Consider the following 114,448-nt stretch of genomic DNA (forward strand, 5'->3'; position numbering starts at 1 on the left):
TTTGCTCAGACCGATCACCTGATAAGCATCCTGCTTTCCATCGACTTCCATACCAGGCGAGCCTGCCGGCATGCCCGGCACAGCAATCCCTATAAGGTCATCACGTTTGCTCAAGGCAACTATTTGCTCAGCAGGTACGTGGCCTTCTACAAATTTTCCGTTGACCACTGCTGTGTGGCATGACGAGAGACGCGGAACAACGCCCAAGTCTTGCTTGATCGTGCTCATATTGGTTTCTACATGATCAACGACGGTGAAACCGTTAGCTTCAAGGTGCTGGATCCACTTCTTGCAACATCCACAGTTCGCATCACGATGGACGTCGATCGTCAGCGACTCTGCTGCATGACCAACTGAACTGATAAACAGAGCCGCGAATGCGGCGAGGCGAAGTGCCCGGCTGGGACGAAGAAAGTTATTTCGCATGGGGGGTGCTCCTTCCCATCAGCATGGGTACGAGTTTTAGGCTGAGCGGCCGAAGTTGCTTGGGCATCATGTGAAGCCTTCACAACCTGAGGATGGCCTGGCTTGGTATCTTCACCCTGAGAAGGCGCAGCGTCCTCATCATGGGCATGGGCGCTGCTTTCTTAAAACCACATCCGAATACCGGCGACAAATCGCGCCTCGTTCGTATCTTCTCCTTCATCACTAGCGAGGTCGGCAGTCTCGCCATAAGAGCGACTCCAGGTCACCCCGATATAGGGCGCAAACTCGCGGACAATCTCATAGCGCAACCGTAAACCCACTTCCGTATTGGCCAAACCAGAGCCAATACCGCGCTGAGGATCGTCTTTCCCGTAGAAGTTCACTTCAGCGGTAGGCTGCAAGATCAGGCGATTGGTGAGCAGAATGTCATAATCACCTTCCAGCCGAGCGGCGGTCTGGCCGTTTTCGCCGATGAATGCGGTGGCTTCAGTTTCAAAGTTGTAGAGGGCCATGCCTTGGATGCCGAAGGCACCCCAAGTCTGCGGTGAGCCTGGTTTGAAGTCTTGGCGCACGCCGGTAACAACATCCCACCATGGACCGATTGAGTGCCCCCAAAGCGCCTGGAGCTCGGCGTCTTCCGTCACACCGTTGGTGCGCTCACCTTCCGAGCGCAGCCATAAACGATCGACGTCACCGCCGATCCAACCTTTGGCTTCCCAATTCAGAACGCTGCCGTTATCCGCATCCTGGTATTCGAACTTGTCCAAGAGGATGAAAGAGTTGAGTTTTTTGTCATGAACACCATGACCTGCAAGAGGCGGAAACGCCGCTTTACGATCAGCCTCGGTTAACACGGGGATTGGCGTTCGACTCGTACTGGTCGCCTCAGTATCCATATTCATTTTGCTGTGATCCATGCCTTCCATTTGACCCTGGTCCATCCGGCCATGATTCATATTGCTGTGGTCCATCGCCTCCATCGAACCATGATCCATGTTGGAGTGATCCATCTGGCCGTCTTTGGCGGGGATTGGCTTTTGAGGTGCGGCCGGTTTCGACTCCGCTCCCGAAGACATAGTCATCGACGGATCCATCTCTTCAGCGGCACTGGCCAAACCAACAAAAGCGGCACTGAAGGAGACCGTCAGTGCCATCAGCGTCGGACGTAGAAGCTTCCAGGTCATGATCTCAATCCGTTTTTTTGGTTTTTGGGTCATATCCCGTCTCCTTTACTCATCAACCCGTACTTCACGGAACATCCCCATCTCCATGTGAAACAGCAGGTGGCAGTGATAAGCCCAGCGTCCCAGCGCATCAGCTGTTACTCGATAGCTACGCTTAGTGCCTGGCGGCATGTCGATCGTATGCTTGCGCACCATGAAATTGCCGTTCTCATCCTCCAGGTCGCTCCACATACCGTGGAGGTGGATGGGGTGGGTCATCATGGTGTCATTCACCAAGGTGATGCGCAGACGCTCGCCATACTTGAGGCGCAATGGTTCAGCATCAGAGAATTTGATGCCGTTAAATGACCAGGAAAACTTTTCCATATGACCGGTCAAGTGCAGCTCAATGGTGCGATTGGGCACGCGACCATCCGGGTCCTGGAACGTGCTCTTAAGGTCAGAGTACGTTAGAACTCGACGGCCGTTGTTCCGCAAGCCAATGCCGGGATCGTTTAGCTTCGGCGCTGTGCTCATGGCTTGCATATCAACCAACGGGTTGTTGGTTTCGGATGCCGGGTGAGACTGCATAGCGCCTCCGCCCATGCCCGCCATCGTGCTATGGTCCATACCGGCCATGCCGGACATATCGCCCTGATCCATGCCAGTCATCTTGCTGTGGTCCATACCGTTCATACCGGGCATATCGCCCTGATCCATGGCCGTCATCTTGCTGTGATCCATACCGGTCATGCCGGACATATCGCCCTGATCCATGCCCATCATCTTGCTGTGGTCCATACCGGCCATGTCGCCCGGTTTCATTGTGCTGTGATCCATGCCTGCCATATTGTCGTGATCCATTCCTCCCATCCCCATATCATCCATGGTCAACAGAGGACGTGGATCGATCGCGGGAACAGTAGCTTTGAGCCCTTCGCGTACTGCCAGGGTTCCGCGGGCATATCCGGTTCGATCCATGGACTGGGCGAAAATGGTGTAGGCCTCCTGACTGACAGGCTCCACAATTACGTCATAGGTTTCTGCCACGGCAATGCGGAACTCATCGACGCTGACCGGATTGACGTGTTGGCCGTCGGCGGCCACCACGGTCATTTTCAAGCCTGGGATACGAACGTCGAAATAGCTCATTCCCGAACCGTTGATAAAGCGCAGTCGCAGCTTCTCGCCCGGTTTGAAAATACCGGTCCAGTTACCGTCAGGGGCCTGGCCATTCATGAGGTAGGTGTAAGTATCCCCACTGACGTCTGCAAGATCGGTGGGGTTCATTTTCATTTCGGCCCACATCTTGCGATCCGCCACTGTCGCGGACCAGCCTTTCTCGCTGACATCGTTGATGAAGTCGCCGACGGTAGGTTTGTGGTGGTTGTAGTAGTCCGACTGTTTCTTGAGTTTGGCTAACACGCGACCAGGATCTTCATCAGTCCAATCGGTCAGCATCACCACATAATCGCGGTTGTATTGAAATGGCTCTGGCGCCTTCGAATCGATCACGATTGGACCGTAGACGCCTGACTGTTCCTGAAAACCAGAGTGGCTGTGATACCAATAGGTACCATTCTGATGGACTTTGAATTTGTACTCGTACATGCCATCGGGAGCGATACCGTGGAAGCTCAAGCCGGGTACACCATCCATGTTGGCCGGCAGAATGATCCCGTGCCAATGGATGGAGGTGTCCTGGTCCAGTCGGTTTTTCACCCGCAGCGTGACCGTTTCTCCTTCACGCCAGCGCAGCAGCGGTCCCGGCAAAGAACCATTGATGGTCATCGCCGTGCGCGCCGAGCCTGTGATGTTCACTGGAGTTTCGCCAATGAACAAATCAAATTCATTGCCGGCCAATACGTTCGGGAAACCGGGACTAGTTACTGCCCAGACAGGGGTACGCCACAGGCCGAGACCGCCGAGAATGCCACCAGCGGCCAGGCCTTTGACGAAGGTCCGCCTAGAGGTTTTGGAATGCATGCCGTTTATGTCCACTCAGTCAAAAAGAAAGCCGTGCGAAGCACTTTGTGCGTTTCGCTTATCGGTTCGGGGGCAACTTCTCTGGAGTTCTTCTAGCATCTTTCCTGAGCCTTGCCCGCCGCCGAAATTGACAACACTCATACGGCAGACGAGCTTAGAAATTGCCACACTTTAACTATCAGGGTGATTACATTTCTGTCAGCTTGGGTATGTGCCAAATGGATCAGCAGCTGGTGTGGTCGGCAGCTTTAGCTTTGCTCTCGGCTACGGGGAGCTGAGTGCCTTGCTTCTGGGCAATTTGGTACGACTCCATCGAGTCCTTTCTGGCCGCCTCCATACGTTCAAATGCCCGATCACCACCGCCTGCGGCCATAGCCAGGGAAGAGACGGTCAAAGCTGCAATGGCAAACAGGGTTTTCATAGATTTCATTTGGATATCCTTGGATGAGTTTTCAGTTACCCCATTAAATCCACATCGAGAAAAATGGTTTTGGGGCTGAGCTCAAGGCTCGGTGCCACCTTAACCGTCGTTCCCTGTCAGGAACCTTAGGTGAACATTACAGGTGCGTAAGGTTGCGCTTTTCTTCCTGAACAATCGTCTGCGTACGTTGAAACAGGGAAAGCATCCGGCCAAGTCACCTTCCGAACTCCCGCATTGATGCGAATGCAAATGGGCGGCCGGTGGGAATGCAATTTGCTGGTCAATAGGGCCCCACGTTACAGTCGGTCCATGGGTAAGCGACTTTTACTTCAACCCAATCAGCACGGTAGATGGTCAGTGCAGAGGGGCAGGACGAAGAGCTCACGAGGCAACCTAAACGCAGCGCCCATATGTTGCCTTTGCGATAGAAAAACCCAATTGGTTTGATGGAGTCGTGATGACCACTACAACGACCACTCGACGCCGAACAAAAAAGGAAGAAAAAGCGCGTGATTTATTGATTGCCATGTTTTGGAGCTTCAGCGCAAATCGAGGTTTTCTCAATGAATCGGAACGATTACTCCAGATCAGTGAAGGGCTTCCCTCTCAACTTTTTCAAGCCCTTTGTGCGAACTTTGCTCTTCAGGAAAGTAGCTTGGAAATGTTGTTCAATATTTCGACCTCCACGCTCAAACGACATAGGCGTCAACAAAAGCCTCTTGATCCTGTTGCGTCCGGACGACTAGATCGAATTGCGGCTGTTTGTCACTTGGCTGAGGAGGTCTGCGACAGCAGACAAGCAGCCACCGACTGGATGTCAAAGCCGAATCAAGCCCTCGGTGGTAGTAAACCCATAATGCTCTGCAAAACTGAGCGCGGAGCCGTGCAAGTTAGCCGTGTGCTTCAAGTTATAAAATGGGGTGGAGTAGTCTAAGTTTGTAAGCGTCTGCCAAACACACCTTGCGTGTTTTCTACTGCCGCGATGCTTAGTGTATGGAAATTAGCAAAATTATGTCCTGAGCATAAACTCGCTAATTTCGATACACATGCTGGGTGCGACGGAAATTGCTCATCGGCAGAATAGCGCTCGTGAGCGCAGGGCTGAGTTGACCGCCGAGACCTGCGCTCACATCTGAAATGCGGCATGGAGAGCTTATGCATGAGGGCATTAACGCGGAGCAAGATCACCGTCTCAGGCACTAACCGTGGAAGGAAAACCCAACGCTTCAACAGCCGCACGGACTCGCTCTGGGCTTTCGATACTTTCAACGTTGACCTTGCCAGCAGCAGGATCCACTGAAACAGCAGCCTCGCTATCCAACGACTGAATAGCTTTGGTGATTTTGCTGACACAGCTACCGCAAGCAATGCCTGAAACATTCAAGACGAACATAGTTATTCCTCTCATGGTGAGCGGCCTTTTTAGCCGCAGGAACAGCATCAACGTTGCCACGATAGGAAGGTCAAGAGTTCTTTACATCCTAGTTTGAATGGATGCCTGGGCCTCAATCTATACGGACGTTTCTCAACCGCAATGCGTTGAAAACGACGGATGCGGAGCTGACGCTCATCGCGAGGGCCGCGACCATTGGTGATAACAGGTGTCCGGTCAGTGGATACAATAGGCCCGCAGCGAGTGGTATCCCCATCGCGTTGTAGAGGAAGGCGAAACCAAGGTTCTGCCGCATGTTTTTTACTGTTGCGACAGAAAGAGCACGCGCTCGAAGAATTCCCATTAAGTCGCCTTTAACCAAGGTCAATTGTGCACTGTTCATCGCGACGTCTGTCCCTGTCCCCATGGCGATGCCCACATCTGCTCGGGCCAAGGCAGGCGCATCATTGATACCGTCGCCAGCCATGGCAACCCGACGACCGTGTTGCTGAAGGTCCGCGACCAGACGCTCCTTGTCCTGAGGTTTCACTTCGCCGTGGACTTCTTCGATCCCCATTTCCTTGGCTACAGCTCGTGCCGTGGTGAGTCCGTCGCCAGTGGCCATGATGATTTTTACATTGTCAGCCTTGAGCTTAGTGACGGCCTCTTTGGAGGTTGGCTTAATCGGATCTGACACCGCGAGCAATCCAGCCAGCACTCCGTCGACAGCCACATAGATGATGCTGATACCTTCAAGTCGTAACAGCTCCGCACGATGTTGGAGAGGGCTGATACTCACGCCTGCCTCCTCCATCAAGGCGGTATTACCCATTTGGATTTTCTTGCCGCTAACCATGCCGCTGACTCCGATTCCAGATCCAGACTCGAACGATTCAGGCTTGCTCAATACAAGGTTTTCAGCTCGGGCGTGATCAACAATTGCGTGAGCCAGAGGATGCTCACTGCCTTGATCGAGGCTGGCAGCCAATTGAAGGACATCATTGGGGTCGAAAGGCGTTGTGGCCTCTACACTGTGGAATACCGGACGCCCCTCTGTCAGGGTGCCGGTCTTATCGACGATCAGCGTATCGATCTTGCAAAGGTTCTCGATGGCACTGGCATCCCTGAACAGTACCCCCATGCTGGCTGCCTTACCCGAGGAAACCATGATCGACATGGGGGTCGCGAGCCCTAATGCACAGGGGCAGGCGATGATCAGCACGGCCACTGCATTGATCAGACCGAAAACCCAACTGGGTTGAGGACCAAAAAAACCCCACCCCAGAAAAGTCAGTACCGCAATTGTGATGACACCCATTACAAAGTAGCCGGCGATGACATCGGCCATGCGTTGCATGGGGGCTTTGGAGCGTTGAGCACGAGCTACCATCAGCACGATTTGCGATAGCACCGTCTCGGCGCCAACTTTCTGCGCCTCCATCACCAGACTGCCATGTGTATTGAGCGTGGCGCCGATCAGGCTATCTCCAGCTCTCTTCATTACTGGTACTGGCTCGCCGGTCAGCATCGCCTCGTCGACTGCGCTTTCGCCTTCCAGTACTAAACCATCAACAGGCACCTTTTCACCTGGCCTTACCCGGAGGTGGTCACCCTTGTGGACATGGGTCACCGGGATATCTTCCTCTTGGCCATCGGCGTTGATTTTGCGTGCCGTTTTGGGTGAGAGCCCCAGAAGAGATTTAATGGCAGCGGAGGTTTGCGATCGGGCTTTGAGCTCAAGAATCTGCCCAAGTAATGTTAATGAGATGATTACTGCTGCGGCTTCGAAGTAGACCCCGATGCGTCCATCTTGCGTGAAGCTGGCGGGAAAACTCTGGGGGAAGAGCGTGGCTACAATACTGTAAAGATAAGCAGCCGCTGTACCCAGGCCAATCAAGGTCCACATATTTGGACTGCGAAGCCGAATAGAGGCTACACCCCTCACAAAAAAGGGCCAACCAGCCCAGAGAGTCACCGGGGTTGCAAGAAGCAGCTCCACCCAGTTCTGTTGGGTTCCGTGGAAGAGTTGTAATGAATGTCCCGCCATCGCGAGCAGAGTCACTATCACAGTTAATGGCAATGACCACCAAAAACGACGGGCAAAATCCTTGAGTTCGGGGTTTTCCTCCTCTTCCAACCCTGGCATGACCGGTTCCAATGCCATTCCACAAATCGGGCAAGTGCCAGGGCCTGGCTGTCGTATCTCAGGGTGCATGGGGCAAGTGAATTCAGTACCCAACTGTGGCTCAGCCGAGGGCTCGATGTGACTAGAGGGATGGCTATCAGACTGATCAGCAGCGTAATGTTGAGGTTCTGCTCGAAATTTCTCTTGGCATTTCAAGCTGCAAAACTGATATGCCTGTCCCTCATAAAGCTCACTGAACGGGCTCGGCCGAGTAATAGCCATACCGCACACTGGATCATGTAGACCTCCATCATCGGAGGACTTTACCGAATGGGCGTGATTTTGGTCGCGGTGATCCGTGGCGTCAGACATGGTTAGTTTCCGTTTTCGTCCTTGTTGGCTTCCGAACTTCCGTGTCGTCCATGACCGCCGTGCCCGTGCCCGTGCCCGAAAAAGTGCATCAACGGACAGATCAACAGAATCAAATAGGGGAGATAAGGTGAAACATGGCCGAAGTGTTCCCGGACCACGTAAAAACCCCCGATTGCAACCAGCATGATCAGCACTACACCTGTTTTGCTCCTCCAGAAAGGTGAAGCAGCGTTTTCAACCGAATGCCGATGGTTAGCCATGACTTTGCTCCTATTGTCCTGCCCAGAGTTGCAGTGGCATCTGCGTCTGAGAGTAGTCCACGCTCGCCTTGAGGCTATGATCTCGATCAATCAATCCAAGCTTTACTTCACTTCAAACTGGCCAACCATTCCTGATTGATAGTGGCCTGGTACATTGCTGGAAAACTCCAGGTCTGTGCTATGGGAGACGGTCCAGGTAGGGTCTTTGTTTGCGTCAGGCTTATTCAGAGGATGTTGGATCGTTGTGCTCCATCCTGACCATCTTCGTCCACCTGAGGCCAAGATTACTTTTCTGTCAGTTTCTGGTTGGCTCGACGAATTCGATGCAAACTCAGCCAATGACAATTTTGAGAGCCACCTCTATGAGACTTCTGATTGCCGAAGACGAACCGAAAATAGGTATCTATTTGCAGCAGGGTCTTACCGAGGCTGGGTTCAATGTCGATCGTTACACCAGCGGCACTGAGGCTCTTCAACATGCTTTAAGCGAAGCATATGACCTGCTGATTCTGGACGTCATGATGCCAGGGATGGATGGATGGGAAGTCCTTCGGAGGGTACGCCTGTCAGGAAAGGACGTTCCGGTACTCTTTCTGACGGCACGAGATCGTGTTGAAGATCGAGTCCACGGTCTTGAGCTCGGAGCTGATGATTACCTCATCAAACCCTTCGCATTCTCTGAATTGCTAGCTCGAGTCAGGACACTGCTCCGCCGTGGTCACGGCATGCCCTCGCAAACTCATATGAAAATTGCCGATCTTGACGTTGACCTGCTCAAACGCAGGGCCATTCGGGCAGGCAAACGCATAGATCTTACGGCCAAAGAGTTTGCACTCCTGGAACTACTGCTCCGTCGCCGAGGCGAAGTGCTACCAAAGTCGCTCATCGCCTCGCAAGTCTGGGACATGAACTTCGACAGCGACACCAATGTAATTGAGGTAGCGGTGCGCAGGCTCAGGGCGAAGATTGATGATGGCTTTGAGGTCAAGCTGATCCAGACCTCGCGAGGTATGGGTTATATGCTCGATGCACCAGATTCGGAATCGGAATGAACCGTCTATCCCTGACTACGCGCATGAGCCTGATGTTCATGCTTGCAGTAACGGCTGTGCTCACCATCGCCGGCCTCGGTTTCAACAACCTGAGCCGGCACCACTTCAAAATGCTGGATCAGCAGGCCCTGAACGAAAAGCTTCACTCAACTCAAAGAATTTTGGGAGAGCTGAAAAATATCGATCAATTCAACGAGTTAAAGCCCGAGTTACAAGCGTTGCTTGGGGCTCACCGTGACCTGACGGCCCTAATTCTGGATGTCGACGATAAACTACTTTTCGCTGATCCCCAGCCCATGAAGGTTCCGAAAGAGTTCCTCTCGGTGACAACCAACACTGTATGGGAATGGCAAGACCAAAAGCACATGTTCCGTGGTTTGACAGCACAAGCGATGGTCAATGGTCATGACAAGCCGTTGACCGTAATCTTGATCCTTGATGTTACTCATCATATGGCCTTCTTCGAGACCCTCCAGCGATGGTTTTGGATCGGGCTGGCGATCAGTGCGCTTGTCAGTGCCGCTTTAGGCTGGATGGTTGCACGCAGTGGTATGCGTCCAATCCATCAAGTGACCATGGTCGCGGCGTCGATGTCAGCCAAATCACTCAAGGATCGTATCCCCCTGGGGCCGGTCCCAAAAGAGCTGCAACAGATGGTATCGTCGTTCAATGCGATGCTGTCCCGACTAGATGATGCGTTTGTGCGGTTATCCAATTTCTCAGCAGACATTGCTCACGAACTGCGTACCCCAGTCAGCAATTTGATGACTCATACAGAGGTGGTGCTCTCTAGAAAACGGAATATTGAGGACTACGAAGACAATCTGTATTCGAATCTCGATGACTTGAAGCGAATGTCGCGAATGATCGACGACATGCTTTTCCTTGCCAAGTCCGACAACGGGTTAATCAAGCCTGAAAACAAACAGATCGACCTGCTGGAGGTCGTGGAGAAACTGCTTGAGTATTACCGCCTATTGGCTGATGAACGCGACATCAACCTGGCTGTTTCAGGAGCAGGAAGTGTACGGGGCGATGTATTGATGATTCACAGAGCCATTTCGAATTTGCTTTCGAATGCTTTGAGGTACACCCCAGAGGGAAGGACCATCAGTGTCGATATCAAAGAGAGAAGTACGTCCACAGTAGTGACGGTGGAAAACCCAGGGATTGTCATCCCCCCCGAGCACTTAGAAAAGCTCTTTGATCGATTCTTCCGAGTAGATCCGGCACGACGCGAAGGAAGCCCCAGCAATGCCGGACTGGGACTGTCAATTACGCGGTCGATCATAGAAGCTCATGAGGGCAAGATCTGGTGCACCTCATCCAATGGAAAAACAGCCTTCCATATGGAGCTCCCTGGCGTCGGCCTGAAAGGCGCTTAAACCCAGGGCAGCGTTTAGCCTGCGAAGTGTGGCACATCCCAAGCTTACTGAATTGTAATCGAACGGTCTGTTCTCATGTGGCATCGTGTACCAGCACTGTGGCGTGGGAGTCTTGACCTGTTCCCTGAGTGCAGTGCTTACCAGGACGCGACATACGCTCGATTTCCGTCTCTGGTTTTTATAAGAGTCGAGAAGTAAAAACAGATCTCCCCAACCAAACCTCGAATCAACAGCTCAAGCTGTGAGGAGTCTTGCATGTCCTTCTTTAAAGCTACCACCGTAGCTGTTGCGCTTACCGCCGGCTTACTTCTGAGCGGGGTTGCTCAAGCGCATCCGAAACTGCTTTCTTCCACTCCTTCGGAAGGTTCGACCTCCGTCGCACCTGCCAAGATCGAGCTGCACTTCTCGGAGAACCTGACGACTCAGTTCTCAGGTGCAAAACTGATCATGACCGACATGCCCGGCATGCCGAATTCCCCCATGGGCGTCAAGGCTGGGGTCTCGGGCGGTGATGATCCGAAAATGATGGTCATCACACCGGCGGCTCCATTGACCACTGGTACTTATAAAGTTGAATGGCGTGCAGTCTCTTCGGACACTCATCCGATCACCGGTAACTTTTCTTTCAAAGTGAAATGATTCATGAGCGACTCAATCAATATCCTGATTCGCTTAGCTCTTTATCTGGACCTGATGCTGCTTTTTGGATTGGCTATTTTTGGTTTGTACAGCCTCAGGGGAAAGGAGCGGGTATCCGGCGCAGTCTTGAATTTTGAGTCGCTCCTTTTCAGCACCGTTGTTGGTGGTTTACTTCTGTCTTTTGCCGCTATGTTGTTGCTTGCGAAAGCAATGAGCGGCGTTTCAGAGTTTACGGAGCTTCGCCAACATATCTTCGAAATGGTGCTTACTGGTACCGATGTCGGGCTCACCTGGATGGTCCGAATTGCAGCGCTTGTTTTGGCAGGTATAGCTGTCAATCTCAACAAACGCTTCCCAACCTCCAGCCTTTGGGTCGTTACTCTGGCTGGTGCCATTGCGCTCGCTACCTTGGCATGGACAGGCCATGGCGCGATGGACGAAGGCAATCTTCGTTATATGCATTTCATTAGCGATATCTTTCACCTTTTGGCAGCCGGCGGCTGGATGGGAGCACTGGCCGCATTCGCTTTACTGCTGCATACTAAAATTCTAAATGGTGAACAAGAGTTACGAATTCTCTCCCGAGCTCTTACTGAGTTTGAATTGGCTGGTGCAGTGATCGTGGTGAGTCTAAGTGTTTCGGGCGTTGTGAATTATCTTTTCATTGTAGGTCCAACAATTGATGGGATAACGCTCAGTACTTATGGTGTATTACTTAGTTTAAAGGTTTCACTGTTTGCAGTAATGATGGCATTAGCTACGTTGAACCGCTTTCACTTGAGCCCACTTTTAGAACGATCGATCCAGGGCGGTCAATACACTGGAGCTGTTAATGCTTTGCGACGCAGTATGGCTGTAGAGCTCACGCTAGCAATAATCATACTTTGCCTAGTCGCTTGGTTAGGAACCTTGAGCCCAGAGATGGGTATGAGCATGGAGTAGAGTGTTGGCGCTGTTTGCAAATTACCCCCAGGGGATTGCTGATTTTTGTATCAGAAATTATGGATAAGCTCAGCAGCATCTCGATGACAGAACCTCACTCCATCAAGTATCACCAGGACTGTCCGAAGCAGTCTTTGAGTGAGCCGACCTACTGTTCATGCTTCGACAAATTGGACAGGTCCATCGTGGCGTAGACCCGCTCGCAGCAGCGAAAATCGATTCGGCCCCCCACTGATCAAACAAGTGCAAAAATTTGCACCGTGAATGCGACACAACCATCAAAGGCGGTGGGCTTTGGCATCATTTCAGCCCTGTCTAGCTCCAAGGCAAGCGTGTGCCAAGCTTTTTTGGTCGAAGAAATACGTTATCCATCGCTGGTCAAGTCGATTGCAAACGGGTGGTCAAGTCGAATGCAATTGACTGGTCAAGTCGAATGCAAACAAGTGGTCAAATCAATGCAATTACCCAATTTGTGGCTGGCCAGTCCTTGCCACCCTTTGTAACCGCTCTACAGAGCTGGAAACCGGCAGCGGAGTCCCGAAGGAGCTAAGCGTACTGAGCAACATATTCCCGTTGGTCTCAAACAAAATCAGACCATTCGTTGACGTTAGCTCGCGTTGGGATTCCTGGAGAATTCCGTAAAAATTCTTGAGGTTGTGTTCATCTATTTCGTTTGATGCCGTGGCGATCAGCTCCAGCCCATTCTGAACATGTAGCAACTGTTCATCCATCAGCTGGCTCATGGAGCGAACGCGACTCAGCAAGTCTTGGTAGGCCGCTGCGCGCTCTCGCTCAAATGAAATATAGGTGGTTACCACCAGGGCCAAAATGCCGGGCAGCAAAGCTAATAGAAGAGTTGTGTTGAGATTAAGTGACCAATTGGTAGTAAACCAAAGCCGTTGCCTGGAGTCGCCTGACGTTTTTGATTTACTTGGCATACGCGGATGACCTAGCTAAATTTTTGGCTGCTGACTCGTGGAGAACGGCTCCATGCCGAGGGAATAACACTCTTTTTCCGGTTTTGGTAGAGATTTATTAACAAGACTTGAAGCGGTCGAAATGTCAGCTTCTGCCAACACAACTTCAGGGGTCAACCAGGCATCCACCGATGAGCCAACAAGCCTTCGACTCACTCGTCCGCTGTGTCGGCAGACAGTGCTATGCTCGAAAAACTGACAGTCAGCTTTGAGTCGACTTCAGCCAGTCGCTACCGGCAGAAAACGGCCAAAAGTGGACACTCAGATACTCAACCGCGCACCAGATAAGCCCCTGAGGGAACCCGATATCGCAGCTTCTTACATTTGCCGGATGCGGGCTGATGCCCCGGCGGACGATGAGGAAACCAAATTCGGCATTTGCCCGGAGGCGGCATATGGCTGCGGGGAATCTCAACCTCAGCGTACACTCGCTCTGGCCCTACATTCGCCATTCGCAATTTTCCTTCGGGTCCGGCTTTGCTAGCCGTCGGTGCTTGCGCAACCCGATCTGTCTCTGCGCCAGCGAAGTTGCCAGCGTCGTGCCCAGTGACCGGCGTGGATTGTTCAGCAACGGCCTTTTCTGCTTCGCGGCGCCTTTGGGTCTCCTCTTCCAGCCCCTTCTGTACTGCGACCAGATCCTCTTTGGCATTGGGTGGGGTACCCGAAGATTGAGCCTGCCGCGCCGCCTGGATCAATTGGAAGTTACGGTTGCGCAACTCGACGTTGCGACCAACCCGCATGTTCGAGCGAGCCGCCAAGGTTTCAGCCTGCTGGTACTGCCCCTGCTGAAGACGCAACACACCGAGGTAATGCAGCGTTGCGGGATTGTTCGGCTGGATATTCAGAGCACGCTCCAACGTGGCGGCGGCCTGGTCCAGTTGGCCATTTTCATACTGCCGCGAGGCTGTTTCGATCAGGGTGGTTGATGCGCTGTTGCTTTGCGCGGGCGCTCTTCGCTCGGCAGCGACGGAACAAAACGACGCGACGGCGCAGAACACCAGGATGAGGCCCGGCAGAAAACTCTTGGTTGGCATCAGGGGGCTGACTCGACTGAACTCGGACGGCACTACCGTAAAAACGGCCACAGCGCTGTTCGGCATTTCCGATACAGGGCCGCTATTGACCTGGCCAATACCCTGAAGTTCCTGCCGCAACGGCCGTCGCAACCAGTATCATTTTTTACCACCCCAACATCTAAACATGATCTGTTGCTGCACTTCACGCGGGGCAGAAAACGGCCAGAAGCGGTCTGAACGAGCCGCACTGGTGACGATTACTGGCGAGTCTAGAATCACTAGTTTCTTCAGCGCCTATACGCAAGGCGGTTCGGCATTTTCACCAGAAGTGAGGACTATTCTTCGACGTTGCCTTGAACCTTCTCGAATAACAGACCACGAATTTCCAATTTACCCTGCTTTTTCCACTCAATCCGTGCAGGTTGGCGGCCTGGAGTTTCCTCGCCGAATAAAGAGATCCATGCATTTCGAAAGCTCTTATACGTCACGCCATTGACCGTGCATTGGGGGCTGTCCAGGCGTGCTGCCCGCACCTCAGGAATGTCCCAGCCATTCATTCTTGATGGAACCTTGATGTGGCCTTCCATATCGCACACCTCATAGCCTTCACCCAACGGTGACTCGAGCGCAGCAAGGAGGAGATTGCTCACCAAACGAAAGTATCCGATACGAAAGCATTCTGTACGGCCATCAATAATGCGACTAGCCCCCTTACCGCGTGCGCTTGGTAGAGAGCGTAGGATCAGCAGTTCAAGGTGGCGCGCGGCTTCGATACTCGGGAGCTTGTAGAGCGTACCATCAGCGCTCATAGCCTTCACCCAACGGTGACTCGAGCGCAGCAAGGAGGAGATTGCTCACCAAACGAAAGTATCCGATACGAAAGCATTCTGTACGGCCATCAATAATGCGACYAGCCCCCTTACCGCGTGCGCTTGGTAGAGAGCGTAGGATCAGCAGTTCAAGGTGGCGCGCGGCTTCGATACTCGGGAGCTTGTAGAGCGTACCATCAGCGACCACGAAATCTTGACGGGTATGCTTGTGGAGACGGTTGGTGGGNTTCAAGGTGGCGCGCGGCTTCGATACTCGGGAGCTTGTAGAGCGTACCATCAGCGACCACGAAATCTTGACGGGTATGCTTGTGGAGACGGTTGGTGGGTACTGTACTAATCCCGACCTTAAACACATCACCGCGACTGTGAACGAGCAAGTAAAGATACCCATGGGACATGTTCATGACTCCAGTGAAAACGATCCAGTCGCGTTCATTGTATCTCACGAGGTAAGTGCCACAGCCCGCGAGATAGATCCGATTCGTCGTAAGCCATTCGATCATGGACGCTGCTAACGGCCAGGAGGGGGCATTCCCAAATGTTGGAGCCGGTCATCCATAGCTGGATTCCACCTGGAGGCTGAAAAGCTTTCATTGGCATTCGGTGGGGGTAAGTTTCAAAAAAAACAAGATGTCGATGAAGTTTCTTCACCGACACTATCGTTGGCAAGGCCGCATAGCTTGAGAGGCTTCGGTCACTCGGAAAAAACCAAAATTAGCGTTATTGCAGGTGTTTTTTACGAATCGTAAACCGGCGTGCTGATCCACCCTTGAAGCCGAAGTCGCATTAAAGGACCGCTTGTGGCCCCTTAGCGGCAGTAATGACCAGTAGAGGACGGCCAGTCTTGGCCCTTGCCCACCGCCGCACTGGGTCGGTTGCAGCCCTTCATGACAGTCTGCAAGCGGCCAGCAGTAGCTATTCATCTAACCTTACTGACTCGGTCTAATCGGAGGATGTCGCCCTTGGATACAATCGTCAAAATGCAAGACATCGCTAGGCGTTATCAAAAGGTGAGTGGTCTAAGTGAACGCCGATTTTACAGCATTTTTTTTAGCCGAATTGATCCATCCGAAGCGCTCGTCGTAGGCATTAAACCTGGTGGAAATCCTTCAAAGTGGTCTGAATCCGAACTGGCCTCTCAATCATTTTATGAAAACTGGGAACATGAGTATGTGGATTGTGACTATCCAATCCAAAGGGCAATGCTGCCGCTTCTCATGGAAGTTTTTGGTATCAGCAAGGAAGAGGTCAGGAAGATACCAAAGTCTAATCTTGCCTTCCGAAGGGCCTCCAGTGTAGAAACCTTTAAGGTTGAACAAGGAATCACATTAGATGAGGCCCAGCGCGAAGCCAAACCATTTTTGGAGGAAATGATTTCGTTCATTTCGCCAAAGATAATCCTCTTGGAAGGGATCGCCACGTTTGATTTTTTTCGTGCTAATTACTGCCAAGGCAAAGTTGATCGAAATTTAGGGATTCCAATTTATACACAACATAAAGGCAGGCAGGTTCGAATTTTTTTCGGGGAAAAACTTTTTGTGAACTGTCTAGGACGTGAAATACCAGTTATCGCAGTTGGTCATCCTTCGTACTTCGCTAGCAAGCCAGAGTGGGTGAAAGTTATCCACCGGATAAAAGAGATAGTGGCCAACAGCAGAACTGACAATTATCAGGAGTCAACACTTGTGACTCTCACGGATGCGCCTGCCGGAAAAACTAGCCTTTCACTCCAGAAGCACGGGAATCTTATCATCCGAGTCATAAATCGAGAGGCAGAGCCCTATCGCCCTAAAACTCAGCGGGCGCTAGCATGGCAAGTCGTATCGTTGATGGATGGCCTAACCGTTTCTCAAGCACACCATATCCTTGAGCTACTAGAACCCAATATTCAGGGAAAAGTAGGTCGACCATTGGGTTGGGTGGTAGATGCCATAGACAGGGGGCTCGTCGAAATACATAGACAGTGATCATGCCAAAGAGAGCCGGAGAATCCAGTGGATGACCCAGCATATGACTCGACTGGAGCAGGCAATTCGCGAACTGATAAAGTTGATTAATAAACAGCTGAAGCAGAAGAGTTTATCTGCTGATGTCATGCTGGAAGGTGCGGCAGATTGAGTCGTTCCTGGTTTCGTAACGCTTTTGCCGAAATTTGACTTAGGCCGAAGGGCCGTTATCGACCGTTTTCCGTCTCTTGCGATAGGCCGTTTTGGGTCGGGTGCAGCCCTTGGTGACAGGCAGAAATCGGAAAATTAGATACCTCGAATAGTTGTCTTCCATAGCAATCGGTCGATTTTTTGAACAGAAGCCCTAGTAAAATGTTGGCCCGCATCCCTGTGGGCGCTCAACAAGAACTAATGACTAGCAGTTGAAAAATCTCTGTGCCGCAAAAGACCTAACGCCTTCGCAAGTCTTCGACCGGCATTTCAATCCTCCCCCCTCGACCAACAAAATCACCGATGCATCCCGGTGGAAGCTGTGTACGCAGTTTCGCTCCTGTACAGCGCGTGCGACTGCAGATCAGGCAGATCAGCTGTATTGCGTCTAGCTTTACCTTGAACACTAAAGCCTCCATCCACAAGTCCACCAAGCAAAGGTTAGTTATGACTAAAAAAATCGATCTGACGATCACCCATGATTACCTCAATCCGTTTGCCTCGCCGGCCACCCCCAAGCTGAGCCCCGAACTGGTGGACTACCTGTCGGATAGCGCCTGGTACCACTCCGAGCTGTGCCTGCAGATTCGCTGCCCGCAAGATGAGCGAGAACGCCTGCAGCAAGCCATCAGCAATACCTTTGAGGAAAAGAGCGAACAACTCAGAGGGGATATTCGCAGCCAGCGGCTGGTAGCGCTGATACTCCTGGGCTTGGCACTAGCCTTGGCGCTGACAGGCACGGCTCTGGGCATTGAAGGCACGATCCCCGTGGGGGTCGTTACCGTCACCGCGTGGATGCTGCTGTGGCGCAGCGGAGAGATATTTTTTCTGGATATCCGCAGCGCTAACCGGCAGCTGCGTAAGTACCAGCGCATCGCCAGCGCATCAAAGCAGTTTGATTGAGCTTGGATCGCTCCCACTACGTGTTGGAGTGCAGCCGTCTGCGCGACGCTGACAAATTCATCAGCCTCTGCCCCGTTCCCATGCTACTCGGTCCGCCGAACGCCACAGGGCCGGGAGAAATGCGCCAACGCGCATGCTTGCCCGCAACGGGGCCCTCGGGGGCAAACCTGCTTATGTCTCGTTACGCGCATAGGCTCTGGGGGGGGGGAATCAAAGTCCAGGGCATGACACAGATAGCCAAAGAATCCGCAATGGGTCGCGAAAGCCTGTACAAGGCCTTCGCTCCCGGTGCAAAACCACGCTTCGACACGGTCCTGAAGGTCATTCATGCCTTGGGCATCGATCTCTGCGCACAGCCCGATCACCCAGCCAGTCACTCAAATCTCTGATCGGCATCCCCTGCTCTGCCCCCCCCTTCACCACCACCCACGTAAAGCACAACGGCAACTGCGCCACCTGCTGCTGGTAGCGGTCATAGGCCTCCTCGCGGTTGGAATGCGCATATTCCTTGAAGTGGCTGATCTGCAGCCCCGCCGCAATGGCGCCGCTGAACAGGTCGCCCAGGGTGTGGACGAACCAGTAGGACGGCGCGGACGGTTGTTCGACCTTGCCTTCATAGACGATCGGTTCGTGCTGCACGAACGGCTCGCTGCGAAAATAGGAACTTGAGAGGCGAAACGGGTCAGCGGCCTCGGGATCGAACATTTCCAGGAACGGGTGAGTTTCGTACACCACCAGCGCGCCGCCCGGTTTCAGGGTTTGCGCGACGTGACGCAAGAATGCGCCGATGTCCGGCATCCAGTTGAGGACGCCGATGGTGATCAGCGCCACATCGAAACGCCCCTGCAAGTCGGCCGGTAAATGGTGGATGTCCGCCTCGATGAATTGCGGCGCATGGGGCGAACGCGAGGCCAGTTCCCGTGCCTGTTCGAGGAACGCCCCGGACTGGTCGACGCCGACCACGCTGCGGGCCCCCAGGGCAAACAGCGACAGGCTTTCTCGGCCGTTGTTGCAACCCAGTTGGACCAGATCCTTATCGGCGACCCCCACCTGCATCAGTAAACCGCTGAGGGTTTCATCCAGACAGGAAAAATTCGCCTGGCGCACCGCGTCTGCCAGGGCCGGCCAATCCGGGGAGTCTTTGTGATGGCGGGCGGAGTCGTTCCAGGCCTCGCGGTTGCTCGCGATGGCGGCTTCTTTTGTCGGCATTTCCATTGCACGCTCCAGTGGACGGTCGTTTGAATAATCGGCCGGAGTCTAAATCAACCCTGCTGGCAACCCCATGAGCAGTTTGTTGCGAACCTGTAAGTGACCCGCACCGGCGGCGGCCCCACGGGAGGGCTATAGTTAATGACCTTGGGGAAATGCATTGGAACCGCTTTCGCAGGTGCCGCCATGAAAAAAACCGATCTGACGCTACTGCTCACCCTCTGCCTGATCGCCTCGCCGGGCGCCTACGCGGACGACAATGCGATGCAAACCGACAGCGACAGCAGTGAATTCAATTATTACGGGACAGACCAGCCCTTCGCCCACCCTTCCCCGCCTTCGCTGAGCACCATACCGCCAGGTTCATACATCCCGACCGAGCCGGGCAATTTCATTCCGGTTTCGAGCGAGCATGTGTTCTCCGACTCGCGCTTGCCGACAGTGGCCGATGCCACCGTTCGCGTGTTCATCCGCGCCTATGATCCGGAGCGCGGCATCTACGTGAACCAGGAAGTCGTCGATCCCTCATGCATGATGAGCTGCGGTCGACAGCCGCCCAGGCTGCAGTGACATCTACCACTGGCGCTTGTCCGGGCGCGCAAGGCCGAGTTTTTCGATGCGATAACGCAGCATGTCACGACTGAGCCCCAACAGGCGCGCCGATTTGGTGACGTTCCAGTCGGTCTTGTCGAGCATCTTGCGCACCATGTCGCGCTCCACTTCCGGCAGGTTCATCGACTCGCTGCCGTTGTAGGCCGGACGCTGGTCGTGATACTGCGCCACCTCTTGCTGCGCCAGGGGCTCGTCCACCAGGCTCAGGCAGACATTGAGTTGATGGGCGGCAATGGTGTCGCTTTGCGCGAGCAACACGGTCTGTTCGAGCATGTTGCGCAATTCGCGCACGTTGCCCGGCCAGCTGTAGCTGAGCAGCAGGGCTTCGGCGTGCTCGCTGAAATGCAGGTTCGGCTTGCCGTAGCGTTTGCCATGGGTGGCCAGAAAGTGCCTGGCCAGCAGCAGGATGTCGGCACCACGGGTGTACAGGCGCGGCACCTTGATCGAAATGATGCGCAGGCGGAAAAACAGGTCTCGGCGAAACTTGCCCTGCTGAACCATCTGTTCGAGGTTGCAGTTGGTGGCGCTGATCACCCGTAGATCGACCTTGCGCTCCTTGACCGAGCCGACCCGGCGGATGGTGCGGTCTTCCAGCAGTTTCAGCAATTTGGCTTGCAGCAGCAGGTCCATTTCACCGATTTCATCAAGGAACAGCGTGCCACCGTCGGCCGCTTCCACCAGCCCCATGCGGCGGTCCTTGGCGTCGGTAAAGGCGCCCTTCTCGTGGCCGAACAGTTCCGACTCCACCAGATTGGACGGAATCGAGGCGCAGTTGAATTCAATGAACGGTCCTTTGCTGCGCGGGCCGTCAAAGTGCAAGGCCCGGGCCACCAACTCTTTGCCGGTGCCGGTCTCGCCTTCGACCAATACCGGCGGCAGATCACTGTTGGCCATTCGCCGTTCGGCGTCGAGCAACTGGGCAATGGTGCCCTTGAGGTACTGCATCGGCTCCGACTCGCCAATCAAAGCCTGCACCCCGGACTTCTGGGCTTCACGCTCCTGGTAGAACGACAGGGTGCGCTCCATTCGGTCGGTGGCCAGGGCCTTGTCCAGCAGCAGCTTGAGCTCCGGCAGGGCCACAGGTTTGGTGACGTAATGAAAGGCGCCCTCTTTCATCGCCACCACCGCGTCTTCGACGTTGCCGTAGCCGGTCATCATGATCACTTTCAGATCCGGCGCGCTGACGCGCAGCTTCTGGATCAGGTCGTGACCACTCATGCCGGGCAATGAGTTGTCGGTCAGTACCACATCTGGAACGAAAGACCTCAAATGCTCCAGTGCGTCTTCAGCCGAATGGCAGACAGTCACCTCGAAGGCCTTGCGCTCCAGGTAGGTCTGAATATTCTCGGCAAGGATTTCGTCATCCTCGACCAGCAGTACGCTGTGCTCCATATTCCCCTCCCGTTGCCACTTTGAAATTGAGACACACGCGGGTTCCTTCCTGCTCCTGGCTGGTCAGTTCGACCGAGCCTTCAAACCGCTCCATTATTCTTTTTACCAGGGCCAGGCCTACGCCCAGCCCGCCCTGCTTGGTGGTGAAAAACGGTTTGAAGACCATTTGCTGCTGCTGCCTGGACATGCCCTTGCCGGTATCGGTCAGGGCCATGCGCAGATGCCCCGGCGCAGGCGACTCGATATCGATCGTCAATACGCCGCCCTTGGGCATCGCTTCCAGTGCATTTGCAAACAGGCTATTGAGTATTTGCGTCAACAGCATCTGCTGGCTGACGATCGGTGGCACGCTTTTGGGGGTGAAGCGCACCTCGACCTGCGAGCGCTTGATCAACGACTCGAAGGCACTGAGGGTGTCGTCGATGACCAGCACCAGATCGACGGTTTCACAGTCGTCGTTCACCGGTCGCAGCGATACCAGCAGGTCGCGGACCCAGCGCGACATGCGGTCGACCTGGCTGATGATGTCGCCGATGTTTTTCTGCGCTGTCTGGCTGGCGATTTCCTGGGCCAGTTCGGCACTGGAACGGATGTTCGCCAGAGGATTACGCAAGCTGTGCGCCACTGCCGAGGACATCTCCCCCAGGGCGACAAAGGTTTCATTGGCGATCAGCTGCTTCTGCTGGCTCTGCAACAGCATTGCGGCGTGCCGCACGATCCAGAACAGCCCGAGATAAATCGCCGCCCCTCCGATCAGGGTGGCCAGCCAGATCGCCTTGAACCCGCGCTGGATGCGTCCCACCAGATCAACCGGTTCCTTGTAGATCTCGACCATGGCTAACACTTTGCTTTTGTCGGCATTGAACAGCGGGATGTAGTTCTCGACGAACAGGTATTCCGGCTCACGCAACAACCGTTGCTCGGGACGTCCCTCATCGATCTCGTGGTAACTGGTAGACACCGGTTCTTTCATCTCAAAGGCCTCGGCCAGCTCATCGTCATCGTCGATGCGCGTGCCGATCAGTTCCGGGTTGGTCGACCAGACCACCGTGCGATCGTGGGCGTAAACCGTTGCCAGCAGAATGTCCGGCAGATGTTCCACGTGATCGAGAAACTCAATACGAGAAGCAGCCCGGGCTGCGGGGCTGACATCTGGATAATCATTGTCCATGCGCGGGTCGAGCATCTCGCCCATGGTCCGGTTCGGGGAAATTCCGGCATGGCGGATCTCCGCTTCACCGATGGCCTGGATGAACTGCGCAGTCAGCATCGAGTCGCGCTCGATGCTTTCGTCCACCACAAAACGCGTGGAGATATAACCCAGACCCAGCGCCACGATGGCGATGATGAAAAAGCTGGCCAGGGAAAACCAGCGCAACAGATTGAACTGAGGCCGCCACCCCTTGCTTTGTGGTGCCGGTGGCACCGGTATGATTTTTTGTTGTTCGATTATTTGCATGGGCGGGTCCTGCTTCCTTGAAATCAAACCTTTTCAGCCCTTTGCATCAGTGTAGGTAACATTGATGCAATGGACTGGCCAACGTCACTATTTCGACACTTCCACTTCTCAGTCACTGCACCTGACTCATGTTCGACGGCGCAATTGCCGGCTCGTCGGTACCGCTGACCAGTGGTGCTACCGATGGCTGCTGGCGCTCGGTTTCTTCGTGCAGGAACTCGATGATCGACTGCGCAGCAGCCTGGTCAAGGCGCAGGTTGGGCATCGGGATCTTGTTGAAACGCTCGAACAGCTCCATGGCAATCGGGTCTTTCTCGGCCAGCATGCGATCCGGTTCGCGAATCCAGCGGGTGAGCCAGGCCGGATCGCGCAGACGGGTCACGCCGATCAGATCCGGGCCGATGCTGCGCAGGCCAATGCCCTGACCGTCCAGCGGGCCCAGGCTGTGACAGGAGGCGCAACGGGTGCGGAACAGCTCTTCGCCATTGCTCGGCGGACGGATTTCGGGAGCGTCCGCGTAGCTTTCTCCCGTGCTGGCTTGCTTCCAGTTCTGCAAGGTGTTGGCCAGTTGATCGGCGATTATCCAGGGGTTCTCGAAGGGCGAGGCTTTCATCCAGCGTCCGGTGCTCTGGTTGCCGACGATCAGGCTCAGGTTGTGATCCTTGTTGCGGCCGTTGTCGACGCCGTCGATGAACAAACCGAGCTTTTTGCGCAGATCGGTGATATCGGCAAATTCGCCGGTGAGGAACTGCCAGCCCGGCCCGATCTGAAAGCGTTGCGCATAGGCCTTGAGTACTTCAGGTGTATCGCTCAAGGGATCGATGCTGATGGAGTAGAAAAAGATGTCCTTGCCGACACGATCGCCCAGCAGCTTCTGCACCTGGCGCAGGCGAGCGGTTTCCAGTGGGCAGGAGTCGCTGCACGAAGTGAAGATGAAGTTGATCACCACCACTTTGCCTTTGATCAGATCATCGAAGAAACGCACCTGCTGACCGTCCTGGTTGGTCAGCAGAATATTGGGGAAGTAGTCGCCCCCCCACGGGGTGGCAGACTCGGACTCAGCTTCAACAGCCGGCTCAGGTGTCGACGGCGCGCGATTGGCGAGCAGTAGCTGGCTGGCCAGCAAACCGACCACCACAGCCAGTACCAGATGCATGCCCCAGGCTCGCGAGCGCACGTTGTTTTTCATCACCAGCCGCCTCTACGTCATGAAGGAGGTGATGAAGGTTTTGCAAGGACCTCGCCAGATTTGCAACTAACTGACGCAGAATTATCAACTCTATTAAATTCAATAAGTTATCAATATAAACACACCATGAACCTGGAGAAAAACGGGGACTGCCCCCCGCAAATGGGGAAAGTTCACACCCAACTTCAGGGAACCCGCTTGAACGTCAGGCGCACAGAGGTGCCCTCACCCTCGCGACTGTCCAGGGCTACCGCACCGCCGAAACGTTCCATGATGCGTTTGACCAGCACCAGTCCGACGCCCAGTCCGCCTTGCTTGGTGGTGAAAAACGGACGGAATGCCATGCTTTGTTGCTCGTCGCTCATGCCTCTGCCGGTGTCAGTGACGACCACGCTCACAGCCTGGGCATCGCCCGGTTCGATCTGGATGGTCAACTTACCGCCCGTCTCCATTGCTTCCATGGCATTGGCCAGCAGGCTGTTGAGGATTTGTGTCAGCTGCCCGTGCTCGCTCAGGACCATCGGCGTCTGGTCCGGCTTGAACTCCACGGTGACTTTAGCCTTGGCGATCTGCTGCTCGTAGGCCATCAGGCTGTCATGCAAGGCCGCCACCAGGTTTACCGGCTCGGGCTCGTCATTGAGCGGACGCAACGACTGCAGCAACTCCCGCACCCACATCGACATGCGATCGACCTGACCGATGATGTCGGTGATGTTCTTATGTGCCGCGCCATCGTCGAACTCCTGTGCCAGCTCGGCGCTTGAGCGGATGGTCGCCAAGGGGTTACGCAGGCTGTGGGCCACCGCCGACGACATCTCGCCCAGCACCACATAGGTTTCATTGGTGATCAATTGCTCCTGCTGTTGCGCCAGCAGTGTTGCCGCCCGTCGTACAATCCAGTACAGGCCCAGATAGATCAGGCCGCCACCCAGGGCGGTGGCCAGCCAGATCAGCACCAGGCCACGCTCCATGCGATTGATCAGGTCCTGGGGTTCTTTATAGATTTCGACCATGGCCATGACCGTCTTGCCATCGGCGTCGAACAGCGGAATGTAGTTTTCGATGAAGATGAACTGCGGGGGTACCACGAACTTCTGCTCCTTTCGCGTCTTGTCGACAGTGTGGTAGCTGGTCGACACCGCAGTCTTCAATGCGAATGCCTGTTCGAGGTCTTTATCGGTATGGATCGTGGTGCCCATCAGGGCCGGGTTGGTCGACCAGATCACCATGCGATCGGGGGCATAGATGTTGGCCAGGATCACGTCGGGCAAATGTTCGATATGGTCGAGGAATTCGCCCCGGGCACTGGCACGGGCCAGCGGGTCGACATCGGGAAAATCCTGGTCCTTGCGTGGGTCCAGCAACTCGCCCATGGTCCGCACGTTGGGGATCGACACATGTTCCACCTCGGCCGTGGCTATCGCCTGGACGAACTGCGAGGTCAACAAGGCATCGCGCTGCACACTTTCGGTGATCACGAAGCGGCTGGACACCGCCCCCAATGCCACCGCCGCCGTGCCGATGACCGCCATGCTGATCAGCGAGAACCAGCGCAGCAGATTGAACGGCTGCTTGCGCGAGTTCAGGCGAATCTCATTTTCGGTCGGCATTGCTTTGGCAAGCGTAGTCATCGACGTGGTTCCCCGTAAACCTCCACTAGTTTTATAGCCCATTCAAGCCGGTTTGCCCGACTTTGGGTCCCCCTTCCTCACTTCCCAATCTACCCCCACGTCTGGGCGCTGTGGCCCTTTGCGCCAAGCGCTGGCCTATCGGCGCCAGCTGCGCACAGGCCCACAGGCCGGCCTCTTCACGGCTGTTTTCGCAGATTGGTATGGAATTTGCCGAAACCCTGCCAACTGACCCGCCCAAGGGGCAGGAACTCTGATAGAGGGAATACTCATGCACCCTTTACTGTCCAAAACCACGATCGCACTGGTCGTGTCCGCTCTGGCCCAAGGCGCCGCCCACGCGGCGCTGTTTGCTGTCGACCCCGGCCCCTACCTGCCCGGCAACGGAAGTTTCGCCTCGTGGTATCAGGACACCCACGGTCGGACCCTCGATCTTTGCCTGTCCAAGGCTGTCAGTTCTCGTGTAGCGAGCGTTCCGGGTGCCCCGACCTACATGTGCAATCTGCTGCCGACGCCCGGCGTGTTTGACGACGCGCAACCGATTGTCTTCCCGACCAATTTTCCCGACGAAGCGTTCTGGTTTACCGCCGATGGCGCCATCGTCGATGCGGCCAGGGGCATCGACCTGACCTACGTCTCGGCCATCGAGGCCGCATTCGCTGCCGAAGAACCCGTCGAGGGTGACCAGGTCAGCTTTGCCCGCATCCGCATTCGCGTCGACGTGCCCACCGCTGGCACCTACGTGATTACCCATCCCTACGGTGTCGAGGTATTCAACATCGACACCCCCGGGCAGCGCGCAATCAACATGACCCGGGACATCGGCATCGGCTCGCCGAAAACCTACGACGGCGCACTCAAGGGCGATATCGGCCCGTTCCTGCGCAGCGTCAATGGCCCATACACCGAGACCAACCCGCTCACCGGCGCGGCCGAACAATTCGTCGGCGACCCGAACCTCGCGGAGGCCGTCACCGGCAGTCCGTTCAATACCAACTACGTGCGCATCGAAGGCCCCAATGGCATCGACTTGCGCACTGACGTCTTCGCCGTCTCCGGCAAGCTGTCGACCGTGGTCCGGCCGACGCCGATCATCGCCGAGCGCAGCACCTACTCGCGCAAGGCCGGTGAGAGCGCACCGGTGGCCCAGCAGGATGTGTTCGTCATGGCCCCCCCTGCGCCGGCCACCGTGATCCTGGCCAGCAACAGCCCGGTACTGAACCTGACCGAGGCCAACTCCACCGGCCACTGGTATGCCCAGTCGCCGAGCAATCCGACATTGCCAAGCACGTTGCAAGTGACCGCCGACAACCACCTGGCCATCGCCAGCAGCACGCCGACCACCTTGCCTATGCCCCTGACTGACCTGGTGGTGATTTCAAGTGCCGAATACAAACTCAGCACCGGGCAAATCACCGTGATCGCCTCGACCAGCGATGAAACCTCGCCACCGGTGCTCACCGCCACCTCAGACACAGGGATCGCCATCGGCGCCTTGAGTGGGGACGGTGCGGTGAAAAGCCTCAGCACCGGCATCACACCGATTCCGCCAGCCAAGGTTCGGGTGTCGTCATCCAATGGCGGCAGCGACACCGAAGAAGTGGTCATCGTGCAATGAACGCTCACATGCCCAGATCCTCATCAGGAGGCATCATGAACAATTGGCCACGCCTGGCGCTCAACGCCCTGGGATTGACTCTGTCGCTGTCCGGCAGCGCGTTCGCGCAACTGGCCGCCGTCGACCCGGGCCCTTACACCTTTGCCACGGGCAAATACCCCATGTGGTATCAGGACAATAACCAGATGAAGCTGGAACTGTGCCAATCCCGGGCAGCCAGCTCGAGGGTACCGGCCAGCGTACCACCGGCCTACATGTGCACCTTGCTGGCGGAACCGGGCATCTACGACGACGCCCAGCCGATGATTTTCCCGGACAACTGGCCGCCGGAAGCGTTCTGGTTCCTCGCCGAGACCAGCATCAACAACAACGCGGCAGGCTATGGCCTGGACGTCTACGTGGCCGGCATTGAAGCGGCATTCGCCTCGGAAAACCCTGTCGATGGCGACCAGCAAAGCTTCGCCAGGATCCGCCTGCGGGTGAACGTACCCACCGCCGGCACCTACACCATCACCCACCCCTATGGTGTGGAAACGGTCAACGTCACGACCCCGGGACGCCGGGCCATCAATATCACCCGAGATATCGGCATCGGCGCGCCGGGCAATTTCAGCGGTGTATTGACCGGTGCGATCGGGCCATTCCTTAAAAGTGTCAACGGCCCCTACACCGAAGTGAATCCGGACACCGGTGCCATCGAAACCTTCGTCGGCGATCCGAACCTCACTGAAGCGGTCACCGGCAGCCCGAACAACACCAACTTCGTGCGCATCCAGGGGCCGGCCGGGACCATCCAGACCAACCTGTTCACCCTGTCCGGCAAGGTGCACGACAACCGTGCGCAGACGCCGGTGGAAATCAGCCGTGCCTCCTACCGTCGTACCGCGGCGGGCGCCGGCGCCGGTACCCGGGTCGAAGTTTTCGCCAAAGCGGCCAACGGCTCGGCCCTGTGCTTCCGCGAATCCGTCGCCCTCGTCCCCGGACCGCCTCCAGCGCCGTGCCAGACAACCATGGTGGGCGACAACACTGGACAGTTCTTCGCCCATCACTTGTTTACCGGCAGCGTGCCTCCGGTCGTTGTGGTGACCGCCACCAACCCGGCCGGTACCACTCGACCTACATCGGTGTCGAGCAAACTCTCGGACGTGGTGAAAATCCAGACCGCTCGCTACAACTGGAGCAATCACAGCCTGCTGATCGAAGCCACCTCCACTGATGAAGTGGTCGTACCAGACATGGTCGCCCAAGGCTACGGGCGTCTGTCGAAGAGCGGCACGCTGCAACGCTTGACCGTCTCCGACCTGCCTCAGCCACCGGCTACTGTCACCATCAAGTCTGCCGCCGGCGGCAGTGATACCGAGCCGGTCGTGGTACTCGGCACGGCGCCGGACTCTGGTGAGAACCAGCGGCCGATTGCTGTTGCCGATGTTGGCAGCACCACCTTTGGCGTGCCGGTCACCCTCAATCTGTTGGCCAACGACAGCGATCCGGACAACGACGCGCCACTGAGCGTTACGGCTCTGACGCAACCGGCCGCAGGCCAGGGCACCGTGGCATTGGCTGTCAACAATGTGATCTATACCCCGCCGGCCGTGGTCAACGCACCGCTGACCACGACCTTCACCTACAAGGTCCAGGACGCAAAAGGTCTGGTCTCGACCGACGCGGCGACCGTAACCATCACCGTTGCGCCGAACCGGCCACCGGTGGCTGTCGCCGACGCTATCGCTACCCAGGGTGTACCGGTGACGATCAACGTGTTGGGTAACGATTCCGATCCGGAAGGCAACGTACCGCTGGCGGTCGCCAGCGTCACCCAGCCAGCGATAGGGCGCGGCACGGTCAGCACCAACGGCACGACCGTCACCTACACCCCACCGGCAGTGGTCCTGTTGCCGTTCACCACGACCTTCACCTATATCGCCCGGGACAGCTCCGGCGTCCAGTCGGCACCGGCCACGGTCACGGTACAGGTCTCGCCACCACTGGTACTGGAAGTCTTCAACGTAACGGCGGCCACGGTCACCGCCCGTGCCGGCAACCGCTTTACCTGGAACTTCACCGGTACCTCGTCGACGATCCCCGGCAACACGGTCACCGTCCAGGTCACCACACCGGCCGGGCTGGTCACTCTGGGCACCGCCGGCGTGGCGATTACCGGGCGATGGACCCTGAACGTCACCAACTTGACCGCGCCATCGGTCAACCCGACGGCCACCATCCGTTCAACCCCGGGCTCGGTGCGCAACGTCTCCGTCACCGTGCAGTAATCGCTCGTCCCACTGGCCGGTTCAGCCAGTGGGGCAAGCCTTCGACTCAAGGACTTGACCATGAAAACGTCGACCGCCGCCCTGCTCTGCCTGCTTGTGCTCTGCAGCAGCACAGGCGTGCGTGCCGATGACCTGATGGAAAACGACGACCTGGGCCCGGGTGGCGATCTCGGTGAGTTGCCACCACCGGTTGGCCAGCACGCGCTGATCGACCAGAACGGCCAGGCCAACATCGCCTTGTTGCAACAGAACGGCCAGTCATTGCTCGGCACCATCGTGCAGTCGGGCAGCAATCAGGAGGCTTACATCCTGCAACAAGGCAGCGACCTGATGGCAATGATCAATCAGCAAGGTTCGGGCAATAACGCCTCTATCACTCAGACCGGTAGCCACAACCGTGCGCAGATATCCCAGAACGGCAACAACAACGACGCCAGCATCGACCAGGCGGGTTCGGGGCTGCAAGGCGCCGTAACCCAGTCCGGGAACGGCATGAGCGTTTCGGTCAAACAATATCGTTAAAGCACTGCACCACTTGGAGGTTTCATCATGTTCAAACTGACGCCCCTTACCGCCGCCATCCTAGTCATTGTCAGTGCCCAGGCACTGGCAGACGACAGTGTGTCCAACCAGACCCAACTCGGTGATGCCAACATCGCCAATGTGAAACAGACCCTGGCACCGCTCAGCACCGCCAACCAGCAGCAAGACGGTGAAGGTAACGATGCGGCCAGCGTACAAGACACCGCCACCGGCGCCATCAGCCAGAACCAGGTCGGCAGCTTCAACGCCGGCTACGCCGAGCAGTTGTTCGATAGCGGCAGCCAGATAATCCAACTGCAGAGCGGTACCTTCAACGGCACCCACGCCAGCCAGTCGATCGGCCTTGGCGCCAGCGAATCGCTGCAGCAACAGGACGGCAACGGCAACTTCTCGCTGGTCTACCAGGACAGCCAGGACGGCACATCCGCCAAGTCTTTCCAACAAGGTGACGCCAACGAAATCTACATCGAGCAAACAGTCAACGGCATCGCCAACACTGCGACAGTCACCCAGCTTGGCAATGAAAACTACGGTGCGGCCGAACAGGTGACGCAAAACGGTGGCCAGATCACGATCGACCAGACCGGCGACGGCAACTATGCCTACGGCGACCAGCGCAACGGTATAGGCGGCAACGTAAACATCAACCAGGCGGGCAACCTCAACGGCACCGAAGTCTGGCAAGAAACCCAGCTCGCCAGCCAGACCGCTATCAGGCAGCAGGGTGACAGCAACGAAACCGTGGTTGACCAGAGCTTCGGCGAAAACAACCTTACGACCGTGCTGCAAGTCGGCGACCTCAATGCCATCTATGCCGACCAGTTCGACTCGGTCGGCTCGACCGTGGCCCTGTACCAACAGGGCACCAGCAACGTCCACTTCACCTATCAGAGTGGCGACAGTCACGTGCTCACTGCCAACTCGGTGGGCACCGGCAACACGGTCCTGGCCAGCAACTGGAAGGGTGAACAAAAAGGCGGCCAGTTCGGCAGCAACCAGCGTGCGACCATCAATCAGAACGGCACCAACAACACCGCCAACTTCACCCAGAATGGCACCAGCAACCTCGTGACCACCAACCAGAACGGCACCGGCAACAAAACCACCATCAGCCAGGCAGATTCCTACAACGAGCTGTATTTCGACCAGAACGGCAGCGACAACATCCTCATCTCCGACCAGCGCGGAGACCTCAACCTGGCCATGGGCAGCACCACCGGCGATCGCAACACCAGCAGCTTCGATCAGTCGGGCAGCAGCAACCGTGCGTATACCGAGCAGCAGTACGGCAGCGACAACCTGATCAGCGTCAAACAGGCTGACACCATGAACGTCGCCTATGTAACCCAGGGCGGTACCGGCAACACCACCAGCATCGACCAAAGCGGCATGACCCAGACGGCCACCGTGCAGCAGTTTGGTGCGGCTAACCAGGCGACGGTGTTGCAGCAATAAATGTGTGGCGCGAAAAAAACCGCGGCTCTTGATGGAGCGTCGCGGTTTTTTATGGGGATGGTGTTCAGGGTCGGGGGACAGAAAGGGATGGGTTGGATGTCAGACCGCCTTCGCTGGCAGGCCAGCTCCCACAATTGGATCCTGGTGTATCTGAGAGAGATTGGTCGGCTCGTAGGCCGCCATCGCTGGCAAGCCAGCTCCCACAATTGGATCCTGGTGTATCTGAGAGAGATTGGTCGGCTCGTAGGCCGCCATCGCTGGCAAGCCAGCTCCCACAATTGGATCCTGGTGTATCTGAGAGAGATTGGTCGGCTCGTAGGCCGCCATCGCTGGCAAGCCAGCTCCCACAAATGGATCCTGGTGTATCTGAGAGAGATTGGTCGGCTCGTAGGCCGCCATAGCTGGCAAGCCAGCTCCCACAAATGGATCCTGGTGTATCTGAGAGAGATTGGTTGGTTGTCAGGTCGCCTTCGCTGGCAAGCCAGCTCCCACAATTGGATCCTGGTGTATCTGAGAGAGATTGGTCGGCTCGTAGGCCGCCATAGCTGGCAAGCCAGCTCCCACAAATGGATCCTGGTGTATCTGAGAGAGATTGGTTGGTTGTCAGGTCGCCTTCGCTGGCAGGCCAGCTCCCACAATTGGATCCTGGTGTATCTGAGAGAGATTGGTCGGCTCGTAGGCCGCCATCGCTGGCAGGCCAGCTCCCACAGAAGAGCAAAAGCAAAGTTGCGTACACCCGCCCCCTCTCTTCACCACTCAACAGGCCGAGCGTTAGCTCGCCTGCAGCTTTTGATCTTGATCCACCCGCCCCGTCGGGAGGCTGAGTGGAGGTGTTCATCCGGGGGGTAGGCGCGCAGCGCCGTTCGACGAAGTCGAACGCATCGAGAGGAGGTCGAAGCGAAGCCGACCGGAGGCGATGCCCCCGGATGGACACCGGAGCGAAGGAACGCCGAGCCTAAGCGAGGGGCCGGACGCTGGGGCAAGCGTTTTTGGTTACTTTTAAGGCGTTTGTTAAAAGTGACTCGCCGTAAGGGCGAAACCATAAGCCGCCGTTACCGAAGCAATGGATATGTACACAACCCACCAGGAACCTGGTCGGCCCAGAGGCCGCCAAGACCAAAAAGCCGATCAACAAGCTCGATAATAACTATGCGCAAGGGTGTTTTTTCATCACCAGGCTCCAGCTCTAAAGTGGACACATCTTCTCCCCCACCCCCTGGAGCAACACCATGAAAAACATCATCAGCCTGGGTTTCACCCTTACCCTGCTCGGCGCCACATCCGCCATCGCCGCGCCACACACCACTTCACCACAGATTGCCGTGAGCAAAGCCGCCCAACCGGCAATAGTAAATGTGAACACCGTCGGCAAAGACCAACCAGCAAAACTCTACGTCGCAGAAAACCGTCCCGAGTTCGGTTCGAAGTATCAGCGCTATTGATCCACGGTTTTGTACCGCGCCGAAAATGACAAACCCCGCCAATCGCGGGGTTTGTCATATATCTGAGCCTTTATTGCACCAATCGCTGCGCCAGGGCCTTGGCCTGACTCGCCACATCTGTCACCGCCGTGCTTTCCCACCAAATACCACGCAACGGCGGCCCCATGGCAAACAGACGACTGGCAGCCTGGCCATTGGCATCAACCACCGCGCCGTCAACCTCTGCAGCGATACCCAGCGCCAATGGCCCCGGCCGCACCAGTCCCCGGGCCAGCAATTGCCGGGGCAGCGGACGCGCGACCCGGCGCCAGTCATATTCGATACCGCTGGAGTTGATCAACGCTGCACCATGAACCACGGTGGTATGCGTCTCACCACGACGTCGAATGCGAATACCGACGCCGTCATTCGTCGAAGGCTCAAGCCCCTGGAAGGATGCCGCCTGAATGCGCAACCGCCCTTCCCGGTGCAAGCGTTCCACCAGTTCTGCGCTCAACGGTGGCGAGCGATGATGATGGCTTTCCCACCACGGCCGCACATGCCGCACGAATTGCCGGCGCTGCACGTCCGTCGCCTGGTGCCACAAGCGGCCGATATGTGCGCGCACGGTGTCCAGCGGTGCCTGCCAGTCAATGCCCTGGGCGATGGCGTCCCGGCAGTGCCGGCGCAGTTCGCGCAGCAGTTGCCGGGGCGTACGGATGCGGTGATCTTCGGCGAGAAAATCCACCCAGACCGGTGGCTGACGGCGCACATGGGGTAGCAGGCCATGTCGGGAGAACACTTCGATCGGCCCGCGATGCCCGGCCTGTTCCAGCGACACCACGGCATCGACCATGGTCAGGCCCGAGCCGATGATCAACACCGTCGACTGCGGGTCGAGTCGCGCCATGGCGGCCACGTCCCAAGGATCCAGGCCGGCAGCATTCAAGCCGCTGGATTGGGTCTGTGGCGTGCGCGCTGCGGCAAACATCCCCGTGGCCAGCACCGCAAAAGCGCCCTGCATGTGTCGACCGTCGCTCAAGGTCAATCGCACCTTGTCCGGATCGACCTGCAGGTCCACCACTTCAGCTTGTACATGCTCAACGCTCGAGCCGTTTGAGGCGCCCAGCGCTTGCGCCTGTGCCAGACGCTGTTGTGCGTACAGGCCGAAAATGCCCCGGGGCGGGAACAATTCGCTGATCGGCACCTGTTGCTGGTCCGATTCCGGCCAGCCGCCGGCGGCAATGTATTCGCTTAGCCATTGAGTCAGGTCGTCGGCGTTGTCCGGGTCGACGCTCATGCGCGCCGCATTGCCGTTGAGCGTATGTCCCAGCTCCACCGCACTGTAGGCCTCGCCCCGACCAAGTTCACCACGGGGTTCGATCACCAGGACCTTGCGCTTGCCTGGCTGGCGCAACAGCTGCGCCGCCAGCATCGCGCCGCTGAGGCCACCGCCGACAATCAGAATGTCGGCTTCATTATTCAGGGTCTGGCTCATCGTGCACTTCCTGTTCAGATCACCACATTACGCACAAAACGCGCCGCCACCGGTCCGTCGTTGCGATAACAGTGGGGCTGGTTGCTGGCAAACATGAAAAATTCGCCTGCGGCAATGTTATTGGCCACATCGCCAAGCATCACCGTCAGGCATCCCTCAAATACATATATCTGTTCGCTCCAGCCATCGGCGTCCGGTTCCGACGGATAAACCTCGCCCGGTTGCAGGCACCACTCCCACTGTTCCACTTCACGGCTGGCCGTGGCTTTGGAGAGCAGCACGGCCTTGCTGCCGGCAATCTTGCCGGTCCAGGCCAGCTCGTTGATACGACTGGGATCCCGGGCGTCCGGGGCCTGGATCAGGTCGCTGAAGGCAACATCCAGCGCTTGCGCGACACGATCGAGGGTAGTCAGGCTGACGTTCTTTTCGCCGGCTTCGATGGCCACCAGCATGCGCCGGCTAACCCCGGACAGTTCAGCCAGGGCACTCTGGCTCATATCGGCGGCGTGACGCAAACGGCGCACGTTCTGGCTGACGTGCTGAAGGACCGAAGCCCGTTGGGAAGAATCTTTGTGCACTATATTGCTCACTGGCTGGGGTTGGGCAGTATACTGCGCAACATTCGACGCATTGTGCGTCGCCCTTTTGTAGCGTGCAAGGTCATGACGTCGGCGAACTCCCCCCTGGCTTCCTCCCGTTTCACCAGTTTCAGCAAGGCCGAATGGGTGCTGGTGCTGATTACCATGGTCTGGGGCGGCACCTTCCTGCTGGTCCAGCACGCGATGACCGTCAGCGGCCCGATGTTTTTCGTCGGCCTGCGCTTTGCCGCTGCCGCCAGCATCGTCGCCCTGTTTTCCTGGCGGCACCTGAGGGGACTGACCCTGTTCGAGCTCAAGGCCGGATCATTTATCGGCGTGGCGATCATGCTCGGCTATGGCTTGCAGACGGTGGGGTTACAGAGCATTCCCAGCAGTCAGTCAGCGTTCATAACCGCCCTCTATGTGCCCTTCGTGCCGTTGCTGCAATGGCTGGTGCTGGGCCGCCGTCCGGGGCTGATGCCCAGCATCGGCATCATGCTGGCCTTTACCGGGTTGATGCTGTTGTCCGGGCCGTCCGGTGCTTCGTTCAATTTCAGTCCCGGTGAAATCGCCACCCTGATCAGCGCCGTGGCGATTGCCGCGGAGATCATTCTGATCAGCACCTATGCCGGGCAAGTGGATGTGCGCCGGGTAACGGTGGTGCAACTGGCGGTTACTTCGATCCTGTCATTCCTGATGGTGGTGCCGACCCACGAGGCGATTCCGGACTTCTCCTGGTTGCTGCTGTGCAGCGCCTTGGGGCTGGGAGCGGCGAGCGCGGCGATCCAGGTGGCGATGAACTGGGCACAGAAGAGCGTCTCGCCGACCCGGGCGACCCTCATCTACGCTGGCGAGCCGGTGTGGGCCGGGATTGTCGGGCGCATTGCCGGGGAGCGCCTGCCGGCTATAGCCCTGGTGGGGGCCGGGTTGATTGTGGCAGCGGTGATTGTCAGTGAGTTGAAGACCAAGGGTAAGGCTCGCCCTGTGGAAGAAGGGCTAGAACGCGAAACCCAGGGTTAAGTCACTTGAATTTGCGTCGCCTCTGCAGACCCCATCGCGAGCAGGCGCGCTCCCATAGTGTCTCTGGCTGTACGTAGCAATTATGTTCACCTGCAGACTTGTGGGAGCGAGCCTGCTCGCGATGGGGCCGCCCCCGCTGTAATCATCCCCCTGAAACAAAGTTGGACAAGGCTTTTCCGTCTATCTTGTAGGATTCTGCGACAGCTTCGCATTTGGTGATCCGCGAACTGGCACGTATGATGCTTCACAAACTTCCGCAGATTAGAAGCCTATGTCCCTGATAGTTCTACTGCTTCTGCCATTCATTGGCAGCTGTTTGGCGGCCGTGTTGCCGCACAACGCCCGCAATGCCGAGTCCCTGTTGGCAGGCCTGGTCGCCTTGATCGGCACAGTCCAGGTCGCCCTGCTGTACCCGCAGATCGCCCATGGCGGCGTCATTCGCGAAGAATTCTTCTGGTTGCCCAGCCTCGGGCTGAACTTCGTCCTGCGCATGGACGGCTTTGCCTGGCTGTTTTCCATGCTGGTGCTGGGCATCGGCACGCTGGTGTCGCTGTACGCCCGCTACTACATGTCGCCGGACGATCCGGTGCCGCGTTTCTTCGCGTTTTTCCTGGCGTTCATGGGGGCCATGCTCGGCCTGGTGATCTCCGGCAACCTGATCCAGATCGTGTTTTTCTGGGAACTGACCAGCCTCTTCTCATTCCTGTTGATCGGCTACTGGCACCACCGCGCCGATGCCCGCCGTGGCGCCTACATGGCGCTGATGGTGACTGGCGCGGGCGGCTTGTGCCTGCTGGCGGGGGTCATGCTGCTCGGCCATGTGGTCGGCAGCTATGACCTGGACAAGGTCCTGGCCGCCGGCGAGCTGATTCGTGCCCATGCCCTTTACCCCATCCTCCTGCCCCTGATCCTGATCGGCGCCCTGAGCAAAAGCGCGCAATTCCCCTTCCACTTCTGGCTGCCCCACGCCATGGCCGCGCCGACACCGGTCTCGGCGTATCTGCACTCGGCGACCATGGTCAAGGCCGGGGTATTCCTGCTCGCACGGCTATGGCCGTCGCTTTCCGGCAGTGAAGAATGGTTCTACATCGTCAGCGGCGCCGGCGCCTGCACCCTGCTGCTCGGCGCTTACTGCGCGATGTTCCAGAACGACCTCAAGGGCCTGCTGGCCTATTCGACCATCAGCCACCTGGGCCTGATCACCCTGCTACTCGGCCTGAACAGCCCCCTGGCGGCCGTGGCCGCGGTGTTCCACATCCTCAACCACGCCACCTTCAAGGCCTCGCTGTTCATGGCCGCCGGGATCATCGACCACGAAAGCGGCACCCGCGACATCCGCAAGCTCAGCGGCCTGATCAAGCTGATTCCGTACACCGCGACCCTGGCCATGGTCGCCAGTGCCTCGATGGCCGGCGTGCCGCTGCTCAACGGCTTCCTCTCCAAAGAGATGTTCTTCGCCGAAACCGTGTTCATCAACGCCACGGCCTGGGTTGAACTGACACTGCCGATCGTCGCCACCATCGCCGGCACGTTCAGCGTCGCTTACTCCCTGCGTTTTACCGTGGATGTGTTCTTCGGCCCGCCTGCCACCGACCTGCCCCACACGCCCCACGAGCCGCCGCGGTGGATGCGTGCTCCGGTAGAGTTGCTGGTGTTCACCTGCCTGCTGGTGGGCATTTTCCCGGCCCAGATAGTCGGCCCGCTGCTCGCCGCCGCGGCACAACCGGTGGTTGGCGGTACATTGCCAGAGTACAGCCTGGCGATCTGGCACGGCTTGAACGCACCGATGATCATGAGCCTGATTGCCCTGTCCTGCGGCACCCTGCTCTACCTGCTATTGCGCAATCAGCTCAAGCGCGGACGCATCACCCGCCCGCCGCTTATTGGCCGGTTTGACGGCAAGCGCCTGTTCGAGTGCGGCCTGGTCATCAAGATGCGCATGGCTCGCCGCCTGGACCAACTGCTCGGCACCCGGCGCCTGCAAGCGCAGTTGTTCCTGATGGTGCTGGCCGCCGTGCTGGCCGGCTTGATCCCGATGTTGCACAGCAGCCTGAGCTGGGGTGAACGGCCGAAGATCCCCGGGTCGATCGTGTTCGTCACCCTGTGGCTGCTGGCCATCGCCTGCGCCCTTGGCGCTGCGTATCAGGCCAAGTACCACCGACTCGCCGCCCTGACCATGGTCAGCGTCTGCGGCCTGATGACCTGCGTCACGTTCGTCTGGTTCTCGGCGCCGGACCTGGCGCTGACGCAACTGGCGGTTGAAGTGGTGACCACGGTACTGATCCTCCTGGGTCTGCGCTGGCTGCCGCGACGGATCGAAGAAGTCTCGCCGTTGCCGGGCAGCCTGCGCCGGGCGCGGGTACGGCGTATTCGCGACTTGCTGTTGTCGACCTCGGTCGGCGTCGGCATGGCTCTGCTGGCCTACGCCATGCTGACCCGCCAGACCCCAAACGACATTTCCTCGTTCTACCTGAGCCGCGCCTTGCCCGAGGGCGGTGGCAGCAACGTGGTCAACGTGATGCTGGTGGATTTCCGCGGCTTCGACACCCTCGGTGAAATCACCGTGCTGGTGGCCGTGGCGCTGACCGTGTACGCCCTGCTGCGCCGCTTCCGGCCACCGAAAGAGAGCCTGCAGCTGCCGGCCCAGCAGCGTTTGCTGGCACCGGACGTGGTCACAGATCTGGTCAACCCGCGTCACGCCAGCGACACCGCACTCGGTTTCATGATGGTGCCGGCGGTGCTGGTGCGCCTGCTGCTGCCGGTGGCCCTGGTGGTGTCGTTCTACCTGTTCATGCGCGGGCACAACCAGCCCGGCGGCGGATTCGTCGCGGGGCTGGTGATGTCGGTGGCGTTCATCCTGCAGTACATGGTGGCCGGCACCCAGTGGGTCGAGGCGCAAATGAGCCTGCGTCCGCTGCGCTGGATGGGCACCGGGCTGCTGTTCGCCACGATGACCGGGCTGGGCGCAATGGCGGTCGGATATCCGTTCCTGACCACCCATACCTGGCATTTCGACCTGCCGCTGCTGGGCGACATTCACCTGGCCAGCGCACTGTTCTTCGATGTCGGCGTATACGCAGTGGTGGTCGGTTCGACCCTGTTGATCCTCACCGCCCTCGCCCACCAATCGGTACGGGGTCACAAAACCGCTGCAGCCAAGGGAGCCGTCTGATGGAAGAAGTCATCGCAATCGCCATCGGCGTACTGGCCGCGTCCGGCGTCTGGCTGATCCTGCGGCCTCGGACGTTCCAGGTGGTCATGGGCCTGTGCCTGCTGTCCTATGGCGTCAATCTGTTCATCTTCAGCATGGGCAGCCTGTTCATTGGCAAGGAGCCGATCATCAAGGACGGTGTGCCTCAGGATCTGTTGCATTACACCGATCCGTTGCCACAGGCGCTGGTCCTGACCGCGATCGTCATCAGCTTCGCCATGACCGCACTGTTCCTGGTGGTGCTGCTCGCGTCCCGGGGCCTGACCGGCACCGACCACGTGGATGGCCGGGAGCCCAAGGAATGATGGCGATGACTCACCTGATCGTCGCACCGATCCTGCTGCCGCTGTTGACCGCGGCGATCATGCTGATGCTCGGCGAAAAACACCGCCCGCTGAAGGCGAAAATCAACCTGCTCTCCAGCCTGCTCGGGCTGGGCATTGCTGTGGCACTGTTGCAATGGACGCAAACTACCGGCGTACCCGGTTCGATCGGCGTCTACCTGCCGAGCAACTGGCAGGTGCCATTCGGCCTGGTGCTGGTGGTCGATCGCCTGTCGGCACTGATGCTGGTGCTGACCGGAATCATCGGTGTCAGCGCGTTGCTGTTCGCCATGGCCCGCTGGGACAGCGCAGGTTCGAGCTTCCATGCCTTGTTCCAGATCCAGTTGATGGGCCTGTACGGCGCCTTCCTCACAGCGGATCTGTTCAACCTGTTCGTGTTCTTCGAAGTACTGCTGGCCGCGTCCTACGGGCTGATGCTGCACGGCTCGGGGCGGGCACGGGTGTCGTCGGGGCTGCATTACATCTCGATCAACCTGCTGGCCTCGTCGCTGTTCCTGATTGGCGCGGCGTTGATCTACGGGGTCACCGGCACCCTGAACATGGCCGACCTGGCGCTGAAGATCCCGCTGGTATCGGACGCCGATCGCGGCTTGCTGCATGCCGGTGCGGGCATTCTCGCGGTGGCGTTCCTGGCCAAGGCCGGAATGTGGCCGCTGAACTTCTGGCTGGTGCCGGCCTACTCTGCGGCGAGCGCACCGGTAGCGGCGATGTTCGCGATCATGACCAAGGTCGGCATCTATACCTTGCTACGCCTGTGGACCCTGCTGTTCTCTGCCCAGGCCGGCGCGTCGGCGTTTTTTGGTGGTGACTGGCTGATCTACGGCGGCATGGCCACTATCGTCTGCGCGGCCATCTCCATTCTCGCCGCACAACGCCTGGAGCGCATGGCCAGCCTGAGCATTCTGGTATCGGCGGGGATCTTGCTTTCGGCCATCGGTTTCGCCCAGCCGAACCTGATTGGCGCCGCGCTGTTTTACCTGGTCAGCTCGACCCTGGCATTGAGCGCGCTGTTTTTGCTCGCCGAGCTGATCGAGCGCTCGCGCTCGGCCAACGAAATCCAACTGGAGGACGAAGCCGGACTGCTGCCGCGCCCCCTGGAGTCCCTGCATCCACCCAAAGGCATCAACCTCGACGACGATCAAAAAGTAGTGGTCGGCCAGGTGATTCCCTGGACCATGGCGTTTCTCGGCCTGGGTTTCATTGCCTGCGCCTTGCTGATCATCGGCATGCCGCCACTCTCCGGTTTCATCGGCAAGCTCGGGCTGCTCAACGCCCTGCTCAATCCACTGGGGCTGGGCGATAGCGGCAACTCACCGATATCGAACGCCGCATGGGCTCTGCTGGTCCTGTTGATTGTGTCGGGGCTGGCGTCGTTGATCGCCTTCTCGCGCCTGGGCATCCAGCGCTTCTGGACCCCGGCGGAACGTCCATCGCCGCTGCTGCGGCGTCTGGAGTGCGTGCCGATATTCGCCCTGCTGGGCCTGAGCATTGCGCTGACCTTCAAGGCCGAGCCCCTGTTGCGCTTCACCCAGGCCGCTGCCGATGCCTTGAACAACCCGCAGCAATACGTCAATGCCGTGCTCGATACCCGGGTGGTACCGAACCCGACAGCCCCTGCTGCGATGCTGGAGGTGCAACCATGAAGCGCCTGTTCCCTGCGCCATGGCTGTCGCTGTCCCTATGGCTGCTGTGGTTGCTGCTGAACCTGTCGATGAGCCCGGGTAACCTGCTGCTGGGCGCGGCGCTGGGTTTCTGTGCACCCCTGATGATGCGCAGGCTGCGTCCGTCCCATGTGCGCATTCGCCGGCCAGGGGTGATCCTGCGCCTGATCCTGGTAGTCGGTCGCGATGTGCTGGTGTCCAATCTCGCCGTGGCCTGGAACGTGCTCAATGCGGGTCGTCGCCCACCGCGCTCACGCTTCATCAAGGTGCCACTGGACCTGCGTGATGCCAACGGGCTGGCTGCACTGTCGATGATCACCACGGTGGTGCCGGGCACGATCTGGTCGGAGTTGGCCCTGGACCGCAGCATCCTGCTGCTGCACGTTTTCGACCTGGACGACGAGGCGCTGTTCATCCAGCACTTCAAGGCGACCTATGAACGCCCGTTGATGGAGATCTTCGAATGAGCCCATTGCTGTCGAATGCGATCCTGCTGAGCCTGTTTGTGTTTTCCCTGGCGATGATTCTGACCCTGATCCGCCTGTTCAAGGGGCCGTCTGCCCAGGACCGGGTGCTGGCCCTGGACTACCTGTACATCGTCGCCATGCTGATGATGCTGACACTGGGCATTCGCTACGCCAGTGACACCTACTTCGAGGCGGCGCTGCTGATTGCGCTGTTCGGTTTTGTCGGCTCGTTCGCCCTGGCGAAATTCCTCCTGCGTGGCGAGGTGATCGAATGAACGCACAACTGTCTTTATGGGTGGAAATCCCGGTGGCGATCCTGTTGGTCTGCGGCAGCCTGTTCGCGCTGATCGGTGCGATCGGCCTGCTGCGCATGAAGGATTACTTCCAGCGCATGCACCCGCCGGCACTGGCCTCGACACTGGGAGCCTGGAGCGTGGCGCTGGCCTCGATCATCTATTTTTCGGCGCTCAAGTCCGGGCCGGTGCTGCACGCCTGGCTGATCCCTATCCTGCTGGCGATTACCGTGCCCGTGACTACTTTGCTGCTGGCCCGCGCGGCGCTGTTTCGCAAGCGCATGGCCGGGGATGATGTGCCGGCCGAGGTATCCAGTCGGCGCACAGAGAGCGGGAGCTGATCAGGAGTTCTTGTGGAGCAAGGAATGGCCCCTTCGCGAGCAAGCCCGCTCCCACAGGAAATCTTCAGCAAGCTTAAAACTTGTGTACAACAGCGATCACCTGTGGGAGCGGGCTTGCTCGCGAAGGGGCCAGCCAGTCAAACCCAGGCAACTACCAGCAACCCCGCCCCCAGCATCACACACAACGGCGAGTACACCCAGGTATCCAGCCAGGCGAACCGCGAGCCTTTGACCTCCTTGAAAAACCCCACCAGTTCCGAATCGCCGATGGCCCGGGCGAACAGTAAAAGTGCAACGGCGCTGATCAGCCACTGCAGCCACCCGTGATTCACTTGTGGCAGGCACAAGCCGACCCGCAAGCACACCAGCAGAGCAATCAACAGCAACGCGCCAGCCACCAGCAGCGTGATCCAGCCTCGCGGCTTGAAGGCCGGGCGCAGTTGTTTACTGCCCTCCTCCGGCACCTGCGGGACTGCCGCCACCGCCGCCCACTCGCCACCCAGCGCCCAATACACATGCACCAGGCTGATCACTGCAAAGATCGCCACCAGCCACCGCGCTAACATCAAGGTCATGAATGCGAATCCTGGAAGGAGAATGCCCAGACATAGAGCAGGTGATCATTCGAGATCGGCAGCAACTTTATCCGCCACGTCCTTGGGCACCCAGGCCTGCCAGACATCCGGGTGTGCCCTCATGAACGCTTGCGCGGCCTGACGCGGCGCAGTGTGTTTCTCGCTCATCTCGGCCAGGGCCTTGTTCAACGGCTCGATCGGAAAATCAACCTTGGAGAAGAACTCGGCGATTTGCGGGTATTGTTTCTGGAACGGGGTGGACACACCGATGGACAGCTTGGAGGCCAGTGAACGAGTCGGTTGCGGGTTGGGATTATCGGCGTCGGTCAGGGTCTTCCAGGCCTCGGCATCGAACGGTGGCTCTTCCAGTTGGACCAGCTTGAAGCGGCCGAGCAACGGCGTGGGTGACCAATAATAGAAGAGCACAGGCTTGCCACGCCGAATCGACGAACTGATTTCCGCATCCAGCGCCGCGCCCGAACCACTGCGGAAGTTCACATAGCTGTCTTCCAGACCGTAGGCCTTGAGCTTCTGTTTGTTGACCACTTCCGACGTCCAGCCGATCGGGCTGTTGAGAAAACGTCCCTTGTCTGGAGCTTCCGGGTCGCTAAACACGTTTTTGTAGCGCGGCAGGTCGGTGACACTGCGCAGGTCCGGTGCCATCGGCTTGATGCCTTTGGCCGGATCGCCCTTGATCACATACTCCGGTACCCACCAGCCCTCGGTGGCGCCCTTGACCGTGTCGCCCAGACTGACGACCTTGCCTTCGGCCTCCGCCTTGACCCAGACCGGACTGCGCCCGGCCCATTCTTCACCAATGACCTGGATATCGTTGTTGGCCAGTGCGGTTTCCAGGGTAATGGTGGTACCCGGCAAGGTATCGGTCGGCAGCCCGTAGCCCTTCTCGACAATGATGCGCAGGACATCGGTAATCAGGCTGCCGCTTTCCCAGTTCAGATCGGCGAAGTGGATCGGCGCCTGGGCGGCGGACACCGGGACCGGGCTTGCCAGCAGCCCGATAGTGGCCAGCACCGCAGCCAGCAACCGTCGAAATCCGTTCATGCTTTTGCACCTCGTGCTGTTCACAGCAATAGCAGGATGGCCTGGCAGAAGACCGCAAAGCCTCAAAATACTCAGTCAATTGACTGTAGTAGAGGATCCTGCTTTCGAGGGGCGTGATTCAATTTTCGGAAATTTCCTGCAAACGCATCAGCTCTTTCCTGACCATGCTGGCGTACTCCGCCGGTCGCAACAGGTAAATCTGTGAAGCCACCCAGCTCAGCCAGGCTCCCTGCAGAACGGCCCGCTGCTCAAACAGCCGCAGTGCTTCGCTTTGCGCGCCGGCCAGGTTCCGTGCGTGGAAATCGGCGCGGGACAGCGTCATTACTCGCTGGCCTTGAAGGTCACCAGTTCGCCCTTGCGCCATTTGGCTGCCTTGGCAGTCACGGCCTTCAGGGTCTTGGTCAGGTTTTCCTGCAATTGTTGATTCGCGGCGAATACCGTCACCACGTTGTGCCCTTCCTTGAACACGATCGCCTCACCGTCGGCAGTGGTCACGAAAGCGTAATCGCCCAGACCGTAGACCGTGAGTTTGATGTCGCGGAACCGGATCTCCAGCTTGCCGCCTTCGCGACTCGGTAGCACCGAGGCGCTGAAATGATCGCCGACCTTGAGTTTGAGTCCCGGTTTGTCGTCCACCACCAGGGCTGAATCGGTGTCGATTTCGGCAATGTAGATGCCTTCAGCGCTCTGTTCGGTGATGTAAACGAAACGTGACTGAAATTGTTTAACCAGCTTTGCGCGCAGATCGCCCAGCACGAACAAAGCATGCATATCGAGATTACTTACTGCCAAGGAAACATCCCCACATCTGTTAATGGTGCCGCACGCAGGAAAAGCGCGCGGCCAAAAAAGCGGCAATGCCGAAGGTGAAGCCAAAGAACCCGGGTTGATACCTGAATGAGCAGTGCACTCATTTATCACGAGGCTGAGAGACTACTGGAGCGTCACTCGCATCGTCCTGACAGGCGTTCGACAAAGGTTGAAGGAAAACGCCTATTTACGGTCAGAAAAATCCGGACTATCAACATCAAGGAAAAAACCTAAAAAGAAAAGCACATTTCCTACATATCGCTAGCAAAAAATTGCTTTAGATAACCATCTGTCACCCACCAGCGGCGGCAATTCTAGAGCAGCGATGCTGTTGCAGACTACCCAAAACGACGTAAACACTTCGGTAAACATTGAAAAGGACTTCATATGTGCACGCTGACACACTTCGCCCAACCCTTTGCTACCCTCCCGCCGACGCCGTCGAATGCCTGTCCGGCACAGCTGCGCAGCCCTGAACGGCCTGACGAGGTCGTGGCAGGGGCTCGTTTCCAGGTGGTTCTGGCGGGCAATGCCTTCTTCCACATCAGGGAAATTTCTACCGGCTGCGTAAGAGGTTTCCGAGCCAGCCATAACGAAGCCTGTGCTCTGGCCCGCTCTTTCGAATCACGAATATGATTGGCCAACAGTACCGTTTCGTCAGCCCGGCGACTTAACTCAGCCGCCAGCGGGCAACTACTGCCATACTGCCGGCCCAATCAAACACCTCTCCGACCGCTGGGATGTGTTGAATACAATAATATATTTTCAAGGGAAGGCTGCTACGTGACGGAATTTGATATCGGCGAGTTTTTTATCCGGGGCGAAGCCAGAGAGCTCGACGGTGAATTTCAGGCAGTGATTGTCATGCGCGCCAAGCCACCGCTCAAGACCGTGACCTACCATCAGGTCGAAAAGGATCGCTGGTTCAAGACCCCGGATGTCGCCGCCATTGCCGCGCAGGAATCGGCCAAGGCCCTCAAAGCCGCCGTCGATGCAGGAGCATTGAAAGCCTGACGGTCAAGTTAGCGTCTATGCTCTGCTCTAAGTTTTGGCATCAGGATCGAACTCCGCCAGCGCGGCTTCCTCAGATGCAGTGAAGCCGCGCTTTCATACCCGATTGCGACTGACTAACTGCAAGGAGATGAAGATGGAATCACCGACCCACGACCTCAAAGGCCTGTTCGACCAGCTAGGCCTGGACTCCAATCAGAAAGCTATCGACGATTTCATTGCCAGTCACTCCCCGCTCCCCGACGACAAGAAACTTATCGATGCCGACTTCTGGACACCGCAACAAGCCGGTTTCCTGAAAGAACAACTACGTGAAGACGCTGACTGGGCGCGGGTGGTCGATGACCTCAACCTGCGCATGCATCAGACACACTGACGTCACTCAATGCAGGCTGTCCGGCTTGCCGGCGTCCAATCTCGCCAGCCAGGCAGCCTTGCACTCCTCTGCTTCATCGCGACTGGAGAACGCCGTACCCCGGCGCTCGCCGTTGAGCAATACCACCCAGCAGACGCTGCGCCCCAACGTGCGCAGGCTGGCAGGCACACCGCTGCCAATCATGACTGCGACATCAACTTTGCATTGCATACTGACCGTCCAAACTTCATTAGCAACCTAACTATGTAGGCATGTTAATAAGTTTTCCGTGGAGGAAACAGCCATGCCTTGCACAGCTGTGTTGCAAAGCGAGTAACAATTACCCTGCCGACGCATTTTCCGGCTTGTAGCCCAGACGCAACCCGCCCCAGTGGCGACCGTTGAGCATGATCGGTACCGAGAGATCGTGCATCAGCTCACCGGTGTCACGGGTATAGGTTTGCAACAGCACGGCCTTCTGATGGCTGCCGCAGCGAATCCCGGTGCGGTCGGCGAACTTGCGCTTGGTGCGATTGTGTACGGCATCAACTTGCGCATCGCCGGTCAATGGCTGGCTGAACGCACGATTATGGGTGGGCACATAACCCTGCTGAGTACAGGCGATGGCGAACACCAGCCCTTCATGGCGCGACAACAGGGGTTCCTGAATGCCTGGCAGCACTTGATCGGTATATCGATCGAAGCGTGTCTGGAATTTTGCCGGGCTGGTATTGGCGATCGCCTGGTAGGTGCGATCGAACAGGTCGTCCAGGCTGATGCAGCCTGCCTCGACATCCGCTTCAAAACGCGCTGCGATCTGTGCCGCACCTTCCTGGGCGAGGTCGTAAACGCGCTGGTGATAGTCATCAAGACCCACCTCTGCAAGGCGTTCGCTGATGGTTTCGGCCTGGCCTTCCATTTGCACCGCTGCTTCGGCGAGGCGCCGGGTCTGTTGATCGCTGATCGCCAGGTCGCCGCGCATCTGCTCGATGGCCAGGAACAGGCTGTCGAATTGTTCACGGTTGGTCTGCGCACCTTGGGCGATTTCCCCTACCTGACTTTCGACACTGGCCGTCAGACGGGCAATGTTGTCCAGATGCTGGCCGGTGCTCTCTATCTGCCCGACTCCGCTGACCAGGTCGCTGGATAGTTGCCGGATCTGCTCCACCACTTGCGCGGTGCGCTGCCGTATATCGGCCACCATCTCCCCGACTTCGCCGGTGGCAGTCGCCGTGCGCGCAGCGAGACCGCGGACTTCATCGGCCACCACAGCAAAGCCGCGGCCGTGTTCCCCGGCACGCGCCGCCTCAATCGCAGCGTTCAACGCCAGCAGGTTGGTCTGACTGGCGATGGATTGAATCACCAGGGTCACGCGCTGGATATCGTCGCTGCGCAGGCTCAAGGCCTCAATCAGCTCGCGGCTGCTATTGGCGCGCTGGCTGAGCTGTTGCATCTGCGCGATGGATTCAATCAGCTCCGCACGCCCGGCCACAGCGCTCTCATGACTCTCGCTGGCGGCACTCAGGGCCTGACGACTATGGGACGAGGTGGCTTGTTCGGTGGCAATCAGCACCTGCGCGTTGCTGACAACCTGCGCAGCGGCCCCGAGCTGTGATTGCACCCTGGCTGCCAGTTGGCGAACGGAAAAGGCAACCCCGGCGGCGGATAGCGCGTTGTGGCTAGTGGTGCAGGAGAGATCACGCGTCAGGGCACCGATGGCGTCAGCGTCATCGGCAGGAGCGGCCTCGGCAGTGCTGCGCGAGCGCAGTCGCGGCAGCCAGATAATCAGCACGGCCGGTGGCAGGCCAAGGTAAAGCGACCAGCCACTGACCGTCATGCCGCCCAACAACAGTATCAGGGCGATGCTTTGCAGTGTTGGAGTCAGCCAGCGGTTCTTCGGCAAAAGCACTGGTGCAGGCACTGCTGCAACCAGAGGTCCTTCTCTCGTCATCTTCATCACCCCGGATAGCTTCTAATTGTTGTACCCGCAGTTAACGCCACTACATGGCCATTATCCATGGTCCATTGGTAGGGGGTGTTGGGGCGGGTCAGCAGAAGTACCGGGATTTTGTAAAAACGGCGAAAAGCAAAGGCAGCCAGATGATCACTGGCTGCCCCGCAGAATCAGGCCTGACGCTGGTGCTTGTCGATTTGCTCGTGACGTTCCTGAGCTTCGATGCAGTACTTGGTGGTCGGGCTGATCAGCAAGCGCTTGAGGCCGATCGCCTCGCCGCTGTCATCGCACCAGCCAAAGCTGTCTTCTTTGATGCGTTCCAGCGCTTGTTCCAACTGAGGCAGCATGCGCTGGTCGCGATCGATCGCGTTTACCAGCCAGGTGCGCTCTTCTTCGACCGAAGCCGCGTCAGCCGGGTCAGCCGGGGTGTCCAGACTCTCGATGGCGATACGGTTCTGCTCGATGCGCTCATGGGTTTCGACTTTCATGTTCTGCAACAGCTCGGAGAAAAAAGCATGTTGCTCGGAGTTCATGTAGTCGTCCGCCGGCATGGCCAGCAACTTGTCCTTTGTCATTGATATCTCTATAAAAAAACGTGCATTAAGGCGAATAAGGGAGCGTTCCGGCAGACCTGGGCAGGCCATCGGAAAGGCGCCATTTTTTCCAAGCGCCACCCGGCACTCAATTTACGAGGGGCGGCAGTCTAAGGCCGACTTGAGGCATCAGCAACTGAAAAGACAGCGAATTTGTCCGACAAGGCCCTGAAAATGCTCTGCGGCAGGCTTCAGGCCGTTAATCGGATTGCGTTTATAGCAAGAAATTCAATCGCGCGGCTGTATATAGAAGACAAACGGCCTCTCCTGCAGCGGCACCATCGGGGATTTCCCCGGAAACCTGCGCGGGTGGACGCCTTTTGCAGCCCGACAAATCAACCGAGCTTGTCCCATCGTCATGACGACGGTCAGTTGTTGATGGTTTTGCTGACAGCAGAAGTGAAAACGCCGCTTCTGCCAGTGGCAGAAGCGGCAGAGGCATGTGCCTCAGGCTATTACGTGAACAGCGCGATCAGGATGATGATCGGGATCGGTACACCGAGAAAAAGCAGCAGTAATGAGCGCATGGTATTTCTCCTGAATTAACGTGGGGTGGTCACGTAGGTGTCGGTTTCCAGATAAACCACCGCATCGCGACGACGGCCGCCGAAGGTAGCGGCAAGGCTGGCGAAGAACGCGCCAATCAACAGGGCAACGAACATCCACAAGGTGGTCCAGGCGGCGACCTTGGCGGCGGTGTCGGCGGCTTGCTGCGCGGCCAGTTTGGCGTCGACCACGGCTTTTTGGGTGCGGGCATAGACTTCGTCGACTCGACGCTCGGCATCGGCCTGGGTCAGGTTGGTCCGCTGTGCAACCATTTGTGCCAGGTAGGTCCGGTCTTCGGCGGCCAGTTGACCGTCATTGCCCAGGTTGCGCACAAAGATGCGGGTTACGGTGCCGCGGGCAGCGTCATCACTGACGGCGGCCGGGCGATCATCGCGAAACAGACTGTCGACGAAGTAGCCGTATTGATCACTGTCGGTATTGCCGGCGGCAGTCCCCATGGCTTGAGTCGCGGTGCTCGCTGCGCCGCCGACAACATTGGCACCGGCCTGTACACCGCCACTGACAATGCTGCTGACCGAGCCGGCCACCAGAGTTGCAGTCACCAGAGTGGCTACGCACCAGGCGAGAAAACCATGGGCCGTATCACGGAAGTAAACTTCATCGCCATGCATGTACGCCCACTTCACCCGCAGCCGCCCGGCAATGTACCCACCGAGTCCCGATGCAACGATTTGCGTGAAGGCCAGCCAGACGATGGTGGAGATCCCCAGACCCTTGGCACTCACGCCTTCGTGGGCCCAAGGCGACACTGCCGAAAAGCCCAGGCCGAAGCCGAGCAGAACCAGAATCAGCGACAACGCCGCCGCAGCGGCCGCCCCGGCGAAAATCGCCCCCCAGGACACGCCGCTAAGCGTGCTGGATTCATCTACCCCAGGGTAGAAACCATCAGAGGATCTATTCATCGTTGTATCGCTCCAGGCATGAAAGAAAGTGTTACAACTCTTCGATCAAGGAATTGCAGCCACCGTGCCAGTCGCTCTCTTGGAATAAATCCTTAAAATTCAAAAACTTAAAAAATTTGAACTAACCAGGCCCTTGCAAATTGCAAGGAACGGTTATGTTGAACGGGTTTTATGCATTGTTCATTTGCGCTTATAGCTTTTAGTACCGCCAGGAGTCAGGCAGTACACCCCGCCCCGGGGGCCCGTGCAGAATGAACCCGTGCCACATGCGCAACCTTCACCATCACCAACAAAGGCTTGGGGACGGGCCTGGCTTTTATTGCCGAACATCGCTGAACAACTCTTTTTGGAGCCACTGATCGAGCCGTCATTACAAAGGAACAGGTCACCATCGCAGCGATCAATCCCACCCTTTTTACCGGAGCATGGGGTATTACCGGCCCAGGCCGGTGAGCTCAAGACACTGAGCAACAACAAACTTGCCGGCAACCAGCCGCGACGGAACAAAGTGCGCACAATGAAATTTCCCACCTGAAGCCATGGCCTAATGATATCAATCCACCCAGGCGGCGCCACACCAACATGAAAGTTAATTTATTAAGCGAGAGGAAATTCTTGGCAAAATGCTCGCAACTTCGTATCAAACCGATTATCAGGCCAACCCTATGACCCGCATCCTGACCATTGAAGACGACGCCGTGACCGCCCGGGAAATTGTCGCTGAACTGAGCAACCATGGCCTGGACGTGGACTGGGTCGACAATGGCCGTGAGGGTCTTGAGCGCGCAGTCAGCGGTGACTATGACCTGATCACCCTCGATCGCATGTTGCCGGAACTCGATGGCCTGGCGATCGTCACCACCCTGCGGACCATGGGCGTGGCCACGCCTATTCTGATGATCAGCGCCCTTTCCGACGTCGATGAGCGGGTCCGCGGTTTGCGCGCAGGTGGCGACGATTACCTGACCAAACCCTTTGCCACCGATGAAATGGCCGCCCGGGTCGAAGTCCTGCTGCGTCGGCAAAACACCGTGACCGCCCAGGCCACCACGTTGCGCGTGGCCGATCTGGAACTGAACCTGATCAGCCACGAAGCCAGCCGCGACGGCCAGTTGCTGACGCTGCTGCCCACCGAATACAAGCTGCTGGAATTCCTGATGCGCAACAGCGGGCAGATCCTGTCGCGAATGATGATTTTCGAAGAGGTCTGGGGTTACCACTTCGATCCCGGCACCAACCTGATCGATGTCCATATCGGCCGCCTGCGCAAGAAGATTGACCCACCTGGCAATGCCCCGTTGATTCGGACCGTGAGAGGCTCGGGTTATGTCATTGCCGAACCCGTCTAAAGGCTGGCGCTCCTCCAGCAGCCGCCTGCTGGCGCTCTACAGTTCACTGTTCGTGATCTGGAGCGCGAGCCTCATGGGGGTGATGTACTACGAGGTATCGAGCTATCTGGACAACCTGGCCAAACATTCGCTGATGCAACGCCAGCATCTGTTTTCGCATTTCTCCGGCGAACAACTGGCGGACGCCCTCGCCGTCAGCATGACGTTCGATATTCGCGGCGTCGATGCCTACGGTTTGTTTGATGCCGAACTCCGCTACCTCAATGGCGCCCTGCGCCACATCCCCTACGGCCTGCCGCTGGACGGCAAGATCCACATGCTCAGCGATTGTGCCGGTTCCGACGATCCGACCCTGCCCGCCGACAGCTGCGACGCGGTGGCGACCCAAACCCGGGACGGCCGCTGGCTGGTGCTGGTGCGCGACAACGGCTCGCTGTTCGCCGTAACCCGGATAATCCTGCATGCCCTGTTCTGGGGTGCGACCCTGACCATAATCCCCGGCATCATTGGCTGGCATTTGCTGCGCCGGCGTCCGCTGCAACGCATACGCGCGATTCAGGCCAGCGCCGAAGCCATAGTCGCCGGCGACCTGACGCGGCGCTTGCCGCTGTCCAACCGGCGCGACGAACTGGACATGCTCGCCGCCATCGTCAACGCCATGCTCGAACGTATCGAGCGCCTGATGCACGAGGTCAAGGGGGTGTGCGACAACATCGCCCACGACCTGCGCACACCCCTGACCCGCCTGCGTGCGCAGCTCTACCGCATGCAACAACAGGCCGGTGAAGGTTCCAAAGAGGCGGCACAGCTGGATCTGGTACTCGGCGAGGCCGACACGCTGATGGCGCGCTTTCGGGGATTACTGCGGATTTCCGAACTCGAAGACCGTCAGCGCCGTTCCGGCTTCGTGCAGCTCGACCCGACACCGCTGCTGCAGGAACTGCATGACTTCTATTTACCCCTGGCAGAAGACGATGGCCTGGTTTTCCAATTGCAGCTGCCGGGGACTTTGCCACCACTTAATGGCGACCGCGCCCTGCTGTTTGAAGCAGTGGCGAATCTGTTGAGCAACTCGATCAAATTCACCCCACCCGGGGGCCAGGTGATTCTGCGCGGGACAGACGCGGGCGGCCACACGAAAATCGAAGTGCTCGACTCCGGGCCCGGCATTCCCGAGGCCGAACGCGAAGCGGTGTTCCAGCGTTTCTACCGCGCTGAAGCGGGCAATCTCAAAAGCGGATTCGGCCTGGGGCTGTCGATCGTCGCAGCCATTGTCAGCCTGCATGGATTTACCCTGGAGGTAGGTAGCAGTGAGCTGGGGGGTGCGCAGTTGGTGCTTGATTGTCGGCAGCGGCTGATTCCTCAGGCCTGATCTTAATGACGACCAAGCCCCCTCGCCACAGAGACTCGCCCGCAGGGTCAATGCTGACGCACTGACCCTGGTAATACTCTCCCGATCAATCAGGTTCAGATGGCCATACTGTCGACGACGCCACCGTCGACCCGCAAGGCAGCACCAGTGGTGGCCGACGACAACGGCGAAGCGATGTACGCCACCAGGTTCGCCACTTCCTCGACATTGGCCACGCGCTGGATGATCGAAGTCGGCCGAGCGTTGCGTACGAAGTCATCGGCTTCCTCCTGAACACTGCGGCCCGACCTGGCAATGGCATCCTTGAGCATCAGTTCCACTCCGTCGGTCAACGTCGGACCGGGCAGGATCGCATTGACCGTCACCCCGGTGCCCGCCAGCCGCTTGGCCAATCCATGGGACACGGCGAGGTTGGCGCTTTTGGTCACGCCATAATTGAGCATGTCGGCCGGAATGGCGATCCCGGATTCCGAAGACAGGAAAATCACCCGTCCCCAGCCCTGCTTGACCATGTCCGGCACGTAATGCCGAGACAGGCGCACACCGGAGATCACGTTGACCTCATAGAAGCGCGCCCACTCACTGTCGGGCGTCTCAAAGAAATCCACCGCGTTGTAGATCCCCAGATTGTTCACCAGGATGTCGGCCCGGGGTTCGGCGGCGAACAGTTTGTCGGCGCCTTCTGCCGTGCCCAGGTCCGCGGTCAGACCACGCAACTGTGCACCGGGCACTTGCTGGCGAATGCTCGCCAGAGCCTGTTCGACCTTGGCCGTGTCGCGACCGATCACCACCACGGTAGCGCCGGATTCGGCCAGCGCCTTGCTGATACCCAAGCCAATGCCCGCCGTGCTGCCGCTGACGATCGCCAGTTTCCCGCTCAAATCAATTTTCATACGTCACCACCCCTCAATGTAGGAACTGCCAAAGGCTGCGAACTTTTGACCCGGCAACGCGGCTCGACCGCAAACCTGCTTCACCTCGCCCGTCAGTTGACGTAAAGCCGCAGGAATCCTCTGCGCTCGGCGGACCAGCTCGAAGGTCTGCGCCAGCGTAGTCTGGATATCGACTTGGTCAACTGCGTGCCGATGACGCGACGTTCGACATCAACCTGTCCGAGCTATCGATGTTCTGGAACGGCGTCAACGATAACGATCCGGCAGAACGCTGGTTGCGCTGGAAAACTGCACAGCACATGTCGGCTCCACTGCCGGGGCACTAGGCAATCGAACCCATGCCGGGTCGGAATCGCGCAGGTACACCGGCATGTCGGTCACCGGGGGCATGGCCGGAATCTCGAAATACATCTGCACCACCCAGCCACGGTGATAGCTGGCGTGGTTGACCACATGCATCAACATGGCGCCGGCGCTCATGGAGCCGCTTTCGCCCGAGACAAAGGTGAATTCGATGGGTTTGTCCAGCGAGGCATCGGTTTGCCGGGCGCACCAGTCGCAGTACCAGTGATCGATTTCTTTTTGCGCCCTGTGCAATTCAGACAGCTCGGCATGCAGCAGATCATGCGAGGTCTTGAAGTCGTGCCCCCGGCCTTCGAGGTGGGCCCGCCAGATGCAGTCCACAACTAACACGTGATTGAGCGTGCCGACCATGTTCTTGAACACCGATATTCGCTCTTTATTGACCTCTCCGGGCGGTAACGCCATGAGGCTGTCAAACAGCCGCTGATTGGCCCAGCGTTTGTAATCGGCGAGCAGGCAGGCAGTGCGTGCGGTAATCATCAGAGTTCTCCGATGGCGATGCGCACTCCCTAGCATAGACCCGATAGGCTTTGGCAGCCCATACGCTGATCATCGGTAGAAAATATCGGCCTGCACCGGACAATGAATTTCTGCCACCACAAAATGTATGTCGCACCCGCAGGGAACTCCTGCCGATCGTCGCGCATCCTAAATAGTGTGGTACATCCCTTATGCTTCACGCTGTCGGAGGACACCGTCATGCGCCGTCTATTTATCCTTGCTTCGCTGGTATTTTGTTTGCCCTTCGGTTCGGCCATGGCCGACGTGGACGCCGAAGACGTTGCCACGTCCGCGGGTGTGTCCGCGTCGCTGTACTCGACCTTCAAAGACCACAAACTGATGATTCCCGCCCGGGATGACGCCTCCAGTTTCGTGGCCAGTGACGGCGCGATCCGGGGTGCCTACCTGGAGTCGGTATTACAGACGATTCGTCAGGACCATCCCGAACTCAACAACACCAGTGACGAAGACCTGGCCCGCGCCATCCTCGTTCAGTAAGGCGTTGCCGATCATTGAAGATCGACCCACGGCAAGGCCCGTGACAGCTGTGCAGGGGTCGCCACAGGCTGCGATCTTTTGCTGATTATCTTGGGGCATTGAAAGCCAACACAGATAAAATTCAAGAGCAAAAGATCGCGGCCTGCGGCAGCTCCGACAGTGGAGGCCTCATGAAACTCTCGGCCAGAATGGCGTTGCGTTGCTCGCCATTGTCGGCACTCTCGCCTACCTCGGGCTTGCGGTCTGGGGCCTGGGTGGATTCAGTGCGTTTTTCGCCCATGGATCGCTGATCGTCGTGGCCCTCGCCACACTGGTCATGGCCGTGGCTTCGCTGTTTACCGAGGCCAGCCTGAGTCCGGGTGAGCGTGAAGACCGGGCCAATCGCTGGGTGATCCCGGCCCTTGGCGTGCTCGGAATATTGAGCGGTTTCCTGCCGGCCTACACCGACCGCATTGATTTCTGGACATTCGGTGGCGAAGGTGTGCGCTGGCTCGGGGCGTTGTTGTTCATCATTGGCGGCGCATTGCGCCTGTGGCCGGTGTTCGTGCTGGGCAGGCGCTTCAGCGGGCTGGTGGCGATCCAGCCTGGGCACAGGCTGGTAACCGAGGGGATCTACCGCAACCTGCGCAACCCCAGTTACTTGGGAATGCTGATCATAGGCCTGGGATGGGCACTGGCCTTTCGTTCGGGGGTTGGCTTGCTATTGACGGCGCTGATGCTGATCCCGCTGATTGCCCGTATTCACTCGGAAGAAGTCTTGCTGAAAGCGCAGTGTGGCGGTGAATACGAGGCCTATTGCAGCCGCAGCTGGCGACTGATCCCCGGCCTTTACTAGCTTGAACACAGTGCCCCTGCGTGATTTGGAACGTTATCCCGGTGGGAGCGGGCTTGCTCGCGAAAGCGCAGTGTCAGCGGGCAGTGTTGTCGACTGGCACTGCGCTTTCGCGAGCAAGCCCGCTCCCACAGGGCGGATGGTGCTGGTCAGGTATTTTGTAGTTGAATTTGATCACCGGATTTCAGGCAAACGGCGACCGACTCATAGTCCACCAGCGTCGCATGTGGCGTCTGAATCGGATGATCATGGGTTGACGTGATGACGACCAGATCCGCGCGTGCGGCTTCAGCAGCGAGAATCCCCACCGTAGCATCCTCGAAGATCAGGCACTCACTGATCTCGACCCCCAGCTTGCGAGCCGCGAGCCGGTAACCGGCAGGATCGGGTTTGCCCGCGCTGACGTCCTCGGCGGTCACCATCACCGCAGGTTCCGGGATCCCGGCCGCCGCCATACGGCGCAGCGCCAGCGCCCGCGGTGCAGAGGTGACGATGGCCCACTGTCGGGCCGGCAGCGACTTGAGAAAAGCCGCCGCGCCCGCCACTTCGGTCACCCCATCGACATCTTCGATCTCGGCTGCAGTGATCCACTGCGCCTGCGCCTGGGCATCCACCCCGGGCAACCCCAGGCGACTGATGGTGTCGATGGCACGAGCACCATGGATGGTTGGCAGGAAAGTCTCGACATCGACCCCGTGGCGCACCGCCCAAGTGGCCCAGACTCGCTCGGCGGCGGCAATAGAGGTGAGGACGGTACCGTCCATATCGAACAGAAACGCGCGATAGGCCGTGTTGAAAACCGATTCAAGGGCAGACAAAAGAGAACCTCACAGGTGCCGGGCAGAGTTGCCCGGCAATGTAACATCCCCCCCGATGTCGCGGTACACACCCCCTGTAGGTTGTGTCAGTGGCGGAGCGGGTTCAGGGCACCTTGCACGCAATCGAGCAATTGCCCGATGGCCCAGGGTTTCTTGATGAATGACACCGCATGCCGCACCCCGGAGCTGGCTGGCGTTTCAAAGCCGGACATGATCATGATCGGTTTTTCCGGCCAGCGATCGCCAAATTGGTTGGCCAGGTCCGCACCATTGAGCGTGCCGGGCATGGTGATGTCCGTCAGTAGCATGCGCACTCGCGTGGCATGTTCCTCCAGGTACTGCGAGGCCGCGTCCGCACTGCTTTGTGGTTCAACCACAAAGCCTTCCTCTTGCAGAATTTCACAGAGAAACTCCAGGATCAGCGGATCATCTTCAACCACCAGAATCAACCCGCCAGGAAGATGTTCGCCCGTCGTCGAATCTCGACTCATGACCATGCCGCTCCCTGATTGCATAAATGAATTCGCGGGCTCTACTCCGCTACCTACAAGGTATGAGCAGCGGACTCGGAGGAAATTCATTTTTGATAGAGGCGCACGACGAATACTTTGAAAGTAGCCGTCATTGCAGCAGGGCCAGCCCGATTCCAGACTGACCCTGACACTTGCAGGGTGGAAGGTTGCAAGCTCCCACAGAGGTTGGGGCGACCAGGACTTACTGCGACGTTTCTTTTTTCATGGTGTCCCTGGACATGCTGTCTTTCTTCATCGAGTCCTTGCTCATTGCATCTTTGGACATGCTGTCTTTGCTCATCGAGTCCTTGGACATGGAGTCCTTTTTCATTGCGTCCCTGGACATCGCGTCCTTGGACATCGAATCCTTGCTCATGCTGTCATTGCTCATCGTGTCCGCTGCGAAAACGCAAGCGGCGCCAACGGCCAGGCACATGGACAGAACAACGGTGGTCAACTTTTTCATGATGAAACTCCTTGATGCATTGGGGAAAGGTAGAAACAACCAGGTGCCCGTCAACTGCCACCGAACCAGTTGTAGCCCTGGTCTTCCCAGTAGCCGCCGCTGTAGGTGTTGCTGACGAAAATCGCCTGAATGTGCTTGGGGTTTTTGTAGCCCAGCTTGGTGGGCATGCGCAGCTTCATCGGGAAGCCATATTCACGGGGCAACACCGCACCGTCCCAGGTCAGCGCCAGCAGGGTTTGCGCATGCAGTGCGGTGGCCATGTCGATGCTGGTGTAGTAGTCATCGGCGCATTTGAAGCCGACGTATTTGGCATCGGTGTCGGCGCCGACGCGCTTGAGAAAATCACTGAAACGCACCCCGCCCCAACGCCCGATCGCGCTCCAGCCTTCCACGCAGATGTGCCGGGTGATTTGCTCGGTCTGGGCCATGGCGCGCAGTTCTTCGAGGCGCCAGCTGCGCTTGTCGGCGACAAGGCCGGTGACTTCCAGCCGATAACCCTCCTCCTCCACCGTCGGCGCTTCGTCGATGCCGTAAAAGGCATTGAACGGAAACGGCCGGGTGATCATCGACTGCGGATAGGTCGGCGCCATGGCGTTGGGGTTGAACAGCCAGCCCTGCACCCGATCATTGAATCGCGACATGGAGGACAACGCACTCTCGACGCTGTCGTTGTCGGTCAGGTTGCAGCCGGACAACATGGCCACGCCTCCGAGGGTCAGGCCACGCAGCAGGAACGAACGGCGTGAGCGGTCCTCGATCTGCGGGGCGAGGATTTTCCGGGCGTCGGTCAGGATGGATGACTCGTCCAGCCCTGATCCTTGAACAGGCTTCTTCATACGTGCTCCTTGCGACCGACAATCATGGCCAGCAATGTTTTTGGAACCAGTGCGACCATCAGCAGATGTACCGCGACGAAGGCCACCAACAGCGCCATGGCGAAGAAGTGCACACGGCGTGCGCCTTCGTAGCCCCACAGCAATTCACGCAGCAGCGGGAACTGCACCGACTTCCACAGCACCAGCCCCGACAGCACCAACAGGATGATGTCGACCATCACGAACAGATACGCCAGCCGTTGCACCTGGTTGTAATGACTCAGGTCGGCGTGCCCCAGCCTGCCCCGCACCGCTGCGCCCAGGTCATGCAGCACGCCTTTGGGCGACACCGGGAAAAAGCGCCGTTGCAATCGGCCGCTGAACAGGTTGCAGGCCAGATAGATAAGACCGTTGATCGCCAGAAACCACATCGCTGCGAAGTGCCATTGCAGGGCTCCGCCGAGCCAGCCGCCGAGGGTAATCGAGGCAGGAAAGCTGAACTCGTAGATCGGCGAGGCGTTGTAGATGCGCCAACCGCTGGTGACCATCACCAGCACCGCCACGGCGTTGAGCCAATGGGTCAGGCGTAGCCAGCGTGGATGACTGGCCTTGGGTGTGGCAGTTGACTGCGACATGTCCGGCTCCGGGTTGATGTTCGTTGGAGCCGAGTATGGAAGCCGGGTGTTCGCCAAATCCTCACGTAAAGTTAAATTAAACGTGATAACTGCCTGCGTACCCCTGTAGGAGCGAGCACGCTCGCGATGAACCTGAGAGCGCCGTGGGGTGTCAGGCCTCCAGTGTCTTCGTTTACGACCATCGCGAGCCTGCTCGCTCCTACAGGGTTTTGTGTGGCCCGCCGATGGGGCAACTATGGTTAAATGCCGCCCCCGCAAATTGCCGACCCAGACCCATGAACGCAGACGCCCTCGCCACCCTTCACGACCACTTGTTGACGGCACTGGCAACGCCACCCGCCGAAACCCGCCGCCTGTTTCACGGTCGTGGCCGCTGCTGGCCGGGGTTGGAGCAATTGACCGTGGACTGGTTGCAGGGCGTGGTGTTGGTGGCGCTGTTCAAGGAACCGGAAGCTGAGCAACTGGAAGACTTGAAGCAACTGCTGATAGAGATCAGCCAGTCGCCGCAGTGGGCCCTGTCCGGTGCCCATACGCTGTTGCTGCAACATCGCTACCTGCTGCAAAGCACCACCGAATGGCTGCTCGGCGACGTCATCGAGGAAATGAGCATCACCGAGGGTGGCCTCAAATACCGGGTGGACCTGGGCCGCAAACAGAACACCGGGCTGTTTCTCGACATGCGCTACGGCCGCGACTGGGTACGGGCCAATGCCGAAGGCAAGCGTGTGTTGAACCTGTTCGCCTACACCTGTGGCTTCTCGGTGGCGGCCATCGAGGGCGGTGCGAGCCACGTGGTCAACCTCGACATGTCGAGCCCGGCCCTGAGCCGTGGTCGCGACAACCACAGGCTCAACGACCACGACCTGAGCAAGGTGACTTTTCTCGGCCATGACCTGTTCAAATCCTGGGGCAAGGTGATCGGCAAAGGCCCTTACGACCTGGTGATCATCGACCCGCCGTCGTTCCAGAAAGGCAGTTTCCTGCTGACCAAGGACTACCAGCGCGTCCTGCGGCGTTTGCCAGAATTGCTCAGCCCACAGGGTACGGTGCTGGCCTGCATGAACGACCCGGCGTTCGGTGCCGACTTCCTCATCGACGGCGTTACCCGTGAGGCACCGGGCTTGCGCTTCGAGCAACGTCTGGACAATCCGCCGGAGTTTCCCGATGCCGATCTGGAGTGTGGATTGAAGGCGTTGGTGTTCAAACTGCAGGATTAACCGGGCGCCCGGCCGGGGGTGGATGCGACTAGCGGTACTTGAGCAAAACACTAGGTCTTTTTACGATAAACCTGCGCAATCGTTTGATGGCTCAAACCGTTGCGCAGTGGGTGAGTGCACTGAACCTTTATAAGCTCACCCCTTAGCTTCACGCGCATCTTGAGCCTCGAGGGCTCTACTTCCTCCCCATCAAAGAGCTTTGAGGCTCTTTTTTTACCTTGAATTCAACACTCCCCCTTGTGGGAGCGGGCTTGCTCGCGAAAGCGGTGTGTCAGTTAATTAATTTCTCACTGGTACACCGCTTTCGCGAGCAAGCCCGCTCCCACAAGGGGGATGTGGTGTTGATGTAAATGGGGTCAGACCAGACGCAGTCGAGGCCCCGCAGCCGGCACGGCATCATCTCCCAAGCGCTCTCGCACAAACTCGACGGCCTTGCGCGTCAACTGATCCAGATGCCGGTCGCGCTGTTTCTCCGCATCGGCCATCGCCCGCTTGCCGTGCTTTTGCAGCAGGTAGGCATGAATCTGCCGCACCTCCAGCGAACTGTAGATCGGCGCTACATCGAGCAGCGCCATCAAGCCATCGGTGCTGTGATCGCGAGTATTCATCAATACCTGGGTCGCGCGCGCACCCACCACCTCAAAGCCCATCGCCTCGAAATAAGGCACCTTGGCCACGGCACAAGTCAGCTCCGCGTGGGGGTAGCGACCAACCATCTCGCGCAGCATCCGCCGCGCCACACCCTGGCGCCGATGCTCGGCATGCACCGCCATGTACGCCACGCCGCAGGCATCGGCATCGTCCTTGACCGGCAGGTACAGCAAAAAGCCGATGACCTGTTCCGGGTCGTCTTCGTCGGTGGCGACGATCAACTCCACGGCAATGCCCTTCTCACCGTTCAAAGCCTGCAGATACAGGTGCACTTCATAGCCGATGGCGTACTGATACAGGTTGTACAGCAGGTTGCTCGGCGCGATGGCGACCATGCTGATGTCGGTCAGGTTGTCGACGACCATCTGCAGGATCTGGCTGTTGACGTGCTCGGGGCACGGCGACTTGAAATGGCTGATGCGGGGCATTGAAGGGCTGGACTCCGGGGGGTGGCGAGGCTGCCTATCATAACCCGCCCTGCTGGCGCTGTGGATTCATGAGCCACACGCATAACTGTATGCCCGAAAACCGCAAAAACTTTTCCCCACCTCCACAGGTCACTTCAGAGATGAGGGCTTTCACGCGCAGCCATGGGCTGCGTTCGCCGCTAAACACAGGAATCGAACCATGGACAACCGCAACCTGCTGCCGATTACCCGACGCAATTTGCTGATCGTGGGCGTAGTGACAGCGGCCAGCGTCGTCCTGCCGCCGTTTATCTGCGCGCAGGCCAGCGCCGTCAACGCCTCGCAGCCAGTCAAGGCTAAAGTGTCGATCCAGGTGAACGGCGAGCAGCGCGAGCTGGACCTCGACACCCGCACCACCCTGCTCGATGCCCTGCGCGAAAACCTGCAACTGACGGGCACCAAGAAAGGCTGCGACCACGGTCAATGCGGTGCATGCACGGTGATCGCCAATGGCCGGCGGATCAATTCCTGCCTGACCCTGGCGGTCATGCACCAGGGTTCGCAGATCACCACCATCGAGGGCCTCGGCACTCCGGACAACCTGCACCCGATGCAGGCAGCGTTCATCAAGCACGACGGCTACCAGTGCGGTTACTGCACCCCGGGACAGATCTGTTCGGCCGTCGCGGTGCTCAAGGAGATTCGCGATGGCATTCCCAGCCACGCCAGCCCCAGCCTGACTGAAGCACCTCAGCTGATCGCCGGGGAAATCCAGGAGCGCATGAGCGGCAACATCTGCCGTTGCGGCGCTTACTCCAACATCATCGAGGCGATCAGCGAAGTCGCGGAGGCCAGCGCATGAGACCTTTCACCTACCTGCGCGCGCAATCCCCCGCCGAAGCGGCGGCCCTGGCTGCACAGACCAGCGGGTCGAGGTTCATTGCCGGTGGCAGCAACTTGCTGGACTTGATGAAACTGGAAATCGAGACGCCGGCGTACTTGATCGACGTCAACGACGTCGGGCTGGACCGGATCGAAGACGCGGCCGATGGTGGTTTACGTATCGGCGCCCTGGTACGCAACACCGACCTCGCCGCCCACCCGCGCATCCGCAAAGACTGGGGTCTGCTCGCCCGAGCCCTGCTAGCCGGCGCTTCCGGACAGTTGCGCAATGTCGCCACCACCGCCGGCAACCTGCTGCAACGCACGCGCTGCCCGTATTTCTACGACACCAACCAGGCCTGCAACAAGCGCCAGCCGGGCAGTGGTTGCGCAGCCATTGCCGGCTTCAGTCGGCAGTTAGGGATCATCGGCGTCAGCGACGCCTGCATCGCCACCCACCCCAGCGACATGGCGGTGGCGATGCGCGCCCTCGATGCGCAGGTAGAAACGATCAAGCCAGACGGTACGACCCGGGTGATTCCCCTCGCCGACCTGCACCGTTTGCCCGGCACCACGCCCAATATCGAAACCACCCTGGCCCCCAATGAATTGATCACCGCAGTTACCTTGCCGGCGCCGGTGGGCGGTACGCACATTTACCAGAAGGTGCGCGACCGCTCCTCCTACGCATTCGCCCTGATCTCGGTCGCCGCGATCCTTCAAAAGGACGGCAGCGGCCGTGTCGCCCTCGGCGGCGTCGCACCCAAACCCTGGCGCCTGGAAAGCGCCGAAGCCAGCATGTCCAAGGGCGCCACGGCCGTGACCGAACAGTTGCTCGCCGGAGCCACCCCCACCGACGACAACGCCTTCAAAATCACCCTGGTCGAGCGCACGCTCGCGGCGGTCATGGCCCAGGCGAGGGAACAGGCATGAAATTCGACACTCCGGCCGGCACCAACCCCATCGACCAGATGAAAGTCGTCGGCAAAGCCACCACGCGCATCGAAGGGCCACTCAAGACCACCGGCCAGGCGCCCTATGCCTACGAGCATCACCACGCCGTGGCCAATCAGGCCTATGGCGTGGTGATCGGCTCGGCCATCGCCAAGGGCCGTATCAGCGCGATGGACCTGAGCGCTGCCGAGGCCGCTCCGGGGGTGCTTGCCATTGTTACCGCCGCCAACGCCGGCAAGCTCGGCAAAGGCAAATACAACACCGCGAAACTGCTCGCCGGCCCCGACGTCCAGCATTACCACCAGGCCGTCGCGCTGGTGGTGGCGCAAACGTTGGAGCAGGCGCAGGCCGCCGCGCAGCTGGTCGAGGTTCGCTACGAGCGCGCCGAGGGTGTGTTCGACCTGGCCGCCAGCCACGAGTCCGGCGTGGAGTCCAAAGAGCAGATGGCCGACACCCTGCACGGCGATTTCGAAGCGGCCTTCGCCGCCGCACCGGTGCAGCTGGACGCGACCTACACCACGCCCGATCAGGCCCACGCGATGATGGAACCCATGGCCTCGATGGCCGCCTGGGAGGGCGACAAACTGACCCTGTGGACCTCCAATCAGATGATCGATTGGTCAGTCACCGATCTGGCGACCACCCTCGGTGTGCCGAAGGAAAATGTGCGACTGATCTCCCCGTACATTGGCGGCGGATTTGGCGGCAAGCTGTTCATCCGCAGCGATGCCCTGCTCGCCGCCCTCGGTGCGCGCATGGCCCGCAGGCCGGTGAAAGTCGCGCTGGCGCGGCCGCTGATCTTCAACAACTGCACGCACCGCCCGGCCACTATCCAGCGTATCCGCATCGGCGCCACCGCGGACGGCAAGATCACGGCCATCGCCCATGAAGGCTGGTCCGGCGACCTGCCCGGCGGCAAGCTCGAACTGGCCGCGCAGCCAAGCAAACTGCTGTACGCCGGGGAAAACCGTCGGGTGACCATGCGCCTGTCGACCCTCGACCTGCCGGAGGGCAACGCCATGCGCGCACCGGGCGAGACCCCGGGAATGATGGCGCTGGAAATCGCCATGGACGAGATGGCGGAAAAACTGCAGCTCGACCCGGTCGAGTTTCGCCTGCGCAACGACACCCAGGTCGATCCGGTCAATCCGCAGCGATCCTTTTCCCAGCGGCGCTTGATCGAGTGCCTGCGCACCGGCGTCGAGCATTTCGGCTGGGATCGTCGTAACGAGCAGCCAGGGACCCGGCGAGAAGGCCGCTGGTTGATCGGCATGGGCATGGCGGTGGCCTTTCGCAACAATCTGACGGTGAAATCGGGCGCCCGGGTACGGCTCAACGAGCAAGGCATCGTCACCGTGGAAACCGACATGACCGATATCGGCACCGGCAGCTACACCATCATCGCCCAGACCGCCGCAGAAATGATGGGCGTCACGCTGGACAATGTGGTGGTGCGCCTGGGGGATTCCAGCTATCCCGTATCGGCTGGCTCGGGCGGCCAGTTCGGCGGTAATTGCTCGACGGCAGGCGTCTATGCCGCCTGCGTCAAATTGCGCGAGGCGGTTGCGCAACGACTCGGCGTGCCCCTGGGGGATGCCGTTTTCGCCGACGGCGAAGTGCATTCAGGCGATAAACGCATACCCCTGCGCAATGCCGCCCAGGCCGGTGAACTGGTCGCCGAGGATTCCATCGAGTTCGCCGAACTGAGCAAGAAGTACCAGCAGTCGACCTTCGGCGCACACTTTGTCGAAGTCGCGGTAGACAGCGCGACCGGTGAAACCCGCGTGCGCCGGATGCTCGCCGTGTGTTCAGCCGGTCGCATCATCAACCCGACCTCGGCGCGCAGCCAGGTGATCGGCGCAATGACCATGGGCGTTGGTGCCGCGCTGATGGAGGAGTTGGCGGTGGACAAGCGCCTGGGCTATTTCGTCAATCACGACCTGGCCGGCTACGAGGTGCCGGTGCATGCGGACATCCCGCACCAGGAAGTGATTTTCCTCGATGAACCCGACCCCGTCTCATCGCCGATGAAAGCCAAGGGTGTCGGCGAACTGGGCATCTGCGGGGTCAGCGCGGCGATCGCCAATGCCATCTACAACGCCACGGGCATTCGCGTGCGCGACTACCCCATCACCCTCGACAAGATGCTCGACAAGTTGCCGCAGATGATTTGATTTCGCGTGCACTGCAGATTCACTGTAGGAGCGAGCCTGCTCGCGATGAGGCCGGCACATCCAGCATTAAAGGCGACTGACAAACCGCCATCGCCGGCAGGCCAGCTCCCACAAGGGATTTGTGGCCGTACACAGATTTCGTGCGCACTGCAGATTCACTGTAGGAGCGAGCATGCTCGCGATGAGGCCGGCAAATCCAGCATCAAGGGCGACTGACACACCGCCATCGCCGGCAGGCCAGCTCCCACAAGGGATCTGTGGCCGTACACAGATTTCGTGCGCATTGCAGATTCACTGTAGGAGCGAGCATGCTCGCGATGGCGTGAGCCGCGACGACGCCGAACACTACCAGTCGTAAGTCATCTCGACCGACGCCACCCGCTCCTGTCCGTAGTAGCAGCCAAACGAATAGTTGCAGTCCGACACATACTCGCGGTCGAAGATGTTCTGCACGTTCAGACGACTCTGCAGGCCGCGCAGGCTCGGGTCGAGCTTGCCCATGTCGTAGCTGACGGTGGCGTCGTAGACAACGTAGGACGGCACGTCGAACGAGTTGGCCGCATCACCCGGCTTGCGCCCGGTGTAGCGGGCTCCGGCACCGAAGGTCAGGCCGTTGAGGCTGGCCTGGGTAAAGTGATAGTCCACCCATAGTGCCGCCGCTACCGGCGACTGGGCTTCGTTGCGATTGTCCTGATTGCCCCAGGTATCCTTGGTGTAGAACGAATCCATGTAGCTGGCAGCAGCCAGTACGTCGACGTTGTCGATGCTCGATTTGACTTCCAGTTCGACGCCGCGCGAACGCATTTCGCCGGCCTGGGACATGAACTCCGGATAGTCGTCGTCGCCGGTCAGCACGTTTTTCTGTTTGATCTGATAGACCGAAGCGGTAATCAGGGTCTTCTCGAACGGCTGGTACTTCACCCCCACTTCGTATTGCTCACCCTCGGTCGGCTCGAACGCCTTGCCACCACGCTGGGGAGCCGCAGTGCCCATGGTCGGCAGGAAGGACTCGGAGTAGCTGACATAGGGCGCCAGGCCGAAATCGGTGACGTAGGTCAGGCCCACCCGTGCAGTGAACTTATTGTCGCGCTTGTCTTCGCGGGTAGAGGCCAGCAGATCCTTGTTGTCGACTTCCGCCCAGTCCTGGCGACCACCGATGGTCAGGATCCACTGGTCCAGCTTGATCTGGTCCTGCAGGTACACGCCGGTCTGGCGCAGGGTGTTGTCCCATTGCGTGGTGAGCGTCGGCGTCACGCTGCTGGTGTCGTAGTTGTTCTTGCCATACAGATCGACCGGCAACACGTTGTTGGCGTTGTAACCGTCGTACTTGCGGGAGAAATGGCGGTAGTCCACGCCCGCCAGGGTGGTGTGCTCCAAGGCGCCGGTGTTGAATTTGTATTCCAGGTTGTTATCGATGGTGTAGGCGATGTTGTGCTGGCGCCAGTCGACCTTGGCACGGTTGGCGCGGGTGAAATCGGTCACCCCCGCCTCGGTGACGAAGCTGCGCAGGTAGAAGCCTTTGTAGCGGTCGCGCACGTCGGTGTAACGCGCGGTGGAGCGGTACTTGAGGTCTTCGCTGAAGTCGTGGCTGAAGTCATAGCCAAAGACGTACTGATCGCGTTTGTAATCGTTGAAGTTGGTGTCGCCGGAGAAAAAGTGGCGGTTGATTCGCTCGCCATTCGGGCCGCGCTCCAGGGAGCCGATCCGCGGCAGCGATTGATAATCCGGCACGCCCTCATCACGCTGGGCCTGGGCCAGCAAGGTCAGAGACGTGGCGTCGTTGATCGCCCAGGTCAGGCTTGGCGCCAGCAACATGCGCTGGCTGTTGTTGTGGTCGACCTGTTCGTTGCCTTTGTCCGCGACACCGACCAGGCGATAGCTGAACTGCTTCTGCTCGTCGAGCGGGCCGCTGGTGTCGAAGGCACCGTTGACCCGGTGGTAACTGCCCGCGCCCAGTTTGACCTGGTTGCGCTGCTCGCTGGTCGGCCGCTTGGACACCATGTTGATCAGGCCGCCGGGCTGGTTCTGCCCGTACAGAACCGACGACGGGCCCTTAAGCACTTCAATGCGCTCCAGGGTGTATGGATCGATTTGCGGCGCGCCACCCAGGCTGCCGGCATAGGGGATATACGCGCCGTCCAGATACAGCGGCGTCGGGGCGAAACCACGGCTGGTGATTTCATCGGCGATCGAATTGCGATCGGTGAATCCGCCGGTGTTCACCCCCGGTGTATAGCGCAGGGCCTGGGTCAGGTTGCGGGCGCCCTGGGCTTCCACCTGATCGGCAGTGACCACGTTGATGGTCTGCGGGATCTCCAGGATCGGCGTGTCAGTCTTGGTAGCGGTGGCGCTGCGGGTGGCGACGTAGCCGTCGACCGGGCCATAGGCCGACTCAGTGACCACGCCGGAAATGCTTGTAGCGCCCAGTTGCAGCGCTTCACCGCTGGCCACCATTGGCAGCAGCGAATAGCTGCCATTGTCGTGACGCACCGCTTCCAGCCTGGTCCCGACCAGCAACTGCCGCAATCCGGCATCAACCGGGTAGCGGCCCTGCAAGCCAGCAGTCCTATGGCCAGTGGCATGGGCCGGGTCGAATGAAACGGTGACACCGGCTGTGGCGGCAAATTGGGTCAGCGCCGAATCCAGCGGACCGGCCGCAATGTTGAACTGTGCCTGGACATCGGTTTGCGCCCAGGCCGGTTGCGCCAGCACCGCCATCCCCAGTGGAACGGCCAGCGCCATCCCCAACACTGCAGCCTGCACTGCGCGGTTCAAAGACTTGATGGCTGGCTGGGTAGAACAAATGTGCAGGTGGGGATTGCGAGGGGTCATGCAGTTTCCTTTCGCCCGTTGGCAGTCAATGGCGGCGTCTGTTGCGCCTCTACCTACAAAGTCGAACGAGAATCAAAATCAACAACCCCTTCGCGAAATATTTCTGTCTGCATACTCAAACCGGTTCTACCGTGGCCCAATAGCGACTGAATCGGCGAATGCGCACGGGCAAGGTGGACGTCAGGTTGTCCAGCACCGTGTCGGTATCGCCCAGATGAAACGCCCCGGAGATACGCAGCGCCGCGACCGCCGGATCACACCCCAGGTGCCCCGGACGATAACGCTGCAACTCCCTGATGAAATCGGCCAGCCGCCAGTCGTTGGCCACCAGCATGCCGCGAGTCCAGGCATCAGCCTGTGCATTGGCCTGCCCCACGGACTCGATGCTGTCCTGGCGAAAGCTCACCTGCTGCCCGGCGTCGACCCGCACCGCCGGACCCACCAAGCTGAGCGCGCGCACCTCCACGGCATGCTCCTGCACGCTGACAAGCGTGCGCCCCGCCTCACTGCGCACATTGAACCGCGTGCCCAGGGCGCGGATGCTGCCTTCCCCCGTGTGAACAACGAAAGGCCGCGCCAGCGCATCACGGGCCGTTTCAATGAGGATTTCACCCTTGAGCAAACGCACTTCGCGCAGTTTTGCGCTGTAGCGGATGTCCACGGCCGTCGCGGTGTTGAGTTGCAATTGGCTGCCATCGTCCAGGCGTACACGGCGGCGCTCGCCCGTCCCGGTACGCTGATCGGCCATCAGGGTCGGCAGCGCCGTGGTGTTCCAGGCCACTGCACCCGCCCCGCTCGCCATCAGCAAAATCGACAGTACCTTGAGTACATCCCGGCGTTTGGCCCTGGCGCTGGCGAGAGTCGGCCGGGCCATGCCGGGGCTGATCTGGCCGAGTTTGTCTTGCAGGCGCGCCAGGCGTTCCCAGGCCTGCAGATGCCGTGGATCACGCTCCAGCCAGCGCCGATGGGCCTCGCGGACGGCCTCGTCCGGCGCCTCGTCGCGCAGGTCGACATACCAGCGTGCGGCGGCTTCGAGGGTGGCGTGATCCAACGGTTGCGGGCGCACCATGGCTCAGTCCTCGATCAGCAACAGGCAGTGTGTCAGGGCGCGCACCGCATGCTTTTTCACGGTGGTGACCGAGACTTTCAAGCGCCGGCCGATCTCGACGTAACTGAGGCCATCGAGCTGAGCCAGCAGGAAAATCTCGCGGGTGCGCTCACCCAGGCCATCGAGCAACCGGTCGATTTCCATCAGGGTCTCGATCACCAATTCACGGGTTTCCGGCGACACCGCCACCGGTTCAGGGGTGGCGGCCAGGGTTTCCAGCCAGGCCTGCTCCAGCGCCCGACGGCGGAACATGTCGATCATCAGGCTACGGGCAATGGTGCTCAGGTAGGCGCGGGGCTCGCGCAGTTCGAGGGTCTTGCGCTGGGTGAGCACGCGAATGAAGGTGTCCTGGGCCAGGTCCGCCGCATGCTCGACGCAACCGAGGCGTTGGCGCAGCCAGCCGCACAACCAGCGGTGATGGTCCTCGTAAAGCGAATGCACGGCGTGTTGCAACGACAGATCAGCAGAGGACATGGAACGACCCGACACAAGAGTTATTTGATAATGACTCTCATTTTCGTCGAAGCCGATACATTTTGGCAAGACCGTGCGCATTAGTTGGGGCTGGGTGGCTCACATAACGGTGATCGCCCGGTGAAGGGTTCCGGGTGCGTCTCAACGCTGCGGCGCTACCATCCGAAACCGAATATTGATCTCGTTGGACACCATACTGTCCGCCCATTCCCCCTCGCCCACCTTGAAGTCATTGCGATTGAGCGTCAGTTCGCCATCGAAGATACCCACGGCATTCTCCGCCTTCAGCAGCACCGGCACACTCACCTCCCGGGTCAGCCCCCTGAGGCTGAGATTGCCGGTGAACACATAGCGGCTGTCACCGAGATCCTTGACCGCCGTCGACTCAAAGGTCGCCACCGGAAAGTTTTCAGTGTCGAACCACGCGGTCTTTTGCAACTCGACATTGGCATCACTGTCGCCGGCGTCGATGCTCTTCAAGTCAATGGTCATCGCGGCAAGGGCCGCCTCGGGGTTTTGCGTATCGAAAACCAGCTTCGCCTCAAACTTGTTGAAGGTGCCGTAATTTTTCGACCCCATCTGATGGTAGGTAAAACTGATGGTGCTGGCGGTGGTGTTCACCGAGGTGTACTCGACGGCCCCGGCGCACGGCACAAGGCCCAGCGCGAAAACGCCGGCCAAGGCGACGAAATACGGCAATCGAGGATTCATCGAACTCTCCGGGCGGGGCTCCCGTCATGAGTTGAGGCGTTGTACAGCGAGACTGGCCTCAGTGGACTAAAGCAAACATCCGCCGTTCCTTCCACCCCAGGTACAGCATTACGACCATCGCCCATCCTCCCGTGTTGCTGGCTTGCCAGCGATGGAGTCCTCACATCCAACATCCATGGCGACCGGCACTCCGCCATCGCCGGCAAGCCAGCTCCCTCAAGGGAATGATGGCACGCCGAGCTTGCGCACCAGCATCAGGTCGAGGCGAACCTGCAGCGCCATGGCCACTTCATAAGCCACCGGCACCCCGCCCCGGGACAAGGCGAGAATGATGACATCGGGACGGCGCGCATAGTGGCGCAGATGCTCCACCAGCCGCCGACCGGCTGCAGCGCGGTCCTGCAAAATGGTCTGTGATGTGGAAATCATTGGAAGGCCTCCCCAGGCGCGCGCCTGTTGGTTCACAGCCTCCAAATTGTCGGCCTGATGCCGGGGGACAGCAAGCGCCCTGGCCGCCTAGATCAACCTTTCGATCTTCTGATGCCGCCAGACCAACCGGTAATACAGCGTCTGCAACAGCAGCATCCCCAGGTACGCCACCGGAAACGCCATCCATACCCCGGGCAACCCGAACATCGAGTCCAGCAGATAGGCCGCCGGCACCTGCACCCCGACCACACAGACAATCGAAATCGCCACCGGCACCATCACCGTGCCGCTGGCGCGCATGATTCCGCCGATGATCGCCTGGAAGCCGAACACCAAAAGGCTCCAGAGCATGATGTGCAACAGGTGTTCGGCCAGGGTAAGCGTCGACTCTTCGGTAAGGAACGAGGCCAGCAACCACGGCGACAGCAAATACCCCAACAGCACCAGGCTGCCGGTCAGACACAGGTTGATCATCAAACCCGTGCGCAAAATCGGCCCCATGCGCTCGACCCGCCCTGCCCCGATCGCCTGCGCTCCGAGGATAGACGCAGTGATCGCAATCGACAGCGCCGGAAACTGCACGTAATTGACGATCTGCGTCACCGCCCCGTACGCCGCCGTCGCCTGGGAACCGTGCTGGTTCACCAGCGCCAGAATCACCAGCTCCGACAGCGACAACACCACCATCTGCAAACCCGTCGGCAAACCGATACGCAGCACCTTGCCGAGAATCGCCATGTCCAGCTTCATCGCAGCAAAAAACTCCCGGTCCGGCGCCAGCGGATGGCCCTTGCCGAGCAACCGCCAGGCGAGCAACCCCATCGCCACCAGATTCCCCGCCAACCCGGCGAACGCCGCACTCTGAATCCCCATCGGCGGCAACCCCAGCCACCCGCGAATCAACGCCGGCGTCAGCGCCAGCCCGACACAGGTCGACACCACCAGCGCCAACAACGGCGACAAGGTATCACTGACCCCGCGCAGCAACTGGGTGAACAACACGAACACCAACAGCGAGGGCATGATCCACAACATCACATGGGCATATGCCACCGCATCATCCAGCACATCCGCCGGCGTCCCCAACCCCACCAACGCCGACCGCGCAAACACACTGCCCAACACCGCCGCCAGCAACCCGATCAACAACCCCAGCAACAAGGTCGACCCGGCAATCGCCTTCACCATGTGCATTTCTCGTGCACCCCAGGCCTGCCCGATCAACACCCCGGCGCCAGCGCCGAGGCCGATGACCAGGGCGATGAAGAAAAACACGATGGGGAACATCCCCGACACCGCCGCCAGCGCCTGAGTGCCGAGCATCTGGCCGATGTAGATACTGTTGACCGTGCCGGACATCGATTGCAGGAAGTTCGACAGCACCATCGGGGCGAGGAAAAACAGGTAGGTTTTCCAGAGCGGGCGTTGGGATTGGCTGGGGGTTTGCATTGGCTGGAGGTCCATCTCGACGGCGGGCGGGCTGATGGAGGATAGCTTCGGTGAGATATGAGCGTGGGGCAACATATATGCGCTGGGGTGCCGCATCTTTAATACAGGAGCACAAACTGACCACTTGAATTTTCGAGAATAGTTGTACAGACCATTCATGTGAAAACGTCAATCAGCCGCCTTGAGCCCAATAAAACCAGCGTTTCGCGGATCTCCGACATGTGAAGTCAAACGTAAAGTCGAAGGCATGTTAAATACCTGAGATTTTATCGTTACAGGTCCTGGATAAAACTCGGAACGCCTCACTTCGCCCATTTGTACTGCGACATAAATTTCATGCCTTTTCGGCTACGAAGGAACCGATGCGCCACTACTCTACGCCATAGACAACCGGTCGAATTAATCTAGCCTTAAGTAAGATCACATGGGAGAAAAACGCCATGTCCCTCGCTATCAGAAATCTGTTTGTCTTCGCATCGGCGGGCTTTTTTTGCATTGCAGCATTCGGTCAAGGAGAAGCAGGTACCGATCATCCACCGGCCATACTCCCGTTGGAATCCGAGAAGCCGGTAAAACTCATTGCCTTTGCGCCGCTTGCCGAGCCGCTCGCCCGCGGTGTTGTCATCATTCAGTTTCGGACAGAGCACGCCAGGATCATGCCGGTGTTTGGCAAAGCCGCTGGCGACGTTTCACCACGTCTGGGCCACCTCCACGTGACCGTCGATGACTGGAAAGGTACATGGGCGCATTCCAGCGAAGACCCGATTATCCTGGTGGGACTGACTCCCGGAACTCACAGGGTACTATTGGAAGTGGCCGACCCGACCCACCACATTCTCACCAGCACCACAGTGAGTTTCATAGTTCCCGAGAAGAAATCATCGGATGCACCCCAAATGGACGTTGGGCACACGCTAAAACCATGAACGAAAAGCAAAAAGAAAGCGAAAAGGGGACGGATCTATTTTTCCGATAAGGGCGCGTGGATAATCCCTCCACCCGCCGATTCTGGCGGGTTGGACCGCAAGCCCATGCGGCCATCGTCAGCGTCCTTGGTGAGGCCACTGCGAACGCCGATAACATTCGTGAACAACTCAAGCCGGTTCACGAAGTCAGCTATCTGACGGTCGAGTTTCGACCTGTCTGATTCAGCGCCTCCCCACTATTGTCTCCAAAGGAACCTGTAATGCCTCTAGGGAAACGTGAACTGGCACGAATCGAACGTCGGTTGATAAGCGCGCTCACCGAGGCGTGCGAAACAGCAAAAGGTGAAATCAAAGGCTTTGTTTGGCTCACCCACATCGCTGATCTGAACGCGTTGGCTCAAACCCTGAAGGTAATCTGGGTATTCGAGACCCTGGCTGACAGAAAGCTCGCCCTGGTTGACACTAAGGCGCGCATCTTTGAGTTGACGGCCATCGCGTTGAATGAGGCCAACATCGACCTGATCCCTTCAGGCCACAGTGTCCTCTTCGACTCTGAGGAGGAGTGTCAGCGAATTCACGGAGGCGACTGGAAAACCCGCCTGACTCAATCGCGCGTGGCCAAAGGTGCCTGACAATGGCTAAAGAAATCGAGAATCCCTGCATCTCAGTTTGCCAGCTCAGTGGTGATCTGTGTGTGAGTTGCGGGCGAAGCAAGGAAGACATCAGAAAATGGAAACGCATGAAGCGGCCTGAAAAAATGGCCGCTGTGCAAAGGGCGAATGTGCGCTTGAAAGGGCTGAAGAAAGCACAGGGATAGTCACTTGCTCAGGATGAAGCCATCACTCAATAACCGGCGAAGTCTCGACCGAACCCTCATTGGCGGTGTATGAGCCGGGCCAGGCTTCGACAGCAGGAAGAACCTGAGCGGGCTTGGGCAGCTCAATTCGTTTAACGCAATCAATTGTCCATTGAATGCATCAAGGGCGTGAATCGCCGGATTCCAGAGTGCGATGCCCAATCCTGAGCGGGCGGCTTCGATTGCCTGGGCGTAGTCACCCATCACCCTGTCGATAGGCTTCGAAGTCAGGCGTTTGCCGTGATGGCACATCCACGCTCGCCACAGTGTCGTGTCGCCGGTGTGTAGTAGCGCAGTGTCCTGTATCAAGGACAACGGTTGCTCGTTCATGGCGAGTACTTCGGGTGACGCCACGGGGCAAAGCGACTCCTCGAACAGTGGTTCCTCGTCTCCGTCATTCCATTGTCCACGCCCGTATCTGATGGCCAAATCGACCTCGCCTGAGGAAAGGCTGGCATTGAGCGCTGAGGTGACCAGTTCAATACGTAAATCCTGAGTCGTACCTTCCAGTTCGGACAGGCGCGGGATCAACCAGAAACGTGCGAAGGATGACGTAGTGGCTAATTTGACAATGGGCAAGATTTGGCCGACGGGCCGGAGCTGTCGCGCTTGTTTCAGTTGTTCGAAGGCATGAGCGACTTTGGCCAGCGCGATTTGTCCCGTTGCCGTAACGGTGACACCGCGCGCATGGCCGTCGAACAAGGAACATTGAAACCATTTTTCAGCCATTTCCACACGTCGGCTGATGGTCGCATGGGTAACTTCCAGTTCCGCTGCCGCGGCAGTGAAAGAGCCAGTTCTGGCGGCGGTAATGGCAGCTTGCAGGGCTTCGAAGGGAGGGAAAATATCGTCTGAGCTGTACGTCATATGCACAGCTTATGGATAAGCAGCGCTATAGGTCAACAGCTTAGAGTTTTCTATGCTGCGCTGCCTTGTTCATTGAGAAAGCAGCATGTCGTGCTTGAAAGCGCTCATTTCGCCATTGGTAATCATCGCAACAGTGGCAGGGCTTTGTGCGGGTAATTATTGTTATGCCGCCTCCAGCTTAGAAAGGCCAATCGTACGAGGTTACGAAGGGAATGGAGGCGTCTGCGTTGAACTGGTCATGTCTGGCTCACCTGGAAAAGAGTGGGCATTGCTCAGGATTCGAGGAACGGAAACGGAAGTGGGGGCGGTGGTACATCAAGCAAGCGTTCAGCGCTCACCGGTTTCGACATCCTTTGTAGAAAGTATCAACGGGGTTTCACGGACAATTTTTGAGGTGCGGATGCATCAGGGTTTTCTTCCGCGTCAAGAGCAGAAGCCTTATGTGCTGGGAGAAAGCGCCCGCTTGGAGAGACTGAGTAATATCGGCCTGGAGCTACAAAGGTTTGGAACTGAGGAATTGGCCGCTCATCAAGCTTGGACACAGACCGCGCCATCCGAAAATTTGACCGTAAACCGTCCTTGATTGAACGGCTCCTCTTGGCCGATAGCGAAGTCTCCCCACCTCTCGCGGTCGATTCAATACTTAGGTCAGCTGTCGTACTCCCAGGCCAAGAATCAGACCACCGCACAGGCGATCAATCACTTTCCGAGCCTTCTGATATGCCGAGGAAATCCTTGGTTGTGACAAAGCCACCGCAACCAGTCCATACCAGGTCAGCGAAACGACCACCACAACCGCCAGCATTGAGACGAAGGTGCTGACCGAGGGGTGGGCGGGGGCTGCTGCTGAAAAGACGGCGGCGTAGAAGGCCATGGATTTAGGATTGCCGATGTTGGTGACGACACCCTGAAAGAAAGATTTCCGGACGCTGCCAACCGTGCCCTCACAAGGCCGTAAGGCGGGATGCTTGCCTGCTTTAACGATCAGGCGTACGCCAAACCACATCAGGTACGCCGCACCCATTATCTTCATAACCAGTGCTGCCCATGGGAAGGCTGCAAACACAAGGCCCAGGCCTGTGATCGCACAGCCAGACCAGAGCAGGTTCACGGTCACTATACCGGCGACTAACGCCAACGCCTCGGCACGTGTTGCGGCTACTGCCTTGTGAACAACGGCGACGAAGTTCGGCCCCGGAATCACTACGCCCGCCAGATAAACCCAGAAAACAGTGAGCACCGCGGTACTGTCGAACATTTCGATCCCTCTTAGCGCTGATCGGTACCAGCGTCTGGTTGAAGATTTCATCACGTTTTTCGCCGCCAGAGCATCCATGCTAGCGAGCGAAGGGGCGGACAGTCAGACACAGATCCAACAATAAACTCCGATACAGTGATCTTTTAAGCTAAGTAAACCCTGCCCGGCGATGAGGTGGTCAGGGATCGGGATGGTAATCATCGGGTGCTTCTGGAAGTGGCAGACCCGACTCACCACATCCTCACCAGCACGACAGTGAGTTTCGTTGTTCCCGAGAAGAAACCATCGGACGTGCCCTCAATGGACGATGGGCACACGCTAAAACCCTGAACAAGTTCGATCCGCAAGACGCCCCTGAACCAGAGGTCATCACAGCACGCTAGGCACCTCAAACCCGACTTTCACACGGTCCAGTGCCACGATTGTCTTGAACCAGGTCACGTTGGGGTTTTCGGCAAACAATCGCCGCGCCAACGCCTGGTATTCATTCATGCTGGCAACGGTTAACACCAGGACGAAATCCACTTCGCCAGTGACGTAATAGCACTGCTGCACCTCGGGCACAGCGAAGTGTGCCTTCATCGCCTCCAGTTCCTTGATACTGGTGCGCTCGGTCATCACTTCCACAATGATCGTGATCGGCCGTCCCACGGCGGTGGGATCCACGATGGCTACGTTGCCTGTGATGACACCACCCTCCTCCATCCGCTTGATGCGGCGCTGCACGGCGGCCGTGGAGAGATTGACCTGCTCGGCCATCAGGCGCAGAGGCATGGTGTTGTCGCGCTGTACGAGTTCCAGGATGGCGCGGTCGAATTTGTCCAGCGATTCAGGTGCAGCGTCGTTTTTTGCCATGGTGAACCCGTGAGAAATTTTCTCGAAAACTAGCAGAAAACTGCGGCCCTTTATCTAGCCGAGAGAAATATTATCTTGCCAGCAGGCTGCAGACGCAGCCCTGGTTGGGTACTCACACAGGATGATATCGGTATGCTCGCACTGTTCCATCTTTCCCCTGTCCTGTTGGTTACAGCCATGCTCGTCGTGTTGCGTCGGCCACCCGTTCACGCCGCCATTGCAGGCACGCTATTGGTGGTGGTGCTATGGCTCGCCGGCGCCGCCGATGCGTGGCGCCCGGACAGTATGGTGGCCGCCGCTCAGGACACGGCCGTGCTGTTTGCAAGCACGGCGTTCGTGATCGTTCCGGGTTTGCTCTTCGTGATTTTTATCGAGCGCATGGGCGTCAACCTGGCGCTGAGCCAATGGGTGCGGTCATTGGGGCTCAGACGCGGCGATCAGGTAGCGTTCATCGTCCTTGGATTGGCACCGTTGCTCGAAGCGATGACCGGCTTCGGCGTGTCGTTGATCGCTACGGTACCGCTGCTGCTCAGTCTCTTCGAACGTCGGGTCGCGCTACGAATAGCACTGACTGGCATGGCAATCATGCCGTGGGGAACACTGGGGTTGGCAACGGTCATTGGCGCCTCGCTGGTTCACCTGGACGCATTCGCGCTGGCTTCGACCTCGGCACTGACCAGCGCCCCGGTTTTTCTGGTGCTCAGTGCCATCGCGTTATACCTGGCAGGCGTTCGTGACTCCCGGGAATGGACGGCACTGGGCGCTTTCTGGCTAGTGTTTGTGGGCGTGCTTTACAGTGCCAGCCGATGGCTGGGGCCGGAAGTGGCCGGTGTTGCTGCGGGCCTGGTGACCGCAGCGGCTGTACTTTCTGCCGGGCTGTGGCGTCTGCATCGCAACGATAGTGAGCGCAGTGCAGTGCAATGGCCGCGTCAGGCATGGCCGTATCTGGTGCTGATTGTCTGCATTGTCGCGTTGAAGATCGTCTGGACGATCACCTCCTGGCAGGATAACTGGGTCGTACAGGGCACCCAGGTCACCTGGAAGCCACTCGCCTCACCGGGACTGGCGCTGGTTCTGGTGCTGATCGGGTTGGGGTTTCACGCGCGCAACACACAACGCCAGACAGCGCTTGAGGTCAGCATGCCGGTTGCGTTGATGGCACGGGCGAAGCGGCCACTGTTGACCATTTTCTTCTTTCTCGCGATGTCGCAGATGATGGTCAAGGCTGGCTTTCTGACGGGCTTGATGCAAATGCTCGCGGGCCTGTCGCCCGCTGCCGCGACGTCGCTGGTTGCCCTGTTTGGCGCGCTGTCCGGCTACATGACCGGGTCGAATGTTGGCGGCAACGCGATCTTCATGCCGGCCATCGCGATGCTGCCCGAGTCCTCCCGCCTGTTGCTGGCAGCCGTCCAGAACAGCTCGGCAGGGCATGCCGCGCTGGGCTCGCTGTCGGTTGTCATGCTGATCCTTGGCCTCGCTAAAACCCAGGCCAGGGAGGAAGGCGAACTGGTCAGGTTCGGCTTCGCGCTGGTCTGCATCAATACGGCGTTGGTCGCGTTGGGCGCAGGGTTGTTGAGTGTGTGGTTTGCATAGCACTCGAACAGCATCTGGCCCACCGGCCAGGCTGAGAGTAATAGTGGCGGTCATGCGGTGGTCTCTAGATTAGTAAGATGGGTTTGAGCCAGCGGTGGGCGACCTCAATCTGGTGCGCGAAAGCCTGAACGATGGGGTGCTTGTCGCACCGTTCGATATCGAACTCAATCTAGGGGAGCCGTATGAACTGGGATGATGCACGGGTGTTTCTGGCGGTGTGTCGAGAGTCGACGCTTCGAGGTGCCGCGCGGGTGCTGTGTGTCGATCAGGCGACAGTGGGCCGGCGGATCACTGCGCTGGAGAAGTCCCTGAGTGCCAAGCTGTTTCTGCGCACCTCCGAGGGCTATGCATTGACGGCTGTCGGCGAAGCGGCGTTGCAGGCAGTGGAAAAAATGGAACATTCAGCGCTCGAACTCGAGCGCCGGATTCAAGGACTCGACGATCGACTGACCGGACTCGTCAGGGTCAGCACAACAGACTCTCTGGCCATCGACTTCCTGATCCCGGCGATTGCTCGCTTGCATCAACGGCACCCTGACGTGCGCGTGCAACTGGACGCCTCGACGCAGATTCTCAGCCTGTCCAAACGCGAGGCCGACATCGCCGTGCGCAATACCCGGCCGGACAACCCGGACCTGATCGCCCGACGGCTCGCCCGCTGGCCGGTAGGTCTTTTCGCGTCTCAAGGGTATGTCGATTTACACGGCATCCCGGAGCCGGGCTCGGCGTTCGAGGGGCACGATCTGGTGGTATACCAGCCCTATCTGCAAGGCAACAAAGACATGACGCTGGTGTCGGAGCCGATAACTCGCGGGCGGATCGTGTCGAGCCTGAGCTCCGGCCTGCTGGTGCGCCGATCCATCGCTGCCGGGATAGGCTTAGGGGAAATTCCGGTGTACATGGGGGAAAGAGACGGGCTGGTCAGGCTGTGGCCGGAGCGCACACGACCGGAACCCTATGGTGTGTGGCTGGTGACCCACGCAGACCTGCGGCACACCGCCAGGGTCCGCGTCATGATCGATGAAATTGTCTCGGCGTTTTCAGGTGCAGATGGGTGATGCCTGGCCGTCAATATTTGCAGCAATTGCACCGCTCGGGTTGCCAGCTACAAAATCCCGGGCGGTTCATCCAGAGGTTAAAAAAACGCCCCACTCAGGGTAATGCTGTTCACTTACGGCGATTTTCAGGCAATTGAAAACCGTGGCGAGGGGGCTTGCCCCCGTTCGGCTGCGAAGCAGTCGCAAAACCATTGCACGTGATTTACCTGATACGCCCCGATGGTAGGTTTTGGGGCCGCTTCGCAGCCCAACGGGGGCAAGCCCCCTCGCCACAGATTTTGTACTTGCCTGATGATCGTGTTGATGGTAGGTTTTGGGGCCGCTTCGCAGCCCAACGGGGGCAAGCCCCCTCGCCACAGATTTTGTACTTGCCTGATGATCGTGTTAAGTGAACAGCATTAACCACTCAAGGGGCGTTATTACGAACCTTCACTCAGGTTTTGACACCGTCATTCAAACCGCAGCCAGTTTGAGCGTGACTTCAACACCCACGATCAGTGGCCTTCGGAAGCGTTGAACATGGTTTTGGCGTAGATCAGCCCCAAACCATAAGCGCCGCCATTTTCAATGGAGGTCTTCACCGTGGCGTCGCAGGTTTCGGTACGGGCCCAGTCACGTTGCAACTCAAGCAGATATTGCAGGGATGTCATCGGGCGTGCGCCAAGTTGTACCATGCGCTGAATGGCCATCTCATGAGCCTCGACCGATACGTCACCACAAGCGTCAGCGATGAAATACACCTCGAAACCTTGATCCAGGGCAGAGAGCGCCGGGCCAACAATACAGACCGATGTCCATAGACCGGCCAGCACAATCTTGGCCTTGCCGTGACGATTCACCTCTACGGCAATACGCGGATCTTCCCAGGTGTTCATGCTGGTGCGGTCAATGACGTGCTGATCGGGAAAAACCGACTTGATTTCGTCGAAGACAGGCCCGGAAAAGCTCTTCTCTGCGACCGTCGTCAAGATGGTCGCAACCTCAAACTCCTTGGCTGCTTTGGCAACCAGGGCTGCATTGTTGCGTAGCCTCGTCGCGTCGATGGATTTGGTGGCGAAGGACATTTGTGACTGGTGATCGATCATGATGAGGGTGTGATCGACAGGTTTCAGTAGAGTCTTGCCGGGTACTGCAGATGCGGTAGGCATGGTTATCGCTCCATTGTGGCTGGGAAACTACCCATTCACTTTGAGGTGGTCGACTTTGCCAGGCTTGCATCCTTGTCCTGTGTCTTGGGTGAGGTCAGATCAATGAGAAGCCTGCCGCAAGGCAGGCTTCATTCTGGCGGCTCAGTTCAGGTGTGCTTTGAGCTCCAGCGCTGCCTGACGCACCGCTGCCTTGACCTCGGGAATCGAGCTCAGCGGATTGAGCAAGCCGAAATCATGGATCATGCCGTTGTAGCGTACCGCGGTCACCGGCACGCCTGCCGCATCCAGATGGCGGGCATATTCTTCGCCTTCATCACGCAACACGTCGAACTCGGCTGTTTGCACCAAGGCTGCCGGCAGCCCTTTGAGTTGGTCGGCGCTGGCGTTAAGCGGCGAGGCGTGGATCTGTGCGCGCTCGGCCGGGTTGGTGGTGTAGTTGTCCCAGAACCACTGCATCATGTCCTTCGTCAGGAAGTGGCCCTCGGCAAATTGCTGGTATGAGCCATTGTCGAACCCGGCATTGGTCACCGGCCACATCAGTAACTGAAAACGCAGGGCCGGGGCTTTCTGTTCCTTGGCCATCAACGCCACGACCGCCGCCATGTTACCGCCGACGCTGTTGCCGGCGACCGCCAGCCGCTTACCGTCGACGCCGATCTCCTTGCCATGCTCGGCCACCCAGCGGGTTGCGCCATAGGCCTGGTTGATCGCTGTCGGGTACTGCGCTTCCGGGGACGGCGTGTAATCGACATACACCGCGACGGCGCCGGAGCCCACCACCAGGTCGCGAATCAAGCGTTGGTGAGTCGGGAAGTCGCCCAGGACCCAGCCGCCGCCGTGGAAAAACATGAACACTGGTAACTCACCCTTGACCTTGGCCGGGCGGACGATTTTCAGGTTGATGTTTTGCCCACCAACCTGGATTGAGCGGTCGCTGACTTCGACGCCGGACAGATCAACCTTCACCGACGCCTGGGCACCTGTCAGCACCGCACGGGCGTCCTTCGGGCTCAGTTGCTCCAGCGGTTTTCCGCCGCCGGCTGCCAGGGCTTCAAGGAAGGCCTGGGTGTTGTGCTCTACGCCCGCACTGCCTGCGGCAAAAGCATTGCCTACGCAAAGAGCCAGGAGCGTGGTGGCCAGCGTTTTCTGGATGAGGTCCATGGGTAATCCCTTTTTTCGTTTTGGTTTGAGTTTGAATGTCAAAAGGTCAGCAAGCAGTTCAGCTTCGGTCGACGCTTTTATTGATCAGAAAGCAAAACAGGAACAGCCGAAGGCGCCCCAGAAACCGGCAAAATCACTGACCGGCGCATTCGACAAACGCGCCCGCTCATGGCTGTGGGAGTGCACGGCGCACGGCCCGCTGCACTGGTGAACCTGCGCCTGTAACGGTGAGTTCGGCCGCCAGTGACCGGGGACTTTCACCACTGGCGACCAGTCCGGCAGTACCGGCACACTGGCCGGTCCGAGTTTTGCGAAATCACCGGCGGCGTACACGACCTTGCCGTCAACCACGGTCAGCACCGACTCGATCCACTTGATGGCTTCTTCTTCGACACTGAAAAAATCCGCGCTCAAGGCCGCGATATCGGCCATTTGCCCGACCTTGATCTGGCCTTTCCTGCCCTGTTCCGAGGAGAACCAGGCGCTGCCATGGGTAAAGAGTTCCAGCGCGGTTTGTCGAGGCAGGCCTTCGGCATGCAGTTCCATGCCGCCGACAGTCTTGCCACTGACCATCCAATAAAGGGATGTCCAAGGGTTGTAGCTCGATACCCGGGTAGCATCGGTACCGGCGCCCACCGGCACGCCTTCGGCCAGCATGCGTTTGATCGGCGGGGTCTGTTCGGCGGCCTTGGCGCCGTAGCGGTCGACGAAGTACTCGCCCTGAAACGCCATGCGATCCTGAATCGCTATACCGCCACCGAGAGCACGCACCCGCTCGATATTTTTCGCACTGATGGTTTCGGCGTGGTCGAAAAACCAAGGCAGGCCATTGAACGCAATGTCACGATTGACCTTCTCGAACACGTCGAGCATGCGCGAGATCGATTCGTCATAGGTGGCGTGCAAGCGGAACGGCCAACGCTGTTCCACCAGATGGCGCACCACCGGTTCCAGCTCCTGCTCCATGGCTTGCGGCAGGTCCGGACGTGGTTCAAGGAAGTCCTCGAAGTCGGCGGCGGAGAACACCAGCATTTCCCCGGCGCCGTTGTGCCGCAGGAAGTCGTCACCCTGGTGCAGCTTGACGCTGCCGGTCCAGTTCTTGAAGTCGGTGAGTTCCTCTTTGGGTTTCTGGGTGAACAGGTTGTAGGCGATGCGCACAGTCAGCTGGCCATCCCTGGCTAACTGCTCGATCACCTGATAGTCATCCGGATAATTCTGGTAACCGCCGCCGGCATCGATGGCGCTGGTCAAACCCAGGCGATTGAGCTCGCGCATGAACTGGCGTGTCGAGTTGACCTGATATTCCAGGGGTAGCTTGGGCCCCTTGGCCAGGGTCGAATACAGAATCATCGCATTGGGCCGCGCCACCAACATGCCGGTAGGTTCGCCGTTGCTGTCGCGCACGATCTCGCCACCCGGCGGGTTCGGCGTGTTTCGGGTGTAGCCGGCGACGCGCAGGGCTGCACGATTGAGCAGCGCCCGGTCGTAAAGGTGCAAGACGAACACCGGTGTATCGGGCGCCGCCTGGTTGAGTTCTTCCAGGGTCGGCATACGTTTTTCGGCAAACTGGAATTCATTCCAGCCACCCACCACTCGCACCCATTGCGGTGTCGGTGTGCGATCGGCCTGGTCCTTGAGCATACGCAACGCATCAGCCAGTGACGGTACCCCTTCCCAACGCAGTTCCAGATTGTAGTTCAAGCCGCCCCGGATCAGGTGCAGGTGGGAGTCATTGAGGCCTGGAATGACCGTGCGTCCCTTCAAATCGATGACCTGGGTGCCACTGCCCCGCAGCGCCATGACCTCGGCATCGGTTCCAACCGCGACAAAGCGCCCTTGGCTGATGGCTACCGCACTGGCCCGGGGTTTCTCACGGTCGACGGTATGGAATTGACCATTGAATAGAATCAGCTCGGCGCTCATCGAATATCCTTCTGCAGGGGAAGAGGCGAAATTCAGTCGCGGCCAGAAGGCCACCGCCGCGCTGAGCAAGGACCCGGCAGCGAGCAATTGTCGGCGCAGCGGATCCGTCGGGTCGTTGTCATTGGTCATGGAGAGGCTCCAGGCGTTCGTGGGCGACGCAGGCTTGCCACACAATTGGAAAGATCACCGACGTCGAAGTCGACGCCGGGATTCAATTGTGCCGATGCGGTGGCGGGGAAAATTGACTGTATGTGCTCTCGTTGCGAGAGCACCAGGATCTGCGGAACGCGCCTTCTTTTACATCCGGGCGCAGGTGGGTTTGAAGGTCTAGGACATGAACTGGGCAATCCGCGAGCGCAACCAGCGCTCTGCCGGATCATTGTCATGCACCCCGCTCCAGGCCATCGACAACTGCGCCGCCTCAATCTCGAACGGCGGATCCTCGGCGCGCAATCCACAGCCCTCTACCAACGCACAAGCGGCATAGTCCGGCACCGTGGCGATCATTTCGGTGCCCGCGAGCAATGCGCGCAAGCCACTGAACTGCGGCACCCCCAACACCACCTTGCGGCACCGCCCGACCTTGGCCAGATCCAGGTCAATGTTGCCGCTCAGGTCACCGGAAAACGACACCATCGCATGGGGTCGTGCGCAGTATTCGTCCAGGGTCAACAGGCCCGGCCGATCATCCCCGCGCAGCACCTTGCAGGCTATATCACGTAACTTCTTGCGCTTGGCATTGGCCGGCAGATCCGTGGTGTAGCTCACGCCCACCGAAATTTCCCCGGACGCCAGCAACGCCGGCATCAGCAGGTAGTTGGCGCGGCGCACCACCACGACGATCCCGGGCGCCTCCTCTTGCAACTGCCGCAACAACGGCGGAAACAGACCGAACTCGGCATCGTCCGACAGGCCGATGCGAAACACATCGCAACTGCTCTGCGGGTCGAACGCCTTGGCCCGGCTGACCGCACCGGAGATGGTGTCCATCGCCGGTTGCAGCTCTTTGAGAATCGCCAGTGCCCGCGCTGTCGGTTCCATGCCGCGACCGTTGCGCAACAACAACGGATCGTCGAACAGGTCGCGCAAACGCCCCAGTGCCGCACTCACCGCCGGCTGGCCCATGAACAGCTTTTCGGCAACCCGGGTCAGGTTCTTTTCGAACATGAGCGCTTCGAAAATGACCAGCAGGTTCATGTCGACGCGGCGCAGATCGTTTCGGTTCATGGGCGTGGTGTCCTTGTGGGTTGAGTCAGGCGCAGGTGCAGCACACGTTACTCGATCAGCGGTACGTTGGCCGCGCGTTTGTATGGGCCGTACTCCACCGGCACCCACTCGAACTGCTTGCCCACGGCGCTGATATGGCCGATACCGGGAAACGGTAAATGCGCAGCCGTCACCCAGGTCTTGCTCTTGGCGGCGGCGCTGAATACCTGGTCGCGACTCTTGATCGCTTGCGTGTGGTCGACGTCGAAACCGATCGATACCTCCGGATGCGGGAACTGCACGGCAAGGTTGTGCACCAGGTCACCCATGAACAGGATGCTCTGCCCCTGGGACGTGAAGCGGTAGGTGGTGCTGCCCGGCGTGTGTCCGGCCGCCAGCTTGGCCTCGACCGTACCCGGCAACGGCGATTGGTCAGGGGCAAAGGTCTTGAAGCGCCCCGCGGCGATGTAAGGCGCAGTGGAATTCTGGGCGATTTTGAAGAAGCCTTTGGCCGCCTCCGGTGCCTTGGCCAGCGCCTGAGGGTCGAGCCAGAAGTCGGCTTCGGCCTGAGCGGCATACACCGTGGCATTAGCGAAGACCGGCTGTTGCTGGTTATCCACCAGGCCGCAGACGTGATCCAGATGCAGGTGCGTGATCAGGATGGCATCGACCTGCTCCGGCTTGTAGCCGGCCGCGAGCATGTTGGCCGGGAGCTGGCCGGCCGTAGCGCCGATGCACTGCCCTGCCCCGGTGTCGACCAGGATCAGTTGCTTGCCGGTATTGATCAGGAAGGCGTTGAACGCTGTCTGCACGCCTGGGGATTCAATCGAGCGACGGGCGAGCAACGCGCGGATCTGACTCTGGCTCATGCCCTGCAGCAGCTTGGGCGACAGATCGTTGTAACCGTCGAACAGCGCCGTCACTTCATAATCCCCCACCGCCAACCGGTAGAAGCCAGGGACCTGTGTGCCCTGAATCGGCGCCTGAGCCTGGGCGCCAACCGATGTCAGCACGAATGCCAGACTTAGTACACGCAGTGTGCAAACCAGAGAATGCTTCATGCCTCACCTCTTGATCGAGTCAGAAAAACGGCCATTCACTCCAGCCGAAGAAAGACGATCATGCACGAGCCACCACCGTGAAAATTGCAGCAATGTGCTGATTTAACGCAGTGGTGCGCAGGGCAGCCAATCGTGCTCTAACTGAATTGCTCGCGGTACTGGACAGGGGTCAGGCCGAGTTTGTCACTGAACAGTGAGCGCATGTATCGCACGCTGCCGAAACCACTTTTGTAGGCCACGGTCTTGAGCGGCAGGTCGCTGCTCTCCAGCAGGCTCCTGGCGCGGTCAATGCGTGCGTTCTGCAGGAACTCCATCGGGGTCATATTCACCTCACGTGAGAACACCCGGGCGAAATGTCGTGTACTCATGTTCACCAGACTGGCCATGCGCTCAATGTTGAAAGCTTCGTCCAGGTGTTCAAGTACATAATTCTGCACCCGCGTCACCGACGTTTCATGTGGCGCCACCGCGGCCATCAACGGGCTGAACTGCGCCTGTCCACCCTGGCGCTTCATCACCACCAACAGTACTTTGGCTACGTCCTGGGCGACTTTCTTGCCGTGATCCTGGGCGACCAATGCCAGTGCGAGGTCGATGCCAGCAGTGATACCACCCGAGGTAAGCAGGGTGCGGTCCTGGATATAAATCTGATCGGTCTCGACCGTTGCCTTGGGGAAGGCTCGAATCAACCGCTCTGTGTAATGCCAGTGAGTCGTCACCCGATAGCCGTCCAGCAAACCAGCATGCCCCAACACGAAAGCCCCTGTGCAGATCGAGCCATAGCAACTGGCCCGACTCACCGCTGCCGGTAGCCAGTCGAGCAACCGAGGGTGTTTGTCGTTATAGGCCCCTGGCCCACCCGGCACCAGCAGCAGGTCATAGCTGTCGCACGCCTGGTCGATATGCACATCGGCCTGAACGCTGACACCGTTGGACGCTCGCAGCGAGCCCTGTTCGGTGCCGATCAATGACAACCGATAATGGTTGTCTGGTTCCAGAAAACGATTGGCGAGGGAAAAAACCTCCATGGGCCCGGACATATCGAGCAGAAGAAAGTCCGGATACAGCACCATTGCCACGTTTTTCATGGGGCGAAATCACTTTTTGCAAGAGATGGAAACGCAATGCCAACGCTGGGCGTTGTGCCTGAGCGGGCGGCGCGATTATCGAAGAAGAATAAGTGATTTGCCTAAAAAATTGTCAAGCGCAAAGAGACAATATTGAGACCCTCCTCGTCTTTTTACTCAAAAAGCTAACCCACTCCTCTATTGGAGGAAATCCAGGCAGGAGATTCGGTCTTGGGGGCTGTTGGCAACTTGCAGCGGTTCGCCCGCCTATAACGGCGTGCTGTCCAATGCCTGTGACAAGGCCCGTTTAATAACTCTTAAGGTTTGCTTAAGGACTTTAAATGCCGTTGGCGGACAGACTTTCCTGAACGATAAGGATTGCCGCCATGAACCCACAATCGGCTGACTCAGACACTCCCTGCTCTCTTGCGCGACCGCTGGGATCGCTTTCCGGCTGGCAGGAGCGCCGCGCCAAGGAGTTGATGCTGCGTGACATGGACAACTGCGTGCGCATCGGCGAAATTGCCCAGCAATGCAACCTGTCACGCAGCCACTTCTCCCGCGCGTTCAAAAAGGTTACCGGTCACTCGCCTCAAGACTGGCTGTTGCGGATGAAGATTGAAAAAGCGAAACGCCTGCTGATCACTTCAATGGCAATAACGGACGTGGTTTATGAATGCGGTTTCGCCGATCACCCGCATTTCACCCGCACGTTCAGTCGCCTGGAGGGGGTGACACCGAAGGCCTGGCGCCACAACTTTCATCACGCCATCGCAAGCAGCCACTTTTTATCCAGCGCTGACTGGCGTGAGCGGCAAACTGAAACAAATCCGGGCACCTTGCTCGCTGTCCTGGACCACCAACGTCCCTCCGTGCGCGCCGACCACTGACCTGCAGATAGCCAGCCCCATGCCCATGCCACTGCCTTTGGTGGTATAGAACGCATCGAAGATCTGCTCGCGCTCTTGCGCGCCGACTCCCGGTCCGTTGTCCTGCAAACAGACATGTACACAGTCACCTTCGACCGCTGAGTCGATGGTGATGCGTCCATCCGACGCTCCGGTTCCGGCGATGGCTTCCAGCGCATTGGTGATCAGGTTGTATACCACCTGCTGAATCTGCACGGCATCGACCCAAACCGAGCATTGCGCATTGAGCCGGGTTTCCAGCCGCACGTCGCGGTTCGCCAGGTCGGGGGCGGTCAAGCGCACGACCTCACCGATCAGGTGGTCAATTTGCACCGGCAACCGTTGCAAAGGGGCCTGTTTGGCAAGCGCGCGGAGGGCCTGGATGATGTCGGTGGCACGGGCGCTGTCTGACCGGATGTCTTCCAGCCCCTGAATTGCCTCCTCCAAATCGGGCTGATCACGCTTGAGCCAACGCAGACTCGCCGAGGCATTGGCCAGGATACCCAGCAGCGGCTGGCTGATTTCATGGGCAATCGAAGCAGAAAGCTCACCCATGACTTTAAGGTGCGAACTACGCGCCAGTTCCGCCCGGGAACTGCGTAAATCTGCTTCCATCTGCGCGCGCAACTGGTTGTCCTCGACCAGTTGCGCATACAGCCTGGCCGTTTGCAGCGACACGGCGGCCTGGGAGGCGAGCATTTCAAGCATCGTCAGGCGCTCGGCGCTAAACAATTTGGGTAGCAGGCTGTTTTCGAGGTAGACCAGGCCGATCAATGTGCCTTGTTTGAGCAGCGGCAGGCACAACATGGAACGTGTCTGACGCTGTTGCAGGTCGGCGCTGTACGCCTCAGGACAGTCTGTCCGGGCATCGTCCAGCACCAAGGGCGTGCGCGTGCGCATGGTGGCGTTGAGCACTGCGAGCGGCGTCAGTTGTTCGAGTGACTGCTCGGCGTCCATGACGACCCGCACATTGCCGGCTTCGACAGTCGCGGCCGCCGCCAGTTGCAGTTGCGCGTCACTCACGATCATCAGCACACCATGGTCGGCACCCGCCTGAACCATCAGGTGAATCATCAGGGTTTCGACCAGCCGTTCGAGCAATACCTCCTGCGAAAGTGCACGCGCCGCCTCGATCCCCACGTCAAGATCGAGGCGAACCTGGGTCACAGGCCGGGCAGGCTCGAACGCCGGGGCTTCAACAATATTCGGATGCAAGGCCTCCAGTTGACGTGCCTTGCCATCAGCGCCCCACAGTTGGTAGCAATCACGCGCGACGTGCAGGTGGTGAGTGGCACCCGATGCCAGCCCATTCGCCAGGCAGATATTGGCCAGCTGTTCATGGGCCAGCGCCTGCTCATGGATGAAACCGGCCGCCGCCGCCGCGATTTGCGACTGGTCGAAGCAGCGGATGGCAACCAGGTCCTGCCCGCGTAAACGGGCGATCACACCCTCAATCAGCAGAAGTTTGTTGCGGAAAGTTGTCGGATTGAGCTCCACCCATTGCAGGAACCGCAGGCGTTGCTGCTCAAGTTTTTCCAGCTTCTCGGCCTCGTCGCCCGGCGCCTGCGCACTGCCCAGTGCCAGACTGTAGAACAGGTAGTAATCGGCCAGATTGATATGCGCCGGAATGGACCAGGCCAACGCGGCGGCCTCCTCGAAACGCCTCAACGCGTAAGCGATATCGCCAAAATAAAACGCAGACATGCCCGAATACAACCACGACCAGAAAAGCGTCGGTTGTGACACGCGAGTACGATCAATGGCGCCGAAACGGTCATGCTCCGTAACGTCCAGCTCGCCCAGCGGCCGATGCGGGCGCCCATCGCGCAGATCGATAGCAAACGCCTGTTGCGCCAGCAGGATGCGCTCGATGTCGACGTAATGAAACTGACTCACCCAGGCCAGGCCCCGGTCCAGCTCACTCAATACCCCTTGCAAGGGTTCGCCCATGAACAGCAGGTCAGAGCCGATGTGGTTGCAGGCATAACAGGACATACCGAGGTCGCCAGCGGCCTGGCCGCACTCCAACGCAGCGAAAGCCTTCTGCCGGGCATACGCCATGGGCCGGGTCCAGGGGCTGACCTGATCCAGCGCAACCAGCGTTCCTGTGCGCCCGGCTTCATAGCCATGCTTGTCAATGAGTTCCAGGGCGACCTCCGCGAAGGCCTGCCCGTCCACATATTCGCCAAAGCGCTCGGCAATCATCACGCCGAACCAGGAAAATCCGTAACCACTGCTCGGCGTGGTGCCATGCATCAGCGTGAGTTCGACCATTTTCGCCAGATGCAGCAAGCGGATGTCGTCATTGACGAACAACGAGGAAATCAGCGTACTGAGCAACTCCATAGCCGTCTCGATACGCGGATCGTCGGCCTTGGGTAAATCAAACAGTTCAGCAATACGGCGTTTGCCAACGAGTGTGCGCACTCGGGCAAACGCCAGGTCAAGCTGTTCCTGCGAAGGCCTGCGTTGCAGCGCAATGTCCAGCAGGCTCAGACCGTTCTGCGCCTCGGTGATCGCCCCTTCGTAATCGGAGTGCAGCGTGCGCAACGTAGCCCGCAAGCGACAAGTTTTCGCTCGGTCCAACGCGGTGGTGGCGTGAGCCAGGCAGTCATCGAGGCGACGCTGGGCGCCGGCCAGGTCGGCCAACAGCATGTCGCAATCGGCCGCCAGCCATTGAGTGGCGAACGCCTGGGTGTACAGGCTCGACCACCCCGCCTGGCCGAGCAGGCATTCGGCGGTGCGCAGATACTCCACGGCTTGCTCTACCGCAGCGGTGTTCCTGGCGCGTTCAGCCGCTTCAATCAACAGTTCGACGAACGCGGCACAGCGATGCGCCTCCAGTTCATTGGCGTCAATGCGCTTGATCTGGCTGGCGACTTCGAACACACGCTCATGGATCTGTTCATCCCAGTGATCAAGCATGACAGCGGCGATACGCGCATGCTCGGCCGCGCGTCCATTTGGCGCAGGCAGTTGACAGGCTGCCTCAAGTACACGGTCGTGAGGAAACACCAGTTGCTCTTGCTCGCGCAGCAGAAAACCCGCATTGATCAGGCTTTGCACATCACGGGCGATCTGTTCCGGGTCGTGTGGCAACAGCCGATGCAGCAGCGATTCATCACAGCGCCCACCGACGCATCCGGCCGTGCGCATCACTTCGCGTTCCATCGATGGCAGACGGTCGAGTCGCAGCACCATCAGGTCTGCGACGTTATCAGCGTAGCGATAACCGCCCACCTCTTCCTGGCTCCAGGCCCAGCGGCGTTCCTGCACGTCGAAGCGCACCAGGCGTTCCTCGATCAACGCCCGCAACACCTGGCTGACGAAGAGGGGGTTGCCCGCCGTCTTGTAGTGTACGACTTGCGCGAGCGCCTCAATATTCTGAGCGTCAGTGTCCAGTTCAGAGGCGATCAGTTGCGCGACCGCAGGGATCGACAATGGCCCCAACCTGACACTTGCGCAGGACAGCGATTGCCCACGGCCCAGCACCTCCAGCAATCCACCTTCACATTCCAGGGCCTGCGCCTCGCAATCGCGGTACGCCAGGATCAGCACCAGATGCCGGGGTGGCCGGGCGGCGAAGGCGTGCAGGAATGACAGCGTCGAATCGTCCGCCCACTGGACGTCATCCACAAACAGCACCAGTGGCCGTCCCGGCTGGGTGAAGACTTGCAGTACATCCAGCAGGGTCCGGTTGGCGCGATCGAGCGCATGTCGGGCCGACATGTTCGGCAGTTCAGACGTGGCACCAATGACCAGCTCGGCTTCGGGTACCAGTTCCACCAAAATCCGGCCCCTCCCCTTCAGCCGTTCGATCAATTGCTCACCCAGCGCCTCCAACTCCTGAGCTGGCTTGCCCAGCAACTGAGTCATCAGCGATCTGAAAATTTCCACCAATGGTGCATATGGAATTTCCTGCTGCAGGAGATTGCTTTTACCGCTCGCCCAATAACCGGGCGCCAGGGGGCGGACACCCTGATGGATCAGCGTCGACTTGCCGGCACCCGGTGCCCCCCCAACCAGCAGGCCCCGGGCGATGCCATCGCTGCGCACCTGATTCATCTGCTCTATCAGTTGCGTGCACTCGGCCTCTCGACCGAACAGAACATCACCGGGGGTCACTGAAGGTAGCCCATCGAAGGCGCCCAGCCTAAACCCATCGATGCGCCCGTGCTCCCGCCACTGCTGCTGGCACCAGAGCAGATCCGCGGCCATGGATTCGGCGCTCTGATAGCGGGCACCCGGCTCTTTCGCCAAGCCTTTGAGCAGCACTCGGCAGATGCCTTCCGGCAGATCGGCAACATGGATCGCCGGAGATTGCGGCTGGACGGCGGCGTGCACGTGCTGCCATTGAGACGCAGCGCGAGCTGTGAGGGGCAGGCAGCCAGTCAGCGCTTGATAAAGGATTGCGGCCAGGGCGTACGTATCACTACGCGCGTCAAAACGGGGGGTCTCACGCTGTACTTGCTCGGGCGCCAGATACGGCCATTGTTCCAGGCAGGGCAACTCTGCTGCGTGAGCTTCCCGGGCATGGCTATGGAAACCCAGGAGCCTGACTGAATCGGCGGCGTCCACGATGAGGTGATGGGGTAACAGATTGCCATGTCGCGTGCCCGCTTTCTGGACGCTGGACAGCGCGTTGGCCGCCGCTACCGCGATGGTCAGCCAGCGCTCCAATGGCAGTCCTGTGTCACTGATCAGATCAACCAGCGGCGTTCCCGACACGGGATAGATCAGCAAAGGGCCCTCGGCCGAGCGGATTAACGAGACAGGGGCAATCGACCAGGCCAGGTCCAGGTGCAGGTGAAAATCGCGCTCCAACCGCTGGCACGTGGCAGGCTGCTGGATCGGAGCCCGGGCGCCGAGCCAGCGGGTGCCCGACTGCCTATCCTGAATCGCGAACCAGGTCAGGTCGTTTTCCCGGCGCAGCAATTCGAAGCTGCAACGTTCCAGCCAGGCTTCAACGCCGATGGCATCAGGATCACGGGAATTGGATGAAGTGAGAGAACTGCTGAGCATGAACAATCACCGCCAAAGATTCGTTTCAGGCTAAGGTCGCAGTATATGCACGGCTTTTGGCTCAATGGTTGCGTTCAGGTGATGATGTCCGCTACCGGCACTATGTTGGCCGTCGAGCGCCCCTCCTGTGGGTAGTTTCGCGCACTGAAATCACGGAGTGTTATCCCTCGGGATAATTGAATTATGCGCGGCTGTCCCCTAGCGTGTAGCCCTGATCAACAAAAGTGCACACGTCACTTTCTTCAACACCTCAGTGCAGAGGTTTACATGATCCAACTCGGCCACACTACTATTTCCCTGGAACAGCGCGAAGCATTTCGTGATGGACAGCCGCTGCGTGTTGGTGGTCGGGCGTTCGAAATACTCTTGGTGTTGATGCAGGCCGATGGCCGGATCGTCAGTAAAGATGAATTGATCACACAGGTATGGCCCGACACCGTCGTCGAGGAAAACAACCTTCAAGTGCAGATTTCCTCGCTACGCAAGTTGCTCGGAAAAAAAGAAATCATCCAGACGGTCCCGAGGCGAGGTTACCGATTATTGAAACAACGTGAACTCCCCCTGCCGCTGTTCCCTCCAGTCGTCCAGGCCTCTCTTGTGCCTGAGAGTCTGGCGACGATTGATCCTGACAGCGTGCCGGTGTTTATCGTCGACGATGAAGCGTCCGTGCGTACAGCGCTCAGCCGCCTGCTGCGGGCAGAAGGTATCGCACATCGGATATTCGCCTCGGCCGAAGAATTGCTCAGCGCTGACCTCGACATCGGCCCCGCTTGCCTGTTGCTCGATATAAGCCTGCCCGAGGCGACAGGCCTGGAACTGCAAACGGCACTCAGCCAACGTGGACATCCATGGCCAGTCATATTCATGACCGGTTTCGGTACCGTCCCGATGTCGGTGCAGGCCATGAAGGCAGGCGCGGTCGAGTTTCTGATCAAGCCTTTTAACGACGACCAATTGCTCGATACCCTGCGTACCACTCGCCAACGTGCAGCGACTGCATTCAAGCAATGGCAACGCATTCAAAGCGCCCGTCAACGCACCGGGTTGTTGACCCCCCGTGAACGCGAAGTGTTGCCGCTGATCGTTGAGGGCCTGTCCAACAAACATATCGCCAACCGGCTGGGGACCAGTGAAGTCACCGCCAAAGTCCACCGCAAACACATCATGGAGAAGATGCAGACGCGCTCGCTCGTCAGCCTGGTCAACCTGTATGGCTTGATTGCCGCAGAGGCACCGTTTGCCATGCAGGACTCTTCATGACGATCGACACTGGCAACTCCCCCCCGCCATCGTCCAGTGCCATGCTCATTGTCTATATCGTGGACGACGATAAATCGGTGCGTAAAAGCCTGGCTAATCTGCTCCGTTCGGCCGGATACCACTCAAGGGTATTCGCCTCGGGCGAAGAGTTCCTGGCCCTGGAAAACCTCGATGACGTAGCGTGCCTGCTGCTCGATCTGAAAATGACCGGTTTGTCTGGGATAGACGTCATGCGCGCGCTGTCGCTCAAGGGCCGAAAATTCCCCGTGATCTGCATGTCGGCAGATTGGGATGAAGCGACACTGGCCGAATCCTGCCGCTTCGAGCCCATCAAATGCCTGCGCAAACCCTTCAGCAGCGACACGCTGCTGAGCGCTGTCGAGTTTGCCCTTCAACATGGGCTCGGCCCCCGACTTATGCCCGCCTGAAGGATTTAGCTAATCTGCTGCGTGGAGCGGTTGGATCGACAGCCGATATCTGCCGCTCGCGACAGGCAGAAATCGGCCAGAACCAGACATTCGTCGAATGACCGCTCTCAACCTAATGCGTATTGCGAAAATCAACTTGGGCCACCGCGAAAGTCATTTGGCGAGCTCTGAAAATTAGCAAGTTTCGCTTGGGTAATTCGAGGCTCCTGACAACTCAAATCGCCAACAACCAACGACATGCCACTTGCCGAGTTTGTAGCCAACCTCGGGGAATGTGCCAATGATTGAAGCCTAGACATTCATGCAGTTGCTCAGCGCCGTCCTTGCGTTTGGAATAGCGATCCACAAGAAATTCCTGCTGATCGCGCAGCAACACGGTGAACTGGCTCAGTTTTCGGTCAGCGGCAACAGGGTAAACACCTCGACGGCATTCCTGCCGCCCTTCTTGGCGCGGTACATGGCTTCGTCGCCATAGCGCAGCAAATCGCGCAAATTGTCAGCTAAGTCAGGATATATCACCACGCCGATACTTGATGAAATGGAGAGTGTTACACCGTTCTCCATGACAAAAGGTTGTTCAAGTACCAGGCGGATTTTCTCGGCGACCACAACGGCATCTTCTGCATTCCGGGCATCCGGCAGGAGGATGACGAATTCATCACCGCCGATTCGCGAGGCGGTATCAGACTCGCGCAGTACAGACCCCATACGGGATGCGACCTGGGCCAATAACCAATCTCCCGCCTCATGCCCATGTTGGTCATTGACCGCCTTGAACTTGTCCAGGTCAATAAACAGCAACGACAGCTTACGTTCTTCCCGTTTGGCGAGCGCGATCAGTTGTCCCAGCCGATCTTCCATCATTCGGCGGTTTGGCAAACTGGTCATTCGGTCGTAGAAAGCCAGTTTGCGGATGACTTCTTCAGCCGCCTTACGCTCAGTGATGTCCATGGCGATGCCAATCTTTGCGGGGCGTCCGTCAAGAAACATACCCGATCCGTACACCGCCAGATCGAACAACGATCCATCTTTCCTGCGCGCTTGGTATTCGCTGGCCAGGCCCTCGAACCTGCCATCTGTGTGCAAGCGTTTTGGCACATTGGCCTCGAGCAGATCGTGATCACCTTCCGCCACCAGGTCGAACATGCCGAGTGATTCAAGGAGCCTATGTTGCTCAACGCCGAACATCTGAGCTAGTCGTGTATTCGCAAACACGAATTTATGATCCTGGATTATGTAGACGCCGACTGCTGAAGTTTCAGCTATGCCACGAAACATCGACTCAGCACGCATGAGGTTCAGGTGTTCCTGCTCGAGGTTACCAATCAGGGTACCGATCCGCCGCGCGGAGTCATTAAAGGCATCCACCAAGTGCCCTACCTCATCATTGGGCCGGTGTTCGATATGGACTTGATAGTTGCCGTTTGCCAGTTCGCGACTGCCCTGCGCGAGCCTCAGCACCGGACGAACGAAGCTTAGCCGGACAATCAACCACATCCCACCCAGGAACAGTATGTCCACCACCAACAACAGATAAGCGATATTTAGCTCGTCTTCCTGTTCGCGGTGCATCTCCTTTATCAGTGATACCATCAGCTGATCGACATCGTCGAGCAAACTTTGTGAACTCTCGGCAAGAGCGCCCATCTGCCTTGCATCCGGACGGGAGGTACCGCCGCGCAGCAGCGCCGACTCAATATCTTCGCGGTAGCGCTGCCAGGCGATTCTGATCTCTTCTAATTTGAGCTGCTGTGGCGGTGTCATTCGCCGTATTTGATCGCTATTTGTGTTTCCTCGGTGCATCAGCGTACTGACCGAATCCTCATAGCTCTTGATGTCTGACAGCGCAGCCTGTTTGCCGGGAGACCATCCGTTCACAAAGCTGCTGGTGTTGAGCGCCATCCGGTGACCGAGGTAACGCATTTTGCCCGCAACCCGCATCGTTTCGTCAAAACCGGTGAATTCCGCGAACATGGCGTGCACGACCAGGATATTGCCAAGCCCGAGCAGCAGCAGCGCTAGGAACACAATCCCGATTTTCTTGCTGAGTCCAAAACGGGGCACGGCGCATGGGCTAGAAGGAGATGGCGGACTTGGCATAAGTTCTTCTGTCATGTTTTTTGACTCGGTTCGCCATGCGCTGATGGACAATGGTCAAGGTTTCAATTCAGCTGGCAGCTCGGCCAAGGCGGCCGGATTCAGTTACAACGGTGTTGGTTCTCTGACCTGCGGATCTCTACGGGAAGCGCTACTTCGTACCCGACAACACGGCTGGCCAGGAGCTGCCGTAGTAAGGCATCTCCTCGACAAAACCGCTCTGACATAGGTTGAATCGCCGGCCGCTGAACGATGAAATATGCTGAAAACTGATGAAAGGCACCCATTAAGCGCTGGTCCTTGCTTGTTTCACAGGCCCGCGGGGCCTTGACCGAGCAGCTTTCCCGTGTTCCAAGGCTGATGGCTGTATAGCGATGGTGATCATGGCTCGTCCTCCACGTTGAGGTAGGACAAGGGCGGATCAGTCACAATGGCTGGTGGTCGCTATCCGACCCAAAACCGACGGTGGCGACGGGCTGAGATCGGCCAATTGCGGTCGTTCGATGGAATGATCAAGTAGCTGTTGCGATTGGCCATTTCTCGCCAAGCTTGGAGTCACCATAGGTTTTGATGACCTCAGAGATGATGACTTGATAACCGGCAAGCCAGTTTTCCTGAGCAGCCTTTGCCTCAAGGTGACGGGGATGGTGAACCAATATCTGAAGTGCTTCGAGAGAACTCCAGTAGTACACATTGGAGAAGAGACCAGTCTGTGGATTCTCCCAAGCTTCTTCGCCAAGGTAACCAGGGATCGTTTTTGCGATTGCAGCGATTTCCTGATCGAGTCGGTGGAAGGCTTCATCAAACTGCTTTTTGGCAAAGATGAACGTTGAAGAGTACATAGGCCTTGCTCCTTTCGCGGCGTTTGGTTGCCGATGATTGCACTGACCGGACTTGGGTTTGCCTCAAACCTATGCTAGCTGGTTGGCTTCCCAACTATCAGTAGACGATGCATCTGGCGTAATGTTTTCCGCCGATTGTGCCTGATAGCGTTCCTTGTCCATGCCTAACTCCTTGTTCGGCTTGAGTGTCGCGCTAGAAACGCGACTTGAGGTGAGGAGGAAAAGCGACATGACTTTTGCGCCCATTACTGGCGGATTAGCAGCGCGGCCATGATCTGCTTTTGGCCGATTTCTGCCTGTCGCGAGAGGCAGAACGCGGCCAATAGCAGCCGCTCAAGACGCCTAAAAATCCAGAGGTCATTCAGCATTGTGCTGAGCCACGTGAATGTTAAACCAGCCCAACAACGCTACGGGTAGGCCGGGACTATCTTTGCCTGCTCGATCAGCCAATCGATGAGCAAAGCTATCTCAGGGATGTCGCGACTCTCCTCGTTGCAGATGCAGAAATAGTCCATCCCCGTCGGCACCTTCAGTGCAAAGGGTTGCACCAGGCGGCCCTCATCCAAATCGCGCAATGAATTGATCTCGTCGCTGAGTGCAACACCATAGCCATCTCGCGCCGCCTGCAGGGCAATGCCGAAGTCTTCCAGGTGAACATCGGCATCACCTGGGTAAGGCAACCGCGCCTCAAGCAGCCAGCGCCGCCATTGTGCGCCGTCATCCTCATGCAAGAGGCGGTGGTGAACAAGGTCGGACGGATGCTTGAGCGCACGCGGGCCGCGCAGCAATTGCGGGCAGCAGACGGGAAACATATGCAGGCTTTGCAGTGGCCGCCACCAGAAACCCTCCCACGTCGGAGTGTCGTAGAGCACGGCGATATCGGCCCTGCGCCAGTCCACCTCGCTGATGTCGTCGGCAGTAATGACGCGCAGGTGAATGTGCGGATGTTCTGCACGAAAGGCGAACAACTTCGGCATCAGCCAGGCCGCGCCAAAAATCGGTTCCGTGGAAATGGTCAGGACTTTCGTCGCCGGTTCCTGGAAGTACGCTTCGGAAATCTGTCGCACCCCTTCGGTGATCTCGCCTATGCCGCGGGCTACCGAGCGTTGTAGGGCCAGGCCTCGTTCGGTCAGCACCAGGAAGCGGCCCTGCTTGTAAAAGAGATCGATGCCGAGTGAGCTCTGTAACGCTCTTATCTGCTGGCTGACAGCCCCGGCGGTGACATGCAGCTCAGCGGCGGCCGCACCGACATGGCCCAGCCTTGCAACACATTCAAATACGCGAAACGCATGGAGCGGAGGTAAGGGCATGCGGGTCTACCATTTAGTTTTTTTGTCTATTTTTTTGACAATTTATATAGATTGATTGTGCCTTGAGCAACCGCAAAGATTCAGCGCAGGGAGGCCAAAGACAACAATTCAATAGGTGGCCCTACGAAGCACAGGCAACAACAGGTGTAGCAAGGAAGCGATGAGGGGGTGAGCTCGGTGCACCTCTACCTGTTTCGCTCGTGTGCCTTGGTAAATGAGATATCTGGCTGGATAACCCGGGGGACTCGTTACATGGATCAAGAACAAGATATTCAGTTGGCAACAGAGCCGTTGATGACAGATCAAGCCGCAATGGAGGGGCCTACGAACCCGGGAAGGCGCCGGTTCAATATGGGCGCGTTGGTGGCTATTACTGCAACTGCCATCGGTACGTCAGGTCTTGGACGCCTGGCTCGAGCCGCGGAGCCCAACCCTACCTCCGATGGCTATCGGGTGCCCGCAGAGTGGGAGCCACACCAGAGCGTATTGATGGCGTACCCCTATGACAAGAGCTACAAGGATCAGCTGAAACCCATGCAGGATTCTGTCATCAACGTAGCGAATGCCATTGCGCAGTTCGAGCCGGTCTTGATGATGGCGATGACCGGTAATACCGAGGTTGTACGCAAGCGCTGCGGCCCTAACGTTACTGTCATCGAGTATCCATACAACGATTGCTGGACCCGTGATACCGCGCCAGTATTCGCGCTGAGCCCATCAGGGCACGACATGTTGGGACGCGATTTCATTTTCAACGGCTGGGGCAACAGGTGGTCGGCCACCCTGGATGATCAATTGCCCGTCGGTGTGTGCGCCACCCTTAACGTGCCTAAATCACCAGTCAATATGGTGTTTGAAGGTGGCGCGGTGATTACCGATGGGCAGGGCACGCTCATTACCACCGAACAGTGCCTGCTCAATCCCAATCGTAACCCGAGCATGACCAAGACACAGATCGAGACCGCGCTGCTGCGTGCCTATAACGCGACCAAGATGATCTGGCTGCCGTATGGGGTGTACGGCGACGACGGCGCTGCCGCTACCGATGGGCATGTCGACCTGGTTGCTGCCTACATCGAGCCAGCCCATCTGCTATTGAATTACCCGTCGGACCCAAACAACCCCAACGTGCCCAGGATGGCGGAAAACCTGGCAGTGCTGCAACAAAGCACCGATGCAAGAGGCCGCCCTTTCAAGATTACCAAGATGCCCGTTCAGCCAACATTCAAGGTGTCTGGCCTGACAGTGGAGAACTTCAGCTACATCAACTTCTACAAATCCAACGTCGGCATCGTGGTTCCTACTTCAAGCACTCCTGCAGATGAGATTGCCTTGAATCTCTTCCGTGAGATTTTTCCGGGACGGCCAGTCGTGGGTGTCGATGGCACCATCCTTGCCAACAATGGCGGTGGTGTGCATTGCATCACCCAACACATTCCTAGTGTCGGTTAGCGCTGCAAAGAATTGCCGCCTATGAGACGCAAGCAATAGCCAGACTGCTTTCCCTCGCAGGGTTGGGCCAGTTCGGCTGATCCAGCCCTGCCTGGGGAATCACCGCCTAACTCCAAAAGATGACGTGCCCGCGTTTGTGCATGCCGCTGCCTGGTGCATCCCGTCAGCGCCTGCACGAAGCGTAGGAGACATCGGCGTCAGACCCTATCGTTTAGTTTTTTTGCTTGAATTACTTGTAGTTTATATAGATTGATTGTGATTCAAGCAGCCGTAACAATTCATTTGGAGCTAGGCCAAAGACAATAACTCAAAAGGTGGTCCTATGAAGTACAAGCAGCAACAGCCGTGGCAAACAATCGATATGGGAGCGGACTCGGTGTCCTGGCGCACCGCCCGCGTTGGAGTCGGCAGCCTGCGAGCCGTCCTGCTGAAAGCTCTGACAATGCTTGCTGGCCCGGCGCTGGCAGCCGAACGAGTGGGCAGCATCACCCAAGGCTGTGAGAAATTGATCAAGCACCAACTCCCCCGTTCGCTCCTCACTACGATCTGCAGCCTGGGCCTGCTGAGCGCTAACGCGAATGCGCAAGAGCGCACCCTGCGAGTCTACAACTGGTTCGACTACGTCGCCCCGCAGACACTGGACAACTTCAAGAAGGAGAACGGCGCAAAACTGGTCTACGACATCTTCGACAGCAACGAAACCCTGGAGGCCAAACTGCTCACCGGCAACTCCGGCTATGACGTGGTGGTGCCGTCCGACAGTTTCCTCGCCAAGCAGATTCAGGCGGACGCTTTCCAGCCACTTGACCGCAGCAAGCTACCCAACTGGAAGCATCTGGACCCGCAACTGATGAAGCTGATCGAAGCCAACGATCCGGGTAACCGTTTCGCCGTGCCTTATTTGTACGGAACCGTACTGATTGGTTTCAACCCGGCCAAGGTCAAGGCTGCGCTCGGCGAAAACGCGCCGGTGGACAGCTGGGATCTGATCTTCAAGGAAGAGAACATTGCCAAGCTCAAGCAGTGCGGCGTGGCCCTTCTCGATTCGCCGACGGATATGATCCCCATCGCCCTCCACTACCTGGGCCTGCCGCCCAACAGCACTCAGGCCAAGGACTACGCGAAGGCCGAAGAACTGCTGAAAAAGATCCGCCCAAACGTCGCCTACTTCCACTCCTCAAAATACATGACCGATATTGCCAATGGTGACATCTGCGTGGCCGTGGGTTACTCCGGCAGTTTCTCCCAGGCGGCCAATCGCGCCAAGGAGGCCGGTAACGGCGTGGTGGTGGACATGCGCTTGCCCAAGGAAGGCGCACCGGTCTGGTTCGACGTGCTGGCCATCCCCAAGGATGCGAAGAACCCGGATGATGCCCATGCCTTGATCAACTACCTGCTGCAGCCGCAGGTGATTGCTCCGATCAGCGACTTCGTCGGTTATCCCAACCCGAACAAGGACGCCACTGCCCTGGTCAGCCCGGAAATCCGCAACAACCCCAATCTCTACCCCGCCGCCGACATCCAGACTTCTCTATTCGCGCTGGTGCCACTGCCATCCAGTGCAGAACGCGCTCGCACCCGTGCATGGACCAAGCTCAAGTCGGGAACCTGACAGTAAATTGCGCTGCGCCAGTGAAACTCAACGGAACCAGGCACATGGCCGATGCGGTTTCTCTGGCACGCGACGCCAATCAAGTCACCTTGCAGACCCAGTAGCCAGTGGTAACAGCATGATTGAAGTAACCGAAGTTTCCATTGCCGAGTTGCGCGCAGCCCTCGAAGCTGGCCGAACCACGGCAGTTGAGCTGGTCCAGGCCTATCTCTCACGGATCGATGCCTACGACGGCCCCAACACGCCCACCGCCCTCAACGCGGTGGTGGTGCGCAATCCGAATGCGCTTGGAGAAGCGCAGGCCTCCGATGCCCGTCGTGCCCGTGGCGAGCCCCTCGGCCCGCTCGATGGTATTCCCTATACCGCCAAGGACAGCTACCTGATCAAAGGCCTGACCGCGGCGTCCGGCAGCCCGGCCTTCAAGGACCTGATTGCCTATCGCGATGCGTTCACCATCGAGCGCTTGCGTGGCGCCGGTGCGATCTGCCTGGGCAAGACCAATATGCCGCCCATGGCCAATGGCGGCATGCAGCGCGGCGTGTATGGCCGTGCCGAGAGCCCGTACAACGCGAATTACCTCACGGCACCCTTCGCCTCGGGTTCATCCAACGGCGCAGGCACGGCCACCGCCGCCAGTTTCGCCGCCTTCGGCCTGGCGGAAGAAACCTGGTCGAGCGGCCGCGGGCCGGCCTCAAACAATGGTCTGTGCGCCTATACGCCGTCGCGCGGGGTGATTTCGGTGCGCGGCAACTGGCCACTGACGCCAACCATGGATGTGGTCGTTCCCTATGCCAGGACCATGGCCGACCTGCTCGAAGTGCTCGACGTGGTGGTGGCCGAAGACGCCGACAAACGTGGCGACCTGTGGCGCTTGCAGCCTTGGGTGCCGATCCCCGGCATCGCCTCGGTGCGTCCCGCCTCCTACCTGGAACTGGCTGCCAGGCCCGCCGCACTCGCCGGCAAGCGCTTGGGCGTACCGCGCATGTACATCAACGCCGACCCCGACGCAGGCACCAGCAAAGCGCCGGGTATCGGGTGGGCGACAGGCCAGCGGATCAACACTCGTCCCTCGGTGATCGCCCTCTGGGAAAACGCGCGAAAGACTCTGGAAGCGGCCGGTGCCGAAGTGGTCGAGACGGACTTCCCACTGGTCTCCAATTGCGAGGGAGATCGACCTGGGGCGCCGACGGTGTTAACCCGCGGCCTGGTGTCCAAGGAATTCCTCCATCACGAACTGTGGGACCTGACCGCCTGGGCATTCGATGACTTCCTGCAGGCCAACGACGATCCCAAACTAAACCGTCTGGCTGACGTCGACGGCCCGCAGATTTTTCCGCACGACCCAGGCGCTCTGCCTGACCGCGAAGATGGCCCGGCCATTGGCATGGACGAATACGTGCGCATGGCCGAGCGTGGCATCACCCCGTGGGATCAGATCACCACGCTGCCCGATGGCCTGCGCGGGCTGGAACAGACCCGGCGTATCGATCTTGAGGAGTGGATGGATCGGCTGGGGCTCGACGCGGTGATCTTCCCGGCGGTCGCCGACGTAGGCCCGGCGAATGCCGATGTCGATCCGCAATCGGCGGATATCGCCTGGAGCAACGGCGTCTGGGTCGCCAACGGCAACCTCGCCATCCGCCACCTCGGCGTGCCAACGGTCACCGTGCCGATGGGCGTGATGCCGGACATCGGCATGCCCGTCGGCCTGACGTTTGCCGGTCGCGCCTACGACGACTCAGCATTGCTGCGCCTGGCGTCGGCGTTTGAGGCCACCGGATCGAAGCGCTTGATCCCGGTGCGAACCCCACCCTCGCCAGGCGGCTGAAAACCGCAATGGGTCTGGCGCGATAAAGCGCCAATCCTGCCTATTCACGGCAAGCCCGAGCAACAGAAACCAACCTTTACCCCAGCAAGCACTGCGTGAGCGTGCACCTTTCTGGGTCAGCTTCAGTAACCCGCATTGAGAATCCCATGCTAAATGACAATTCAATAATCGATCAGGCGATGACTCGTGACAGCCTGTATGGCACCCATGGTGAACCGACCTACGGTGGTATCACCAGCTTTATGCGGCGTCGCTACACCCGCGATTTGCGTGGCGTAGATATCGCCATCAGCGGCATCCCGTTCGATACCGCGACCAGCAATCGACCGGGCAGCCGCTTCGGACCGCGGGCCATCCGCGAGGCATCGGTTCAGTCCGCCTGGGCGCGTCACTGGCCTTGGGAATTTGACCCGTTCGATCTACTGGCTTGTGTCGATTATGGCGATTGCTATTTCGATTACGGCACCCCGGAGCAAACCCCAGCGGCGATCAGGGCCCATGCCGAGCGGATCCTGGCGGCGGGTACAGCGATGCTGACCCTGGGCGGCGATCACTTCATCAGCTATCCGCTACTGCAAGCTCACGCGGCCAAGTATGGTCCGCTGTCGTTGATCCATTTCGATGCGCACCATGACCTGGAGTCCGACGGCGAGGACAAGCGTATCGACCACGGCTCAATGTTCTATCACGCCGTCCGCGAAGGGCTGGTTGATCCTGCACGGTCCATCCAGATTGGCCAGCGCACGACCAATGACGACGTCATGGGCTTTCAGGTGCTGAATGCCAGCGAGGTGCATGATCGCTCTACCAAGGAACTGGCGGAGATTATCCGGGCGCGCGTTGGCGACCATCCGGTCTATCTCACCTTCGATATCGACTGCCTCGACCCGGCATTCGCCCCAGGCACGGGGACGCCAGTCTGCGGTGGGCTATCGAGCCATCAGGCCTTGGCCATTCTGCGAGGTCTGCGCGGTATCAACCTGATCGGCATGGACGTGGTGGAGGTAGCACCGCCCTATGACCACGCGGAAATTACTGCGCTTGCCGGGGCCGCGTTGGCGATGGAAATGATCTGCCTATATGCCGCGCGGCATAAGCTGTAAACCAGTGGTCTGGACAGCTACAGACATTTTCGGCCATTTGCTGTCATGACAGCAACTGGCCGGTTTCTGCCTGCCCCCACCGGCCGCTTAGGGTCGAATAGCGACCACAACGCACCGTGACTGTTCCACCCTTGTCCTCCCTCAACCTGGAGGACAAGCCATGAACTCAATTGCTACATATCGCCATCAGCCTTGGAACAAGGGAAAGCTCGTCGGGCAAAAGGCGCTGCTCCGAGTCAGAGATATCTGGGCCATCCGCGTAAGACTTCAGCTTGCTGAGAAGAAGACACGGGATCTGGCGCTCTTCAACTTGGCTATCGACAGCAAACTGCGTGCCTGTGACTTAACCAAGCTGCGAGTCCGAGACATAGCCCATGGGGAACATGTGTCGTCACGGGCCATCGTGATGCAGCAGAAAACCCACCACCCAGTGCAATTTGAAATCACTGAGCAAACCCGAACGGTTCTGTAGGCTTGGATGCATCAAGCTCACCTGCACAGCGAGGATTTCTTGTTCCCGAGACGTTTGCACGACTCAGACCATCTCTCCACCAGACAGTACGCTCGATTAGTCAAAGCGTGGGTGACCGCCATTGGCCTTGACCCAACCATGTACGGCACTCACACGCTACGGCGAACCAAGGCATCGTTGATTTATCGCAGGACAAAGAATCTGAGAGCAGTTCAACTCTTGCTGGGACATACGAAGCTTGAAAGCACCGTCAGGTACTTGGGCATCGAGGTCGATGATGCCCTGGAAATGGCAGAGCAGACGGAAGTCTGACCATCCACTGCGACGGTCCACGACAGACCGTCGCTATCCGACCCAAAACTGACGCTCGATTCTGTCTAGGAAACCCGGTTGGCGAACAGGGCGTATGTTCAATGAAGCGGAGAGAATTAATCACGCTCACTTCGCCATTTCACGCGCTGCTGGAATAACCGATCAATCATCGCCATCGCACTTGACCTCTTTTTTGTACTCATCTCGCTTGGCCTCGATCTTGACCTTGCAGCCACGCTCCCAGTATTCGTCTTTCCACTCGCCTCGACGCCAATTGGCGCCGCGGCCATCTGGGCATTTGACCTCTTCCTTGTATTGATCGTCTTTGGATTCGATCTTCACCTTGCATGGCCCGTCTCTGTACTCGTCCTTCCACTCGCCACCTTCGTGTCCGCCGCGCCGGTAGTCCGCTGACGCTGGCATCGACATGACTAAGCAAAGTGCAGCCCCCCCAAAAATACCAAGCATGGGTCTCACATTCATCTCACCACCTCTGTAATAAAAAACACGACGCAGCAGGCCAAGCTTTCCCGTAGTCCACCGCATCAGCGTCTTGATCGTAACGGTGTGCCTGCATGTGATACGACAACGATCTCCGGTCGATTTCTCCAACAACGAAAATAAAGAGCGTGATAGTCGCCGGAATGGAAGAATGCAGTTCGAGTCCGATCGACACTGCGACCGTGCCAGCTCCAAATTCGCTGTCATTAAATACCTTGACTAGGTTTTGAGCTATCTCCAGTCAGACTGGAAAAGCCCAGCGCAATGTGAATCGGCCCTTATTTCATATCGCGTCTGAGGGACTGCTTCTGGCCGTTAGCAGCGTCCATGATCGAATGGCTTACGACGAATCGGATCTATCTCGCGGGCGGTGGCACTTACCTCGTGAGATACAATGAACGCGACTGGATCGTTTTCACTGGAGTCATGAACATGTCCCATGGGTATCTTTATTTGCTCGTTCACAGTCGCGGGGATGTGTTTAAGGTCGGGATTAGTACAGTGCCCACCAACCGTCTCCACAAGCATACCCGTCAAGATTTCGTGGTCGCTGATGGTACGCTCTACAAGCTCCCGAGTATCGAAGCCGCGCGCCACCTTGAANTTGATGGCCGTACAGAATGCTTTCGTATCGGATACTTTCGTTTGGTGAGCAATCTCCTCCTTGCTGCGCTCGAGTCACCGTTGGGTGAAGGCTATGAGATGTGCGATATGGAAGGCCACATCAAGGTTCCATCAAGAATGAATGGCTGGGATATTCCGGAGGTGCGGGCAGCACGCCTGGACAGCCCCCAATGCACGGTCAATGGCGTGACGTATAAGAGCTTTCGAAATGCATGGATCTCACTATTCGGCGAGGAAACTCCAGGCCGCCAACCTGCACGGATCCAGTGGAAAAAGCAGGGCAAATTGGAAATTCATGGACTGTTATTCGAGAAGGTTCAAGGCAACGTCGAAGAATAGTCCTCACTTCTGGTGAAAGGGCCGATCCGGCTTGCGTATAGGCGCTGAAGAAACCAGTGACTCTAGACTTGCCAGTAATCGTCACCAGTGCGGCAGTAGTGATTGACCGCTTCTGGCCGGTTTCTGACTGTCGTGACCGGCAGAAGTCGAACTCAAAGCTGACAGTGACGAAAGGCATAAATCGACCCGAGCTGTGCGAAAACGCGCTAAATACGTCGATAACTGAGAGGCGCGAGTGTTGCCTGTGGAATCAGTGGGCAGAAGCGTGCCGAGCGGGGCGGGAAAGGGTAACCATCGACGGCGCTGGAGCCCATCGGTGACGTATCACCTGCAGAGGCCGAAGCGGTCTGCTATCGATAGTTCGACTATTCTGCCATGGCGGCGTGACTCACACCAAAAAGCCTCCAGAATTCCCGGGGCGGTTCATAATGAAAAGCTGCGACGTAGAAACTAAAGTTCGTAGTAGCCACGGATTACGTAGTCAGGCCAGCGAAGATTGGTAGAGCTCAGTTGATGAGGTTATGCGATGCATCGCATGGTAAGACACGCTCTCGCAGCAACAGCCTTCGCAGCCGCGCTCGCCGGTTGTGCCTCCCAGCCTTCGCCAACGACGAACCTTGACTACAAGAGCCGCGCCGTGAAGCGCAGCGATGGCGGCTTGCACGTGTCGACCGCCGTACTTTCGGCCGCAGAAAGCGAGGCGGTCTACGGCGTGCCTCTGGCGAATACATCGATACAGCCAGTCTGGATGGAAGTCAAAAATCGGGAGGACCGCGCCTACTATCTGCTTTCGCCGGGCCTCGATCCAAATTTTTTCCCAGCATCCGAGGCGGCCGAAGCATTTTTTCCGGGTGTTTCGCAGGATGAGCGGACGGCGCTCGACCGGCACTTTCGTCGGCTGGCCTTTCGCAACCCTATCGCACCTGGTGCGACAACCTCGGGCTTCGTGTTGACCCATCTCGACGAGGGGTTCAAGTTCGTTAACCTCGATCTGGTGGCAGACGGGCGGTCGAGGCATTTCTCTGTCCTGGCCATCGTCCCAGGCCTGCGCACCGATTATCACATCAGCGAAGTGTTCAGGCAGGGCATCTATCCGCCCCAGGACATTGTGAACTACACGGATGACGCCAGTTTCCAGGTGGCGCTGGAGGCGCTGCCGTGCTGCGTCACCAACGAGGACGGTTCCAGGAACGGCGATCCGCTGAACCTGGTGGTCGTCGGCGGGCTCGATGATGCCTTCCCTGCATTCGCACGTCGCGGCTGGCGTGGAACCGAGGAAAAGTGGTCGGGGTCGATCATGAAAGTGGTTAATTCGGCGCTTTCCGGCGAGCGTTATCCCTATGCGCCGGTTAGCGATCTCTATCTGTTCGGGCGAGCTCAGGACCTTGCCTTGCAAAAGGCGCGTGACAATGTCCACCAGCGCAATCATCTGAGGCTGTGGTTGAGTCCGATGCAATATCACGGCAAGCAGGTGTGGGTCGGACAGATCAGCCGTGATATCGGTAGCCGGATGACCGTGCATACCGCGACGCTGACGACGCACAAGATCGACCCTGACGTCGACGAAGCACGCAGTGCGCTGACACAGGATATGGCGTATTCGGTGACGCTGGCCAAGTTCGGATTTGTGAAGGGTGTGGGGGCCGCGCCAAAGAGTGCGCCGCGCGAGAACCTGACGACCGATCCTTACTACACGGATGGGCTGCGCTGTGTCCTGGTATTCGATCACACGCACACCTCCCTGGCGGAAATCGAATTCTTTCTATCGAAGGGAATCTACGAGAATGGCGGACAATCGCCGGGGCGGGTCAAACCATGAGCTGCTTGCCGTCGGCGCCACGCGCCAAGGGTACTCTGCGAAGTGCAATGCGCTGCTTGTGCGCCATGAGTTGTGCAGCGATTCTTGCGCTCGCCGTTGCTTGTGCGACCTGGCAGGCGCCTGCCGATTTCAGTACTTCCGGGTTGCGTGAACGTGCTCAGACGGCCACCAAGCACGAGGTGCGCGTCAGCGCCGCCGTACTCAGTGCCGAAGACAGGCGGCGCATGCTGGGTGTGGAGTTGGACAAGACGCGCGTGCAGCCCGTGTGGGTCGAAGTCCAGAACCAGACTGCCGATCCGCTCTTGTTGCTGCGGCCGGGAACCGATCCCGACTATTTCTCGCCACTCGAAGTCGCCTGGTCCGTGCACGGGATATTCGCCCCGGCAGCGAACGCGCGCATCAATGCCCACCTGGATCAACTGGGGTTCAAAAATCCCGTCCTGCCAGGCGAAACGAAAGCGGGCTTGCTGTTCATCAACCCTGAGCGCGCTACGCGGCTGCTGAATATCGATCTGCTGCAGAGAAAGACGTTGATCCCATTCTCCCTCTTCTTGCGGGTGCCGGACGATGCCGGGGAAAAATGGTTTGCCGAAGGCTTGTTCCAGCATCACGGTTCCGAGATCAAGGACTATGATGATCTGGCCGCGTTGCGTTCTGCGTTGGAACGCCTTCCCTGCTGCGCCACTGACGCGAACGGCAGGGCGAGCGGCGATCCGTTCAATGCGATTCTCGTCGGCGAGTTCGCCGATATCGCCACCGCATTTGTGCGTCGCGGCTACCGGCGTGCCGCGCACCCCGCGGATGCGGCAGAACGTGCGTTCGGCCGCATGCCCGATGCCGTGGTTCGCAAGCAATCGCAAGCCGGAGCGCCGGCGACTTGGGTGCGTGTGTGGATCACGCCTATGCGCTTCGACGGTCACGCCGTCTATCTCGCGCAGGTCGCACGACCGACCGGCGGACGCTTTGCACCGCGCGAGGCGCAAGACCTCGTCTTGCATGAGGACGTTGATGAGGCGAGGAATTTCCTGATCCAGGACATGATGTATTCGGCCGGCCTGGACAAGCTCGGGTTCGTCACCGGCGTCGGTCCCGTGTCCCAGGCACAACCGCGAACGACGTTCAGCGGCGCCCATTACTTCAGCGACGGTCTGCGAGCGGTCATGGTCTTTGCGACGCGGCCGCTCAGCCTGTCACAGGTGCAAATGCTCGATTGGGAACCGTATCTGGACTGGCGCCAATCACCTGCACGCAAGGAGGTCAACGATGCCCGTAAGTGACCTGTTCGGCAGGCCGGATGACTCGGCCGGCCGTTTGTGCGGTGACCGCCCATTGTTGCGCAGCGCTGGCATGGCATGGCTGATGATCGCTGGCTGCCATGCGCTCACCGCCTGCGCACCCGCGCCGCTGATGGCCTACTCGACGGACACACCGCCGCTTGTGCTGGTCCCTGCGTCGCAGGTCGGCGTGCAGGACCGCCGGGCACGCTTTCGCGAGATTTTTTGCTCGATCCTAGACACGCGAGGAAGCGAGCTGCCCGATAGCCGCCCTTGCGAGGAGGCACTGACGCGCGTCGGCAGCGAACCTGGTGGCACTGGCAAACCCGTCGATCTCGGTCAATCGAAACGCCGTCTGATCGGCGCTGTGGTGGCCGGCGTCGGCTACGAATGCTTCGAGCAATGGCTGCAAGCGCCCGGCAGTGTAGCGATTCATCTGCGCAAGTTCGGATATGACCTGGTGCAGATGAAGGTCGACGCCTTATCGAGTTCCGCAAGAAACGCTCGGCAAATACGCGACGCGATCATGGCGATGCCAGCCGAAGCCGGACCACCGCGCCTCGTCCTGATCGGTTATTCGAAGGGTGCGCCCGACATTCTCGAAGCGATGGTCGCTTACCCGGAAATCCGCGGCCGCGTGGCGGCGGTAATCAGCGCTGCCGGCTCGGTCGGCGGCTCGGCGCTAGCCAACGATGCCGAGCAGTACCAGGCGGACCTGTTGCGGTACTTTCCCGGTGCGACCTGCGATTCGGGCGACGGTGGCGCGATCAACAGCCTGCGACCCGCAACGCGCAAGAACTGGCTGGCGCAGAACCGGCTGCCGTCCGATGTGAACTACTATTCGCTCGTTACCTTCCCGCAGCCGGATCACATCTCGGCCGTGCTGAAATCGAGTTACAACAAGCTGGCGCGCATCGATGCCCGCAACGACAGCCAAATGATCTTCTACGATCAGATTGTGCCTGGCAGCCGCCTGATGGGCTATATCAACGCCGATCATTGGGCACTGGCAGTGCCGATCGCCCGAACGCATTCGACCCTCGCTTCACTATTGGTGACACAGAATGCCTATCCGCGCGAGGCGCTGGCGGAGGCGATGCTGCGCTTTGTCGAAGAGGATCTGGCGGCATCTTCGCGCTGATCCGCTCTCTCACGTATCGGCGCTTTACATCCAAAAAACCGATAGCAAGCTGTTCTATCTTATTTTCAGTAAGGGGGTAGGGATGCAGTACAGCAGTGCTACTCCCACCCAGCGGCACTGGAGTCTTTTCGGTTTGATCACTCGCAAGATTAAATGTCCGCTCCTGGCCCAGGCTGTGTGAAAACGCACTGAGTACGTCAAAAACTGAGAGTTGCGTGCGTTACCTGCGAAATCGGCAGGCGAAAGCGCGAATTGCCTTAGCTAACTACATAGGCATTCGTGATGCTGTTTGGACCGCGTCAGCGGCACAAACAGCCACTCATGGACGATCAAACGGCTGGATTCACGCCCTGATCGCTTCAAGCAGTCCTGCTATGCCGAAGATGCTCATCATCCGTTTGAGGTTGTACGCGAGCACATGAAGGCTCATCTCGGTACTTACCCTTGGTAGGGTTTTGGTCAGGAAGTGGGTACTTCCCATCCAGTATTTGAGCGTTCCAAAAGGATGTTCAACGGTCTGTCGGCGACGCCTCATCATCGTTGGATCACTTTCCAGCCGTGCCTGCATCGCATCGACTACGGCTTCATGTTCCCAGCGCTTTACCCGGCGCTCCTTACCCGTCGTACACTGCTTTTGCATTGCGCAGGACTGGCAGCCAGAGAACCAATAGCAGTGCAGTAGCATGCCGTCTTCTACTGAAGAATGCCGCCGGGTCAGTAACTGTCCCACAGGGCATCGATACTCGTCCGATGCAGCAACGTAGATGAAGTCCTGCTTACCAAATCGGCCTTCGGCTTTGCTGCCCGATGTCAGCGGTTTCGGCACGAAGGTGGTGATGCCGGCTTGCTCGCAAGCAAGGATTTCCAGACCTTTGTAATAGCCGCGGTCGGCCACCACCGTTATCGATTCAGCCTCGATTTCTTCACGCGCCTGGTTCGCCATATTGCTCAGTTGCCCACGATCATTACCAACGTTGGTCACCTCATGAGCAATGATCAGATGGTGCTTGTCGTCGACAGCTGTTTGGACGTTGTAACCAACCGTCCCGGTGCCTCGGCCGCTCGTGGCCATTGAGCGTGCATCTGGATCGGTAAGAGAGATTTGTTGGTCTGGAGTTTCGTGAAGCTGCGCCTCGATTTCCTTGAGTTTCTGCATCTGCTTTTTCAGCGTTTCTATCTTTTCTTTCAGCCGCTCTGCTTTGGCCTCGGCCACTTCGGGCATTGCCCTATCCGCTGAATCCATCGCCGCCAGATAACGGTCAATGCTCTGCTCGATCTGTTGCATGCGCGCCTTCACTTTGCCCTGGGTGAAGTTACGGTCACGGTTGTTGACGGCTTTGAACTTGCTGCCGTCGATGGCGATGATTGTTTGGGAGAAGAGATTGAGGTTGCGGCAAAGCACTACGAACTGGCGGCATACGCTGCGAATGGCTTTGCCGTTGTCCTTGCGAAAGTCAGCAATGGTTTTGAAGTCTGGGGCCAAACGCCCTGTCAGCCACATCAACTCGACGTTGCGCTCGGTCTCACGCTCTAGTCGACGGCTGGACTGAATCCGATTGAGGTAGCCGTAGATATAGATCTTCAGCAAGATCGCGGGATGGTAGGCCGGACGCCCCGTTGCAGCAGGATCTACACCTTCAAACCCAAGTGCACCCAGGTCGAGTTCATCGACGAAAACGTCGACCACCCGGACTGGATTTTCTTCGGTAACGTAATCGTCCAAGCACTCCGGCAGCAACGTGACTTGCGTCCGAGCCTCACCTTCAATAAATCGCTTCATGATCGCCCCCGCTACGATCTCGACGATCAGAAGATTAGACAATTGCGGGAGTTTTCACACAGCCTGGGTCGGCTTCAGCCCTTCGCGCGCTACCTTGAAGTCGCAACGTATTCCGGGGTTCAGAAACCAGGTACAGCGACCGCTGTATCACGTTTTGTCAGCCAATCTGTATCTAACGCGCCCCCCCCTGACTCCACTACTATCCCCTACTCTACCCAGGTACATCCCACCCGAGAGGCGCAAGCCGTTTTACGCTGACCTGACCCAACTTCCAATCCGTCACGTCTTCCTTTGGAGTTACGCCATGCCCGAGCTGTCCACCCTGTTGGCCTACGGTCTGATCTCACTGGCCATGGTGCTGACTCCCGGTCCGAACATGATCTATCTCATCTCGCGGTCGATTTGCCAGGGACGGATGGCCGGACTGATTTCCTTGGGCGGCGTGGCGTTGGGTTTCGTCGTCTATATGCTTTGCGCCGCCTTTGGCATCACGGCTTTGCTGCTGGCGGTTCCGTATGCGTATGACGCCCTGCGACTCGGCGGCGCGCTCTATTTGCTCTATCTCGCCTGGCAGGCGGTCAAGCCCGGCGGCCGTTCACCGTTTCAGGTGCGCGACCTTCCCAAGGACAGCCCGCGCAAACTGTTCATGATGGGCTTTGCCACCAACATGCTGAATCCAAAAATCGCCGTCATGTATTTGTCGCTGCTGCCCCAGTTCATTAACCCCGTCGACCACGGCAGCGTACTGGCACAATCGATCGTACTGGGCTTTACCCAGATCATCATCAGCGTGAGTGTCAACGCGCTGATTGCCGTCATGGCGGGCTCCATCGCGACATTTCTCGCAAGCAGACCCGTCTGGCAAATCGTGCAACGCTGGCTGATGGGGACGGTCCTTGCGGGCTTGGCCGTACGCATGGCCCTCGAATGGAGGCGCTAA

General features: G+C 58.5%; 103 protein-coding genes and 9 pseudogenes (1 of these 112 running past the window's edge). 53 read left to right on the forward strand and 59 right to left on the reverse strand.

Annotation, left to right across the window (positions count from 1 at the left end):
* From ASE98_RS23540 to ASE98_RS23555, 4 genes are all read right to left on the reverse strand, one after another.
* Positions 1-426, reverse strand: partial view of a DUF411 domain-containing protein gene (locus ASE98_RS23540; protein WP_060543713.1) — the 5' portion only. Its footprint begins 42 nt before the window's first position; 426 of the gene's 468 nt are visible here — the first part of the coding sequence; it begins with the start codon at positions 424-426; its stop codon lies off the left edge, out of view.
* Positions 427-587: 161 nt separating this feature from the next.
* Entirely contained in the window at positions 588-1,643 is a 1,056-nt protein-coding gene (locus ASE98_RS23545) for a copper resistance protein B (RefSeq protein WP_060543714.1), read from the reverse strand.
* Between the two features lie 12 nt (positions 1,644-1,655).
* On the reverse strand, positions 1,656-3,575 hold the full coding sequence (locus ASE98_RS23550; RefSeq protein ID WP_060543715.1) for a copper resistance system multicopper oxidase: 1,920 nt from the start codon (positions 3,573-3,575) through the stop codon (positions 1,656-1,658).
* Positions 3,576-3,798: 223 nt separating this feature from the next.
* Positions 3,799-4,005: a co-regulatory protein PtrA N-terminal domain-containing protein gene (locus ASE98_RS23555; protein WP_060543716.1), complete on the reverse strand. Its 207-nt coding sequence runs from the start codon at positions 4,003-4,005 to the stop codon at positions 3,799-3,801.
* A 448-nt stretch (positions 4,006-4,453) separates the two neighbouring features.
* Here ASE98_RS23555 and parS point away from each other — a divergent pair, with 448 nt between their 5' ends.
* Positions 4,454-4,930, forward strand: a complete 477-nt coding sequence (parS, locus tag ASE98_RS23560) for a type II RES/Xre toxin-antitoxin system antitoxin (RefSeq protein WP_060543717.1) — start codon at positions 4,454-4,456, stop codon at positions 4,928-4,930.
* A 258-nt stretch (positions 4,931-5,188) separates the two neighbouring features.
* Here the strand turns inward: parS and ASE98_RS26280 are convergent, their stop codons facing one another.
* The 4 genes and pseudogenes from ASE98_RS26280 to ASE98_RS27835 form a co-directional block, all read right to left on the reverse strand.
* Positions 5,189-5,389, reverse strand: a complete 201-nt coding sequence (locus ASE98_RS26280) for a heavy-metal-associated domain-containing protein (protein ID WP_082457640.1) — start codon at positions 5,387-5,389, stop codon at positions 5,189-5,191.
* A gap of 112 nt (positions 5,390-5,501) precedes the next feature.
* Positions 5,502-7,865, reverse strand: coding sequence for a heavy metal translocating P-type ATPase (locus ASE98_RS23565; RefSeq protein ID WP_082457625.1), 2,364 nt, complete (start codon positions 7,863-7,865; stop codon positions 5,502-5,504).
* Positions 7,866-7,867: 2 nt separating this feature from the next.
* Positions 7,868-8,125, reverse strand: a complete 258-nt coding sequence (locus ASE98_RS23570; protein WP_060543719.1) for a DUF2933 domain-containing protein — start codon at positions 8,123-8,125, stop codon at positions 7,868-7,870.
* Positions 8,126-8,227: 102 nt separating this feature from the next.
* Positions 8,228-8,390, reverse strand: a pseudogene (locus ASE98_RS27835) (cupredoxin domain-containing protein); the annotation flags it as partial.
* A gap of 97 nt (positions 8,391-8,487) precedes the next feature.
* Here ASE98_RS27835 and ASE98_RS23575 point away from each other — a divergent pair.
* The 4 genes from ASE98_RS23575 (at position 8,488) to copD (ending at position 12,143) form a co-directional block, all read left to right on the forward strand.
* Positions 8,488-9,177: a heavy metal response regulator transcription factor gene (locus ASE98_RS23575; protein ID WP_060543720.1), complete on the forward strand. Its 690-nt coding sequence runs from the start codon at positions 8,488-8,490 to the stop codon at positions 9,175-9,177.
* Positions 9,174-10,562 (forward strand): heavy metal sensor histidine kinase, encoded by a 1,389-nt coding sequence (locus tag ASE98_RS23580; protein WP_060543721.1) that lies wholly within the window; start codon positions 9,174-9,176, stop codon positions 10,560-10,562. Before ASE98_RS23575 ends, ASE98_RS23580 begins: the two co-directional genes overlap by 4 nt.
* Positions 10,563-10,817: 255 nt before the next feature.
* Positions 10,818-11,201, forward strand: a complete 384-nt coding sequence (gene copC, locus ASE98_RS23585; protein ID WP_060543722.1) for a copper homeostasis periplasmic binding protein CopC — start codon at positions 10,818-10,820, stop codon at positions 11,199-11,201.
* A 3-nt stretch (positions 11,202-11,204) separates the two neighbouring features.
* On the forward strand, positions 11,205-12,143 hold the full coding sequence (gene copD, locus ASE98_RS23590) for a copper homeostasis membrane protein CopD (protein ID WP_060543723.1): 939 nt from the start codon (positions 11,205-11,207) through the stop codon (positions 12,141-12,143).
* A 461-nt stretch (positions 12,144-12,604) separates the two neighbouring features.
* On the opposite strand, the gene ASE98_RS26760 is transcribed toward copD, so the two are convergent.
* The 4 genes and pseudogenes from ASE98_RS26760 to ASE98_RS27370 form a co-directional block, all read right to left on the reverse strand.
* A complete protein-coding gene (locus ASE98_RS26760) occupies positions 12,605-13,081 on the reverse strand; it encodes a hypothetical protein (protein WP_156465546.1) in 477 nt (158 codons plus the stop codon).
* A 308-nt stretch (positions 13,082-13,389) separates the two neighbouring features.
* Positions 13,390-14,154 (reverse strand): tetratricopeptide repeat protein, encoded by a 765-nt coding sequence (locus tag ASE98_RS26285; protein ID WP_082457641.1) that lies wholly within the window; start codon positions 14,152-14,154, stop codon positions 13,390-13,392.
* Between the two features lie 317 nt (positions 14,155-14,471).
* Positions 14,472-14,945, reverse strand: a complete 474-nt coding sequence (locus ASE98_RS23605; RefSeq protein ID WP_236707825.1) for a hypothetical protein — start codon at positions 14,943-14,945, stop codon at positions 14,472-14,474.
* A pseudogene (locus tag ASE98_RS27370) lies at positions 14,935-15,192 on the reverse strand (hypothetical protein); the annotation flags it as partial. The gene ASE98_RS23605 and the pseudogene ASE98_RS27370, both read right to left, overlap by 11 nt.
* A gap of 736 nt (positions 15,193-15,928) precedes the next feature.
* Here ASE98_RS27370 and ASE98_RS23615 point away from each other — a divergent pair.
* From ASE98_RS23615 to ASE98_RS27375, 3 genes and pseudogenes are all read left to right on the forward strand, one after another.
* Entirely contained in the window at positions 15,929-16,933 is a 1,005-nt protein-coding gene (locus ASE98_RS23615) for a hypothetical protein (protein WP_156465547.1), read from the forward strand.
* Positions 16,934-17,569: 636 nt separating this feature from the next.
* A complete protein-coding gene (locus ASE98_RS23620) occupies positions 17,570-18,025 on the forward strand; it encodes a hypothetical protein (RefSeq protein ID WP_060543727.1) in 456 nt (151 codons plus the stop codon).
* 212 nt (positions 18,026-18,237) lie between these two features.
* Positions 18,238-18,414 (forward strand): annotated as a pseudogene (locus ASE98_RS27375) (addiction module antidote protein); the annotation flags it as partial.
* 25 nt (positions 18,415-18,439) lie between these two features.
* Here ASE98_RS27375 and ASE98_RS23625 read toward each other — a convergent pair.
* Positions 18,440-19,240: pseudogene (locus ASE98_RS23625) on the reverse strand (class I SAM-dependent methyltransferase); the annotation flags it as partial.
* A 180-nt stretch (positions 19,241-19,420) separates the two neighbouring features.
* Here ASE98_RS23625 and ASE98_RS23630 point away from each other — a divergent pair.
* Entirely contained in the window at positions 19,421-19,804 is a 384-nt protein-coding gene (locus ASE98_RS23630) for a hypothetical protein (RefSeq protein WP_060543728.1), read from the forward strand.
* Positions 19,805-19,807: 3 nt separating this feature from the next.
* Here the strand turns inward: ASE98_RS23630 and ASE98_RS23635 are convergent, their stop codons facing one another.
* The 4 genes from ASE98_RS23635 to ASE98_RS23650 form a co-directional block, all read right to left on the reverse strand.
* Positions 19,808-21,238, reverse strand: coding sequence for a sigma-54-dependent transcriptional regulator (locus ASE98_RS23635; protein ID WP_060543729.1), 1,431 nt, complete (start codon positions 21,236-21,238; stop codon positions 19,808-19,810).
* Entirely contained in the window at positions 21,207-22,697 is a 1,491-nt protein-coding gene (locus ASE98_RS23640) for a sensor histidine kinase (protein WP_060543730.1), read from the reverse strand. Before ASE98_RS23640 ends, ASE98_RS23635 begins: the two co-directional genes overlap by 32 nt.
* 112 nt (positions 22,698-22,809) lie before the next feature.
* Positions 22,810-23,886, reverse strand: coding sequence for an SCO family protein (locus tag ASE98_RS23645; RefSeq protein ID WP_060543731.1), 1,077 nt, complete (start codon positions 23,884-23,886; stop codon positions 22,810-22,812).
* A gap of 185 nt (positions 23,887-24,071) precedes the next feature.
* On the reverse strand, positions 24,072-25,517 hold the full coding sequence (locus tag ASE98_RS23650; protein WP_060543732.1) for a sensor histidine kinase: 1,446 nt from the start codon (positions 25,515-25,517) through the stop codon (positions 24,072-24,074).
* 268 nt (positions 25,518-25,785) lie between these two features.
* On the opposite strand from ASE98_RS23650, the gene ASE98_RS23655 reads away from it, so the two are divergent.
* The 5 genes from ASE98_RS23655 (at position 25,786) to ASE98_RS23680 (ending at position 32,842) form a co-directional block, all read left to right on the forward strand.
* Complete coding sequence (locus ASE98_RS23655) at positions 25,786-27,132, forward strand: hypothetical protein (RefSeq protein WP_060543733.1); 1,347 nt, start codon at positions 25,786-25,788, stop codon at positions 27,130-27,132.
* A 35-nt stretch (positions 27,133-27,167) separates the two neighbouring features.
* Positions 27,168-29,402: an Ig-like domain-containing protein gene (locus tag ASE98_RS23660; RefSeq protein WP_060543734.1), complete on the forward strand. Its 2,235-nt coding sequence runs from the start codon at positions 27,168-27,170 to the stop codon at positions 29,400-29,402.
* A 60-nt stretch (positions 29,403-29,462) separates the two neighbouring features.
* Positions 29,463-29,924, forward strand: coding sequence for a curlin (locus ASE98_RS23665; protein ID WP_060543735.1), 462 nt, complete (start codon positions 29,463-29,465; stop codon positions 29,922-29,924).
* Between the two features lie 27 nt (positions 29,925-29,951).
* On the forward strand, positions 29,952-31,400 hold the full coding sequence (locus ASE98_RS23670; protein ID WP_060543736.1) for a curlin: 1,449 nt from the start codon (positions 29,952-29,954) through the stop codon (positions 31,398-31,400).
* Between the two features lie 1,229 nt (positions 31,401-32,629).
* Positions 32,630-32,842, forward strand: coding sequence for a hypothetical protein (locus ASE98_RS23680; RefSeq protein ID WP_060543738.1), 213 nt, complete (start codon positions 32,630-32,632; stop codon positions 32,840-32,842).
* Between the two features lie 70 nt (positions 32,843-32,912).
* On the opposite strand, the gene ASE98_RS23685 is transcribed toward ASE98_RS23680, so the two are convergent.
* Together ASE98_RS23685 and ASE98_RS23690 are read right to left on the reverse strand one after the other, a co-directional pair.
* On the reverse strand, positions 32,913-34,319 hold the full coding sequence (locus ASE98_RS23685) for an FAD/NAD(P)-binding protein (protein ID WP_060543739.1): 1,407 nt from the start codon (positions 34,317-34,319) through the stop codon (positions 32,913-32,915).
* A 14-nt stretch (positions 34,320-34,333) separates the two neighbouring features.
* A complete protein-coding gene (locus ASE98_RS23690) occupies positions 34,334-34,897 on the reverse strand; it encodes a helix-turn-helix domain-containing protein (protein WP_060543740.1) in 564 nt (187 codons plus the stop codon).
* On the opposite strand from ASE98_RS23690, the gene ASE98_RS23695 reads away from it, so the two are divergent.
* The 7 genes from ASE98_RS23695 (at position 34,892) to ASE98_RS23725 (ending at position 42,234) form a co-directional block, all read left to right on the forward strand.
* Positions 34,892-35,917 carry a DMT family transporter gene (locus ASE98_RS23695; protein ID WP_060543741.1) on the forward strand — a complete coding sequence of 342 codons (1,026 nt, stop codon included), beginning with the start codon at positions 34,892-34,894 and terminating at the stop codon, positions 35,915-35,917. The genes ASE98_RS23690 and ASE98_RS23695 overlap by 6 nt on opposite strands.
* A gap of 271 nt (positions 35,918-36,188) precedes the next feature.
* Positions 36,189-39,089, forward strand: a complete 2,901-nt coding sequence (locus ASE98_RS23700) for a monovalent cation/H+ antiporter subunit A (RefSeq protein WP_060543742.1) — start codon at positions 36,189-36,191, stop codon at positions 39,087-39,089.
* Positions 39,089-39,433 carry a Na+/H+ antiporter subunit C gene (locus tag ASE98_RS23705; protein ID WP_007986256.1) on the forward strand — a complete coding sequence of 115 codons (345 nt, stop codon included), beginning with the start codon at positions 39,089-39,091 and terminating at the stop codon, positions 39,431-39,433. The genes ASE98_RS23700 and ASE98_RS23705 overlap by 1 nt, the downstream gene beginning before the upstream one ends.
* The gene (locus ASE98_RS23710) at positions 39,430-41,115 is read left to right on the forward strand and encodes a monovalent cation/H+ antiporter subunit D (protein WP_060543743.1); all 1,686 of its coding nucleotides are present in this window, start codon (positions 39,430-39,432) and stop codon (positions 41,113-41,115) included. Before ASE98_RS23705 ends, ASE98_RS23710 begins: the two co-directional genes overlap by 4 nt.
* On the forward strand, positions 41,112-41,600 hold the full coding sequence (locus ASE98_RS23715; RefSeq protein WP_060543744.1) for a Na+/H+ antiporter subunit E: 489 nt from the start codon (positions 41,112-41,114) through the stop codon (positions 41,598-41,600). The genes ASE98_RS23710 and ASE98_RS23715 overlap by 4 nt, the downstream gene beginning before the upstream one ends.
* Positions 41,597-41,875 carry a K+/H+ antiporter subunit F gene (locus ASE98_RS23720; RefSeq protein ID WP_060543745.1) on the forward strand — a complete coding sequence of 93 codons (279 nt, stop codon included), beginning with the start codon at positions 41,597-41,599 and terminating at the stop codon, positions 41,873-41,875. Before ASE98_RS23715 ends, ASE98_RS23720 begins: the two co-directional genes overlap by 4 nt.
* A complete protein-coding gene (locus ASE98_RS23725) occupies positions 41,872-42,234 on the forward strand; it encodes a Na+/H+ antiporter subunit G (RefSeq protein ID WP_060543746.1) in 363 nt (120 codons plus the stop codon). The genes ASE98_RS23720 and ASE98_RS23725 overlap by 4 nt, the downstream gene beginning before the upstream one ends.
* A 137-nt stretch (positions 42,235-42,371) precedes the next feature.
* Here ASE98_RS23725 and ASE98_RS23730 read toward each other — a convergent pair whose 3' ends face one another.
* The 4 genes from ASE98_RS23730 to ASE98_RS23745 all read right to left on the reverse strand — a co-directional run bounded on the left by ASE98_RS23730 (position 42,372) and on the right by ASE98_RS23745 (position 44,663).
* Positions 42,372-42,809, reverse strand: a complete 438-nt coding sequence (locus ASE98_RS23730) for a DUF3995 domain-containing protein (protein ID WP_060543747.1) — start codon at positions 42,807-42,809, stop codon at positions 42,372-42,374.
* A gap of 45 nt (positions 42,810-42,854) precedes the next feature.
* A complete protein-coding gene (locus ASE98_RS23735; RefSeq protein WP_060543748.1) occupies positions 42,855-43,871 on the reverse strand; it encodes an ABC transporter substrate-binding protein in 1,017 nt (338 codons plus the stop codon).
* Positions 43,872-43,989: 118 nt separating this feature from the next.
* Positions 43,990-44,193, reverse strand: a complete 204-nt coding sequence (locus ASE98_RS23740) for a hypothetical protein (RefSeq protein ID WP_060543749.1) — start codon at positions 44,191-44,193, stop codon at positions 43,990-43,992.
* A complete protein-coding gene (locus ASE98_RS23745; RefSeq protein ID WP_082457627.1) occupies positions 44,193-44,663 on the reverse strand; it encodes a hypothetical protein in 471 nt (156 codons plus the stop codon). The genes ASE98_RS23740 and ASE98_RS23745 overlap by 1 nt, the downstream gene beginning before the upstream one ends.
* A 405-nt stretch (positions 44,664-45,068) precedes the next feature.
* Here ASE98_RS23745 and ASE98_RS27380 point away from each other — a divergent pair, with 405 nt between their 5' ends.
* The 3 genes from ASE98_RS27380 (at position 45,069) to ASE98_RS23755 (ending at position 46,068) form a co-directional block, all read left to right on the forward strand.
* Complete coding sequence (locus ASE98_RS27380) at positions 45,069-45,317, forward strand: hypothetical protein (protein ID WP_082457628.1); 249 nt, start codon at positions 45,069-45,071, stop codon at positions 45,315-45,317.
* A gap of 147 nt (positions 45,318-45,464) precedes the next feature.
* The gene (locus tag ASE98_RS23750; protein WP_060543751.1) at positions 45,465-45,695 is read left to right on the forward strand and encodes a hypothetical protein; all 231 of its coding nucleotides are present in this window, start codon (positions 45,465-45,467) and stop codon (positions 45,693-45,695) included.
* A 133-nt stretch (positions 45,696-45,828) separates the two neighbouring features.
* Positions 45,829-46,068: a DUF2789 domain-containing protein gene (locus ASE98_RS23755; protein WP_060543752.1), complete on the forward strand. Its 240-nt coding sequence runs from the start codon at positions 45,829-45,831 to the stop codon at positions 46,066-46,068.
* Positions 46,069-46,074: 6 nt separating this feature from the next.
* Here ASE98_RS23755 and ASE98_RS23760 read toward each other — a convergent pair whose 3' ends face one another.
* The 3 genes from ASE98_RS23760 to ASE98_RS23770 form a co-directional block, all read right to left on the reverse strand.
* On the reverse strand, positions 46,075-46,278 hold the full coding sequence (locus tag ASE98_RS23760; RefSeq protein ID WP_060543753.1) for a hypothetical protein: 204 nt from the start codon (positions 46,276-46,278) through the stop codon (positions 46,075-46,077).
* 109 nt (positions 46,279-46,387) lie between these two features.
* On the reverse strand, positions 46,388-48,004 hold the full coding sequence (locus ASE98_RS23765; RefSeq protein WP_442962713.1) for a methyl-accepting chemotaxis protein: 1,617 nt from the start codon (positions 48,002-48,004) through the stop codon (positions 46,388-46,390).
* A gap of 167 nt (positions 48,005-48,171) precedes the next feature.
* A complete protein-coding gene (locus ASE98_RS23770; protein ID WP_060543754.1) occupies positions 48,172-48,576 on the reverse strand; it encodes a TraR/DksA family transcriptional regulator in 405 nt (134 codons plus the stop codon).
* Positions 48,577-48,747: 171 nt separating this feature from the next.
* On the opposite strand from ASE98_RS23770, the gene ASE98_RS23775 reads away from it, so the two are divergent.
* Positions 48,748-49,140 carry a hypothetical protein gene (locus ASE98_RS23775; RefSeq protein ID WP_060543755.1) on the forward strand — a complete coding sequence of 131 codons (393 nt, stop codon included), beginning with the start codon at positions 48,748-48,750 and terminating at the stop codon, positions 49,138-49,140.
* Here ASE98_RS23775 and ASE98_RS23780 read toward each other — a convergent pair.
* Both ASE98_RS23780 and ASE98_RS27385 read right to left on the reverse strand, forming a co-directional pair.
* Positions 49,137-50,063 carry a hypothetical protein gene (locus tag ASE98_RS23780; RefSeq protein WP_060543756.1) on the reverse strand — a complete coding sequence of 309 codons (927 nt, stop codon included), beginning with the start codon at positions 50,061-50,063 and terminating at the stop codon, positions 49,137-49,139. The genes ASE98_RS23775 and ASE98_RS23780 overlap by 4 nt on opposite strands.
* A gap of 180 nt (positions 50,064-50,243) precedes the next feature.
* The gene (locus ASE98_RS27385; RefSeq protein WP_082457629.1) at positions 50,244-50,579 is read right to left on the reverse strand and encodes a hypothetical protein; all 336 of its coding nucleotides are present in this window, start codon (positions 50,577-50,579) and stop codon (positions 50,244-50,246) included.
* Between the two features lie 149 nt (positions 50,580-50,728).
* On the opposite strand from ASE98_RS27385, the gene ASE98_RS23785 reads away from it, so the two are divergent.
* Together ASE98_RS23785 and ASE98_RS23790 are read left to right on the forward strand one after the other, a co-directional pair.
* Positions 50,729-51,412, forward strand: coding sequence for a response regulator transcription factor (locus ASE98_RS23785; protein ID WP_060543871.1), 684 nt, complete (start codon positions 50,729-50,731; stop codon positions 51,410-51,412).
* A complete protein-coding gene (locus ASE98_RS23790) occupies positions 51,390-52,784 on the forward strand; it encodes a sensor histidine kinase (protein ID WP_060543757.1) in 1,395 nt (464 codons plus the stop codon). The genes ASE98_RS23785 and ASE98_RS23790 overlap by 23 nt, the downstream gene beginning before the upstream one ends.
* A 95-nt stretch (positions 52,785-52,879) precedes the next feature.
* On the opposite strand, the gene ASE98_RS23795 is transcribed toward ASE98_RS23790, so the two are convergent.
* Positions 52,880-53,677, reverse strand: coding sequence for an SDR family NAD(P)-dependent oxidoreductase (locus ASE98_RS23795; RefSeq protein WP_060543758.1), 798 nt, complete (start codon positions 53,675-53,677; stop codon positions 52,880-52,882).
* Positions 53,678-53,923: 246 nt separating this feature from the next.
* Positions 53,924-54,520: a DinB family protein gene (locus ASE98_RS23800; protein ID WP_060543759.1), complete on the reverse strand. Its 597-nt coding sequence runs from the start codon at positions 54,518-54,520 to the stop codon at positions 53,924-53,926.
* 219 nt (positions 54,521-54,739) lie between these two features.
* Between ASE98_RS23800 and ASE98_RS23805 the strand changes: the two genes are divergently transcribed.
* Positions 54,740-55,039, forward strand: a complete 300-nt coding sequence (locus ASE98_RS23805) for a DUF2388 domain-containing protein (RefSeq protein ID WP_060543760.1) — start codon at positions 54,740-54,742, stop codon at positions 55,037-55,039.
* A 199-nt stretch (positions 55,040-55,238) separates the two neighbouring features.
* Entirely contained in the window at positions 55,239-55,874 is a 636-nt protein-coding gene (locus ASE98_RS23810) for a methyltransferase family protein (RefSeq protein WP_442962714.1), read from the forward strand.
* 146 nt (positions 55,875-56,020) lie between these two features.
* On the opposite strand, the gene ASE98_RS23815 is transcribed toward ASE98_RS23810, so the two are convergent.
* The 5 genes from ASE98_RS23815 to ASE98_RS23835 all read right to left on the reverse strand — a co-directional run bounded on the left by ASE98_RS23815 (position 56,021) and on the right by ASE98_RS23835 (position 59,117).
* Positions 56,021-56,689: an HAD-IA family hydrolase gene (locus tag ASE98_RS23815; RefSeq protein WP_060543761.1), complete on the reverse strand. Its 669-nt coding sequence runs from the start codon at positions 56,687-56,689 to the stop codon at positions 56,021-56,023.
* Between the two features lie 86 nt (positions 56,690-56,775).
* Positions 56,776-57,180 carry a response regulator gene (locus ASE98_RS23820; protein WP_060543872.1) on the reverse strand — a complete coding sequence of 135 codons (405 nt, stop codon included), beginning with the start codon at positions 57,178-57,180 and terminating at the stop codon, positions 56,776-56,778.
* Positions 57,181-57,403: 223 nt separating this feature from the next.
* A complete protein-coding gene (locus ASE98_RS23825; RefSeq protein ID WP_060543762.1) occupies positions 57,404-57,667 on the reverse strand; it encodes a pentapeptide MXKDX repeat protein in 264 nt (87 codons plus the stop codon).
* Between the two features lie 50 nt (positions 57,668-57,717).
* Positions 57,718-58,503, reverse strand: coding sequence for a molybdopterin-dependent oxidoreductase (locus ASE98_RS23830; RefSeq protein WP_060543763.1), 786 nt, complete (start codon positions 58,501-58,503; stop codon positions 57,718-57,720).
* The gene (locus ASE98_RS23835; RefSeq protein WP_060543764.1) at positions 58,500-59,117 is read right to left on the reverse strand and encodes a cytochrome b/b6 domain-containing protein; all 618 of its coding nucleotides are present in this window, start codon (positions 59,115-59,117) and stop codon (positions 58,500-58,502) included. The genes ASE98_RS23830 and ASE98_RS23835 overlap by 4 nt, the downstream gene beginning before the upstream one ends.
* A gap of 275 nt (positions 59,118-59,392) precedes the next feature.
* Here ASE98_RS23835 and ASE98_RS23840 point away from each other — a divergent pair, with 275 nt between their 5' ends.
* Positions 59,393-60,334 (forward strand): class I SAM-dependent methyltransferase, encoded by a 942-nt coding sequence (locus ASE98_RS23840; protein WP_060543765.1) that lies wholly within the window; start codon positions 59,393-59,395, stop codon positions 60,332-60,334.
* A 356-nt stretch (positions 60,335-60,690) separates the two neighbouring features.
* Here ASE98_RS23840 and ASE98_RS23845 read toward each other — a convergent pair whose 3' ends face one another.
* Positions 60,691-61,413 carry a GNAT family N-acetyltransferase gene (locus tag ASE98_RS23845; protein WP_060543766.1) on the reverse strand — a complete coding sequence of 241 codons (723 nt, stop codon included), beginning with the start codon at positions 61,411-61,413 and terminating at the stop codon, positions 60,691-60,693.
* Positions 61,414-61,612: 199 nt separating this feature from the next.
* On the opposite strand from ASE98_RS23845, the gene paoA reads away from it, so the two are divergent.
* The 3 genes from paoA to paoC are packed head-to-tail and all read left to right on the forward strand — an operon-like array spanning position 61,613 to position 65,402.
* The gene (paoA, locus tag ASE98_RS23850) at positions 61,613-62,254 is read left to right on the forward strand and encodes an aldehyde dehydrogenase iron-sulfur subunit PaoA (RefSeq protein ID WP_060543767.1); all 642 of its coding nucleotides are present in this window, start codon (positions 61,613-61,615) and stop codon (positions 62,252-62,254) included.
* On the forward strand, positions 62,251-63,207 hold the full coding sequence (locus ASE98_RS23855) for an FAD binding domain-containing protein (protein ID WP_060543768.1): 957 nt from the start codon (positions 62,251-62,253) through the stop codon (positions 63,205-63,207). Before paoA ends, ASE98_RS23855 begins: the two co-directional genes overlap by 4 nt.
* Positions 63,204-65,402 (forward strand): aldehyde oxidoreductase molybdenum-binding subunit PaoC, encoded by a 2,199-nt coding sequence (gene paoC / locus ASE98_RS23860; RefSeq protein WP_060543769.1) that lies wholly within the window; start codon positions 63,204-63,206, stop codon positions 65,400-65,402. The genes ASE98_RS23855 and paoC overlap by 4 nt, the downstream gene beginning before the upstream one ends.
* A gap of 345 nt (positions 65,403-65,747) precedes the next feature.
* Here the strand turns inward: paoC and ASE98_RS23865 are convergent, their stop codons facing one another.
* From ASE98_RS23865 to ASE98_RS23890, 6 genes and pseudogenes are all read right to left on the reverse strand, one after another.
* Positions 65,748-68,234, reverse strand: coding sequence for a TonB-dependent siderophore receptor (locus tag ASE98_RS23865; RefSeq protein WP_082457630.1), 2,487 nt, complete (start codon positions 68,232-68,234; stop codon positions 65,748-65,750).
* A gap of 115 nt (positions 68,235-68,349) precedes the next feature.
* A complete protein-coding gene (locus ASE98_RS23870; protein WP_060543770.1) occupies positions 68,350-69,303 on the reverse strand; it encodes a FecR domain-containing protein in 954 nt (317 codons plus the stop codon).
* 3 nt (positions 69,304-69,306) lie between these two features.
* Complete coding sequence (locus ASE98_RS23875; protein ID WP_060543771.1) at positions 69,307-69,816, reverse strand: sigma-70 family RNA polymerase sigma factor; 510 nt, start codon at positions 69,814-69,816, stop codon at positions 69,307-69,309.
* Between the two features lie 141 nt (positions 69,817-69,957).
* Positions 69,958-70,527, reverse strand: a complete 570-nt coding sequence (locus ASE98_RS23880) for a YceI family protein (RefSeq protein ID WP_060543772.1) — start codon at positions 70,525-70,527, stop codon at positions 69,958-69,960.
* 225 nt (positions 70,528-70,752) lie between these two features.
* Positions 70,753-70,956, reverse strand: a pseudogene (locus tag ASE98_RS23885) (phosphoribosyltransferase); the annotation flags it as partial.
* An 87-nt stretch (positions 70,957-71,043) separates the two neighbouring features.
* Complete coding sequence (locus ASE98_RS23890) at positions 71,044-72,405, reverse strand: MATE family efflux transporter (protein ID WP_060543774.1); 1,362 nt, start codon at positions 72,403-72,405, stop codon at positions 71,044-71,046.
* Between the two features lie 440 nt (positions 72,406-72,845).
* On the opposite strand from ASE98_RS23890, the gene ASE98_RS23895 reads away from it, so the two are divergent.
* From ASE98_RS23895 to ASE98_RS23905, 4 genes and pseudogenes are all read left to right on the forward strand, one after another.
* A complete protein-coding gene (locus ASE98_RS23895) occupies positions 72,846-73,331 on the forward strand; it encodes a DUF6130 family protein (protein WP_060543775.1) in 486 nt (161 codons plus the stop codon).
* A gap of 83 nt (positions 73,332-73,414) precedes the next feature.
* Positions 73,415-73,552: pseudogene (locus ASE98_RS26765) on the forward strand (cation transporter); the annotation flags it as partial.
* A gap of 39 nt (positions 73,553-73,591) precedes the next feature.
* Entirely contained in the window at positions 73,592-73,963 is a 372-nt protein-coding gene (locus ASE98_RS23900) for a hypothetical protein (protein ID WP_060543776.1), read from the forward strand.
* A 2-nt stretch (positions 73,964-73,965) separates the two neighbouring features.
* The gene (locus ASE98_RS23905; protein ID WP_008033373.1) at positions 73,966-74,148 is read left to right on the forward strand and encodes a DUF1289 domain-containing protein; all 183 of its coding nucleotides are present in this window, start codon (positions 73,966-73,968) and stop codon (positions 74,146-74,148) included.
* Here the strand turns inward: ASE98_RS23905 and ASE98_RS23910 are convergent, their stop codons facing one another.
* Positions 74,149-75,054: a LysR substrate-binding domain-containing protein gene (locus tag ASE98_RS23910; protein WP_060543777.1), complete on the reverse strand. Its 906-nt coding sequence runs from the start codon at positions 75,052-75,054 to the stop codon at positions 74,149-74,151.
* An 85-nt stretch (positions 75,055-75,139) separates the two neighbouring features.
* On the opposite strand from ASE98_RS23910, the gene ASE98_RS26770 reads away from it, so the two are divergent.
* Complete coding sequence (locus ASE98_RS26770; protein WP_156465548.1) at positions 75,140-75,637, forward strand: hypothetical protein; 498 nt, start codon at positions 75,140-75,142, stop codon at positions 75,635-75,637.
* A gap of 60 nt (positions 75,638-75,697) precedes the next feature.
* On the opposite strand, the gene ASE98_RS23915 is transcribed toward ASE98_RS26770, so the two are convergent.
* The gene (locus tag ASE98_RS23915) at positions 75,698-76,312 is read right to left on the reverse strand and encodes a LysE family translocator (RefSeq protein WP_060543778.1); all 615 of its coding nucleotides are present in this window, start codon (positions 76,310-76,312) and stop codon (positions 75,698-75,700) included.
* A 192-nt stretch (positions 76,313-76,504) separates the two neighbouring features.
* Between ASE98_RS23915 and ASE98_RS27395 the strand changes: the two are divergent.
* A pseudogene (locus ASE98_RS27395) lies at positions 76,505-76,642 on the forward strand (DUF6130 family protein); the annotation flags it as partial.
* A gap of 39 nt (positions 76,643-76,681) precedes the next feature.
* On the opposite strand, the gene ASE98_RS23920 reads toward ASE98_RS27395, so the two are convergent.
* A complete protein-coding gene (locus ASE98_RS23920; protein WP_060543779.1) occupies positions 76,682-77,167 on the reverse strand; it encodes an Lrp/AsnC family transcriptional regulator in 486 nt (161 codons plus the stop codon).
* Between the two features lie 132 nt (positions 77,168-77,299).
* On the opposite strand from ASE98_RS23920, the gene ASE98_RS23925 reads away from it, so the two are divergent.
* Together ASE98_RS23925 and ASE98_RS23930 are read left to right on the forward strand one after the other, a co-directional pair.
* Entirely contained in the window at positions 77,300-78,760 is a 1,461-nt protein-coding gene (locus tag ASE98_RS23925; RefSeq protein ID WP_060543780.1) for an L-lactate permease, read from the forward strand.
* 182 nt (positions 78,761-78,942) lie between these two features.
* Positions 78,943-79,818, forward strand: coding sequence for a LysR family transcriptional regulator (locus ASE98_RS23930; RefSeq protein ID WP_060543781.1), 876 nt, complete (start codon positions 78,943-78,945; stop codon positions 79,816-79,818).
* 494 nt (positions 79,819-80,312) lie between these two features.
* Here the strand turns inward: ASE98_RS23930 and ASE98_RS23935 are convergent, their stop codons facing one another.
* The 6 genes from ASE98_RS23935 to ASE98_RS23960 all read right to left on the reverse strand — a co-directional run bounded on the left by ASE98_RS23935 (position 80,313) and on the right by ASE98_RS23960 (position 87,405).
* On the reverse strand, positions 80,313-80,966 hold the full coding sequence (locus ASE98_RS23935) for a hydrolase (RefSeq protein ID WP_060543782.1): 654 nt from the start codon (positions 80,964-80,966) through the stop codon (positions 80,313-80,315).
* Positions 80,967-81,107: 141 nt separating this feature from the next.
* The gene (locus tag ASE98_RS23940) at positions 81,108-82,127 is read right to left on the reverse strand and encodes an alpha/beta hydrolase (RefSeq protein ID WP_060543783.1); all 1,020 of its coding nucleotides are present in this window, start codon (positions 82,125-82,127) and stop codon (positions 81,108-81,110) included.
* An 84-nt stretch (positions 82,128-82,211) separates the two neighbouring features.
* On the reverse strand, positions 82,212-84,050 hold the full coding sequence (locus ASE98_RS23945) for an amidohydrolase (protein ID WP_060543874.1): 1,839 nt from the start codon (positions 84,048-84,050) through the stop codon (positions 82,212-82,214).
* 327 nt (positions 84,051-84,377) lie between these two features.
* A complete protein-coding gene (locus ASE98_RS23950) occupies positions 84,378-85,277 on the reverse strand; it encodes a LysR family transcriptional regulator (RefSeq protein WP_060543784.1) in 900 nt (299 codons plus the stop codon).
* 47 nt (positions 85,278-85,324) lie between these two features.
* Entirely contained in the window at positions 85,325-86,317 is a 993-nt protein-coding gene (locus ASE98_RS23955; protein WP_060543785.1) for an MBL fold metallo-hydrolase, read from the reverse strand.
* Between the two features lie 137 nt (positions 86,318-86,454).
* Positions 86,455-87,405: a GlxA family transcriptional regulator gene (locus ASE98_RS23960; RefSeq protein ID WP_060543786.1), complete on the reverse strand. Its 951-nt coding sequence runs from the start codon at positions 87,403-87,405 to the stop codon at positions 86,455-86,457.
* 365 nt (positions 87,406-87,770) lie between these two features.
* On the opposite strand from ASE98_RS23960, the gene ASE98_RS23965 reads away from it, so the two are divergent.
* Positions 87,771-88,274, forward strand: coding sequence for a helix-turn-helix transcriptional regulator (locus ASE98_RS23965; RefSeq protein ID WP_082457632.1), 504 nt, complete (start codon positions 87,771-87,773; stop codon positions 88,272-88,274).
* On the opposite strand, the gene ASE98_RS23970 is transcribed toward ASE98_RS23965, so the two are convergent.
* The gene (locus ASE98_RS23970; protein WP_060543875.1) at positions 88,173-93,227 is read right to left on the reverse strand and encodes a trifunctional serine/threonine-protein kinase/ATP-binding protein/sensor histidine kinase; all 5,055 of its coding nucleotides are present in this window, start codon (positions 93,225-93,227) and stop codon (positions 88,173-88,175) included. The two genes, ASE98_RS23965 and ASE98_RS23970, sit on opposite strands and share 102 nt — an antisense overlap.
* A 354-nt stretch (positions 93,228-93,581) precedes the next feature.
* Between ASE98_RS23970 and ASE98_RS23975 the strand changes: the two genes are divergently transcribed.
* Complete coding sequence (locus ASE98_RS23975) at positions 93,582-94,574, forward strand: response regulator (protein WP_060543788.1); 993 nt, start codon at positions 93,582-93,584, stop codon at positions 94,572-94,574.
* A 41-nt stretch (positions 94,575-94,615) separates the two neighbouring features.
* Positions 94,616-95,002 (forward strand): response regulator transcription factor, encoded by a 387-nt coding sequence (locus ASE98_RS23980; RefSeq protein ID WP_060543876.1) that lies wholly within the window; start codon positions 94,616-94,618, stop codon positions 95,000-95,002.
* Positions 95,003-95,176: 174 nt separating this feature from the next.
* On the opposite strand, the pseudogene ASE98_RS27580 reads toward ASE98_RS23980, so the two are convergent.
* From ASE98_RS27580 to ASE98_RS23995, 4 genes and pseudogenes are all read right to left on the reverse strand, one after another.
* Positions 95,177-95,396: pseudogene (locus tag ASE98_RS27580) on the reverse strand (hypothetical protein); the annotation flags it as partial.
* The gene (locus tag ASE98_RS27585; RefSeq protein WP_082457633.1) at positions 95,390-97,117 is read right to left on the reverse strand and encodes a diguanylate cyclase; all 1,728 of its coding nucleotides are present in this window, start codon (positions 97,115-97,117) and stop codon (positions 95,390-95,392) included. The gene ASE98_RS27585 and the pseudogene ASE98_RS27580, both read right to left, overlap by 7 nt.
* Before the next feature lie 494 nt (positions 97,118-97,611).
* Positions 97,612-97,941, reverse strand: a complete 330-nt coding sequence (locus tag ASE98_RS23990; RefSeq protein WP_060543790.1) for an antibiotic biosynthesis monooxygenase family protein — start codon at positions 97,939-97,941, stop codon at positions 97,612-97,614.
* Between the two features lie 407 nt (positions 97,942-98,348).
* Positions 98,349-99,251 (reverse strand): LysR substrate-binding domain-containing protein, encoded by a 903-nt coding sequence (locus ASE98_RS23995; RefSeq protein WP_060543791.1) that lies wholly within the window; start codon positions 99,249-99,251, stop codon positions 98,349-98,351.
* Between the two features lie 252 nt (positions 99,252-99,503).
* Between ASE98_RS23995 and ASE98_RS24000 the strand changes: the two genes are divergently transcribed.
* The 5 genes and pseudogenes from ASE98_RS24000 (at position 99,504) to ASE98_RS27405 (ending at position 106,030) form a co-directional block, all read left to right on the forward strand.
* Positions 99,504-100,703 carry an agmatine deiminase family protein gene (locus ASE98_RS24000; protein ID WP_236707828.1) on the forward strand — a complete coding sequence of 400 codons (1,200 nt, stop codon included), beginning with the start codon at positions 99,504-99,506 and terminating at the stop codon, positions 100,701-100,703.
* 322 nt (positions 100,704-101,025) lie between these two features.
* Positions 101,026-102,315 (forward strand): polyamine ABC transporter substrate-binding protein, encoded by a 1,290-nt coding sequence (locus ASE98_RS24005; RefSeq protein WP_236707829.1) that lies wholly within the window; start codon positions 101,026-101,028, stop codon positions 102,313-102,315.
* Positions 102,316-102,433: 118 nt separating this feature from the next.
* Complete coding sequence (locus ASE98_RS24010) at positions 102,434-104,143, forward strand: amidase (protein WP_060543792.1); 1,710 nt, start codon at positions 102,434-102,436, stop codon at positions 104,141-104,143.
* Between the two features lie 146 nt (positions 104,144-104,289).
* Positions 104,290-105,246, forward strand: a complete 957-nt coding sequence (speB, locus tag ASE98_RS24015; RefSeq protein ID WP_060543793.1) for an agmatinase — start codon at positions 104,290-104,292, stop codon at positions 105,244-105,246.
* 160 nt (positions 105,247-105,406) lie between these two features.
* A pseudogene (locus ASE98_RS27405) lies at positions 105,407-106,030 on the forward strand (tyrosine-type recombinase/integrase).
* A gap of 162 nt (positions 106,031-106,192) precedes the next feature.
* Here the strand turns inward: ASE98_RS27405 and ASE98_RS24025 are convergent.
* Positions 106,193-106,498 (reverse strand): hypothetical protein, encoded by a 306-nt coding sequence (locus tag ASE98_RS24025; protein ID WP_236707830.1) that lies wholly within the window; start codon positions 106,496-106,498, stop codon positions 106,193-106,195.
* A gap of 348 nt (positions 106,499-106,846) precedes the next feature.
* Positions 106,847-107,134, reverse strand: a 288-nt coding sequence (locus ASE98_RS27410) for a hypothetical protein (RefSeq protein ID WP_236707831.1), incomplete at its 5' end; no start/stop codon positions are given.
* Between the two features lie 997 nt (positions 107,135-108,131).
* On the opposite strand from ASE98_RS27410, the gene ASE98_RS24035 reads away from it, so the two are divergent.
* From ASE98_RS24035 to ASE98_RS24045, 3 genes are all read left to right on the forward strand, one after another.
* Positions 108,132-109,313, forward strand: a complete 1,182-nt coding sequence (locus ASE98_RS24035) for an LssY C-terminal domain-containing protein (protein ID WP_201782600.1) — start codon at positions 108,132-108,134, stop codon at positions 109,311-109,313.
* 65 nt (positions 109,314-109,378) lie between these two features.
* Positions 109,379-110,590 (forward strand): LssY C-terminal domain-containing protein, encoded by a 1,212-nt coding sequence (locus tag ASE98_RS24040; RefSeq protein ID WP_201782601.1) that lies wholly within the window; start codon positions 109,379-109,381, stop codon positions 110,588-110,590.
* Positions 110,577-111,728 (forward strand): hypothetical protein, encoded by a 1,152-nt coding sequence (locus tag ASE98_RS24045; RefSeq protein WP_201782602.1) that lies wholly within the window; start codon positions 110,577-110,579, stop codon positions 111,726-111,728. Before ASE98_RS24040 ends, ASE98_RS24045 begins: the two co-directional genes overlap by 14 nt.
* Positions 111,729-112,071: 343 nt before the next feature.
* Here the strand turns inward: ASE98_RS24045 and ASE98_RS24050 are convergent, their stop codons facing one another.
* A complete protein-coding gene (locus tag ASE98_RS24050; protein WP_060543881.1) occupies positions 112,072-113,508 on the reverse strand; it encodes an IS1182 family transposase in 1,437 nt (478 codons plus the stop codon).
* A 304-nt stretch (positions 113,509-113,812) separates the two neighbouring features.
* On the opposite strand from ASE98_RS24050, the gene ASE98_RS24055 reads away from it, so the two are divergent.
* Positions 113,813-114,448 carry a LysE family translocator gene (locus tag ASE98_RS24055; protein WP_060543797.1) on the forward strand — a complete coding sequence of 212 codons (636 nt, stop codon included), beginning with the start codon at positions 113,813-113,815 and terminating at the stop codon, positions 114,446-114,448.

The sequence above is a fragment of the Pseudomonas sp. Leaf48 genome (assembly GCF_001421885.1).
In the GTDB taxonomy this organism is placed as follows: domain Bacteria; phylum Pseudomonadota; class Gammaproteobacteria; order Pseudomonadales; family Pseudomonadaceae; genus Aquipseudomonas.

Bases quoted from the DNA above. Each gene is read 5' to 3' on its own strand.
- ASE98_RS23545 (WP_060543714.1), bottom strand. From the start codon at position 1,643: ATGACCCAAAAACCAAAAAAACGGATTGAGATCATGACCTGGAAGCTT.
- ASE98_RS23550 (WP_060543715.1), bottom strand. From the start codon at position 3,575: ATGCATTCCAAAACCTCTAGGCGGACCTTCGTCAAAGGCCTGGCCGCT.
- ASE98_RS23555 (WP_060543716.1), bottom strand. From the start codon at position 4,005: ATGAAATCTATGAAAACCCTGTTTGCCATTGCAGCTTTGACCGTCTCT.
- parS (WP_060543717.1), top strand. From the start codon at position 4,454: ATGACCACTACAACGACCACTCGACGCCGAACAAAAAAGGAAGAAAAA.
- ASE98_RS26280 (WP_082457640.1), bottom strand. From the start codon at position 5,389: ATGTTCGTCTTGAATGTTTCAGGCATTGCTTGCGGTAGCTGTGTCAGC.
- ASE98_RS23565 (WP_082457625.1), bottom strand. From the start codon at position 7,865: ATGTCTGACGCCACGGATCACCGCGACCAAAATCACGCCCATTCGGTA.
- ASE98_RS23570 (WP_060543719.1), bottom strand. From the start codon at position 8,125: ATGGCTAACCATCGGCATTCGGTTGAAAACGCTGCTTCACCTTTCTGG.
- ASE98_RS23575 (WP_060543720.1), top strand. From the start codon at position 8,488: ATGAGACTTCTGATTGCCGAAGACGAACCGAAAATAGGTATCTATTTG.
- ASE98_RS23580 (WP_060543721.1), top strand. From the start codon at position 9,174: ATGAACCGTCTATCCCTGACTACGCGCATGAGCCTGATGTTCATGCTT.
- copC (WP_060543722.1), top strand. From the start codon at position 10,818: ATGTCCTTCTTTAAAGCTACCACCGTAGCTGTTGCGCTTACCGCCGGC.
- copD (WP_060543723.1), top strand. From the start codon at position 11,205: ATGAGCGACTCAATCAATATCCTGATTCGCTTAGCTCTTTATCTGGAC.
- ASE98_RS26760 (WP_156465546.1), bottom strand. From the start codon at position 13,081: ATGCCAAGTAAATCAAAAACGTCAGGCGACTCCAGGCAACGGCTTTGG.
- ASE98_RS26285 (WP_082457641.1), bottom strand. From the start codon at position 14,154: ATGCCAACCAAGAGTTTTCTGCCGGGCCTCATCCTGGTGTTCTGCGCC.
- ASE98_RS23605 (WP_236707825.1), bottom strand. From the start codon at position 14,945: ATGAGCGCTGATGGTACGCTCTACAAGCTCCCGAGTATCGAAGCCGCG.
- ASE98_RS23620 (WP_060543727.1), top strand. From the start codon at position 17,570: ATGACTAAAAAAATCGATCTGACGATCACCCATGATTACCTCAATCCG.
- ASE98_RS23630 (WP_060543728.1), top strand. From the start codon at position 19,421: ATGAAAAAAACCGATCTGACGCTACTGCTCACCCTCTGCCTGATCGCC.
- ASE98_RS23635 (WP_060543729.1), bottom strand. From the start codon at position 21,238: ATGGAGCACAGCGTACTGCTGGTCGAGGATGACGAAATCCTTGCCGAG.
- ASE98_RS23640 (WP_060543730.1), bottom strand. From the start codon at position 22,697: ATGCAAATAATCGAACAACAAAAAATCATACCGGTGCCACCGGCACCA.
- ASE98_RS23645 (WP_060543731.1), bottom strand. From the start codon at position 23,886: ATGAAAAACAACGTGCGCTCGCGAGCCTGGGGCATGCATCTGGTACTG.
- ASE98_RS23650 (WP_060543732.1), bottom strand. From the start codon at position 25,517: ATGACTACGCTTGCCAAAGCAATGCCGACCGAAAATGAGATTCGCCTG.
- ASE98_RS23655 (WP_060543733.1), top strand. From the start codon at position 25,786: ATGCACCCTTTACTGTCCAAAACCACGATCGCACTGGTCGTGTCCGCT.
- ASE98_RS23660 (WP_060543734.1), top strand. From the start codon at position 27,168: ATGAACAATTGGCCACGCCTGGCGCTCAACGCCCTGGGATTGACTCTG.
- ASE98_RS23665 (WP_060543735.1), top strand. From the start codon at position 29,463: ATGAAAACGTCGACCGCCGCCCTGCTCTGCCTGCTTGTGCTCTGCAGC.
- ASE98_RS23670 (WP_060543736.1), top strand. From the start codon at position 29,952: ATGTTCAAACTGACGCCCCTTACCGCCGCCATCCTAGTCATTGTCAGT.
- ASE98_RS23680 (WP_060543738.1), top strand. From the start codon at position 32,630: ATGAAAAACATCATCAGCCTGGGTTTCACCCTTACCCTGCTCGGCGCC.
- ASE98_RS23685 (WP_060543739.1), bottom strand. From the start codon at position 34,319: ATGAGCCAGACCCTGAATAATGAAGCCGACATTCTGATTGTCGGCGGT.
- ASE98_RS23700 (WP_060543742.1), top strand. From the start codon at position 36,189: ATGTCCCTGATAGTTCTACTGCTTCTGCCATTCATTGGCAGCTGTTTG.
- ASE98_RS23705 (WP_007986256.1), top strand. From the start codon at position 39,089: ATGGAAGAAGTCATCGCAATCGCCATCGGCGTACTGGCCGCGTCCGGC.
- ASE98_RS23710 (WP_060543743.1), top strand. From the start codon at position 39,430: ATGATGGCGATGACTCACCTGATCGTCGCACCGATCCTGCTGCCGCTG.
- ASE98_RS23715 (WP_060543744.1), top strand. From the start codon at position 41,112: ATGAAGCGCCTGTTCCCTGCGCCATGGCTGTCGCTGTCCCTATGGCTG.
- ASE98_RS23720 (WP_060543745.1), top strand. From the start codon at position 41,597: ATGAGCCCATTGCTGTCGAATGCGATCCTGCTGAGCCTGTTTGTGTTT.
- ASE98_RS23725 (WP_060543746.1), top strand. From the start codon at position 41,872: ATGAACGCACAACTGTCTTTATGGGTGGAAATCCCGGTGGCGATCCTG.
- ASE98_RS23730 (WP_060543747.1), bottom strand. From the start codon at position 42,809: ATGACCTTGATGTTAGCGCGGTGGCTGGTGGCGATCTTTGCAGTGATC.
- ASE98_RS23735 (WP_060543748.1), bottom strand. From the start codon at position 43,871: ATGAACGGATTTCGACGGTTGCTGGCTGCGGTGCTGGCCACTATCGGG.
- ASE98_RS23740 (WP_060543749.1), bottom strand. From the start codon at position 44,193: ATGACGCTGTCCCGCGCCGATTTCCACGCACGGAACCTGGCCGGCGCG.
- ASE98_RS27380 (WP_082457628.1), top strand. From the start codon at position 45,069: ATGTGCACGCTGACACACTTCGCCCAACCCTTTGCTACCCTCCCGCCG.
- ASE98_RS23755 (WP_060543752.1), top strand. From the start codon at position 45,829: ATGGAATCACCGACCCACGACCTCAAAGGCCTGTTCGACCAGCTAGGC.
- ASE98_RS23760 (WP_060543753.1), bottom strand. From the start codon at position 46,278: ATGCAATGCAAAGTTGATGTCGCAGTCATGATTGGCAGCGGTGTGCCT.
- ASE98_RS23765 (WP_442962713.1), bottom strand. From the start codon at position 48,004: ATGAAGATGACGAGAGAAGGACCTCTGGTTGCAGCAGTGCCTGCACCA.
- ASE98_RS23770 (WP_060543754.1), bottom strand. From the start codon at position 48,576: ATGACAAAGGACAAGTTGCTGGCCATGCCGGCGGACGACTACATGAAC.
- ASE98_RS23780 (WP_060543756.1), bottom strand. From the start codon at position 50,063: ATGAATAGATCCTCTGATGGTTTCTACCCTGGGGTAGATGAATCCAGC.
- ASE98_RS23785 (WP_060543871.1), top strand. From the start codon at position 50,729: ATGACCCGCATCCTGACCATTGAAGACGACGCCGTGACCGCCCGGGAA.
- ASE98_RS23790 (WP_060543757.1), top strand. From the start codon at position 51,390: ATGTCATTGCCGAACCCGTCTAAAGGCTGGCGCTCCTCCAGCAGCCGC.
- ASE98_RS23795 (WP_060543758.1), bottom strand. From the start codon at position 53,677: ATGAAAATTGATTTGAGCGGGAAACTGGCGATCGTCAGCGGCAGCACG.
- ASE98_RS23800 (WP_060543759.1), bottom strand. From the start codon at position 54,520: ATGATTACCGCACGCACTGCCTGCCTGCTCGCCGATTACAAACGCTGG.
- ASE98_RS23805 (WP_060543760.1), top strand. From the start codon at position 54,740: ATGCGCCGTCTATTTATCCTTGCTTCGCTGGTATTTTGTTTGCCCTTC.
- ASE98_RS23820 (WP_060543872.1), bottom strand. From the start codon at position 57,180: ATGAGTCGAGATTCGACGACGGGCGAACATCTTCCTGGCGGGTTGATT.
- ASE98_RS23825 (WP_060543762.1), bottom strand. From the start codon at position 57,667: ATGAAAAAGTTGACCACCGTTGTTCTGTCCATGTGCCTGGCCGTTGGC.
- ASE98_RS23830 (WP_060543763.1), bottom strand. From the start codon at position 58,503: ATGAAGAAGCCTGTTCAAGGATCAGGGCTGGACGAGTCATCCATCCTG.
- ASE98_RS23835 (WP_060543764.1), bottom strand. From the start codon at position 59,117: ATGTCGCAGTCAACTGCCACACCCAAGGCCAGTCATCCACGCTGGCTA.
- ASE98_RS23840 (WP_060543765.1), top strand. From the start codon at position 59,393: ATGAACGCAGACGCCCTCGCCACCCTTCACGACCACTTGTTGACGGCA.
- ASE98_RS23845 (WP_060543766.1), bottom strand. From the start codon at position 61,413: ATGCCCCGCATCAGCCATTTCAAGTCGCCGTGCCCCGAGCACGTCAAC.
- paoA (WP_060543767.1), top strand. From the start codon at position 61,613: ATGGACAACCGCAACCTGCTGCCGATTACCCGACGCAATTTGCTGATC.
- ASE98_RS23855 (WP_060543768.1), top strand. From the start codon at position 62,251: ATGAGACCTTTCACCTACCTGCGCGCGCAATCCCCCGCCGAAGCGGCG.
- paoC (WP_060543769.1), top strand. From the start codon at position 63,204: ATGAAATTCGACACTCCGGCCGGCACCAACCCCATCGACCAGATGAAA.
- ASE98_RS23865 (WP_082457630.1), bottom strand. From the start codon at position 68,234: ATGACCCCTCGCAATCCCCACCTGCACATTTGTTCTACCCAGCCAGCC.
- ASE98_RS23870 (WP_060543770.1), bottom strand. From the start codon at position 69,303: ATGGTGCGCCCGCAACCGTTGGATCACGCCACCCTCGAAGCCGCCGCA.
- ASE98_RS23875 (WP_060543771.1), bottom strand. From the start codon at position 69,816: ATGTCCTCTGCTGATCTGTCGTTGCAACACGCCGTGCATTCGCTTTAC.
- ASE98_RS23880 (WP_060543772.1), bottom strand. From the start codon at position 70,527: ATGAATCCTCGATTGCCGTATTTCGTCGCCTTGGCCGGCGTTTTCGCG.
- ASE98_RS23890 (WP_060543774.1), bottom strand. From the start codon at position 72,405: ATGCAAACCCCCAGCCAATCCCAACGCCCGCTCTGGAAAACCTACCTG.
- ASE98_RS23895 (WP_060543775.1), top strand. From the start codon at position 72,846: ATGTCCCTCGCTATCAGAAATCTGTTTGTCTTCGCATCGGCGGGCTTT.
- ASE98_RS23900 (WP_060543776.1), top strand. From the start codon at position 73,592: ATGCCTCTAGGGAAACGTGAACTGGCACGAATCGAACGTCGGTTGATA.
- ASE98_RS23905 (WP_008033373.1), top strand. From the start codon at position 73,966: ATGGCTAAAGAAATCGAGAATCCCTGCATCTCAGTTTGCCAGCTCAGT.
- ASE98_RS23910 (WP_060543777.1), bottom strand. From the start codon at position 75,054: ATGACGTACAGCTCAGACGATATTTTCCCTCCCTTCGAAGCCCTGCAA.
- ASE98_RS26770 (WP_156465548.1), top strand. From the start codon at position 75,140: ATGTCGTGCTTGAAAGCGCTCATTTCGCCATTGGTAATCATCGCAACA.
- ASE98_RS23915 (WP_060543778.1), bottom strand. From the start codon at position 76,312: ATGTTCGACAGTACCGCGGTGCTCACTGTTTTCTGGGTTTATCTGGCG.
- ASE98_RS23920 (WP_060543779.1), bottom strand. From the start codon at position 77,167: ATGGCAAAAAACGACGCTGCACCTGAATCGCTGGACAAATTCGACCGC.
- ASE98_RS23925 (WP_060543780.1), top strand. From the start codon at position 77,300: ATGCTCGCACTGTTCCATCTTTCCCCTGTCCTGTTGGTTACAGCCATG.
- ASE98_RS23930 (WP_060543781.1), top strand. From the start codon at position 78,943: ATGAACTGGGATGATGCACGGGTGTTTCTGGCGGTGTGTCGAGAGTCG.
- ASE98_RS23935 (WP_060543782.1), bottom strand. From the start codon at position 80,966: ATGCCTACCGCATCTGCAGTACCCGGCAAGACTCTACTGAAACCTGTC.
- ASE98_RS23940 (WP_060543783.1), bottom strand. From the start codon at position 82,127: ATGGACCTCATCCAGAAAACGCTGGCCACCACGCTCCTGGCTCTTTGC.
- ASE98_RS23945 (WP_060543874.1), bottom strand. From the start codon at position 84,050: ATGAGCGCCGAGCTGATTCTATTCAATGGTCAATTCCATACCGTCGAC.
- ASE98_RS23950 (WP_060543784.1), bottom strand. From the start codon at position 85,277: ATGAACCGAAACGATCTGCGCCGCGTCGACATGAACCTGCTGGTCATT.
- ASE98_RS23955 (WP_060543785.1), bottom strand. From the start codon at position 86,317: ATGAAGCATTCTCTGGTTTGCACACTGCGTGTACTAAGTCTGGCATTC.
- ASE98_RS23960 (WP_060543786.1), bottom strand. From the start codon at position 87,405: ATGAAAAACGTGGCAATGGTGCTGTATCCGGACTTTCTTCTGCTCGAT.
- ASE98_RS23965 (WP_082457632.1), top strand. From the start codon at position 87,771: ATGAACCCACAATCGGCTGACTCAGACACTCCCTGCTCTCTTGCGCGA.
- ASE98_RS23975 (WP_060543788.1), top strand. From the start codon at position 93,582: ATGATCCAACTCGGCCACACTACTATTTCCCTGGAACAGCGCGAAGCA.
- ASE98_RS23980 (WP_060543876.1), top strand. From the start codon at position 94,616: ATGCTCATTGTCTATATCGTGGACGACGATAAATCGGTGCGTAAAAGC.
- ASE98_RS27585 (WP_082457633.1), bottom strand. From the start codon at position 97,117: ATGACAGAAGAACTTATGCCAAGTCCGCCATCTCCTTCTAGCCCATGC.
- ASE98_RS23990 (WP_060543790.1), bottom strand. From the start codon at position 97,941: ATGTACTCTTCAACGTTCATCTTTGCCAAAAAGCAGTTTGATGAAGCC.
- ASE98_RS23995 (WP_060543791.1), bottom strand. From the start codon at position 99,251: ATGCCCTTACCTCCGCTCCATGCGTTTCGCGTATTTGAATGTGTTGCA.
- ASE98_RS24000 (WP_236707828.1), top strand. From the start codon at position 99,504: ATGGATCAAGAACAAGATATTCAGTTGGCAACAGAGCCGTTGATGACA.
- ASE98_RS24005 (WP_236707829.1), top strand. From the start codon at position 101,026: ATGAAGTACAAGCAGCAACAGCCGTGGCAAACAATCGATATGGGAGCG.
- ASE98_RS24010 (WP_060543792.1), top strand. From the start codon at position 102,434: ATGATTGAAGTAACCGAAGTTTCCATTGCCGAGTTGCGCGCAGCCCTC.
- speB (WP_060543793.1), top strand. From the start codon at position 104,290: ATGCTAAATGACAATTCAATAATCGATCAGGCGATGACTCGTGACAGC.
- ASE98_RS24025 (WP_236707830.1), bottom strand. From the start codon at position 106,498: ATGCTTGGTATTTTTGGGGGGGCTGCACTTTGCTTAGTCATGTCGATG.
- ASE98_RS24040 (WP_201782601.1), top strand. From the start codon at position 109,379: ATGAGTTGTGCAGCGATTCTTGCGCTCGCCGTTGCTTGTGCGACCTGG.
- ASE98_RS24045 (WP_201782602.1), top strand. From the start codon at position 110,577: ATGCCCGTAAGTGACCTGTTCGGCAGGCCGGATGACTCGGCCGGCCGT.
- ASE98_RS24050 (WP_060543881.1), bottom strand. From the start codon at position 113,508: ATGAAGCGATTTATTGAAGGTGAGGCTCGGACGCAAGTCACGTTGCTG.
- ASE98_RS24055 (WP_060543797.1), top strand. From the start codon at position 113,813: ATGCCCGAGCTGTCCACCCTGTTGGCCTACGGTCTGATCTCACTGGCC.